Source organism: Arboricoccus pini, from assembly GCF_900187945.1.
Classification (GTDB): domain Bacteria; phylum Pseudomonadota; class Alphaproteobacteria; order Geminicoccales; family Geminicoccaceae; genus Arboricoccus; species Arboricoccus pini.
The window spans coordinates 170959-286301 of sequence record NZ_FYEH01000005.1 but is presented as its reverse complement, the minus strand read 5'-3'; the positions used below and the strand labels follow the sequence as shown (position 1 = coordinate 286301).

General features: G+C 60.5%; 101 protein-coding genes, 2 tRNA genes and 3 pseudogenes (2 of these 106 only partly in view). 50 read left to right on the top strand and 56 right to left on the bottom strand.

The genetic code is table 11. The features are described 5' to 3' along the window. From CFB17_RS09365 to CFB17_RS19155, 3 genes are all read left to right on the top strand, one after another. Positions 1-564, top strand: the 3' portion of a protein-coding gene (locus CFB17_RS09365) for a CBS domain-containing protein (protein ID WP_088561265.1). The gene continues 141 nt to the left of window position 1, outside the view; the window shows 564 of its 705 coding nt (coding positions 142-705); the start codon falls outside the window, past its left edge; its stop codon occupies positions 562-564. A gap of 124 nt (positions 565-688) precedes the next feature. Beyond that, a complete protein-coding gene (locus CFB17_RS09360) occupies positions 689-1990 on the top strand; it encodes a paraquat-inducible protein A (protein ID WP_088561264.1) in 1302 nt (433 codons plus the stop codon). A gap of 147 nt (positions 1991-2137) precedes the next feature. Next, the gene (locus tag CFB17_RS19155) at positions 2138-2311 is read left to right on the top strand and encodes a hypothetical protein (protein ID WP_165769514.1); all 174 of its coding nucleotides are present in this window, start codon (positions 2138-2140) and stop codon (positions 2309-2311) included. A 53-nt stretch (positions 2312-2364) separates the two neighbouring features. On the opposite strand, the gene glpD is transcribed toward CFB17_RS19155, so the two are convergent. From glpD to CFB17_RS09330, 6 genes are all read right to left on the bottom strand, one after another. Further along, positions 2365-3912, bottom strand: coding sequence for a glycerol-3-phosphate dehydrogenase (glpD, locus tag CFB17_RS09355; protein WP_207761996.1), 1548 nt, complete (start codon positions 3910-3912; stop codon positions 2365-2367). Between the two features lie 97 nt (positions 3913-4009). Beyond that, positions 4010-4789 carry a DeoR/GlpR family transcriptional regulator gene (locus tag CFB17_RS09350; protein ID WP_243389829.1) on the bottom strand — a complete coding sequence of 260 codons (780 nt, stop codon included), beginning with the start codon at positions 4787-4789 and terminating at the stop codon, positions 4010-4012. Continuing rightward, the gene (glpK, locus tag CFB17_RS09345; RefSeq protein ID WP_243389828.1) at positions 4786-6330 is read right to left on the bottom strand and encodes a glycerol kinase GlpK; all 1545 of its coding nucleotides are present in this window, start codon (positions 6328-6330) and stop codon (positions 4786-4788) included. The genes CFB17_RS09350 and glpK overlap by 4 nt, the downstream gene beginning before the upstream one ends. A gap of 123 nt (positions 6331-6453) precedes the next feature. Next, positions 6454-7284, bottom strand: coding sequence for a carbohydrate ABC transporter permease (locus CFB17_RS09340; protein ID WP_088561261.1), 831 nt, complete (start codon positions 7282-7284; stop codon positions 6454-6456). Next, positions 7281-8168 (bottom strand): carbohydrate ABC transporter permease, encoded by an 888-nt coding sequence (locus tag CFB17_RS09335; protein WP_088561260.1) that lies wholly within the window; start codon positions 8166-8168, stop codon positions 7281-7283. The genes CFB17_RS09340 and CFB17_RS09335 overlap by 4 nt, the downstream gene beginning before the upstream one ends. Before the next feature lie 22 nt (positions 8169-8190). Continuing rightward, on the bottom strand, positions 8191-9420 hold the full coding sequence (locus CFB17_RS09330) for an ABC transporter substrate-binding protein (RefSeq protein ID WP_088561259.1): 1230 nt from the start codon (positions 9418-9420) through the stop codon (positions 8191-8193). A gap of 2042 nt (positions 9421-11462) precedes the next feature. Between CFB17_RS09330 and CFB17_RS09320 the strand changes: the two genes are divergently transcribed. From CFB17_RS09320 to CFB17_RS09290, 7 genes are all read left to right on the top strand, one after another. Further along, positions 11463-12296 carry an ABC transporter substrate-binding protein gene (locus CFB17_RS09320; protein WP_165769513.1) on the top strand — a complete coding sequence of 278 codons (834 nt, stop codon included), beginning with the start codon at positions 11463-11465 and terminating at the stop codon, positions 12294-12296. A gap of 11 nt (positions 12297-12307) precedes the next feature. Then, complete coding sequence (locus tag CFB17_RS09315) at positions 12308-13117, top strand: ATP-binding cassette domain-containing protein (protein WP_207761994.1); 810 nt, start codon at positions 12308-12310, stop codon at positions 13115-13117. Next, complete coding sequence (gene fhuB / locus CFB17_RS09310; protein WP_088561255.1) at positions 13118-15124, top strand: Fe(3+)-hydroxamate ABC transporter permease FhuB; 2007 nt, start codon at positions 13118-13120, stop codon at positions 15122-15124. A gap of 288 nt (positions 15125-15412) precedes the next feature. Continuing rightward, entirely contained in the window at positions 15413-18064 is a 2652-nt protein-coding gene (locus CFB17_RS09305; protein WP_088561254.1) for a valine--tRNA ligase, read from the top strand. 4 nt (positions 18065-18068) lie between these two features. Next, positions 18069-19454: a leucyl aminopeptidase family protein gene (locus tag CFB17_RS09300; protein ID WP_088561253.1), complete on the top strand. Its 1386-nt coding sequence runs from the start codon at positions 18069-18071 to the stop codon at positions 19452-19454. Further along, a complete protein-coding gene (locus CFB17_RS09295; RefSeq protein ID WP_088561252.1) occupies positions 19451-19903 on the top strand; it encodes an acyl-CoA thioesterase in 453 nt (150 codons plus the stop codon). Before CFB17_RS09300 ends, CFB17_RS09295 begins: the two co-directional genes overlap by 4 nt. After that, a complete protein-coding gene (locus CFB17_RS09290; RefSeq protein WP_088561251.1) occupies positions 19900-20388 on the top strand; it encodes a hypothetical protein in 489 nt (162 codons plus the stop codon). The genes CFB17_RS09295 and CFB17_RS09290 overlap by 4 nt, the downstream gene beginning before the upstream one ends. A 57-nt stretch (positions 20389-20445) precedes the next feature. Here CFB17_RS09290 and CFB17_RS19630 read toward each other — a convergent pair whose 3' ends face one another. From CFB17_RS19630 to hemH, 6 genes are all read right to left on the bottom strand, one after another. Continuing rightward, positions 20446-20568 carry a DNA gyrase inhibitor YacG gene (locus tag CFB17_RS19630; protein ID WP_243389836.1) on the bottom strand — a complete coding sequence of 41 codons (123 nt, stop codon included), beginning with the start codon at positions 20566-20568 and terminating at the stop codon, positions 20446-20448. Next, positions 20517-20642 (bottom strand): hypothetical protein, encoded by a 126-nt coding sequence (locus tag CFB17_RS19795; RefSeq protein ID WP_279311738.1) that lies wholly within the window; start codon positions 20640-20642, stop codon positions 20517-20519. Before CFB17_RS19795 ends, CFB17_RS19630 begins: the two co-directional genes overlap by 52 nt. Further along, positions 20639-22009, bottom strand: a complete 1371-nt coding sequence (locus tag CFB17_RS09280) for a ribonuclease E/G (protein WP_088561249.1) — start codon at positions 22007-22009, stop codon at positions 20639-20641. Before CFB17_RS09280 ends, CFB17_RS19795 begins: the two co-directional genes overlap by 4 nt. Next, positions 22006-22608 (bottom strand): Maf family protein, encoded by a 603-nt coding sequence (locus CFB17_RS09275; RefSeq protein ID WP_088561248.1) that lies wholly within the window; start codon positions 22606-22608, stop codon positions 22006-22008. Before CFB17_RS09275 ends, CFB17_RS09280 begins: the two co-directional genes overlap by 4 nt. Before the next feature lies 1 nt (position 22609). Next, complete coding sequence (gene infA, locus CFB17_RS09270; protein ID WP_088561247.1) at positions 22610-22828, bottom strand: translation initiation factor IF-1; 219 nt, start codon at positions 22826-22828, stop codon at positions 22610-22612. Positions 22829-22981: 153 nt separating this feature from the next. Beyond that, entirely contained in the window at positions 22982-24079 is a 1098-nt protein-coding gene (hemH, locus tag CFB17_RS09265) for a ferrochelatase (protein ID WP_243389826.1), read from the bottom strand. A 181-nt stretch (positions 24080-24260) separates the two neighbouring features. Here hemH and CFB17_RS09260 point away from each other — a divergent pair, with 181 nt between their 5' ends. Continuing rightward, a complete protein-coding gene (locus tag CFB17_RS09260) occupies positions 24261-25643 on the top strand; it encodes an aminotransferase (protein ID WP_088561246.1) in 1383 nt (460 codons plus the stop codon). 80 nt (positions 25644-25723) lie between these two features. Here CFB17_RS09260 and CFB17_RS09255 read toward each other — a convergent pair whose 3' ends face one another. From CFB17_RS09255 to CFB17_RS09230, 6 genes are all read right to left on the bottom strand, one after another. After that, positions 25724-27322: an ABC transporter ATP-binding protein gene (locus CFB17_RS09255; protein WP_243389825.1), complete on the bottom strand. Its 1599-nt coding sequence runs from the start codon at positions 27320-27322 to the stop codon at positions 25724-25726. Then, positions 27319-28281, bottom strand: coding sequence for an ABC transporter permease (locus CFB17_RS09250; RefSeq protein ID WP_243389824.1), 963 nt, complete (start codon positions 28279-28281; stop codon positions 27319-27321). The genes CFB17_RS09255 and CFB17_RS09250 overlap by 4 nt, the downstream gene beginning before the upstream one ends. Positions 28282-28391: 110 nt before the next feature. Continuing rightward, positions 28392-29477 (bottom strand): microcin C ABC transporter permease YejB, encoded by a 1086-nt coding sequence (locus tag CFB17_RS09245; RefSeq protein ID WP_088561244.1) that lies wholly within the window; start codon positions 29475-29477, stop codon positions 28392-28394. A gap of 10 nt (positions 29478-29487) precedes the next feature. Further along, on the bottom strand, positions 29488-31383 hold the full coding sequence (locus tag CFB17_RS09240; protein WP_133063880.1) for an extracellular solute-binding protein: 1896 nt from the start codon (positions 31381-31383) through the stop codon (positions 29488-29490). 59 nt (positions 31384-31442) lie between these two features. After that, positions 31443-32240 carry a histidinol-phosphatase gene (gene hisN / locus CFB17_RS09235; protein WP_088561242.1) on the bottom strand — a complete coding sequence of 266 codons (798 nt, stop codon included), beginning with the start codon at positions 32238-32240 and terminating at the stop codon, positions 31443-31445. Between the two features lie 9 nt (positions 32241-32249). Further along, complete coding sequence (locus CFB17_RS09230; RefSeq protein ID WP_088561241.1) at positions 32250-32864, bottom strand: c-type cytochrome; 615 nt, start codon at positions 32862-32864, stop codon at positions 32250-32252. A 261-nt stretch (positions 32865-33125) separates the two neighbouring features. Here CFB17_RS09230 and CFB17_RS09225 point away from each other — a divergent pair, with 261 nt between their 5' ends. Both CFB17_RS09225 and CFB17_RS09220 read left to right on the top strand, forming a co-directional pair. After that, complete coding sequence (locus CFB17_RS09225) at positions 33126-33974, top strand: prephenate dehydratase (RefSeq protein ID WP_088561240.1); 849 nt, start codon at positions 33126-33128, stop codon at positions 33972-33974. Positions 33975-34055: 81 nt separating this feature from the next. Further along, positions 34056-34406, top strand: coding sequence for an Hpt domain-containing protein (locus CFB17_RS09220; RefSeq protein ID WP_088561239.1), 351 nt, complete (start codon positions 34056-34058; stop codon positions 34404-34406). Here CFB17_RS09220 and moaA read toward each other — a convergent pair. Continuing rightward, positions 34403-35404, bottom strand: coding sequence for a GTP 3',8-cyclase MoaA (gene moaA, locus CFB17_RS09215; RefSeq protein ID WP_088561238.1), 1002 nt, complete (start codon positions 35402-35404; stop codon positions 34403-34405). The two genes, CFB17_RS09220 and moaA, sit on opposite strands and share 4 nt — an antisense overlap. A gap of 134 nt (positions 35405-35538) precedes the next feature. Between moaA and CFB17_RS09210 the strand changes: the two genes are divergently transcribed. Then, complete coding sequence (locus CFB17_RS09210; RefSeq protein ID WP_088561237.1) at positions 35539-36297, top strand: NAD kinase; 759 nt, start codon at positions 35539-35541, stop codon at positions 36295-36297. 129 nt (positions 36298-36426) lie between these two features. On the opposite strand, the gene CFB17_RS09205 is transcribed toward CFB17_RS09210, so the two are convergent. Together CFB17_RS09205 and CFB17_RS09200 are read right to left on the bottom strand one after the other, a co-directional pair. Then, positions 36427-37632, bottom strand: a complete 1206-nt coding sequence (locus CFB17_RS09205) for a pyridoxal phosphate-dependent aminotransferase (RefSeq protein ID WP_088561236.1) — start codon at positions 37630-37632, stop codon at positions 36427-36429. Positions 37633-37716: 84 nt separating this feature from the next. Beyond that, positions 37717-38640 (bottom strand): N-formylglutamate amidohydrolase, encoded by a 924-nt coding sequence (locus CFB17_RS09200; RefSeq protein WP_088561235.1) that lies wholly within the window; start codon positions 38638-38640, stop codon positions 37717-37719. 170 nt (positions 38641-38810) lie between these two features. Between CFB17_RS09200 and CFB17_RS09195 the strand changes: the two genes are divergently transcribed. Then, positions 38811-38885, top strand: a tRNA-Val gene (locus tag CFB17_RS09195). Between the two features lie 164 nt (positions 38886-39049). Here CFB17_RS09195 and CFB17_RS09190 read toward each other — a convergent pair. Next, on the bottom strand, positions 39050-39484 hold the full coding sequence (locus tag CFB17_RS09190; RefSeq protein WP_133063879.1) for a hypothetical protein: 435 nt from the start codon (positions 39482-39484) through the stop codon (positions 39050-39052). Between the two features lie 293 nt (positions 39485-39777). On the opposite strand from CFB17_RS09190, the gene CFB17_RS09185 reads away from it, so the two are divergent. From CFB17_RS09185 to CFB17_RS09130, 12 genes are all read left to right on the top strand, one after another. Next, positions 39778-40206, top strand: coding sequence for a hypothetical protein (locus CFB17_RS09185; protein ID WP_088561233.1), 429 nt, complete (start codon positions 39778-39780; stop codon positions 40204-40206). Between the two features lie 77 nt (positions 40207-40283). After that, complete coding sequence (locus CFB17_RS09180) at positions 40284-41780, top strand: portal protein (RefSeq protein WP_165769512.1); 1497 nt, start codon at positions 40284-40286, stop codon at positions 41778-41780. 38 nt (positions 41781-41818) lie between these two features. Next, complete coding sequence (locus CFB17_RS09175; RefSeq protein WP_133063878.1) at positions 41819-42046, top strand: Bbp19 family protein; 228 nt, start codon at positions 41819-41821, stop codon at positions 42044-42046. Positions 42047-42070: 24 nt separating this feature from the next. Next, complete coding sequence (locus CFB17_RS09170; RefSeq protein WP_088561230.1) at positions 42071-42706, top strand: hypothetical protein; 636 nt, start codon at positions 42071-42073, stop codon at positions 42704-42706. 280 nt (positions 42707-42986) lie between these two features. After that, positions 42987-43808 (top strand): phage capsid protein, encoded by an 822-nt coding sequence (locus CFB17_RS09165; RefSeq protein ID WP_088561229.1) that lies wholly within the window; start codon positions 42987-42989, stop codon positions 43806-43808. Between the two features lie 2 nt (positions 43809-43810). Further along, positions 43811-44104, top strand: a complete 294-nt coding sequence (locus CFB17_RS09160; protein ID WP_207761993.1) for a hypothetical protein — start codon at positions 43811-43813, stop codon at positions 44102-44104. 115 nt (positions 44105-44219) lie between these two features. Then, positions 44220-44549: a hypothetical protein gene (locus CFB17_RS19625; RefSeq protein ID WP_243389823.1), complete on the top strand. Its 330-nt coding sequence runs from the start codon at positions 44220-44222 to the stop codon at positions 44547-44549. Positions 44550-44781: 232 nt separating this feature from the next. Then, the gene (locus CFB17_RS09150) at positions 44782-46686 is read left to right on the top strand and encodes a hypothetical protein (RefSeq protein WP_088561227.1); all 1905 of its coding nucleotides are present in this window, start codon (positions 44782-44784) and stop codon (positions 46684-46686) included. 98 nt (positions 46687-46784) lie between these two features. Further along, the gene (locus CFB17_RS09145) at positions 46785-47117 is read left to right on the top strand and encodes a hypothetical protein (protein ID WP_133063877.1); all 333 of its coding nucleotides are present in this window, start codon (positions 46785-46787) and stop codon (positions 47115-47117) included. Between the two features lie 10 nt (positions 47118-47127). Then, positions 47128-47640, top strand: a complete 513-nt coding sequence (locus CFB17_RS09140; RefSeq protein WP_088561225.1) for a hypothetical protein — start codon at positions 47128-47130, stop codon at positions 47638-47640. Then, the gene (gene terL, locus CFB17_RS09135; protein ID WP_165769521.1) at positions 47570-48949 is read left to right on the top strand and encodes a phage terminase large subunit; all 1380 of its coding nucleotides are present in this window, start codon (positions 47570-47572) and stop codon (positions 48947-48949) included. The genes CFB17_RS09140 and terL overlap by 71 nt, the downstream gene beginning before the upstream one ends. A 65-nt stretch (positions 48950-49014) precedes the next feature. After that, positions 49015-49104: transfer RNA gene (locus CFB17_RS09130), tRNA-Ser, on the top strand. Here CFB17_RS09130 and CFB17_RS09125 read toward each other — a convergent pair. From CFB17_RS09125 to CFB17_RS09085, 8 genes and pseudogenes are all read right to left on the bottom strand, one after another. Beyond that, positions 49072-50721 carry a recombinase family protein gene (locus tag CFB17_RS09125; RefSeq protein WP_088561223.1) on the bottom strand — a complete coding sequence of 550 codons (1650 nt, stop codon included), beginning with the start codon at positions 50719-50721 and terminating at the stop codon, positions 49072-49074. The two genes, CFB17_RS09130 and CFB17_RS09125, sit on opposite strands and share 33 nt — an antisense overlap. Beyond that, complete coding sequence (locus CFB17_RS20135) at positions 50718-51080, bottom strand: HVO_A0114 family putative DNA-binding protein (RefSeq protein ID WP_456061940.1); 363 nt, start codon at positions 51078-51080, stop codon at positions 50718-50720. The genes CFB17_RS09125 and CFB17_RS20135 overlap by 4 nt, the downstream gene beginning before the upstream one ends. 80 nt (positions 51081-51160) lie before the next feature. After that, on the bottom strand, positions 51161-51688 hold the full coding sequence (locus CFB17_RS09115) for an antirestriction protein ArdA (protein WP_088561222.1): 528 nt from the start codon (positions 51686-51688) through the stop codon (positions 51161-51163). A 282-nt stretch (positions 51689-51970) separates the two neighbouring features. Then, positions 51971-52849 carry a DUF4435 domain-containing protein gene (locus CFB17_RS09110; RefSeq protein ID WP_088561221.1) on the bottom strand — a complete coding sequence of 293 codons (879 nt, stop codon included), beginning with the start codon at positions 52847-52849 and terminating at the stop codon, positions 51971-51973. Then, a complete protein-coding gene (locus tag CFB17_RS09105; RefSeq protein WP_088561220.1) occupies positions 52846-54132 on the bottom strand; it encodes an AAA family ATPase in 1287 nt (428 codons plus the stop codon). Before CFB17_RS09105 ends, CFB17_RS09110 begins: the two co-directional genes overlap by 4 nt. A gap of 102 nt (positions 54133-54234) precedes the next feature. After that, on the bottom strand, positions 54235-55098 hold the full coding sequence (locus CFB17_RS09100) for an ATP-dependent nuclease (RefSeq protein WP_207761991.1): 864 nt from the start codon (positions 55096-55098) through the stop codon (positions 54235-54237). Continuing rightward, positions 55055-56860: pseudogene (locus CFB17_RS18805) on the bottom strand (Z1 domain-containing protein). The gene CFB17_RS09100 and the pseudogene CFB17_RS18805 overlap by 44 nt, the downstream one beginning before the upstream one ends. Beyond that, the gene (locus CFB17_RS09085) at positions 56853-57761 is read right to left on the bottom strand and encodes a hypothetical protein (RefSeq protein ID WP_165769496.1); all 909 of its coding nucleotides are present in this window, start codon (positions 57759-57761) and stop codon (positions 56853-56855) included. The pseudogene CFB17_RS18805 and the gene CFB17_RS09085 overlap by 8 nt, the downstream one beginning before the upstream one ends. On the opposite strand from CFB17_RS09085, the pseudogene CFB17_RS19620 reads away from it, so the two are divergent. Further along, positions 57748-57984, top strand: a pseudogene (locus CFB17_RS19620) (integrase core domain-containing protein); the annotation flags it as partial. The gene CFB17_RS09085 and the pseudogene CFB17_RS19620 overlap by 14 nt on opposite strands. A 140-nt stretch (positions 57985-58124) precedes the next feature. Here the strand turns inward: CFB17_RS19620 and CFB17_RS09075 are convergent. Together CFB17_RS09075 and CFB17_RS19615 are read right to left on the bottom strand one after the other, a co-directional pair. After that, the gene (locus CFB17_RS09075) at positions 58125-60050 is read right to left on the bottom strand and encodes a DUF4344 domain-containing metallopeptidase (RefSeq protein ID WP_088561216.1); all 1926 of its coding nucleotides are present in this window, start codon (positions 60048-60050) and stop codon (positions 58125-58127) included. A 532-nt stretch (positions 60051-60582) separates the two neighbouring features. Continuing rightward, a complete protein-coding gene (locus CFB17_RS19615; RefSeq protein ID WP_133063876.1) occupies positions 60583-61767 on the bottom strand; it encodes a type II toxin-antitoxin system ParD family antitoxin in 1185 nt (394 codons plus the stop codon). 665 nt (positions 61768-62432) lie between these two features. Between CFB17_RS19615 and CFB17_RS09060 the strand changes: the two are divergent. The 5 genes and pseudogenes from CFB17_RS09060 to CFB17_RS09040 all read left to right on the top strand — a co-directional run. After that, positions 62433-62696 (top strand): annotated as a pseudogene (locus tag CFB17_RS09060) (transposase); the annotation flags it as partial. 302 nt (positions 62697-62998) lie between these two features. Next, on the top strand, positions 62999-65059 hold the full coding sequence (locus CFB17_RS09055) for a hypothetical protein (RefSeq protein ID WP_133063875.1): 2061 nt from the start codon (positions 62999-63001) through the stop codon (positions 65057-65059). A 279-nt stretch (positions 65060-65338) separates the two neighbouring features. Beyond that, entirely contained in the window at positions 65339-65485 is a 147-nt protein-coding gene (locus CFB17_RS19145) for a hypothetical protein (protein WP_165769511.1), read from the top strand. A 736-nt stretch (positions 65486-66221) separates the two neighbouring features. Then, a complete protein-coding gene (locus CFB17_RS09045) occupies positions 66222-66674 on the top strand; it encodes a MarR family winged helix-turn-helix transcriptional regulator (protein ID WP_088561211.1) in 453 nt (150 codons plus the stop codon). A 108-nt stretch (positions 66675-66782) separates the two neighbouring features. Then, positions 66783-68825, top strand: coding sequence for an FUSC family protein (locus tag CFB17_RS09040; RefSeq protein ID WP_088561210.1), 2043 nt, complete (start codon positions 66783-66785; stop codon positions 68823-68825). A gap of 409 nt (positions 68826-69234) precedes the next feature. On the opposite strand, the gene CFB17_RS09035 is transcribed toward CFB17_RS09040, so the two are convergent. After that, on the bottom strand, positions 69235-70773 hold the full coding sequence (locus tag CFB17_RS09035) for an MFS transporter (RefSeq protein ID WP_088561209.1): 1539 nt from the start codon (positions 70771-70773) through the stop codon (positions 69235-69237). A gap of 144 nt (positions 70774-70917) precedes the next feature. Here CFB17_RS09035 and CFB17_RS09030 point away from each other — a divergent pair, with 144 nt between their 5' ends. Beyond that, complete coding sequence (locus tag CFB17_RS09030; RefSeq protein ID WP_088561208.1) at positions 70918-71826, top strand: LysR family transcriptional regulator; 909 nt, start codon at positions 70918-70920, stop codon at positions 71824-71826. An 842-nt stretch (positions 71827-72668) separates the two neighbouring features. Then, positions 72669-73400, top strand: a complete 732-nt coding sequence (locus CFB17_RS09025; RefSeq protein ID WP_207761990.1) for a sugar transferase — start codon at positions 72669-72671, stop codon at positions 73398-73400. Between the two features lie 76 nt (positions 73401-73476). On the opposite strand, the gene CFB17_RS09020 is transcribed toward CFB17_RS09025, so the two are convergent. Genes CFB17_RS09020 through glgC form a run of 3 tightly spaced genes read right to left on the bottom strand, consistent with a single transcriptional unit; the run spans position 73477 to position 77217 of the window. After that, positions 73477-74487, bottom strand: coding sequence for an NADP-dependent oxidoreductase (locus CFB17_RS09020; protein ID WP_088561206.1), 1011 nt, complete (start codon positions 74485-74487; stop codon positions 73477-73479). 10 nt (positions 74488-74497) lie between these two features. After that, the gene (gene glgA, locus CFB17_RS09015; protein ID WP_088561205.1) at positions 74498-75955 is read right to left on the bottom strand and encodes a glycogen synthase GlgA; all 1458 of its coding nucleotides are present in this window, start codon (positions 75953-75955) and stop codon (positions 74498-74500) included. Next, on the bottom strand, positions 75952-77217 hold the full coding sequence (glgC, locus tag CFB17_RS09010) for a glucose-1-phosphate adenylyltransferase (protein ID WP_088561204.1): 1266 nt from the start codon (positions 77215-77217) through the stop codon (positions 75952-75954). Before glgC ends, glgA begins: the two co-directional genes overlap by 4 nt. Before the next feature lie 289 nt (positions 77218-77506). Here glgC and CFB17_RS09005 point away from each other — a divergent pair, with 289 nt between their 5' ends. Both CFB17_RS09005 and tcuC read left to right on the top strand, forming a co-directional pair. Then, on the top strand, positions 77507-78877 hold the full coding sequence (locus CFB17_RS09005) for an NAD(P)/FAD-dependent oxidoreductase (RefSeq protein ID WP_088561203.1): 1371 nt from the start codon (positions 77507-77509) through the stop codon (positions 78875-78877). 129 nt (positions 78878-79006) lie between these two features. Further along, positions 79007-80317 carry an MFS transporter gene (gene tcuC / locus CFB17_RS09000; protein WP_088561202.1) on the top strand — a complete coding sequence of 437 codons (1311 nt, stop codon included), beginning with the start codon at positions 79007-79009 and terminating at the stop codon, positions 80315-80317. Between the two features lie 10 nt (positions 80318-80327). Here tcuC and CFB17_RS08995 read toward each other — a convergent pair whose 3' ends face one another. The 3 genes from CFB17_RS08995 to CFB17_RS08985 are packed head-to-tail and all read right to left on the bottom strand — an operon-like array spanning position 80328 to position 83226. Then, positions 80328-81209 (bottom strand): MipA/OmpV family protein, encoded by an 882-nt coding sequence (locus CFB17_RS08995; RefSeq protein ID WP_088561201.1) that lies wholly within the window; start codon positions 81207-81209, stop codon positions 80328-80330. Then, positions 81206-81856 carry a class I SAM-dependent methyltransferase gene (locus tag CFB17_RS08990; RefSeq protein ID WP_133063874.1) on the bottom strand — a complete coding sequence of 217 codons (651 nt, stop codon included), beginning with the start codon at positions 81854-81856 and terminating at the stop codon, positions 81206-81208. Before CFB17_RS08990 ends, CFB17_RS08995 begins: the two co-directional genes overlap by 4 nt. Before the next feature lie 14 nt (positions 81857-81870). Next, on the bottom strand, positions 81871-83226 hold the full coding sequence (locus CFB17_RS08985) for an NAD(P)/FAD-dependent oxidoreductase (RefSeq protein ID WP_088561199.1): 1356 nt from the start codon (positions 83224-83226) through the stop codon (positions 81871-81873). A gap of 195 nt (positions 83227-83421) precedes the next feature. Here CFB17_RS08985 and CFB17_RS08980 point away from each other — a divergent pair, with 195 nt between their 5' ends. Beyond that, positions 83422-83805 carry a hypothetical protein gene (locus CFB17_RS08980; protein WP_088561198.1) on the top strand — a complete coding sequence of 128 codons (384 nt, stop codon included), beginning with the start codon at positions 83422-83424 and terminating at the stop codon, positions 83803-83805. Between the two features lie 29 nt (positions 83806-83834). Here CFB17_RS08980 and fabG read toward each other — a convergent pair whose 3' ends face one another. The 10 genes from fabG to CFB17_RS08930 form a co-directional block, all read right to left on the bottom strand. Next, a complete protein-coding gene (gene fabG / locus CFB17_RS08975) occupies positions 83835-84554 on the bottom strand; it encodes a 3-oxoacyl-ACP reductase FabG (RefSeq protein ID WP_088561197.1) in 720 nt (239 codons plus the stop codon). Continuing rightward, on the bottom strand, positions 84551-84994 hold the full coding sequence (locus tag CFB17_RS08970; RefSeq protein ID WP_088561196.1) for a hotdog family protein: 444 nt from the start codon (positions 84992-84994) through the stop codon (positions 84551-84553). Before CFB17_RS08970 ends, fabG begins: the two co-directional genes overlap by 4 nt. Beyond that, the gene (locus CFB17_RS08965; RefSeq protein WP_088561195.1) at positions 84991-85797 is read right to left on the bottom strand and encodes a beta-ketoacyl synthase chain length factor; all 807 of its coding nucleotides are present in this window, start codon (positions 85795-85797) and stop codon (positions 84991-84993) included. Before CFB17_RS08965 ends, CFB17_RS08970 begins: the two co-directional genes overlap by 4 nt. Beyond that, a complete protein-coding gene (locus CFB17_RS08960; protein ID WP_088561194.1) occupies positions 85794-86984 on the bottom strand; it encodes a beta-ketoacyl-[acyl-carrier-protein] synthase family protein in 1191 nt (396 codons plus the stop codon). Before CFB17_RS08960 ends, CFB17_RS08965 begins: the two co-directional genes overlap by 4 nt. Before the next feature lie 14 nt (positions 86985-86998). Continuing rightward, positions 86999-89368 carry an MMPL family transporter gene (locus CFB17_RS08955; protein ID WP_133063873.1) on the bottom strand — a complete coding sequence of 790 codons (2370 nt, stop codon included), beginning with the start codon at positions 89366-89368 and terminating at the stop codon, positions 86999-87001. A 5-nt stretch (positions 89369-89373) separates the two neighbouring features. Beyond that, positions 89374-89871, bottom strand: a complete 498-nt coding sequence (locus tag CFB17_RS08950) for an outer membrane lipoprotein carrier protein LolA (protein WP_088561192.1) — start codon at positions 89869-89871, stop codon at positions 89374-89376. Beyond that, positions 89843-90910: an LpxL/LpxP family acyltransferase gene (locus CFB17_RS08945; protein WP_088561191.1), complete on the bottom strand. Its 1068-nt coding sequence runs from the start codon at positions 90908-90910 to the stop codon at positions 89843-89845. Before CFB17_RS08945 ends, CFB17_RS08950 begins: the two co-directional genes overlap by 29 nt. After that, positions 90907-91224 (bottom strand): hypothetical protein, encoded by a 318-nt coding sequence (locus CFB17_RS08940; RefSeq protein ID WP_088561190.1) that lies wholly within the window; start codon positions 91222-91224, stop codon positions 90907-90909. The genes CFB17_RS08945 and CFB17_RS08940 overlap by 4 nt, the downstream gene beginning before the upstream one ends. Continuing rightward, positions 91221-92633: an AMP-binding protein gene (locus tag CFB17_RS08935; RefSeq protein WP_165769510.1), complete on the bottom strand. Its 1413-nt coding sequence runs from the start codon at positions 92631-92633 to the stop codon at positions 91221-91223. The genes CFB17_RS08940 and CFB17_RS08935 overlap by 4 nt, the downstream gene beginning before the upstream one ends. Before the next feature lie 66 nt (positions 92634-92699). Next, positions 92700-92996, bottom strand: coding sequence for a phosphopantetheine-binding protein (locus CFB17_RS08930; protein ID WP_243389820.1), 297 nt, complete (start codon positions 92994-92996; stop codon positions 92700-92702). Positions 92997-93254: 258 nt separating this feature from the next. On the opposite strand from CFB17_RS08930, the gene CFB17_RS08920 reads away from it, so the two are divergent. After that, positions 93255-94100, top strand: a complete 846-nt coding sequence (locus tag CFB17_RS08920; protein ID WP_088561187.1) for a polysaccharide deacetylase family protein — start codon at positions 93255-93257, stop codon at positions 94098-94100. Between the two features lie 20 nt (positions 94101-94120). Here the strand turns inward: CFB17_RS08920 and CFB17_RS08915 are convergent, their stop codons facing one another. After that, entirely contained in the window at positions 94121-95812 is a 1692-nt protein-coding gene (locus tag CFB17_RS08915) for a cisplatin damage response ATP-dependent DNA ligase (protein ID WP_088561311.1), read from the bottom strand. Between the two features lie 180 nt (positions 95813-95992). Here CFB17_RS08915 and CFB17_RS08910 point away from each other — a divergent pair, with 180 nt between their 5' ends. From CFB17_RS08910 to CFB17_RS08900, 3 genes are all read left to right on the top strand, one after another. After that, the gene (locus CFB17_RS08910) at positions 95993-96445 is read left to right on the top strand and encodes a YcgJ family protein (RefSeq protein WP_088561186.1); all 453 of its coding nucleotides are present in this window, start codon (positions 95993-95995) and stop codon (positions 96443-96445) included. Between the two features lie 119 nt (positions 96446-96564). Beyond that, positions 96565-97011 (top strand): response regulator, encoded by a 447-nt coding sequence (locus CFB17_RS08905; RefSeq protein ID WP_165769509.1) that lies wholly within the window; start codon positions 96565-96567, stop codon positions 97009-97011. Positions 97012-97026: 15 nt separating this feature from the next. Continuing rightward, positions 97027-97401, top strand: a complete 375-nt coding sequence (locus tag CFB17_RS08900) for an Hpt domain-containing protein (protein WP_088561184.1) — start codon at positions 97027-97029, stop codon at positions 97399-97401. On the opposite strand, the gene CFB17_RS08895 is transcribed toward CFB17_RS08900, so the two are convergent. The 4 genes from CFB17_RS08895 to CFB17_RS08880 all read right to left on the bottom strand — a co-directional run bounded on the left by CFB17_RS08895 (position 97380) and on the right by CFB17_RS08880 (position 102872). Next, positions 97380-98399 carry a ligase-associated DNA damage response exonuclease gene (locus CFB17_RS08895; protein WP_088561310.1) on the bottom strand — a complete coding sequence of 340 codons (1020 nt, stop codon included), beginning with the start codon at positions 98397-98399 and terminating at the stop codon, positions 97380-97382. The genes CFB17_RS08900 and CFB17_RS08895 overlap by 22 nt on opposite strands. Positions 98400-98488: 89 nt before the next feature. Further along, on the bottom strand, positions 98489-99253 hold the full coding sequence (locus CFB17_RS08890; RefSeq protein ID WP_088561183.1) for a hypothetical protein: 765 nt from the start codon (positions 99251-99253) through the stop codon (positions 98489-98491). A 118-nt stretch (positions 99254-99371) separates the two neighbouring features. After that, the gene (locus tag CFB17_RS08885) at positions 99372-101768 is read right to left on the bottom strand and encodes a membrane-bound PQQ-dependent dehydrogenase, glucose/quinate/shikimate family (RefSeq protein ID WP_088561182.1); all 2397 of its coding nucleotides are present in this window, start codon (positions 101766-101768) and stop codon (positions 99372-99374) included. 216 nt (positions 101769-101984) lie between these two features. After that, positions 101985-102872 carry a LysR substrate-binding domain-containing protein gene (locus CFB17_RS08880; protein WP_088561181.1) on the bottom strand — a complete coding sequence of 296 codons (888 nt, stop codon included), beginning with the start codon at positions 102870-102872 and terminating at the stop codon, positions 101985-101987. 191 nt (positions 102873-103063) lie between these two features. Between CFB17_RS08880 and CFB17_RS08875 the strand changes: the two genes are divergently transcribed. Both CFB17_RS08875 and CFB17_RS08870 read left to right on the top strand, forming a co-directional pair. Then, a complete protein-coding gene (locus CFB17_RS08875; protein WP_088561180.1) occupies positions 103064-104527 on the top strand; it encodes a catalase in 1464 nt (487 codons plus the stop codon). A 225-nt stretch (positions 104528-104752) separates the two neighbouring features. Further along, positions 104753-104995 carry a hypothetical protein gene (locus CFB17_RS08870; RefSeq protein WP_088561179.1) on the top strand — a complete coding sequence of 81 codons (243 nt, stop codon included), beginning with the start codon at positions 104753-104755 and terminating at the stop codon, positions 104993-104995. Positions 104996-105104: 109 nt separating this feature from the next. Here the strand turns inward: CFB17_RS08870 and CFB17_RS08865 are convergent, their stop codons facing one another. Both CFB17_RS08865 and CFB17_RS08860 read right to left on the bottom strand, forming a co-directional pair. Beyond that, positions 105105-105836 (bottom strand): aspartyl/asparaginyl beta-hydroxylase domain-containing protein, encoded by a 732-nt coding sequence (locus CFB17_RS08865; RefSeq protein WP_088561309.1) that lies wholly within the window; start codon positions 105834-105836, stop codon positions 105105-105107. Positions 105837-105939: 103 nt separating this feature from the next. After that, positions 105940-106569, bottom strand: a complete 630-nt coding sequence (locus CFB17_RS08860) for a hypothetical protein (RefSeq protein ID WP_088561178.1) — start codon at positions 106567-106569, stop codon at positions 105940-105942. Between the two features lie 250 nt (positions 106570-106819). Here CFB17_RS08860 and cysD point away from each other — a divergent pair, with 250 nt between their 5' ends. The 6 genes from cysD to CFB17_RS08830 form a co-directional block, all read left to right on the top strand. Continuing rightward, a complete protein-coding gene (gene cysD, locus CFB17_RS08855) occupies positions 106820-107614 on the top strand; it encodes a sulfate adenylyltransferase subunit CysD (RefSeq protein WP_088561308.1) in 795 nt (264 codons plus the stop codon). 16 nt (positions 107615-107630) lie between these two features. Continuing rightward, entirely contained in the window at positions 107631-109511 is a 1881-nt protein-coding gene (cysC, locus tag CFB17_RS08850) for an adenylyl-sulfate kinase (RefSeq protein ID WP_088561177.1), read from the top strand. 149 nt (positions 109512-109660) lie between these two features. Beyond that, positions 109661-110968, top strand: coding sequence for an MFS transporter (locus CFB17_RS08845; RefSeq protein WP_088561176.1), 1308 nt, complete (start codon positions 109661-109663; stop codon positions 110966-110968). A gap of 529 nt (positions 110969-111497) precedes the next feature. Next, the gene (locus tag CFB17_RS08840; RefSeq protein WP_088561175.1) at positions 111498-112238 is read left to right on the top strand and encodes a phosphoadenylyl-sulfate reductase; all 741 of its coding nucleotides are present in this window, start codon (positions 111498-111500) and stop codon (positions 112236-112238) included. A gap of 99 nt (positions 112239-112337) precedes the next feature. After that, positions 112338-114134, top strand: coding sequence for a diflavin oxidoreductase (locus tag CFB17_RS08835; protein ID WP_088561174.1), 1797 nt, complete (start codon positions 112338-112340; stop codon positions 114132-114134). Positions 114135-114164: 30 nt separating this feature from the next. Further along, a protein-coding gene (locus CFB17_RS08830) for an NADPH-dependent assimilatory sulfite reductase hemoprotein subunit (RefSeq protein ID WP_088561173.1) crosses the window boundary here: on the top strand, positions 114165-115343 show its 5' portion. It continues 567 nt past the right edge of the window; 1179 of the gene's 1746 nt are visible here — the first part of the coding sequence; it begins with the start codon at positions 114165-114167; its stop codon lies beyond the right edge, outside the window.

Here is a 115343-nt window from a genome sequence, read left to right as displayed (position 1 = left end):
CTTACCGAAGGCGATATGTTGAGACGCATCGAGACGTCGACCGAACCACAAACGTCGCGTCTCATGTCCTTCCTGCGCAGTACTGGCAGTCAGGCGGAGGAATTCGTCCGCACGCATAGCCGTCGCGTACGAGACATAATGACCGAGGAAGTCGAGAGCGTCGCGCCGGATGCCGACCTTGAGACTGCCGTGAACTTGATGGAGAAGAAGCACGTAAAACGGCTGCCCGTCGTGAAGGATGGCCAACTCGTCGGCATCCTAAGCCGCTCGGATCTGATCCGCGCGCTCGGCCGAAGGCTGCAGGGCGAGGATCGTGAAACGCCGCTCGCCGATGCCGAAATCAAGAAAAGATTGGCGGAGGCGCTGGATGGGCAGGTATGGTATAATGACCGTGATGTCCGTTTCGAGGTGCGAGATGGTGTCGTCACACTCGAGGGCATCGTTATCGACCAACGGACCAGGCTGGCACTTTGGGTCGCGGCAGAGAATGTTCCAGGGGTGAAGTCGGTCAACGACAAACTGACATTCGTCGATCCGCTGGCTACGTCGGGCGTCGGGATCTAAGAAGGGGCGACTTCTTGACAAAGAGCGGGCCCGCGGCATCGACGTCGATGTTATGGTAACGCGGCGCGTGGCGCCGCTATTTCAATGACGGAAGGCGCCTATCGAATGCGACGGGTTTACAGGCATGGATGATCTGGTCGGACAGCCAGAAGCCGAAAGATTGGTCTCGCGACTAAGGCCTGTAGCCCTCCTTGCCTGTCCCGCCTGCGGCACACTCCATCGTGCGCGCGGCATTCCTAGAGGCAGCGTTGCTACCTGCCGCGCCTGCCGCACGAAGCTCTTCGGCGATCGTCGCGGCAGCCTGCAGGCTGTGCTTGCGCTGAATATCGCAGCACTTGTGGCCTTTATCGCCGCCTATCTCTATCCATTCATGTCGATCACCTATGCTGGCAACACGCACACAGCAACGCTCTTCACCGGGCCCATCATGCTGGCAAAGGAAGGCATGTGGCCACTTGGCCTGCTGGTCTGTGCAGCCGCACTGATTTTCCCTGCCGGTCGCATGCTGGCTACGATCTGGGTCCTAGGGCCGCTCTCGTGCGGTTATATTCTGCCAGGCGGGCTTTTCATGCTGCGACTGATGCACGCTCTGCGCCGGTGGGCGATGCTGGAGATCCTCTTTTTGGGCGTGCTGGTTGCGTATGTGAAAATGTCGACCTGGGTCTCGATCACGCTGCAGCCAGGCATTTACGCGCTCGCCATCGTCATCATTCTCCTCGCGGCAGCGGACGCGATGTACGAGCAGCGTGCGGTCTGGGAACGGATAAGGCGGCAGAACCGATTCGAGCTCACCGGGACACCAATCGATCGGCTTGTCGCCTGCGAAAGCTGCCGCCAATTGAACGAGGTACCTGAGCGCAAGCCGCGCCTAAGCGCCTTCTGCTCGCGCTGTGCTGCTCCTCTACATATTCGAAAGCCGGCCTCGATTGCCCGCACCTGGGCTCTCGTCGTCGCCGCTGCCATTCTCTACATTCCGGCTAATTTGCTGCCGATCATGAACTGGGTCTATCTTGGCGAGAATTGGCCGGACACCATTTTTAGCGGCATCCTGGCACTCGTGGCCGCTAAGCAATTCCCGATCGCACTCCTGGTTTTCTGCGCCAGCCTCATGGTGCCGATCCTCAAACTGTGTGGTCTTGCCTGGCTCTTGATCAGCGTGCAGCGCGGCTGGCTCAACCGACGTCGCACGCGGACCTTCGCTTATACGGTGATCGAAATGATCGGCCGCTGGTCGATGGTTGACATCTTCATGATCTCCCTGCTGGTCGCCCTCGTCAATTTCGGCTCTTTATCGACCATCCAGCCGGGCCTGGGAGCGCTCTGCTTTGCCGCCGTCGTCGTCTTGACCATGCTGGCGGCAGAGACTTTCGATCCGCGCCTGATCTGGGATTCGGCTGCGGATCCAGCCGAACAGTCACGTATCTGATAGCCATTGCGACGCATCGCGATGCCTTTTAAGCGAATGCCCGCAGCCGGCCAACCAAGAGCGCGCCCGGCCGGCTGATCGCGGTCAGGAGTCCCTTTAACGCCGGACGTCGTCCGGCATGATGAGCTTGGCTTAAGGTCGCCCGGCTTGCCATACCAAGACCTTCGCATCTTTTTCCTTGTTGAGCTTGGCCGCACGCTCCCCGGCAATCTTGGCCTGCACAAGACGGGCTACGACCTGATCTTGCTGCTTGGCGGCGGCTTTTTGTCGGTGACAGCCTCGGCGACATTCGCCGACCAAAGCTGCGTCAGCTTGGCATAATCAGGCACGTTATAGCTCAGCTTTGGCGCCATCGCCGTGATCAGCTGCAAGCGTCAGGCGCTCTCTCGCAAAAGTGGATGGATGTGAGCATCAATCGCATCGACCAGAGACGGGGGTGCCTCCAGACCGAGCTTGGTTCGTCGCCAGAGCACATCGTCGGCCGTGCAGACCCACTCCTCGCGGACGAGATAGTCTATCTCCGCTGGTGTTAGGCCCGAGCCTATGTCACCACCCATGTCGTCAACGGAGCGAGCCTTGCCCACGATACGATCGGCCCGCGTGCCATAGGCACGGGCTAGCCGCAATGCGACCGGCGCTGGCAGCCATCGGTGTCTTTGCGCAAATCCGCTGGCGAATGTGAGGAGGTCGCCATTGGGCATGTCCCCGCCCGGCAAACAGGCATTTGCCGTCCAGGGAGGCGCCAGCCCGGGGATCAACGGCTCGAGTTTGGCCAGCGCGTGCTCAGCCAGACGACGGTAGGTCGTCAACTTACCACCGAAAATCGACAGCAGCGGTGCCCGGCCGCCAGGGGCATCCAGATCGAAGACGTAATCCCGTGTAACAGCGGAAGGATTGGAACTTGCATCATCATAGAGCGGGCGGATGCCCGCAAAGGACCAGACAATGGCGTCGGCCGTGATGGGCTGGGCCAAATATCGGTTCACGACGCCGCAAAGATAGTCGATTTCCGCATCGCTGATCGCAACTTCTCTTGGTGGCCCCTCCTCCGAAACATCGGTCGTGCCGATCAGGCTGTAGTGATCGCGATAAGGGATCACGAAGACGATACGCCGGTCGTCGTTCTGGAGGATGTAGGCGTGGTCGCCCTCATAGAGTCTCCGCACGACGATGTGACTGCCCTTGACCAAGCGGACGCGCGAGGGGCCATTAAACCCCAGTCCCGACTGAAGGAAGGCGGACACCCAGGGGCCGGCCGCGTTCACGAGAATGCGGCAGAAGCGTTCTTCCTTCCGGCCGCTTGCCCGGTCCTCCAAAGTCACGCGCCAATGATCGGCCTCGCGAACCGCCCCTAGGCACCGCGTACGCGTCCTGATCCTGGCACCGCGCTCACGGGCGTCGATCGCGTTGACGACCACCAGCCGGCTATCGTCGACGGCGCAATCGGCATAGGTGAAAGCCCGCTTGACCCAGGGGCGCAAAGGCGCGCCCTCAGGCGTATCCTCCAGGCAGACGGGACCAGAGCCCGGCAGGCAGCCGCGGCTGCTTAGATGATCATAGAGGAAGAGGCCAAGCCGGATTATCCAGGCGGGGCGCTGCTCCGGACTATGCGGCAGGACAAAGCGGAGGGGGGACACCAGATGCGGTGCCAGACGAAGCAACACGAGCCGCTCCTGCAACGCCTCGCGCACCAGTCGAAACTCACGGTGCTCGAGATAACGAAGGCCGCCATGAATGAGCTTGGAAGACCAAGAGGATGTGTGGCGCGCCAGATCGTCCTGTTCGACGAGCGTAACCTTCAGGCCACGACCCGCCGCATCACGGGCAATGCCGACGCCGTTGATCCCCCCGCCGACGATCAGCAAATCGTCGATTGAGGCGTCGTCGGTACTCGTTGAGGTCGGCGTACCCCTTGAGCCCACGATATTCCTGCTCCCCACTCATGGCAGATACGCCACCATCTCATTTAATGTCTTTAAATGATCATTTGCCTTTCGAAAACGAAAATAATTATGCTCCTTAGGAATCGGCGACGAAAAGCTGGCCACCTGCCTCGCGAAGCAAGGTGGTCATTGCCGCCGGGGGCTCACGGTCGGTAAAGAGCAAGTCGATCTCGGCAATGCTTCCGACACGCACCATGGCGGCACGACCGAACTTAGTATGGTCCGAAACCATGAGGACGCGCCGCGAGTTCACGATAATTGCCTGAGTGACGCGCACCTCTCGATAATCATAATCCAAGAGAGTGCCGTCGAAATCGATTCCACTGATGCCGATGATGCCGAAATCCACCTTGAACTGGCGGATGAGATCAAGCGTCGCTTCCCCGACGATGCCGCGGTCGCGTGTGCGCACGACACCCCCCGCGACAATGACCTCGAAATCTTCCTTTTGCGCCAGGAGAGCCGCCACGTTCAGGTTGTTTGTTATCACCCGCAACTGACGATGACCGAGGAGCGCCTTGGCGACTTCTTCCGTCGTCGTGCCGATGTTTATGAAGAGCGACGCGGCGTCTGGAATCTGCGTCGCGGCCAAGCGAGCGATCGCCTGCTTTTCTTTTAAATGCAGAATCTGTCGAGCCGGATAGGCAATGTTCTCGATCGAGGAAGGCAACCCTGCGCCACCGTGATAGCGACGCAGCAGTCCCTGCCCGACAAGCGCATTGATGTCTCGGCGAATAGTCTGCGGCGTTACCGCAAATTGCTGCGATAAGTTCTCGATCGCGGCGAATCCGTCTCGCTGGACCAGATCGACAATGGCGCGATGCCGCTCCGCCTCACGATTGCCAGCTCTCGTCACAAGCCCTCTGCGGAATTGCTCCGTACTCGGCTGACCGCGTCGTGCCATCCCTTGAGATGGGCGACTCGCAGGTCCGTATCGAGTTCGGGATTGAACTGAGCGCCTCGCTGCCAGATCGCGGCAATGTCGGCCTTCGTCTCATAGACACCCGTCGCAAGGCCGGCCAGAAAAGCCGCACCCAGCGCCGTCGTCTCGGTGACCGCCGGGCGTTCGATCGTGCAGGCGCAATAATCGGCCAAGGATTGGCAGAGGCGATTATTAGCGACCATGCCCCCATCCACACGGATGACAAGAGGCGCATCTGCCCGTTGTCGCTCGAGCCCGGCGTGCCGGAGATCTTCCGCGAATGCCGCCGTAAGATCGGCGGTCTGATAGGCCACGGCATCCAAAGCAGCACGCACGAGGTGCCTTCCGTTCGTATCGCGCGTCAGACCAAAGATGGCGCCGCGCGCATCGGGGTCCCAGTAAGGCGCCCCAAGCCCCGTGAAGGCCGGAACCATGTAGACCCCGCCGCTATCTGGCAGGCTCCCGGCGATGGCCTCCGATTCGGCTGCGGTCCAGATCATCCGCAATTCGTCGCGCAGCCATTGCAAAGCCGCGCCTGCAACGAAGATCGAACCCTCAATAGCGAAGGTCGGCCGACCGTCGAGGCGATAGGCGACGGTCGTCAACAATCGATTGGTCGACCTAACGGCCTTGTCGCCGGTATTAAGGAGCGCGAAACATCCCGTCCCGTACGTGCTCTTGAGCATGCCGGGCTCGAAGCATGCCTGACCAAAAGTCGCCGCCTGCTGATCGCCAGCCACCCCAGCAATGGCAATGGCGCTGCCAAAGAGTTCGCGCTGGGTAAGGCCGAATTCACCGGCGCAGTCCACCACCTCCGGCAGGAGCGAGGGCGGAATGTTGAAAGCCTCGAGCAGGTCGTCGTCCCAGCACTGCCGCTCGATATCGAAAAGCATTGTCCGGGAGGCGTTGGTGGCATCGGTCTTGTGCACGCGACCGCTAGTGAAGCGCCAAAGAAGGAAGCTGTCGACGGTGCCAAAGGCCAACTCGCCCCGTTCTGCACGAGCTCTGGTGCCTTCGACATGATCGAGGATCCAGACAAGCTTGGTGGCGCAGAAATAAGGGTCGATCAGCAGACCAGTACGCTCTTGGACCAGAGGTTCCAGTCCCGACCGCTGCAATTGCCGACAGAACGCTGCTGTTCGCCGATCCTGCCATACAATGGCCTTGTGCACAGGCTCACCTGTCCGCCTGTCCCAGACCAGAGTTGTTTCGCGCTGATTGGTGATGCCGATTGCCGTAATGTCGGCGGCCTCCAGACCCGCACGCTGGATGGCCTTGCGGATGACGGCGACAGTGTCCGCCCAGATATGCTCGGGATCGTGCTCAACCATGCCGTCATGCGGATAGAACTGCTGCAGTTCCCGCTGTGCGCTGCCTACCAGCCTGGCCGCGCGATCGAAAATGATGGCTCGAGTGCTAGTCGTACCTTGGTCAAGCGCCAAGAGGTATGGCCCGCGCATTGCGGTCGCCGTCATCCACCAAGCTCCCTGACTGCGATTGATTTTCGTTTTCGAATTTTTTTTGGCACGACCCGAACGCAAAGGCCAGATACTTGGGGCGACTCTCCGTCAGCCGCACGACGATCCATCCCAGACCCTCTACTTTACAGCACCGAGAGCCAGACCGCTGACCAATCGTCTTTGCAGGAAGGCGAAGATCAATGCGACCGGAAGGGTCGAGAGCGTAGTCGCCGCCATGACCTGCTGCCATTCAATTCGATACGCTCCACCGACCAGCGTGAAGATGCGAAGCGGCAAGGTTGCCTGATCCCCTGAGCGCAACAAAGTGAGCGCGAGCGCAAATTCATTCCAACTGGCGATGAAAGTGAAGATGCAGGTCACTGCGAGGGCCGGTGCAGCCAGAGGCAAGAAGACCAACACAAGACTCTGGATGCGGCTGGCCCCATCGATCCAGGCAGCCTCTTCGATCTCACGAGGGATGGTCGCCATAAAAGATTGCAGCATCCAGATGGCGAAGGCGAGATTGAATGCAGCACCGGTCAAGATGAGCGCGAGCAGGGAATCGATGAGACCTAGCCCTGCAATAAATCGAAAGAGGCCGATCACCAGGACGATCGGCGAGAGCATCTGCGTGACCAACAGAAACTGACGATAAAGCTTGGAACCCGTGAATGTCAGACGGGCGGTAGCATAGGCCGCGGGGATGGCAAAGATAATGCAAAGCAACGTCTGACCAAAACCAACGATCAGACTGTTCAGGAGGGCACGACCAAAGCCTGTCGAGACCCACATGGCCGAAAGATTCTCGAACGCCAGTCTTGATGGTAGCCAGCGTGGCGGAAAGACGAAGATTTCGTCCGATGGCTTTAGTGCCGTGGAAACCATCACCACATAGGGAAACAATATGACAATGACCACAGGCGCCAAGAACAGCCAGCTCAGCACGGTACGACGTTGGCGTGAAGTCATTCTGCAGATTGGCTCCGCATCGCCATGCTGGCGTAAGCAACCGAAAAGACGAGTAGAATCAGCAGCATGACGATCGACATGGCAGCGGCGAGGTCGAGGCGGCCATATCGAAAGGCGAGTTTATAAAGATAAGTGACGAGGATGTCGGTCGAGTTGGCCGGATCTCCCTGCGTCAAGACCCAGATGATCGGAAACGAGTTGAAGACGTAGATGATATTCAAAACGATGGCCATGTTGATGAAAGGCTTGAGCAACGGCAGCGTGAGCGCACGAAAGCGCATAATTGCGCTGGCGCCGTCAACGCGCGCGGCTTCGTAAATCTCGCTCGGCAGGGAAGCGAGACCGCCCAAAAGGATGGTCACCGTAAAGGGCATCGAGACAAATATGCCAATAGCGATTTCGATCATGAATGCAGGCCTTGCCTGGGCCAACCACTCAACCGGCCCATCGATCAGGCCAAGATCGAAAAGCAGCGCATTCAGCATCCCGTATTGGCCGTTCAGGATCCAGCGCCAGACGACGGCGTTCATGGTGAGCGAAATGGCCCAGGGCAGCATAATAATTACCCGGGCCAAGCCTCTGCCGGCGAAGTCCTCCTGGAGGACCAGCGCTATCGGTAAGGATACCAAAATCGTGCCGGCGACGACGGAGGCCGTCCAAATCAAGGTACGCCAGAAGCTGGCAACAAAGATCGGGTCTGCCAACAATGCCGCAAAGTTGGCGAGACCGACAAAGCCGGTCGTCCGCCCGAAGCGATTGACGCTGTGAATCGACGTGACGGCGATATCGACGACCGGATAGCCGACTGTCCAAAGGGTCAGCACTATGCTCGGCAGGATCATGACGAAGGCCAAGAATCCGCTTACACCGGTATGGCGTCTCATCAGAGGATCACATCCTTTAGCGCTAGGGCTTGATCAATCCATCGATCTTGTCTGCCGCCGACTTGAGTGCGTCCTCCGGCTTAGCGTCACCCAGGTAGATTTGCTGCAAAGCGGCCATGGTCGCATCCGCCATCTCCTCCCAGTTGGGAATCAATGGAGCGAACCGTGCGCTGGGCAAAAGAGCAGTCAGTGCCTTCAGCCCTGGATCATTTGCAAATGTCGGATCGGCGGCTTCGGCCTTAGTGATAGGCAGAAATCCCTCTTTGAGCGTGAACTCAGTCCGCCATTTGGGGCTGAATGCCTGTTCCTCGAGAAACTTCCAGGCGACGTCCTTGTGCGAAGAATCCTTAAAGAGAACGATGCTGTCGGTAACACCGTAGGTCGCCGCGGTCGTCCCTTTGGGGATAGGAGCAATGCCATAGTTGAGCGTGGGCGCTTCTTTGGCGATCTGGCCTCGCATATAGGGCCCTGTGAAGATCATGGCCGCCCGGCCCTGCTTAAAAAGTGATTCGACGTCCTGGCGGTTGGCGCCTGTGGGCTCAGGCTGAGTTAAACCTTCGTCGATCAGTTCCTTGTAGAGCGTCGCAGCCTTGATCCCCGCTGGGCTGGCTATGCCACTCTTCCCATTTTCGATCAGATTGCCGCCCATCGTCCAGAGGGCATAGTACCAATAGACGTCGGTCTCGAGTTCCTTTCCTTGTAGTCCGAAAGCGTACGCGCCGCCGCTCTTGGCCTTGACGCTCTTGGCAGCGGCGAGAAAATCGTCCCAGGTTGCGGGTGGCCCATTGACGCCTGCCTTGGCCAGAAGATCCTTATTGTAGAACATCGATCTGACGGACGCCGCCACCGGCAGCCCATAGGTCTTGCCATTGATGACGGAAGGCTTGAGAAAATCGCCGATGAAGCGATCCTTGAATTCTTGGGTCATATAGGAATCGAGGGGTTCGGCCACATCCTGACTCGCATAGTCGAGGAGCCAGCGCGTGCCAACGATGGCGAGGTCAGGTGGCGTGCCGCCCGCGATATCTGTCGTCAGCCGCTGCTGGAGATTGTCCCAAGAAACGTCTTCAACTCTAATTTTCACGTCGGGATGCGCATGCTCGAAGTCTTTGGCCATTCCTTCGAAGATCGGCGCCGTGGCGTCACTATAGTGCGCGACAACGACCCTGATCTCGGTGGCGGCATGCGCGGTTCCGGCGGAGAGCGCCAACGCGCAGATTCCCGCTAGCAGCCAACCTTGGCGCAACCTCATCTGGACCTTCCCCCTCGTGACGATGATGGAGTAAGCATTGGCATCACCTTCTCAGGCGCGCAACCGCTTGCATCTTCGGCGACGTAGCTAGCAAAGAGCCTGCCGAGAAAGCTGAGCCGAGGCGACAATGATGCTAGGCGCGTAAGTCTTACGATGCTTCAGAGTGCCAATATTGATCAGGGCAGCTTCAGATCGATATCGATTGCCCGGATCGCGTCTTGTGAGATTATTGTGGTTCGATAACTACGGTATCTTGGGCTAACGACACGCGCATATCACCGGCCTCACGGTGGGCTGGAGGCATCAATGCGTCTGCCATCCGATCAAATACACAGGAACGAAGGCTCTTACTCGATCACCAGGGATGTGCACCTCGGCTTCGATGGAGAGCGTGGCACGCGTCGCCGCTTGAGCGCATCTGCCTGCAACGAGGCCATCGTGGTCTTAAGCTAGGCAGTCTGGTCACTGTCGCTGACCGCTGGCGTTGGCATCATCCATTCCTATCTGGCCTGAGGCGAACGTGGACCTGGAGCCGCAGGCCCGCAGTGGTCGAACAAGCGGCCCTGCGGAACGCAGCTCCACCAATAAAGGGGATAAGCCGCATCCCTTTTCGCGATTGCCTATTCGTCGCGTCGTGCGCGAATGAGCTCGGTCATTTTCGCGGCTGTCATCCCAGAATGACTCTGTCGATTCGGATGAACAATCGGCTACGCCCATGTCATCTGCTATTTCCTCATTGTCCGCTAGACAGGCCGAAACAGTCAGTGGGCGATGGCCGATGCCATGCCAACTAAAGCTGTGGCTGTTGTCAGCGCATCCACAGCGGAAGAAGGATGACGACCGACCAGCCTACGCTTTGTCTGTCCAGATGCTCTACGAGGAATGGAGAAGTCTGGTCGCCATGCATCCGTCGCGGCGATCAGTGGTTCGGCCAACCCATCCGCATGATGCAGATTTCCGTATCAAGATGACCGTCGCACCGTTTATGCCGCCGCTGGTACAGCCGGCGCCGCGGACGATTTTGAGAGGGCGGCGACGCGTTCAGGCCGAAAGCAAGAAGGAGGGCGGCGACGAGGGCAATGGCAGCGGCCTCATTGCACCGGTCACGGTCGCGGTACCCGGATCGATCAAGTCGTGTTCAACACGATGCGCAGTGACCCGGAAAGACCCTCACGCACACCCAAGCCGCCAGGGGTACGAGTCGATTTCACTCTCCATCGAGCTAACCTCTTCACACCAGCCGATGCCGAAACGACGGGCGATCAAATCCAGAAACATAATAATTATATATACAATAACTCCTTTAAAGATTCTATTAATCTCTCCGAGATACTTGACATAATCGACAATTAGTTTCGTAAGGGCCTTTACGAGGATGAGATCTTCTGGGTCATAGCTTACAATGCCTGAAAGTAGGGCACCGAAGATCGCATCAAAAAATAGCGCGAGCACGCTTCATTGACCCCCGGCATTTCTCACTTTACTCGACCACTCTGCATTTACGATCATCTGGCGCCACACAAGCACGTACTGTCGTGACGACCGAACGAGAAGTCGGATCTGACGATCTTGGCTGCAGCACTACATTTCATAGCGATACTCGCGGGCAAGACGCGCAAATTCCGGTACGGCAAGCTGCGCGGTTCGTGGACGGACCATACCGACTTTACAGGCCTATTTCGCGGGTGGCGCGGCAGCGGCGACGAACTCGAGCGTTGCTTCGACCGCGGCCAGGACGTGACTTGCGCTCTAGGGCCGGCGGTTGCCAAGTGCGTTTAGCCCCTCATCCCAGATCGCAAAAAGATGATGGCAACAAACACCGTCGACCGTTCCGGCTGTTTCGATAAGGATCTTTGCTTTTGCGCCACTGAGGATCCTGCGCAGCCGAACGCATCTGCCCGACCGACCGCGCCTTTCAAAGATCACGTCAGCACCCTGGATAAGGTGAATCATCGGCGCAGGTCGCACGCGGTTGTCCCTGCTATGAGTATCGGATCGTGACCGTGCGTTTTTATCGACGAGCCGTCCTCGCAGGATCACTCGTGACCTTGCTGCCGGAGCTTGGGAGATCCGCGACGCCCGAGCGGATCGTCGTGTTGGATTGGTCTCTCGCCGAGACCATCCTGGCCCTAGGCCGCCTGCCGCTTGGGATGGCGCAGCCGGCCGAATACAGCCATTGGGAAAATGTGCCACAGCTGCCTTCGGCAATCCTGGACGTGGGCCTGGCAACGCAGCCAAATCTCGAATTCATGCAGAGTCTGGAGCCTGATCTCATTCTCCTCGATGAGAGGCAATCAGCCAACCTTCGCCACCGCCTCGATCGAATCGCCAAGGTCGTATCGATCACCGTCTATAACGGTGATGGTCAGCCCTTAGCCGCCGCTGAAGAGGCGACGCGGACACTGGGCGGTCTCCTTGGCGCCGAGACGGCAGCACAAGCGCTTCTCGCGGATGTGCATGACATGGCGGCGGGCTGTCGAGCCCGATTGGACAGCGCTACTGGACAAAAAGTCCTTTGTGTCATTCCGCAGGATGAGCGCCACGTCTGGATCGCCGACCGAAATGGCCTCGTGTCGAACGTCATCGAGCGCCTGGGCCTTAAAAACGCATGGCACGGCTCATCCAGCCTTTGGGGGTTCACGCAGGTCGGCATCGAAGCGCTGGCAGCCTATGAGGACGCGCTCATGTTGATCGGCCGATTCACATCGAAGAGCGCCGATGAGATCGACTCTTCACCGATCTGGCGGGCATTGCCGCCCGTGCGTGCTGGTCGCACCGCCAGCCTGCCGCGTTTTTGGTATTTTGGCGCCATCCCAACTGCGATGCGCCTTATGCCGCTTATTACCGACGGCACTCTTTCCGCGAGACGAGGATGAGCGCACCGCCGATGGCCCCATATGCAGCCGAAGATCGCACTGGTCCTGGAATCCTGTTCGATATCGAGCGCGTGAACGTCGTGCTCGAACGACGGACCATCCTGTCGTCGGTTTCGCTTGCGATCAAGCGTGGCCAGGTTTTAGGACTAATTGGCCATAACGGATCCGGTAAATCGACACTCATCCGTCTGCTTGCCCGCCAATCACGGCCCACCGCTGGAAGCATACATTTTCTCAATCGAACGCTCGACGCCTGGGGTCATCGTGACTTCGCTCGCCAGGTAGCCTACCTGCCGCAGCTACCGCCGGCAGCCGGAGGCCTGCTCGGACGGGAACTCGTGGCCCTCGGTCGCTTTCCCTGGCATGGAGCGCTCGGGCGCTTTACGCTGGACGATCATCGCCACGTGGAGGACGCACTGGCGATGACGGATACGGCGATATTCGCCGATCGCGCTGTCGACACTCTCTCCGGTGGTGAGCGACAACGCGTGTGGCTGGCCATGCTGATGGCACAGAATGCCTCGGTGCTCCTTTTGGACGAGCCGACATCCGCGCTCGATCTTGCCCATCAGGTCGACGTGCTTACGCTTGTGCAGCGTCTTGCGCGCGAGCGTGGCCTTACGATCATCGTGGTTCTACACGAAATTAACATGGCGGCTCGATTCTGCGACCGCTTGGTAGCACTCCGAGCCGGTCGAATCATCGAGGACGACACCCCTCAGCGCCTTATGCGCTCGGTCACGCTGGAGCGAGTCTTCGGCTTGCCCATGGGCATAATTTCACATCCAGAAGGCGGCCATCCGATTGCGTACGTCCGCTAGATGAAAGACGTTCGAACGCACAACGGCGCTGCCCCTTCCGGTAAGGGTCCCACGCTGCTGCTGACGGCCCTTCTCTTTGCATCGGCGCTCGTCCTCACCCTCTGGTCGCTCTCAGTCCAGTTGCCGATTCGTCAATGGCCGGATGCCCTCGGCGGCAGTGACCCTGACATAGCCTCGATCGTCTGGCGCGAAGGAGCATTACCGAGACTAGCCGTCTCATGGCTGGCCGGACTCGCTCTTGGCGTAGCCGGAGCGCTCTTTCAGCAGGTCCTGCGCAATCCGCTAGCCGAACCATCGACACTCGGTGTCTCAGCCGGCGCCCAACTGGCCCTGGTCGTCGGCACCCTGCTCGCTCCCAACCTCATGAATCCTTGGGGTCGCGAGGTGACCGCATTTGCCGGTGCGGCTTTAGCACTCTTGCTGGTGCTATCCCTGGTGAGAGCACGCCTTCTCGCTACGACGACGCTTGTTCTGGCCGGGCTGATTGTAACCTTCTATGCCGGCTCGCTGTCGTCGCTACTGGTGATCTTCAATCATGATTATCTCCAGACGATTTTCATTTGGGGCTCAGGATCGCTAGTCCAGAATGGCTGGGATAACGTCCTCTATCTTCTCCCGAGCATCGCCGGCATCATTGGACTGATCGCGTTGATGCACCGTTCGCTCGCCCTTCTCGATCTCGGTGAGGAAGCAGCACGAGGCCTTGGACTGCACGTCGGCCGGATGCGATTGCTGGGTTTGGTTCTGGCGACAATACTAGCCTCCCTTACGGTCAGCGCCGTTGGGGTTGTGGGCTTTGTCGGCCTGGCCGCGCCGGCTCTCGTCCGGCAAACGGGCATTCGTCGCTTCAGCGCCCGGCTGGTTTGGTCGGCGATCGTAGGCTGTGTACTGCTGTGGCTCAGCGATCAGATCGTGCAAGCGGCTTTCGGCAGTGCGCGCGAACTTGTTCCAACCGGGGCAATGACGGCACTCCTTGGCGGTCCACTGCTGATCTACCTGATGCACCGCCTAAAAACCGTCGACATAAATCTGACGAACGCGGCCTCGACCGCGCAAAGCTATCGTGTGTACGGGCGCCCACTTCTTTGGCTCGCCAGCTTTCTACTGGTGCTGCTTCTCATCGCTCTTCTTGTCGGACGCGACAGCTCGGGTTGGCACTGGGCATCATCGGGCCAAATTGAGACGCTTCTGCCATGGCGCTGGCCGAGGGTGACAGCGGCCCTCGCCGCGGGACTGATGCTGGGCGTAACCGGCGCCCTTCTGCAACGGCTAACCGGCAATCCCATGGCTTCTCCGGAAGTACTGGGTTTATCCTCGGGCGTCGCCATCGGCATCGTCGTTCTTCTTACCCTGCCAATTGTTCCCTCGCGCCCTGCCCAACTCGGCGCGGGAGCGCTCGGCGGCTGCCTCGCCATGCTCTTGCTCTTGCTTCTGGGCCGGCGGTCGGACCTTGCACCCGAGCAAATGCTCCTGGGCGGCGTTGCCATAGGCACCGCGATGAGTGCGCTGACCTCCATCGCCATGGCGTCAGGCGACCCGCGTATGAGCGGTCTTCTCACCTGGCTCGCCGGCTCGACCTGGAGCGTGGATCCGCAAACAGCGCTGCTCGCAATCATCGCCGGCGTGGTCGGAACGGTTGGGGCGTTAGGAATGTGCCGCTGGCTCGACATTCTGCCGCTCGGGCCAGCGACCGCGCAAACGCTCGGTTTGCCACTTGTGCGCGCACGCCTCCTCCTCGTCGCTCTTGCCGCATTGCTGACGGCGACGGCGACGCTGCTGGTCGGCCCCTTGAGCTTCGTCGGCCTGATGGCACCGCACATGGCCCGCTTTCTGGGCGGCCGATTGGCTTGGCGCCATCTCTGTATGGCTGGCCTGCTCGGTGCTGCCATCATGGTAGCGGCCGATTGGCTCGGGCGGATGATCCTTTTTCCTTATGAAATTCCAGCCGGACTCGTCGCTACCCTTATCGGCACGCCGTACCTGCTATGGCTACTTCGACAGCGTTAAGGTCACCCGCTGTAGGGCACGGCCAGCACCGCCCTCGACCTTTGGACGGCCCCGCGAAGCCATCATCCTGCGCCCGTCGCTCAAATAAGAGTCGGAGTCTCGACGAGAAGGTCGACGGCTGACGATGATTGACGCGCCCATCCGCGCTCGTCGAGCATCGCCATCCCACCCCTTGTGCGCGAAACCACGAGACGTCGGATCGGGTTGCCGCTATGCCGGCCATCTCGTAAATCTCGCCGCCAGCCCCTGGAGCCGTCATTGGCGCCGAAATTCTCGGATCATCCTCTCATGCTCGATAAAACCTATAGGCCAAGCGAGGTCGAAAACCGGATCTATGACTCCTGGGAACGGAAGGGCTATTTTCGTCCTTCCGGCAAGCCGGGAGCTCCGACTTTCTGCATAGCATTGCCGCCGCCCAACGTTACCGGCAGCTTGCATATGGGGCATGCTCTCGACCACACGATCCAGGATGTCTTGATCCGCTTCCACAGGATGCGTGGGTTCAATACGCTGTGGCAGCCGGGCACCGACCATGCCGGCATCGCCACGCAGATGGTAGTTGAACGTGAGCTCGCGAAATCAGGGACAAATCTGTCCCGTCGAGAGATCGGCCGAGAAGCATTCGTCGAGAGGGTCTGGAACTGGAAATCGCAGTCGGGCGGCACGATCGTTCGACAAATGCGGCGACTTGGCCAGTCGGCCGACTGGAGCCGAGAGCGTTTTACCATGGACGACGGCCTTTCGGCCGCGGTTCGGCGCGCTTTCGTTACGCTCTATCGCGAAGGGCTGATCTACCGGGACAAACGCCTAGTCAATTGGGATTGCCAACTCCAGACCGCCGTGTCCGACATCGAGGTCCAACAGACAGAGGTGGACGGAAAGCTTTGGTATCTCAATTATCCGATCATCGAACTCCCGGGAACGTATGTCACGGTTGCCACGACGCGTCCGGAGACCATGCTCGGCGATTCAGGCGTGGCAGTCCATCCCGATGATGAACGCTACCGCGACCTGATCGGCTTGCACGTCGACCTTCCGCTTGTGGGTCGCCGGATCCCGATCGTCGCGGACGCCTATTCGGATCCCGAAAAAGGAACTGGCGCGGTGAAGATCACGCCGGCTCACGACTTCAACGATTTCGAGGTCGGTCGCCGACACAAGCTTGAACTCATCCCAATATTGGATGGCATGGGGCGCGTTAACGAAAACGGACCCGATAATTATAGGGATCTGGATCGTTTTGAGGCGCGCAAGAGGATTGTCCAAGACCTCGACGAGTTGGGGCTCCTCGTCAAAATCGAGCGGCATCGGCATGTCGTGCCGCATGGAGATCGCTCGGGTACGCCGCTTGAGCCATATCTTACCGATCAGTGGTATTGCGACGCTGCCAAGCTGGCGGTCGAAGCCATTGCTGCTGTCGAAGACGGGCGTACGGTGTTTGTTCCACGCGCGTGGGAAAACACCTACTTCGAATGGATGCGCAACATCCAGCCATGGTGCATATCGCGACAACTCTGGTGGGGCCACCAGATTCCCGCCTGGTTTGCCCCAGACGGTCAAATCTTCGTCGCAGAGAGTGAAGAGGAGGCATTCGCAGAGGCGCGTCGACAACTCGGCCCGGATGTGAAGCTCAAGCGCGACGAAGATGTCCTCGATACGTGGTTCTCGAGTGGCCTCTGGCCATTCTCGACGCTTGGCTGGCCCGAGCAGACTGCCGAGCTTGCGCAATTTTATCCCACGAATGTTTTGGTCACCGGATTCGACATCATCTTTTTCTGGGTGGCCCGCATGATGATGCTAGGGCTGAAATTCACGCGACAAGTTCCCTTTCGCACCGTCTACATGCACGGGCTCGTCCGCGACGAACGCGGTCAAAAAATGTCGAAGACGCGCGGCAATGTCGTCGACCCTCTCGAACTCGCCGATGAATTCGGCGCGGATGCGTTACGGCTGGCGCTGCTTGCCAGTACCGTCCAAGGCCGCGACGTAAATTTTGCGCCGAGCCGCGTCGAAGGCTACCGCAATTTCGTAACCAAGCTCTGGAACGCTGCCCGCTTCCTGGAGCTGAACGGCGCCAAGCTCAATGAGCAGGTCGACTTGACCGCCAATCAAAGTGCCATCAATCGCTGGATCGTCGGCGAAACCATGGAGATGGTCGACAAGGTTACGGCGTCGATCTCGGATTACCGCTTCAATGACGCGACGTTGAGTCTCTATCATTTCGTATGGGACACGTTCTGCGACTGGTATGTCGAACTCGCAAAACCTCTCCTGGCTGGTGACAATGACGAGATCAAAGCAGAGACGCGCGCTACCGCTTCATGGGTACTGGCACTCACTCTAAGATGCATGCACCCGTTCGCCCCCTACGTAACGGAAGAGCTTTGGGATCGCCTTTTTGGCGCTCCCGGCGGTATGCTCATTCAGTCGGAATGGCCGAGCGCCAGTGCCTCGCTTGTCGACCCGGAGGCTTCTCGCGAGCTGAACTGGGTCGTGCGTTTAGTCAGCGCGATCCGCTCTGCGCGAACAGAGATGAACGTGCCGGCAGGGGCTCGATTGAGACTGCTGGCCATCGGCACCGACGAAAAAACACGTTTGTGGCTTGAAGCAAACCAGGATGCGATTTTTCGCCTGGCCCGCATCGAATCCATTGAAGCGAACGTTCAGATATTGCCAGAGCGTGCGCTGGTCGTCGTCGTTGACGATGCGAGCTTCGCACTGCCTGTCGGCGACGTCGTCGATCTGGACCGGGAGCGTAGTCGTCTCGCCAAGGAAAAAGAGAAACTCGTCATCGAGATAACAAAGCTCAAGGGCCGCCTAGCCAACGAGGGCTTTCTCGCCAAGGCGTCAGCGGATACGATTGAGGAGCAGAGACGGCGCCTCGATGACATGCAAGCGACCTTCGAGCGCCTGAGCGAGGCGGAAAGAAGGATTGCCTAGTATTATGTTGCCCTATCTGACGCCGCTGGCATCGCTCGTCGATCGCCAGGACAATGCACGAACCCTCCATCTCGTACGCCCGAACATGTATGGGCAGTGGCTGACCGAAATCGGGGAGCGAGGGCGACGCTGGCTAGCCTCGACCGGCTTCGAGCCCCGACCAAACAATGTCGGCCTGTTTCCGGACACCGATGGAGAGCTTGAGGCCGCCGTCGTTGTCACCCATGAACCGGCCGAGCTTTGGGATGTCGCCGCGGCCATTCCCGCCCTTCCGTCCGGTCCCTGGCTGATCAAAGGCGATGACCTGGAAGCGGCTGAGGCGGCGCTGGCCTTTGCGATGCAGTCCTATCGCTTTACGCGGTACCGGAACGACAACACTCAACAGCCAATGCTCGTCATTGGTGACGCCGCCGCCCGCCAACGCGCCAGGATACTTGCCAAGTCCATCTACATGGCGCGCGACCTGGTCAATACGCCCACGAATGACCTTGGCCCCGAACAACTGCAGGCCGCCGTCGAATTTGTAGCCAAGGAGGGCGGGGCAAAAATCCGTGCGGTCGTCGGCGAGGAATTGATCGTCCAGAACTATCCAACGATTCATGCGGTAGGTCGGGCAAGCCCATCTCCGCCACGCTTGCTTGATCTCACATGGGGCGCCCCCGATGCGCCGAAGGTCACGCTGATCGGCAAGGGCGTTTGCTTCGATACTGGCGGTTTGGATATCAAGCCATCCAGCTCAATGCTCCTCATGCGCAAGGACATGGCGGGCGCTGCACTCATGCTGGCGCTCGCTAGATCGATCATGGCGTTGGCGCTCAAGGTCCGGCTACGTTTGCTGATTCCCGCCGTCGAGAACAGCATAGCAGGAAATGCCTTTCGGCCGGGCGACATCTTAACTACGCGCAAAGGGCTGAGCGTCGAGATTGGCAATACGGATGCTGAAGGGCGGCTGATCCTGGCGGACGCACTTGCCGACGCCGACGACGAGACTCCAGACATCATTCTAGATGCCGCCACCCTGACCGGGGCTGCCCGTGTGGCGATCGGACCGGACCTACCCGCATTGTTCAGCCCTAACGATGGCCTGGCATCGGACATCCTTCGCCATGGCAACCACGTTAACGAACCACTTTGGCGGCTACCGCTACACGCTCCGTATTCGCGTTACATCGAAAGCCCGGTCGCCGATCTCAACAATGCAGGGACAAAACCATTTGCGGGCTCGGTAACGGCGGCGCTTTTTCTTCAGCGATTTCTCACGAATACCCCAAACTGGGCTCATCTTGACATCTTCGGCTGGAACGACGAGAGCCGACCGGGTCGACCCAGAGGGGGAGAAGCGACAGCCTTCCGAGCGCTGCTGTCTTTTCTTGAAGAGCGCTACGGATGAGCAGAAACGATGCGCCTAAACGAGATTCGTTTAAATGGTTCGCAAATGTTAGTACGCGATTTTCCGACAACGACCTTTTTGGTCATGTAAATAATGCTATATATTATAGCTACATGGACACATCCATATCAAGATATTTATTTAATAAAATAAAATACGACCCAACGTCATCTGATTACCTTATTTTTGCGGCCGAGAACGGGTGCAAGTTCTATGACGGACTTAGTTTTCCCGACTCGGTAGATGTCGGATTATCGATTACGCAATTGGGGAATTCGAGCTTCCGATGGAGGCTCGGCATGTTTCGTGGGGCGGACGATCTGGCATCAGCAGTTGGACATTTCGTCCATGTCCTTGTTGAGCGGGCGACCCGCCGACCAATTCCCATGCCACCGGAATGGCGCTCAGCTCTCGAAGCGATTTTCGACGCTGGCGGGGTCAATCCATGACCAATCAACATGCGCGCATCAAGATCAATCTCGCACAGCGCGAGATTGAGATCGAGGGAGCCGAGAACTTCGTCTCCCACTGGGCAGACCGACTCGATGAACTTCTCGGCTACTTCGGCAACAGCGAGGAGTCGCGGCAGAAAGCCGAGGAAGACAAACCGGAGGGGCCTCGCCAGCTAACCGGTGACGATCTCGGCGCATTTGGGGAATTTATTCAGAGCCTGCCAAACGCCTCGACCGAAGTCGACAAGATGCTGGCTGCAGGTCTCTGGGTACAGCGTCGCAGCAACGATGATGCGTTTGGTACCGGGGATGCAAGTCGCCATCTCGCAGATCATGGCATGCGGATCGGCAATCCATCCCAATGTGTGCGCCAATCGCTAATGGCAAAAAGGCTCTTTATGGTTCAACGAGGGCGCTATCGCATTTCTCAGCAGGGCTACAATTATCTTCGCCAGCTGATTGGCCCATCGACGCGCATCTGAGCCGGCCCGGTCCGCCTCCGATATGCCCGCAGCGGACCGGCTACGATTTTCCCTCACCTACTCTACCGGATCTTCGTCCTCTTCGTCGCCCACAACGGGGACCGCATAGGTGCCATCGAGCCAATTTATCAGATCACGGTCCCGGCATTCGCGGGAACAGAAAGGCCGAAATTTCTCCAGTCGAGCTTGTCCGCAAAGAGGACAACGCGCCAGCGGTTGCCCGTCAGGTCCCGCCGAACGATGCTGCGGTTCATCTGTTCGCTTTTTCAATCGTCCACTCGCCATCCGGCAATGTTGCATCGATCGAGTAGGCATATGGGAAGCGCGTGCCCAACGAACCTATGTAGGAGCCCATATCCTCTGATACTTTGACGACGGCAGACGGCATTTCGATCATCTTACGGAAGAGCGTCTCGGCCCGAAGGCGTAACGAGGCGATCCGCCCGTTCCCCTCACAGGAAGGACATGTGCGGGTCAGCAGTGCATCCAGAGAGCGTCCGCGTCGTGCCCGGCTTATCTGAACTATTCCGAGCGGCGACATGGGATAGATGTCTACTGGCACAGAATCGTCCCGGAAAGCCGCCTTAAGCTGGGCTTCAAGTTGCAGCCGTTGTGGCTTCGTCGGCAAATCGACGAAGTCGATCACGATTGTTCCACCAAGATTTCGTAGCTTCACGAGTCTCGCGATCTCACTCGCAGCGGCAAGATTGACGTCCAGAGCCCCCCTGCCCCCGCCATCGACGTCGATCGCCACGAATGCCGCAGTCGGCTCAATGATCAGCCTTCCGCCGTTTTCTAGCGCAATCTCCCGATCCAACGCTCGCTCTACTTCGTCTTCAACACCGGCTTGTTCAAAAGCGGTCCGCCCGGCAGGCAATGATTCGAGTTCGAGCTCCAGATAACTCAATCGTTCAGAGAAGATCCGCCTCGCTCTCGACAACAAGCCCGGGTCGACCGATTCGATCAAATCCAGGGGACCACTCTCGAGTGCGGCCTGCAGAATATGCTCCAGAGGATCGATCATCTGCAGAGGTCCGACTTTACCCTTCGACGCGGCATTCTCCACAGCTGCGAATTTTCGCTCAAGCCAGCGCAATTCTTCCTGAAGAAGATCATCAGGCGCCGCGGACGCCATCTTTCGCAATATCACCGAACGCTGTGGAAAAAGCTCATTCGCGCGATCCTGCAACTGCTGACGATGAGCCCCTCGTACGGAGCGCAATCGATCTGCGGGATCGCCTCGAGGCCGGTAGATGAGATGAAAGCTCATCAGCTTAAGATCGGTTGTTACCCTGGGGCCCTTGTCGCCTTCAGCCTCTCTGACGCCTTGAACGATAAGACGTTGCCCATTTGACAATAGCCGTCCGAGGGGCACTTTATCATCGGCCGCGAGCCCTCGCCGGGCATCCTTGGCATTGAGGAAGGCCAGGCGGCCCGCTCCGACATCAAGAAATGCCGCACCCAGCCGATGATCGACGGAGGACACCTGGCCCAGGAAAAAAGCGTCGGTCGCTCTCTGTTCACCAATCTCGTCGAAATCCCAGAATGCGACCAACCGATCGTCGAGTAACAGCGCCGCTGCGATTCCGGGAAGAGTTTTCTCAAGGACTAGACGCTTCATAGATTTACCTGGCTGCGTGCCCACCCGAGACCGCCGAGAAGCTGCAGGGTTTCCACAAGCGGGAGGCCAACGACGTTGGTGTATGAGCCGGCAATCATCGCGACGAAGGCGGCGGCCAAGCCTTGAATGGCATATCCGCCGGCTTTGCCCCGCCACTCGCCGGAGTCGATATAAAAATCGATGTCCGCGTCAGAAAGGCGCCGTATGCCAACCTGCGTGATCACCACACGCGACACGCTACGCTCGCCGCTAGCTACGGCAACGCCCCCATAGACGCGATGTCGGCGGCCGGAGAGAAGCTGCAGGCTAGCACGAGCTTCTAGCTCGGTTTCGGCCTTGCCAAGGATGCGGCGACCGCAAGCAACTACCGTGTCAGCGGCCAGGATATAGTCGGCTGAAGGGCATCTTTGCTGTATGGCTGACAATTTCGCGCGCGCCATGCGTTCCGCATACCTGCGCGGCTGCTCATTCCGCCACACGGACTCGTCAACGTCCGGCACTTCGATTGACGACGGCTCAATCAAAACTTGTCTGAGCAGCTGCAGCCGACGGGGTGACGACGATCCAAGAACGATGGAGGATGCATTGGCCCCCGTCATATTATTTGAAACGGTACGTAATGCGTCCCTTGGTCAGGTCATAGGGGGTCATCTCGACGGTGACCTTGTCTCCCGTCAACACGCGGATTCGGTTTTTACGCATTCTGCCCGACGTATGCGCCAGCACCTCGTGCTCATTCTCGAGCTTGACGCGGAACATCGCATTGGGCAGGACTTCCGTGACAGTACCGCTAAATTCGATAAGATCCTCTTTCGCCATTGGCGCTCCACAAAAAGGGGTATCGCACCGGCCGACATCCGCGACCGATGTTCATTGGCCCCTTCATGGTGACCACCGCGCTCCAGGTCAAGAGAGCCATCCACATTCAGCCTTCCCGCCCGAGGCATTCTCGTCGTTGCCGGGTGATGGATGCTAAGGCGACGGCAGCCAGCCCTGCAGTTCCTGCACGGCCATCTGCTCGAGCAGATCAATGTGGGCTTCGCTGTCGTTGAGGCATCGAATATAGGCGAAATCTGCGCCACCATGCGCCAGAAACGTCTCCCGCCCGCTCACCGCGATCTCCTCAAGCGTCTCGAGACAATCGGTAGCGAAGGCGGGCGATATGACGGCAATTCTCTTGACGCCTTTGCTCGGCAGATTTTCCAAGGTGCGATCGAAATAGGGCTGAAGCCATTCTTCCGGTCCGAACCGAGACTGGAAGCAGGTCATGGCCTTCGCCTCGCTCCATCCCAATGCCTCGCGAACCAACCGAGTGGTGTGCATGCACATACAATAATAGGGGTCGCCGGCCAGTAGAAATCGCTTGGGCATCCCGTGATAAGAAAAGAGCAATAACTCCGGTTCGAATCCAGCCTCAGCAATTCCGTCTTGTACGCTACGGGCGAGAGCCTGAATATAAAGGGGATTATCGTAGTAGGGGGGTGCCGTACGAATAGACGGCTGCCACATCATCTTCTTGAGAACTGCGAAGACTGCATCGTAGGCGGTGGCTGTCGTAGGAGACGCGTATTGCGGGTAAAGTGCGATCAAGACGATGCGCCGACACCCTTGGTCCACGAGGCGCTTGAACGCGCTCTCGGTAGAAGGGTTTCCATAACGCATGGCCCAGTCGACGATGATGTTGGTATCGCGCGCGGCAAGCCGATCGGCCAGCTTTTGTGCTTGCGATCGCGATACCGTTCGCAACGGACTCTCATTGAGCTCCTTGTTCCAAATGGACCGATAAAGCGCCCCAGATTTGGATGGCCGCCTCGTGAGAATCATCGTTTGCAGGATTGGCTGCCATATCCACGGCGAGTAATCGATAACTCGTCGATCGGAAAGGAATTCGCGCAGGTAGCGGCGCATCGACCAATAATCCGTCGCATCCGGCGTGCCTAAATTCATTAGCAGGACGCCTAATCGGCCAGTTGCCACCGGCGGATGCTCGTCTGGCCTACAAGACTCACTCAAATGAGATAGGCTCTGGCCCGTTTGTTCCCCTGCCGACATCGTGATCGAATCGCCCATTGCATACCTCTGGAAGGACAGTTGTCATATGGGCAAAGGCCTGTCGTTGACCAGCACCCGGGTCGCTGACGAATTCGCTCGACCGATGTTGTCGCATAACCTCCGCTCTACTAGCTTGAGGGTGTCACAAACGACTGCCTTTCAGTCGCCGTCCCACGACGGAATCCGGAGTTTCTCTACAATGCCGCAGACGCCCAACTCGCTCCATGCCCGAGACATCGAGTATACGATCCATCCCTATACCAATCTGCGCGCGCATGAGGAGCAGGGCCCGCTCGTCATAACGCGGGGAGATGGCGTCTATGTCTTCGACGACGAAGGCAAGAGCTATATCGAGGGCATGGCCGGCCTCTGGTGCACGTCGCTGGGATTTAGTGAAAAACGCTTGGCGGAAGCCGCCCGCAAGCAAATGGAAGTGCTTCCCTATTCGCAGATTTTCAGCCATCGCAGTCACGAACCGGTCATCGAGCTTGCAGAGCGTGTCGTATCGATGGCCCCCGCATCGATTGCCAAGGCCTTTTTTGTCAATAGCGGATCGGAAGCGATCGACACGGCAATCAAGCTCATCTGGTATTATCAAAATGGGCGCGGCAAGCCGAACAAGAAGCGTATCATCGGAAGAAGGCGCGCGTATCATGGCATCACGATTGCCGCGGGGCATCTGACAGGCCTGCCTTACGCGCGAACCGGTTTCGATCTGCCCATGTCGGATCGATTCTTCCACGTTACGCCGCCTAGCCTCTACAGCGAGGGCAACCCGGGAGAGACGGAGGAGCAGTTCACCGACAGGCTTGCAACCGAGCTTGACACGCTTATCATAACGTTAGGCCCCGATACGGTCGCCGCGTTTTTCGCCGAGCCCGTGATGGGTGCTGGTGGCGTCATCGTTCCACCGCTCAGCTACTTCCCCAAAATCCAGGCCGTCTTACGCAAGCACGACGTTTTGATGGTGTCGGACGAGGTAATCTGCGGTTTCGGCCGAACCGGCAACTGGTGGGGGGCGGAGACGATGGGTATCGAGCCCGATCTCATGACGATCGCCAAGCAGCTATCGTCGGCCTACCTGCCGATCGCAGGCGTCCTCATGAGCCAGTCATTTTACGAAGGTCTGGCCGACCAGTCGGCGGCAATCGGCAATCTTGGGACGGGCTACACCTATTCCGGCCATCCTGTAGCTGCCGCTGTTGCCTTGGAAACCCTGCGTATTTACGACGAGGACGAGATCCTCAATCACGTTCGCGAAGTTTCTCCACACTTCAAACGCCGTTTGGACGCTCTGGGTGGCCATCCTCTTGTTGGCGAAGCCCGTGGCGTCGGCCTCATCGGTGCCGTGGAGATCGTGAAGGACAAGGCATCGAAGACGCATTTCGACCCAGCGATCAAGATCAATGCCCAGGTTGCCGCACAGGCCCAGGCCCATGGGGTCATTTTGAGGCCAGTCCCCATCGACTCGGTCGGCATCTGCCCCCCGCTGATCATCACGCGCAGCGAAATCGACATGATGTTCGATGGCCTCGAGAAGGCGCTTGACGGCGTCGCGACTTCGACTCTTATCGCCGCCTGATCCCAACCGTGCCCTCTGCACTCCAATGAATACACGTCTCGAGGACGAACGCATCTAGGGAAGGTTCTGTTACCCCTTCCCTAGGATAGGAAGGCAGCTTCCATGAGCGCCCTCGTATAAGGCGTCTGAGGTTGGGAAAGGATCGTGGAGGCTGGGCCCTGCTCCACGATCCTGCCACTTCTCATGACCACGATCCGATGGCTCATCGCCCGAACCACACGCAGGTCATGGCTTATGAATATGTAGGCCATGCCATGTTGCTCCTGCAGCGCGCGCAGCAGTTCGATGATCTGTGCCTGAACGGAAATATCGAGCGCGGAAGTCGGCTCGTCCAGCACGAGCAATTGGGGTCGCACCGCCAATGCGCGAGCAATAGCAATGCGCTGACGCTGACCGCCAGAGAATTCATGTGGATACCGGTCGAGCGAACTCGGATCCAATCTTACCTCACGGAGGATCTCCGCTGCCATTTCCCTTCGTTCGCGAACTTCGCCGATATTGTGAAGATCCATCCCCTCGCGGACGATCTGTTCAATCGATAAACGCGGGCTGAGGCTGCCATAGGGATCCTGAAACACGACCTGCATCCGTCGCCTATAGGCACGGAGGCAACGAGCAGATCTATCTTTAAGCGGCTCGAGTTCGCCGAAGCGGATGGTACCTGTGGCGGGAATGAGGCGTAACACAGAGAGGGCGAGCGTTGACTTGCCGGACCCGCTTTCCCCGACGATTCCGATCGTCTCTCTCGTACCGACACGCAGGCTGACCTCGTCGACAGCCGAGACCCAGTCGACCGTTCGCTGCAAAAGCCCCCGCTTGACGGGATACTTGACGCTTAGATTGTACACCTCAAGGAGCGGCTTCGGGCACGCCTCGGGCGCCGGCGAGACGCCTGGCTCCGATGACAGCAATCTTATCGTGTAGGGGTGCTCTGGCTGTTGGAGGACACGCTCTGACTCACCTTGCTCGACCGCGACCCCTTCTGTCATGACCACAACACGCCGAGCGAACCGTCGGACAAGCGTCAAGTCATGCGTGATCAGCAAAATGGCCATCTTTGAGTGCTGCTGCAGATCCTTGAGAAGGCGAAGGATCTGAGACTGCACCGTGACATCCAAGGCCGTCGTCGGCTCATCGGCAATCAACAAATCGGGTTCGTTCGCAATAGCCATCGCGATCATGACTCGTTGACGTTGGCCGCCCGAAAGCTGATGTGGAAAACTGCTGGCAATACGGGCTATATCTTCAAGCCCGACCGACTGGAGGAGTTCGAGTGCTCGCTCGCGCGCCGCCTGCCCGGAGAGGCGTCCATGCAAACGAACGACCTCCTCCACCTGACGAGCGACACGGTGGAGCGGATTGAGCGACGTCATTGGCTCCTGAAAGATCATGCTTATCCGATCGCCGCGGATACGCCGCATGCTTTTCTCGCCACTGCGCAGCAACTCCTTGCCGCGCAGTCGAATCGAGCCGCATGTCACGTTCGCACCCGTCCGGTGAAAGAGTTGCATGATCGACAAAGCCGTCACCGACTTCCCCGATCCACTTTCGCCCACCAGAGCGACTGTTTCTCCGATGTCGATGTGAAAACTTAGACCACGAACGGCGGCGACAGCCGTAGCACCTTGGCCGAACCCTACGCAGAGATTGTCTATCTCGAGGAGAGGAGCGCAACTCAAGGAGGCGTCCGCCGCGGATCGAACGCGTCCCGCACCGCTTCGCCCATAAAGATCAGTAGCGACAAGGCCGCTGCGAGAACGAGGAACGCCGTCAATCCAAGCCATGGCGCCTGCGGGTTATTCTTGCCCTGCAAAGCGAGTTCACCAAGAGATGGGGAGCCCGGTGGCAAGCCAAATCCGAGAAAATCCAAAGCTGTCAACGTCGTGATGGACCCGTTGATGATGAATGGCAGGAACGTAGTCGTGGCCACGAGCGCATTGGGAAGAATGTGCCGCAGCATGATGCGAGGATGCGACGCGCCAAGGGCGCGAGCAGCTCTGACGTAATCGAGAGACCGCGCACGCAAGAACTCAGCCCGAACAAGATCAACCAGGGTCATCCAGGAAAATAGCAGCATCAAAATCAGCAGCGTCCAGAATCCGGGAATGAATATCGAGCCCATGATGATCAGCAGATAGAGTACCGGCAATCCGCTCCATACCTCGATGAAACGCTGCATTCCAAGATCAACCCAGCCACCGAAATAGCCTTGAACCGCTCCAGCCAAGATCCCGACGGCCGAGCTGGATATCGCCAGAAGCAGGCCAAACAGGACGGAGATTCGGAAGCCATAAATGACTCGCGCCAAAACATCCCGGGATTGATCATCGGTGCCCAACCAATTGCGCTTCGAGGGAGGCGACGGCGCAGGAACACCCAAATCTGTAATGACCGTCGTCGCATTGTAAGGAATTGGCGGCCATATGACGAAGCCCTTGCCCTCAATTAAGCTGATAACATAGGGGTCACGATAGTCGGCATATGTTGGGAAATCTCCGCCGAACGCAGTTTCAGGATAATCCCGAAATACCGGAAAGTATGGATGTCCGCTATACCAGACGAATATCGGACGATCGTTAGCTATCAACTCCGCAAATAGGGAAATGACGAAAGCCACGACAAAGACCGAGGTCGCCACCAGCCCGCGCTTATTTTTACAAAAGACGCGCACTCGGCGATATGTAAGCGGAGAAAGCCAAGATCGCGCTACTACCGCGCGAGCCGCGCCGTTCCGCCCGGACGAGCCCCTCAAATACGCCTCGCCTCAAAATCGATGCGCGGATCGACGACCAAATACGTCAGATCGGAGACGAGTTTCAGAATAAGTCCTATCAGGGTAAAAATAAAAAGTGTGCCGAACATGACGGGATAATCGCGCCGAATGGCCGCTTCGAAGCCAAGCAAGCCCAGTCCATCGAGCGAAAACATTGTTTCGATCAAAAGCGAGCCTGTGAAGAGAATGCTAACGAACGCCGCTGGAAAACCGGCAACGACAATCAGCATGGCATTTCGAAACACATGACGATAAAGGACTTGGTTCTCACTCAACCCCTTGGCTCTCGCCGTCATTACATATTGCTGGCCGAGCTGGTCCAGAAATGAATTCCTCGTCAACATGGTCAAGCTGGCAAACCCGCCGATTACCATGGCGAGAACCGGTAGCGTAATATGCCAGAAATAATCTAGTACAATAGATGGCCAGGACATTTGCTGCCAATTATCGGAGACCAAGCCGCGAAGAGGAAACCATTCGAGATAGCTTCCCCCGGCAAAAATGACGATCAACAGCAATGCAAAGAGGAAGCTCGGCACGGCATTGCCAACGACGACAAGCACACTGGTCCAAAGATCGAACGGCTCGCCGTCCCTGACAGCCTTGCGTATCCCAAGGGGTATCGAAACCAGGTAGACTAAAAGCGTCGTCCATAGCCCAAGACTGATCGAAACCGGAAGCTTCTCAACTATCAAGGATTGCACTGACCGGTTCGAATAGAAGCTTTGGCCCAAATCGAAAATCAAATAGCCACGCATCATCTGCCAAAATCGCTCGATGAGCGGTTTGTCAAAGCCGAATTGTCGCTTGAGTTTATCAATAAACTGGGGATCCAGCCCTTGAGCGCCTCGATAGCTGGACTGCACGCTCGGCGCCCCGGCCATCAGATCACCACTTCCGCCGGAGAACCTATCGCCAGCCGAAGCCTGATGTGACAAGTCGGCGATGATCTGCTCGATCGGGCCTCCCGGCGCCGCCTGGACGATCAGAAAGTTAAGGATCATTATTCCGAGAAGCGTTGGAATCATAAGAACGAGCCGACGGGCTATATACCAGGCCATCGGGGATTACTCAGGGCGTCGCTTCGGGAAGAACCTGGTCACCGCCCTCGCCTGCCGTGCTATCCCACCAACTGAACACGTCGGGAGATTGGGTAGGTAACGTTGCTGGGAAAGCGATCTTCTTCCAACGCGCGAGCCAATAATGTCCGAGTGTGTAATGTGGAACGACGTAGAATCCCCAAAGAAGGACGCGATCCAGTGCTCGAACGGCAATCTCCAACTCGTCCCGCCTTGTTGCTTGCACGATCCTTTCACATATCGCATCGATTGCCCGGTTCTTGATCCCTACGAAATTCTTACTGCCTTCTACGTCGGCGGCTTTTGAGCTCCAAAATTGCGCCTGCTCGTTGCCCGGCGAACTGCTCTGCGGCCACAACGCAACCGTCATATCGAAGTCAAATTGATTCATCCGATTTTGATACTGCGAAGGATCGACGGTCCGGATATTCGCCTTAATTCCAAGGCGAGATAGATTTTGCACGAAGGGCAATGCTACTCTTTCCAGGTCCGACTGGCTGAGAAGAATCTCAAACGCCATCGACTGTCCTGTTTGAATATGCTTCAAAGAGCCATTCTCGACTGACCAGCCCGCATCCTTGAGCAAGCCGAATGCGTGCCGAAGATTGTCGCGAACATTGCCCGTCCCGTCTGTATGCGGCAGCTCGAATTCTTCGGAAAAAAGTCTGGGGTCGAGCACGTCTTTAAACGGCGTCAACATTTCTCTTTCCGCCTCTCCCGGTAGCCCAGTGGCCATGAACTCGAGGTGACCGTGGAAATAACTTCGGATACGCTCATACTGACCAAAAAATAACGTTTTATTCGACCACTCAAAGTCAAAGCAGTAACCGATTGCCTCGCGCACTCGCGGATCCGCGAAAAAAGCGCGGCGAATATTCATAGCAAAACCCTGCATGCGTGCAGATGAGGGAATCATCAAGTCTAGCTTCGCGATTTTGCCTTCTTCAACCGCCGGACCATTGTAGCCAGTCACCCAGCGCTTGGCCGAATTTTCAAATCGAAAATCATACTGGCCAGCCTTGAACGCCTCTAGTGAAACGTCAAGATCTCGAAAATATTCGCTGCGGATCTCCGCAAAATTATAACGACCTCGATTTATGGGGAGATCGGCGCCCCAATAGTCATCGATCCGCTCATAGGTAACCGATCGCCCAGGATCGACGTCCCTGATGCGATAGGGGCCGGAACCCAACGGTTTATCGAGAGAGTTGGCTTCAAAGTCGCGTGTGGACCAATACGCGGCCGAAAGAACGGGCAATTGCCCAACAACCAGGGGGAGTTCACGATTGGACCCATCGGGTACGAAGTTGAACCGGACCCGTCGCTCACCCAGAATATCCACCCCCGCCACTTGGCGATAATAAAACTGGTAGGCTGGGGAGCCTTTCGTTTTGAGAATTTCGAACGTAAAGGCAATGTCACTGGCCAGAATGGGCGTGCCATCGTGCCAACGGGCAGCAGCATTGACCTCGAAGGCTACCCAGCTTCGATCGGGCGGCATGAAGATGTATTGAGCGACGGAGCCATATCTCGAGAACGGTTCGTCTTGCGACTGGACGGTCAGGGTATCAAAAATCAAATCCACATTGTCGGCGGCGCGACCACGCAAGATATAAGGATTGAAACTATCAAAACTGCCAAGCGCCGAGTCGATGAGCCGGCCGCCTTTTGGAGCCTTCAGATTGACGTAGCCAAACCCGCTGAAATCGGGGCCGTATTTTAAATCGTCATAAAGCGCATAACCATGGACGCCAACAACACCGTCGAGAACGGGCCTCTCCGCGACTTGCGTCTCTGCTTCCGCCTGACGGGCATGAATCAGCCCTCCTGTTACTGCCACAGAGCGCGCTGCCCGAACGATGAACTGCCTTCTTCCAAATTGCCTCACGCTTCACGACCCCCAAAGTGGTTGACGTGAAAACGACCTTACAAAATCCCGTCTTGCCATCATACCGCGGAACGCATGTCCAACAGAGCGAGGATCTCATCATGGAGACGTCGATCGCCCGATGCTATCACGCGTCCGTCGGACGCTAGGTCGAGATCTCTCCCTGCCCAATCCGACATATGTCCTCCGGCTCCCTCGATAACCGGTATAAGCGCCATATAGTCGTAGGGCTGAAGACCAGCCTCGACGACGACATCGACAAATCCCATCGCTACTAAGCCATAGGCATAGCAATCACCGCCGAACAAGGGATAGCGCGCTCGCTTGGCCACGCGATCAAAACCCTGGCGATCGATCGGGCTGGTAAACATCAAGGGGCTCGTCGCGTATAGCGACGCTTGGCTCAAAACGGGGCATTCGCGCGTCTGGAGAACACTTCCGTTATGGAGGGTTGGCCGGCCCTTGATACCGACCCAGCGCTCTTTCAGGATGGATTGGTCGATTACCCCAAGGACGGGGCGGCCCTCTCTCAAAAGGGCGATCAATGTGCCGAACAGCGGCCTGCCGGTGATGAACGATTTCGTGCCATCGATTGGGTCTAAAACCCATACGAATTCGGCCGACTCGCGATCGCGCCCAAATTCTTCACCGAATATGCCATGCGAGGGAAATCGACGACCGATGAGATCCCGCATTACCGCTTCGGCCTCACGATCGGCCACGGTCACCGGACTATCGTCCACCTTGCTGTCGACAGCCACGGGGCGACGAAAATATCGCCGCTGTACGGCACCCGCCGCCTCTGCCAATTCATGGGCCAGAGCGGAGAACTCTCTAAGGTCCGAAGAATTTGGCATTGTGCCTCGTTAGGGTGCGGGGGCGGAGATCGTAGTTCCGCTCTTCTCGCTACCGCTTGCGGATGTATTATCCGGTGCGTCCTTAGTGGGAAGAGGAACTGGATCGGCGGACAGCGACCGCAAGAACGCAATGACATTAGCTCGCTGGTCCGGTTTGCTGAGCCCAGCAAAACTCATTTTCGTGCCCGGGGCAAACTCCTTCGGACTCGTCAGGAATCGATCGAGATTTTCATAGTCCCACTTGCCGCCATGGCCCGAAAGGGCTGGCGAAAATGGATAAGAAGCTTTGCCCTTGCCAATCTCCTCACCCACGGTGTCGTACAGATTCGGTCCGATTTTATTAGGCGCTCCTTCGTCAAAGGTATGGCAGGAGAGGCAGACCTTGGCAGTAGCCGCGCCTTTGCCGGCGTCCGCCGCCGCCAATCGCTGGGCGATCGGCACTAAAGACTGAGCCGCTGATTCGCCGCCTCCGGCCGCAAGCACCGAGACATCAACCTGATAGGCATTATGCTCCGGTTTGTGAGGACTATAAATGATGCCTGCCAAGACGCCCGAGCCAATTGCCAGGATCGCGCCGGTGAGGATGGCGCCTATGAATTTTTGGCCCTCGAGAGAAGCTTCCATCCGGACCCTCGCCTTGATCTGATTGTTTTTATACCTATTCGATGCACTTCCGCTCGATCGAGCGGCCTTTAGATTGGTCGGTAAACGCCGAAGTGTATAGCGTCAAGAAGACGGCCTTGCCCGGCACACTTCGATGGGCCCAAGGAGCACGCAGGCTCGCTCGCCAACCAATAGCGGCGTGGCTGGCCTTTATGAGCAGCGCGGCATAAGAGGGTGCAGTCACTCACGACCGACGACTGTAACGGATTTCGTCCCTTCCTCATGTCGACCATTGCAAGACCCATCGCATTTCAAGGCCAACTCGGCGCATATTCTCACATGGCATGCCAGCACATGTTTCCGAACATGCCGGTGCTGCCCTGTCGCTCGTTTGATGACGCATTCGCGGCTGTTCGAGACGGCCGGGCCGCGCTCGCCATGATTCCGGTCGACAACACGCTGGCCGGTCGAGTGGCGGACGTCCACCATCTACTGCCACAAGGGGGACTGTACATTGTAGGCGAGTGTTTCGAGCGCGTTCGGCACAACCTCATGGCTCTTCCCGGCGTGACCATCGCTCAAATAAAGGTCGTCGAGACCCATATCCATGCGATCGGCCAATGCCGCCGCTTTTTGAAGGATCACAGGCTAGAGGCACGAGTGGCCGCCGATACGGCAGGAGCTGCGGCAGACCTGGTTAAAAGCGGCGCGCGCGATAAGGCGGCAATTGCTTCACGACTGGCTGCCGAAATCTACGGTCTTGATATTCTAGCCGCGGATATCGAGGACGAGGCGCATAACACCACCCGATTTCTTATTCTGGCAGCCGAACCGGACGCGCCCGAAGATGACGGTACCCCAGTCCTAACGACGTTCACCTTCACGGTTCGCAACGTCCCTGCCGCCCTTTACAAAGCGCTGGGCGGATTTGCGACTAACGGGGTCAACATGGTCAAGCTGGAAAGTTATATCGACGGAACGTTCACCCAGGCAAGCTTTTTGGCCGATATCATGGGGCACCCCGCCCAGACTTCGGTCCAGCGCGCCTTTGAGGAACTGAGCTTCTTCGCGCGCGATGTTACCGTCCTCGGCACATATCGCGCCTCGCCGTCTCGCGCGCGCATATCATAGAGCGTAAGCCTAGGGAATCGAGGTCGCCCTCTCGCGTCAATTGTGAAACATTCAAGAGACACAACCGAAAGTGTCGCTCCAATGTCGTCCGGAAATTCCACTCTATCGCAGGCACATGCCCGCACCGTTATTGATTACAGCCGACTAAGGAGTTTTACGGGCGACGATATCGGCGCGGAACGGGATATCATAGAACTCTACAAAACAACCGCCGAGCAGGTGCTTGCCCGCTTGGCGACCGCCTTGAACGATCCTCATGCTTGGTCGCGAGAGTGTCATTCCCTCAAAGGAGCCAGCATTAATCTTGGCGTGCTGGAACTCGGGCGACTGGCCGCAGAAGCGGAAATGACCCCTCCGTCGCTCAAGACACTCAATATACTCCGTTCAGCCTATGCAGACCTCGCTAACGAAGTTGAAGCGCGCGATCACTAACCGCCGGTCATGCTCATATGCCGCGCCAGCGCCGGCGCGGCCTTCGGCCGGTTAATGATGAAGTCGTGTCCCTTGGGCTTACGGTCGATCCCACCGCGAATGGCCTCAATCAGCATATCGTCCGAAGTGGAAGCCCTGAGCGGGGTTCTGAGGTCGACCTGATCTTCTTGTCCCAGGCACATATACATTATGCCGGTGCAGGTCACCCTGACCCGGTTGCACGCCTCGCAAAAATTATGAGTAAGCGGCGTGATGAACCCCAGCCGCCCACCGGTTTCCTTGACGCGGACATAGCGAGCGGGACCACCTGTGCTCAGCGGAATGTCGCTGATCGTCCATTTGCGTGCGAGACGCCGGCGAACGACGCTGAGGGGCAAATACTGGTCCGTTCGATCCTGCTCGATTTCTCCTAGAGGCATCGTCTCGATCAGGACGAGATCAAAGCCCTCCGCGCCGCACCAAGCCAACATCCTGTCAATTTCATCTTCGTTTACGCCTTTGAGCGCCACCATGTTTATCTTGATTTTCAATCCGGCTGATTTCGCAGCTTGAATTCCGTTCAACACCTGATCGAGGCGCCCCCAACGGGTGATCGAAGTGAATTTCGCGGAATCCAGCGTATCCAGCGAGACATTGACACGCCGAACGCCAGCCTGCTTCAAGCCGTCGGCAAAGCGCGCGAGTTGACTGCCGTTCGTCGTTATCGTCAGCTCTTCGAGCCCCTGATCGAGGTGCCTTCCCAGCCGCTCGACCAGCCACATAATGTTGCGCCGGACTAACGGCTCGCCCCCGGTCAGCCGCAGCTTCGTGACGCCCAGTTGGACAAATGCCGAGGCTAGCCGATCAACTTCGTTGAGCGTCAGCAACTCTGCCTTAGGCAGGAACGTCATGTTCTCCGACATGCAATAGACACAGCGAAAGTCGCAACGATCGGTCAGTGAGATCCGGACATACGACACATGTCGAGCGAAAGGGTCGATGAGCAAGGGGCTACCCATAATGAGTGGACGACGGCAATCGCCTCGACCTGTTATGTGGGGCGCGCTAAGGGTCTGTCCACAGCAGCCATATCGCTCAAAGGCTGCATCGACCGATTATCGACAGACGATACAGTGTGTGAGATCCGGCAACGATGAACATCGCCTTCAAAGCGGCCGAAACCGAGGAGGCGCAACGAGCGCTGGACGTACTTCTAAATCAGCACTCACAAAGCACGATCGAAGATGCAGACGTGATCGTCGCCCTTGGCGGCGATGGTTTCATGCTGGAAACTATGCACGCTACCTTGGAGCATGATCTTCCCATCTACGGGATGAATCTGGGAACGGTAGGTTTTTTGCTGAATGCCTTCGAGCCGAACCATCTCGAGGAACGAATTGAGACGGCCCAGCCAATCGATCTCTACCCGCTGCGGATGCGCGCGCGCCTCAGCGACGGCTCCATTCGCAATGGACTAGGAATAAATGACGTCTACATTTTCCGGGAAACCCGCCAGGCTGCGTCGCTCGCGATCGACATTGACGGTGTCTGTCGCTTGCCGCAGCTCACATGCGATGGCGTGCTGATCGCAACGCCAGCCGGAAGCACAGCCTACAATTCATCGGCTCACGGACCGATCCTGCCCGTGGGAGCCAATTTGCTCGCTCTCACCCCGATCAGCCCTTTTCGTCCTCGGCGCTGGCGCGGTGCTTTGCTGCCTGCTCGGTCGCGCTTTACCATTCGGGTCCTCGATCCGCACAAGCGACCAGTTAGCGCGGTGGCTGACTTCACCGAAGTGCGTGATGTGCTCGAAGTCGATGTTTGGGAAGATCGAAGCAAGGCAATTCGTCTTCTATTCGATCCCGAGCACAATCTCGAAGAGCGGATCCTTAAGGAACAGTTCATCCCGTAGACTTAAAACGCTCAACACCTGGTTATATTATACTCTCCAAAGCGCCCGAGACACACGCATAAGAAATAACATGTCCGTGCGTGATCCCGCCCTTCGACAGGCCTCGACAGTCAACGAGCAAAGCTTTCCTCAATCGGAGAGACGATCGCAAGCTTGGATTATCCGCGTACAGGCCTCTTGCAAGACCTCTTTCGAAGTCGCGTACGAGATCCGAAAAAACGGATCAAGGCCGAACGCTGACCCGTGCACGACTGCCACCCCTGCATCCTCGAGCAGATATCGGGCAAAATCCTCACTTGAACCGATAACACTACCATCCGGCATCCGCTTACCGATGGTGCCGGCACAGCTTGGATAGACGTAGAACGCGCCATCGGGTTTATGGCAACGTAGCCCCCTTGCCTCATTCAGACGTTCGACAACGAGATCCCGCCTCTCCTGAAAGGCTAGACGCCATGCACTTAGAAATTGCTGGGGGCCCTCCAACGCCGCGGCAGCAGCCGCTTGACTGATCGAAGAAGGATTTGACGTGCTCTGCGACTGGACCTTGGCCATGCCCTTGATTAACGCCTCGGGCCCACCGGCATAGCCGATTCGCCAGCCCGTCATGGCATAGGCCTTCGAGACGCCATTAATGGTCAAGGTACGATCGCGGAGCTCCGGGGCCACTTGGACGACCGTATTGAACTCGAACTCGCCGTATACGAGATGCTCGTATATATCGTCGGTCATCACCCACACATGGGGATGACGCCGTAGCACGTCACAGATGACCTTAAGCTCGTCCGCGCTATAGGCAGTTCCCGTCGGATTCGAGGGTGAGTTGAGGAGGACCCACTTTGTTCTCGGTGTGATCGCCTCATCAAGGTCCTCAGCTCGCAACTTGAATCCCGTCTGTTCCGGGCAGGTCACGAAGACGGGCTTACCGCCTGCAAGCAGGACCATGTCCGGATAGGAGACCCAATAGGGGGCGGGTATCACCACTTCATCGCCCGGATTGAGTGTGGCGACGAAGGCATTGTAGAGTACCTGCTTGCCGCCATTGGCGACAGAGATCTCGCTTGCCTTGTAGTCGAGCCCATTTTCACGAGCAAATTTGCGGACGATCGCATTCTTGAGGGCGGGTGTACCGTCCACGGCAGTGTATTTCGTATCACCACGGCGAATGGCCTCGATCGCCGCTTCCTTGACAAAGTCGGGCGTATCGAAGTCCGGCTCGCCAGCACCTAATCCGATGATGTCTCGTCCCTCGGCCTTCAGCTTTCGCGCGAGATCGGTCACCGCGATCGTCGGTGACGGCTTGATACGCGCAAGACTCTCGGCGAGCACACCCATTTCAGGTCCCCTGTTTGAAAAGCGCCGGGAGCATAGGCAGCCCTCAGGCCAATGACAATGGACGCATCTGCGGTCAAACGGTCGCTAGTCGGCAGCCAACATTATGGGCCGTGGGAGGTTGGCCAGCATCGGCGCATCTGCTTTTTCGCCAGATCTGGGCACGACCTGCAGCACGCGGTAAAGCTCGACCACCAGATCGCATAGGACCCGGCTAAGCATCCCTGCCTTGGTCGACAAGATCCGGGTATCGCGGTCATAGAATAGGTCGCGCCGGATCTCCAATTGCACTGTATGCATACCGCAATGAGGCCGACCATAGTGCTCCGTTATGAATCCGCCCGCGTAGGGTCGATTCTGCGAGACGCGAAGGCCGGCGTGTTCGAGAAGTTCGACGACACTTCGCACAAGTAAAGAATGCGCACTGGTGCCGAACCGATCGCCTACGGCGATATCGACCGGCCCGCGTTGTCCGGCCATGCAGGCCGCCTCGGAAGGCATCGAATGACAATCCACAAGGATTACACCACCGCCTGCCGATCGACGTTCCTGAACAAGCCGCCACAGACGATCATGATAGGGATAATAGCCCCGACGTAGTCGCGCATCGATATTCGAGAGGCTCAACGGCCGGCCGTAGATCAACCTGCCAGCGACCCTGCTCGGTATGACCCCTAACCCCACCTCAACTTTCGGCGTGACACTAGCGTCCTGTGGCAGAGCTTCCCGATCAAGATGAGCCGGATCGATCTCATAAGGGCTGCGATTGAGATCGACATAGGCTCGGGAATACCTCGCACAGAGTACGCTGGCGCCCAGCCCGCTCGCAGCTGCGACAAGGTCATCGGTTGGCCCGTCATCCAGCGCCTTCAGTTCATCGTCGGAGACAGCCAGCGCCACGCCGGCCTCCAACGGGAATTCAGTTCCACTATGAGGAGATGATAAAATAATCGGGAGCGCACCCGATTCCACCGAGAGTTCACGAAAGGGATGATCGTCATCGATGTTCATCGGTTAAGATTTCGCCCATATCGCTGGATCAACCCCATTCGCTTAGATGATAGCCATCCGGCAAGCGAATGCGAAGCCCTGCAGTTCGGTGGAAGCCGACGCCCTGTTTTTGCCCTGGGTGGACTTGCGGGCCTGTGCGAAGTGTCCTATTAGCGCCGCCACGACGTGATGGGCGGTTAGCTCAGCGGTAGAGCACTACGTTGACATCGTAGGGGTCACAAGTTCGATCCTTGTACCGCCCACCATTTCCCACGTCGGCCAGCCGGTTCTCGGATGGGCAATTCCGGCAAGATCCCCCCGGATCGACTACTCGCGGCGAACATCAGACAATCTCGCCGGACATACTTTTTGACCTTGCGCTGAACCTCGACTTCCCTCGCGGGCCTGCCAACGTTCAGCGCCCCAGTTCCTACTGGCTTACCCAGACGATACGCGCGACCCAATATAGCTCCTCGTTCGGAATCGCGTTTTCGTGTTGGTCGACAAACGGCTGAACCACCAGGCGCTGCGAGTTCCTGCGGATCATTGTGCCGGCGACCAGGGATCCATCCTTGAGGCGACCTATAATACGGTCACCCTTTCTGACGCCTCCAGACGGTGCAATTATCAGATGGTCGCCCGCCCGATAGAAAGGTGGCTGCAGATCCTCTTCGAGCTCGACCGCATAGGCGTTTTCGTCATCGACTCCGGGAAACTCGATATCCTCGCTCGTAGACGCTTTGAGAAAACCGCTAACGTCGACATCCTCGCCGTTTCTAAGACGCGCGAGGTTGATGCATCTTAGGCGTTGACCCGATCTCGCCACTTGGCCCTCTTCGGCCATCAAGCCAACGAACTCGGCCATGGGCGTCGAGGTGGCCTCCAAAATCTTGGATACGCTCTCGGTGCTCGGCCATCGCGCCTTTCCCTGTTTCGTTGTTCGCTTGCTCTTGTTGAAGGTTGTTGGATCAAGACCGGCTCGTTTCGCCAGCGCGGACGCCGATAATCGGTTTTTGGCCGCCAGTTTATCGATGGCGTCCCATACCTGCTTATGGCTCAGCATATCGTTTCCCCTTTTTCTGCCGGCCGTTCGTCGAGGTGCATCATCTTGACATTTAATGCAGATGACATTAGGTATTTGTTCCTCGAACGAACGTGATGGCTATGCGACCCATCCCCTATTCGGATCCGAGATACCTACACAGCGCGAGGATTCTTATCGTCTTCGAAGATCGGTCTGCCAAGGGCTTGATGCGGCTTTTGCGCCCCGGTTTCCGCCATTGCTTCTGCCTCATCGAAAACGAAGATGACTGGATCTTGATCGATCCCTTAAAAAGTTCGGTGCGGCTAGAGATACTGAGGCATATCCAACTACAATCGCTGATTGATCATTATCGCGCCACAGGACGAACGTTGCTTTTAGGCGCGCGCGCGCCGACGGCAACGACAGCCGAGAGTTCTATCCGGCCCATGAGTTGCGTCGAGCTGGTAAAAAGACTGCTTGCGGTTCGCGCTCCGGCTGTATGGACCCCCTATCAGCTTTACGCCTGCCTGCTTGACGGGCGGGAATTTAACGAGCCCGGCTGAACCTGACCAAAAGAGGAATTGACTACATCTGATAATAGGAATATATTCGTAGACAACAGCAAATGGAAAGCCCTTTGATGCTCGACCAGCTGAACGCTACGCTTCGGAGGGCGCGAAACCAGCGCTCTTCTTTCGAAAGCAACTGGCGCGACTGCTATGCCTACACTCTCCCGCAGCGTGGCGCCGGATTCGGTACGGCAGGTCGTGAACAGGAGACAAACGAGCGGCTGTTCGACGGAACGGCTGCGGACGCCGTCGAGCAGCTGGCAGCAAGCTTGCTGGCGGAACTCACGCCGCCCTGGTCGCAATGGTTCGGCCTCCGGCCGGGTCAGGAAATTGCGCCCGCGGATCGCGGCATCTTCGGCGAAAGCCTCGACGGTGTAGCCGATCGCATAAAGGGTCACTTCGATCGGTCGAACTTTGCCGTCGAAATGCATCAAGCACTTTTGGACCTTGCCACGATCGGCACCGCCACCTTGATGTTCACGGAGGCAGCACCCGGGAGCCTCTCGGCCTTTCAATTTCACGCCGTGCCCGCAGCTGAGATGTTTTTCTCCGGCGACCACAACGGTCAAGTTCGTCATCAGTTCAGAGCAACCAAGCTGACGATAGGCGGCCTGCAGCGGGTGTTTCCGGAAGCAGCACTGCCAGAAAGCGTTCTCGATGCCGCCCGCAGCCAAGCCGACGCTACGTTTGCCGTGGTCGAGGCTGTCATCAATGAACCTGACGGCTGCCTCTATGTGGCCTATCTCCCCGGAATTGGTGAGGCAGAGCGCAGCTCGGCGCTCCTGCGCAAAGGCCGCTTTGATCGTTCGCCGTTCATTACCTTTCGCTGGATGAAGATGGCAGGCGAAGTCTATGGCCGATCGCCCGTGATGACCGCTCTTCCTGACATTAAAACGGCAAACAAGGTCGTCGAACTCGTTCTCAAGAACGCATCGATTGCCGCGTCCGGGATATGGCTTTGCGATGATGACGGGGTGATCAACCCTGCGAACATCAAGCTCGCCCCGGGCACGATCATTCCGAAAGCTGTAGGTTCGTCCGGCCTCACCCCATTGCAAGCACCCGGGCGCTTCGACGTATCGGATCTGATCCTCGATGACCTGCGGAGTCGCATTCGCCATACGCTTTTGGTCGATCGCCTGGGCCCGGTAGCCGACAGCCGAATGACTGCCACAGAAGTCACCGAACGAAGTGCCGAAACGTCCCGGCTGCTTGGTGCTGTGTTTGGCCGGCTCCAAGCCGAGCTTGTGACGCCGCTTGTCGATCGGGCACTCCTGATTCTTCGGCGCCGCGCCGAGATCCCCGATATCGCGATCGATGGTCGCCATGTCGAACTCGACTATCGCTTGCCGCTGGCGCGCGCGCAGGCCCGACAGGATGTGACCAATGTGCTCCTTTGGCTCGAGACGCTGAAACAAATGGGTTCCGAGGCCCTGGCAGTGACCGATCCAGCAGCGGCAGCCGGTTGGCTCGCAAGAAGCCTGGGCGTACCGGGCGAACTGGTCCGCCAGGACCGAATAATGGCCTCGGATATCATCCACAATGTCGTCGACGGTCTTCTAAAATGAGGAACGCGATGCATCCCCAAGCGCAGGATCGCCGAAGCATGGACGATCTTCCGGTCGCCTTCGCGCGCTGCTTCAGCGGCACCGAAGGCCATCAGGTCCTGACGGCACTTCGTCGCCTTTACCTCGAGCGGCGCCTGGTACCGAGCGCACGCGACGCCGAGCTTTGGCATCTCGAAGGGCAGCGCAGCGTGGTGGCGCACATCATAGCCATGATCGAGCGCGGCCGCGCGGGTCTAGGACCAGCAAAAATGTCGATACACGGTTGATGGCATCGAACGATGGAACATCGCATGAACGAGCTTGTATCGAACAACGCGGTTGAGCCGTCGGAAGCATCGGCTGCGGCTTCAGATGAGGGAGTGACGGCAGAGCTGGGGGCAACGACAGCGCAGCCAATCCGGCCAGCTAACGTGCCCGAGATCTTCTGGGATGCCGAACGCGGCGCGGTCCTCACTGATAAGTTGCTGAGGGCGCATCTGGACCTTTTGGCGACCCTGCCAAGCGAGGAAGATCCCGTGCCTTTGATCTCCGACGAGGCCGCAACGTCCATCAACCCAAATGGGCCCAACGAACTTGCGGATTGCGGTCACCCTTACGAGATCGAGCCACCCCACCCACTCTTGGCCTCGAACGAAGACGTCAACCTTAAGTTGCGCCACGCGGGCTTGAGCCAGGAGCAGGCCCAGATCGTCTATAATCTAGCAGCCGAAGTCCTCGTACCTCTCATCGAAAATGTTGCCTGGGACAATCAAGCTGCGCAACATGTCGCTCGCCTGAGCCAGGATTTCGGCGGGGCGGAGGCTTGGGCACGCACCGCGCAGCAACTGCGAACTTGGGGCCGGGCCAACTTGGCACCGCAGGTCTATACCGCCCTCGCAAGCGATCCCGAGGGGATCCATGCGATGCACCAGATGATGCGGTCCTAGGAACCGCAGCTAGTCGGATCAACCGACGCGAGCTTAGCGGATCTCGACGAAACCGCCCTCAACGAGATGGTCAAGGATCCCCGCTACTGGCGCGATCGCGACCATGATTTTGTTGCGCAGGTCACCGCCGGCTTCAAAAGACTTTACCGGCGCTAGCCTTCGCCCAAACGGCAGCCTTGTTCTCACGCATCTCGTTGCAGCGCCGGCCAATCGGCGCTGCGGGGACAATTGCGGCCGATCGCCAGCACTTCCAACTAATAACGGCTGAGGCAGCCTATCCATGTCAACGACGATCGAGAATGCCTTTATCAAACAGTTCGAGCGAGAGGTTCACGAAGCTTATCAGCGTCAAGGCTCGAAGCTGCGTGCGACCGTTCGGCTAAAGAATGGCGTCCAAGGGACTTCGACGACCTTCCAAAAGGTCGGCAAAGGTTCCGCGGCCACCAAATCGCGTCACGGGACAGTACCGGTCATGAACGTCGACCACGGCACCGCCGAGGCGACGCTCCAGGATTTTTACGCCGGCGACTGGGTCGACCGTTTGGACGAGCTCAAGATTAACATCGACGAGCGCCAGATCCTCACTAATGCTGGCGCCTACGCGCTTGGCCGCAAGACCGACGAAATGATCATCAGCGCACTGGCCAGCGCGCCGAAGATTGTGGGCGCGGGAACCTCGGGTCTTACCAAGGAAGTCGTCTTGGCGGGGTTCGAGGCACTGGGCAAAAGCGACGTGCCGGATGATGGACAGCGTTACGCAATCATTGGCTGGAAGCAATGGTCCGATCTTTTGAGCCTGCAAGAATTCTCCAGTTCCGACTATATCGGCGACGAGGAGCTACCTTGGCGCGGAGCGCAGGCGAAGCGCTGGCTCGGCACGATCTGGCTGCCTCATAGCGGGCTGCCGATCGACGCTTCGGGGATCCGCAAATGCTTCTGGTATCATAAAAGCGCCGTTGGTCATGCCATCGGTCAGGACGTGACGGTTGACATCACCTGGCACGGTGACCGCGCTGCTCATTTCGTCTCAAACTCGATGTCGCAGGGCGCCACGCTGATCGACACTGACGCTGTCGTGACCATGCTGGCGAAGGAGGCTTGATCATGGCCTATACCTCAAAAAACCTGAGCGCCCTCGCCTACGCGAACGGATTCACACTCTGGCATTACAAGACCGCAGATATCTCTGCGGTTGTTGATACTAGTGGATACTTTAACGACGCCGCCAACATGTTGCGGGCGGGTGATTTTGTCTTCATCAACGCCAGTGTCGCGTTCAGCACCAACGGAACGCCCATGGCTGTGGGCGAAAATGGCGTCATGGTGGTCGTCTCGAACGTCAACGGCGTCGTCGATGTCGCGGACCTTACGGCATTCGGCAGCACGAATACCGACTGAGCCAGATCAGCGGCAAATTCTGTCTCCCGGTCGCACCGCGCCCGGTCCGGACAGCCATCCCTCGCTCTCGAACTGAAGACGTGACGCGCTGACCAGCGCCGTCGAAAGGAGCCCCATGTCTACGGAAGCGGATCTTTGCTCTGCGGCGCTGGTCAAGCTAGGGGCAGCTCCGATCACCAGCCTTAACGACAGCACCACCGAGTCGCTCATCGCATCTCGCCTCTATCCGGTTGCGCGCGACGCACTGCTCAGCTGCCATCCTTGGGACTTCACCATCGCCGAGGCCCAGCTCACTCAGGATCCGAGCGTGTCGGTGGAGAATGGGTATGCATTCGTCCTGCCGACGGATCTCTTGCGGACCATCTCGGCTGGCCCTGGGACCCTCAGTCGGGGCTGGTCTATCGCATCGTCGGCAATCGGCTACGAGCCGCCTCCGATACCGTGACTCTGACCTACCAACGTCGTCCGGACACCTCGGAGTATCCGGCGCATTTCATCTCTGCGCTGGTAGCCCGTGTGGCCGCCGAGCTCGCACTGCCTATCACCGAAAACGCCAGCCGCGCTGACGTTCTCCAAAAGTTGGCCTCGGCAGAGCTTCGCCTGGCGAGGCTTGTTGACAGCCAACAGTCGACGCCGCCGGCAATTGATGACTTTACCCTCATCAATGTGAGGTTTTGATGTCGGCCGTCACCACGCAAACGAGCTTTACCTCAGGGGAAATCGATCCAAGGGTCTATGGTCGCATCGACATTCAAGCCTTTCAGCAAGGCGCCGCAAAGCTCGTCAATCTCATCGTTCTGCCGGGCGGCGGGGTTACGCGCAGACCAGGGACGGAACTCCTTCGCGAGATCTCGCCCACGTACCGCCTTCTCGACGTGGAACTGCCCGACAGCAGGGTCCTAATAGGCATAGGCGCCAATATCCTCTGGATCTGGCGTGCTGACGGATTTTATCAAACGCTGACCTCGCCCTGGAGCGCAGCCCAGGCCGCCAATGTCCGCTGGGCGCGGCGGCGTGACACCTTGTTGCTATGCCACCCGGATGTCGAGCCACGGCAGCTTTTCCGTAATTCGACGGGGGCCTGGGAATTGAGTTCGTTCCCGTTCTCCTCCGCCATCGGCGTGGCCGGGACGCCCCTCACCCACAAGCCATTCATGCAGTTCAGCGACATTGAAATCGCACTGCAGCCTATTTTGACCGGCGACGAAACGCAGGCGATCGCCGCAGGCGTGCAGGTTGTCGTCAAGGCTTCCGTACCGATGTTTACCGCCGCACACTTGAATTGTCGCCTCAAGATCAAGGGGCGGCAGCTCACGATCAACAATGTGCTCGATTCGGCAAGGGTTACCGCGCTGACCGACGAAGCCCTGATCGACGGCAGGGCCACAGTCGACTGGGGCGAGGAGGCATTCAGCGCCGCACGCGGCTGGCCGGTTGCGGTGGCCATGCACCAAAACCGCCTCATTATCGGCGGCAGCCGCGATGCGCCAGACCAGATCTGGATGTCGCGCAGCGGTGCCTATTTTGACTTCGACATGGGGACCGGGCTGGACGACGAGGCCCTGGCCTTTCGACTGACAGGAGAGCGTTACCATCGGATCATCGGACTTCTGTCCAACAGGCATCTCCAGGTGTTCACCGCCGTTGGCGAATGGATCATCAGCGGAGACCCGATCACGCCCGCTAATGTCGAAGTTAATTTGCAAACTACCGTCGGATCGCTGGCATCGGCATATGTGCCGCCCCTGAGCGTTGACGGCGCCACTCTCTTCGTTAGCGGCAGCGGTAGCGAGCTGCGCGAATTTCTCTACACCAACACCGAAGATGCCTATCAGGCGGCCGACCTCGCCATATTGTCGCGCCACCTGCTTAGCCAACCCATCGACATGGCGTTCGACGGCGGGCGTCGGCTGCTTTGCATCGTCCGCGCCGATGGAGTTTTGGTCACGGTAACGATCGACCGAAACAGCAATGTAGCGGCTTGGGCTCAGCATGTTTTGGCGGGATCGGCGACGGCAATCCTCGCGACCGCCGATGGCCTGTTCCTCGTCATTCGCCGCGCTGGAAGGTGCTTTCTTCAAAGGTTCAATGATGCGCTCAGCATGGATCAAACTCTGATACAGACTGCAGCGGCACCTACGGTCCAGTGGACCGGTCTGGACCTTCTTTCCGGGAACAATGTGACCGTCACGAGCAATGGCCGCTTCATCGCGGACACCAGTCTCACGTCCGGCACCTTGACGCTTTCTGAAGCCGTCACGCGAATTGAATGCGGCCTGAGGTTTTCGCATGTCGCCGAAGCGATGCCGATCGCTGGGGGAAATAACGGCCTGGCACTTGATACGATCTATCGCACTGTAGCTGTCACCGCTCGATCGGCGGCAACGGCAACAGTGATGCTCGATGCGGGAAATGGCTTGAAACAGCTTAAGCCTGAGAGCGCCTCGGCTGTTCAGGACAACCACATGCGCGCCTTCGGCTGGCGGCGGCCCCTGGACGGCCCTCCCTGGCGTATCGAGCAAGACAGTCCCGAGCCATTCACACTTCTCGCAGTTACCCACGAAGCCAAGGTGAACACGTAATGGGCGCAATAACAAGTCTCGCAGCGGCTGGCCTGGAGACGGCCCTGGCGAGCAAACGTGCAAAAACCGAAGATCAATCGGCAGCGTCCGATCGGCAAGTGCGCACGCAGACCCTGATCGACAATGCCGCTGAGGATCGACGCAGCACGGATGCGGCATTGAAGCGACGACAGGCGCAGGAGCGGGCCCGTGCTGGCGCAGCCGGCGTTGCAAGCAGCGGCGGATCGATCGACGCGGTATTGCAAGGGTTGCAGGAAGATGCTGATGCCGACCAGGCCGCGACGACCACGCAGCTCAAGGACAGCCTGGCCGGCCTGGATGCCGAGTATAAACAGCGCTCGGATCGCAATCTGCTCTCCTACGACAGCAGTCTCGCTCGTGCCGGAACGAGCCTTCTGAGCGGGCTCAGCCGTCGCAGTCTGCTAGACTAAACCAACGCGCATGAACGAGGAGCACAGCCGGCAATACGCGGCCTTGGTTACACCGCGCACCATCGCTCCCTCCCCCGCGGCAGGCATCGATTTCCTACCCTTCGTCGAGGTCTGGAACGAATTACAGGGCTATGAGACGCCGCCGCTTCATGAGACCATGATCGATTGGTTGCAAAGCGGTGCGGACAGGAAGAGTGCCTGCCAACTTTTGATGGTGTTTCGTAACGCCGGAAAATCGACGTTGATCGGTCTCTATGCGGCTTGGCGCCTGAAGTGCGATCCCAATCTACGTATTCTCGTCATCTCGGCCGATTATGCCCTTGCCTGCAAGATGACCCGCAACGTCCGACGCATCATCGAACGTCACCCAGCGATGGTCGAGCTCCGGCCGAAACGCAAAGAGTTATGGGCTGCCGACCAACTCACGGTCGAGCGGTCCATGAACTTGCGAGATCCCTCGCTTCTGGCTCGCGGCATCGCCGCCAATATCGCGCGCGGATCTGGTAATCTGCGACGATGTTGAAGTCCCCAACACAGCCGACTCGCCCACAAAGCGGGAGGACCTACGCGAGCGTCTGGGCGAGATACCTTTCGTTCTCGTGCCTGGAGGCACCCAACTCTTCATCGGTACACCACACACCTTCCAGTCGATCTACGCCGAACATGCCACCGAAGAGGGACACGAGAGTCGGAGTCCATATCTGGCCTCGTTCGATCGTCTCGTTCTGCCGATTTATGATGAGGAGGGTGAGAGCCGCTGGCCGGAACGCTTCAGCAACGGGCATATCGAGGGGATCCTCGAGCGGACCGGCCCGGCTGCATTTCAAAGTCAGATGCTGTTGCGCCCGAATGCCGGACACCAGATTCGATTAGATCCCGACAAGCTGCGCCTCTACGATTCCGATTTGGTCTTTTCCTCATCCAATGGCGGGCATCTGCTACTGCTGGACGGGAAGCGCCTGGTCTCAGGCATCAGCTTTTGGGATCCGGCATACGGCCGGGACGTGCGCGCCGACTCGAGCGTAGTGGCGCTGGTCTATCTTGATGAAGATGGTCACTACTGGCTGCATGCCGTGCGCTATCTCCGGGTAAACGACGGTGTGGATGCCAAAGAGGATGCGGCCAGCCAGCAATGCCGTTCCGTGGCTCAGTTCCTAAAGGAAAGTCGCCAGGGCCACATCATTATCGAGAATAATGGCATAGGCCAGTTCCTGCCGTCGACGCCGCGCCGCGTCCTGCAAGAGGAGCGTTTCTCCGCTTCCGTTGTTTCCATCGCGAGCGCAGGGCGCAAGAGCGATCGGATATTGAATGCACTTGATCCCATCATGGCGGCCGGGCGCCTCCATGTGCATCGATCCGTGTGGGACACGCCTTTCATCCAGGAAATGCGTGAATGGAGTCCGGTCAGTCATAGCCGTGATGACGGATTGGATGCCCTTAGCAGTTGCCTTCGTCATCTGCCACAACGCCCCCCCCTGGCGCGCCGGCGACCATACCATTTCCGACGAAAGACTCACCCCACAGCCATGGATGAGGACGTTTACGGCGAACACCAACTTTGCACTTTAGAAAGCCGCGATGGTGCCGCTTCCACGCGCTCGGGCAAGCCGATAAACGCTGATCGTCTCCAACTTGTCGTCGCTATTCCGGCGCCACGGGACAGGGGCATCATCAGGCCATTCCCCAGCTCCTATCGGAACGGCAACTTATCCCTAACGGGCGCGAAACTCGGCACAACTTGGCTTCCTGACACCGAACGGTCATTTTGGGGTCGAACGCGCAGGATTGCGGAAAGACCCGAGGCCGACGGGCTCGGTCCTTCTCCGCGCTGAGGACTCCGGCTTGCCTCAGGTTGAGTTTTGAATTCTGAAGCTTTATCAGCGCTTCGCGCATGACCGGATGGGTGGCCGAGTGGTTTAAGGCAACGGTCTTGAAAACCGTCGTAGGTGCAAGCCTACCGTGGGTTCGAATCCCACCCCATCCGCCACTTCGGTATAAAACCGGGAACGCCGATTCCCGCCGATTTCCCTCCTTTTGCAGCCACCAACGTCCGCAATAGGGTGCTTTTCGTCCCCATGATGCGGATTGCGTCGTCGGCAACCTCGACGCGCTGGGCGAAGGCCCGGACGTGTTCCCGCCGATAGCCCCCCTTTTCCTGCCGGAGCCGACGGCGTGCTTCGCTCGCCATTTCCCGCACGGCTGCGCCTGAAAGGGAGTGATGGGACGCGCTCGCCAGCATGGCCTCGGTGCGTGCGGCGTCGGCCCGCGCCTGATCCCGAAGCGCGGTCAGGCCGGTGATGCGTTCTCCGAGCGCCGATTCGGCCGGGTCGAGTGAGCCGGACTCGATCGCGTCATAGAGACGCTTGAGGCGCATGTCGGCCTCGGCCGCGCGCTGGTTCAATTCGGCAATGTGCTTGCTGCGCCGCTCGACGCCCTCCTGCCGGCGATCCAGCAGCGAGGCGAGGACTTCTTCGATCCGCTCCGGGTCGAGCAAGCGCTCCTCGATATGGCCGACCACCACGCGGTCGAGTTTGTCCATACGGATCGCACGGCCCTTGCAGCCGGTTTCGCCCTGCCGAGCGCGGATCGAACAGGCATAATAGCGATAACGGCCATTCTTGCCGGTGCGCAGCGTCATGGCCCCGCCGCAGTTGCCGCAATAGCAGATGCCGGTGAGCAGGTTCGGGCCGCTTACGACGCGCGGCGGCGTCACCTTCGGATTGTTGGCCTGCAACCGTTGCTGGATGGCGTCGAACGTCTCGCGGTCGATCAGCGGCGGCACCTCGACGGTGACGACTTCCTCGACCGGCTTCAATTCTTTGGTCTTGGTCCGCTTGTTGAACTGATGCTCGCCGATATAGGTGCGGCGGGTCAGGATGCGGTGAAGCTGGCCGATACCCCAACGCCCGCCGCTGCGCGTGAACATGCGGTTCTTGTTGAGGTAGTTGACGATGGCCTTCACGCCCATCGGGCCGGACGTGCCATCCCCTTCCAGGGCGAGCCGGAAGATCATCCGCACCGTGTCGGCGTGCAGCGGGTCGATCTCCAGCTTCTTCTTTATCTTCGATCCACGCTGTTCGGCATCGATCACGCGGTAGCCGATGGGCGGCAGAGAACCGTTCCAGAAGCCTTGCCGGGCATTCTCCTTCAAGGCGCGCAGGACGTGCTTGGCATTCTCCTTCGACTGATATTCGTCGAACAGGGACATGATCCGCCGCATCATGTCGTGGATTGGATCGTCGCCAAGCTCCTGCGTCATCGAGATGAGCTTGACGCCGTTCTTCGCCAGCTTCCGGTAATAGAACTCCATCTCGAATTCATCGCGGAAGAAGCGCGAGAAGCTGTGAACCACGACGACATCGAACGCGGGCGGCTTGGTGGTGGCTGCCTCGATCATCCGCTGGAACTCCGGGCGGCGGTCGTTCGTGGCGCTGTTGCCCGGCTCTACGAAGGTTTCGACAAGTTGATAGCCGCGCGTCTCGCAATAGGCTTCGCCCTGCCGCTGCTGGTCGGGAATCGACACGTTATGCTCGGCCTGCCGCGGGGTCGAAACGCGCAGATAGAGAGCGGCGCGCTGCGCGACATGCGGACTCTGGATATTCATGCGTGGCCCCCTTTCGTTTCGCGCCGGTCGAGCAATGGCAATTCCAGCGTCACGCGGTCATGCAGCACCTTCGGCACCACCCTGCGCCCATGCCCCGGCTCCATGCGGACAAGGTCGTAGGTCGCCATGGTTTTGAGGGTGCGGGACAGGCTGGGGATCGTCCGCCCGGTGATCCGCGACAGTTCATCGAGAGACCCTGGAGCCTGATCGTGGATGACGCGCATCAACTCGCGGTTTCCGCTGGACAAGATTTGCGCGAAGGAACGTGCTGAGCAGCACCCGGACCAGAGAGGTTCAAATATTGATTGAAGTATTAGAAGTCGCTCAATGCAGATATGTTGATCGGCTAACCCGATCAATATTGGTTATTTTCTTCTTAACACTATTGTCTCGGTCTGGCTAGTCGCCCGCCCGCGTGTGCGGACAGGCGACCATGTGTTCATCGGTTGGAAAACACATGCACCTCGCCGTGCGCAGTCTCGATCGTGAACAGGTCGCCGCCCATCTCGGCGTCGCGCGCCATCGCGTCCCAATCGACATAGTAGCGCAGGGCCTCGGGGATGATGACGCTTTCGGTGGTCAGCTCCTCCATGTAGTCGGCAAGGCTGGCGAATTGACCATGATAGCAGTCCCCCAAGGTGGATTCGGCTTGGTTCATGTCGCCGCTGAACTGCTCCAGCAAGCCTGCGCCGAGTGCGCCATGTTCTGCGATGAAAGCGGCCATCCGCGCCACGCTGTCGATGCCGGCATATTCGGAGATGCTGACACCCTCGAAGCCCTCATAGTCATGAATGGCGTATTCCTCCGCATCCTCGACGGGGGAATGGGCAAGCATCGCCGCAATCTCGTCCCTGATCTGGTCGGCGTCCTGATCCGCGACGATCCAAGCCCCATGCAGATAGCCATTGTTGTAGGCGGCGAGGCAGGCAACATAGATGCGGGGATTGCTGTCGGATAGATTGGTCATGTCTCTGATCCTCGGGTCTGAAGGTCAGCGAAGCGGAACGCCGCGCCTGACCTTCTGGCCGTCGCCGAGACTGGGGTAGCAACGAGCAAGGGCGGCCGGGGTGGAGGGGGATCACCCGGCCTGCACAAGCCCATTGGGCGCGGAAGGCTGGGGATACCGCCCCGGACGGTTCCACTTACCTTGCTGGCGCGAGGGCAAGGCCCTTAGAAAACCTGTTGAAGATCACACAGCGACAGCCGCGCCGGCCCGAAGCCGGACGCCCTGTCCTGCACAGACCTTCACTCAAATAAAAGCACCTCTCTGAGATTGGATATGGGCCAAATGGTTTGGTAGGATTCCCGCCGCGACAGCTCTTAACGTTTCACTAATCGCGATACGCATGAAAACCTCATAGTCGAGGCGCACAGCGCTGACACTGCGAAGAGCTGCTAGAATAGCATGGTATAAGGCTCGGCTGATCATTTTACCGAAACAAACAACCCCTACGTCATCCGGCTGTACCGAAACCACTCTCTTAGGCCGTCTTTGATAGCCCGCCATCGTAAGACGTTGTGAAAGTGCATCCTGTCGAGCTGTTGGCGGATCGGTCATATCAATTGCCGCCAACGGTTTCTCGCGATCAAAAATTCCGCTCCGTCCACGAGCGCATAAACTAATATCGATTTCAGTCCAGCGGCTCAGTCCAGTACCCATCCGTAAGATGCGCTCTCGACAATTCTCTATTGCTGCGGCGCTGGCCGCTCCATTTCCCAGAAACATCGATATAATGTTTTCTAGTACCGGAGGGCTAACAACATCATTCTCCCAACTATAGCCCATTGTCCACGCCACTCGCGGACCATGACAGTTATCCCCTAAAATACGCTCGTAGTCTGCATCCATGCAGATGGATACCGTGGATATGTTGCGATCTCGCACATCTTCAGCCAGCCGCTTCAGTGTGGACTTACTTCCAACCGACTTCACATGGTAAGTTTTATCTATTTGGTAAAACCCGATCACGCTCTCCCAATATAAGGAGTCTAGTGTTCCATCGGTTCTTGATGCGATAATTGCATTTTCGTACGATAACGATTCTCCCCCTTCGCAAAAAACAACAATATCCACTTTATAGAATATATTTAAACTATGAAGCGCGCTCGCCGTCCGTCGTAACGTCATTTTACAAGCGTCTCCATTTCGATAGCCTTCTCGGAGAGCGGACCAACGATGTCGGGAGAGTGGGTCGCGGCAATAATCTGGGCATTTGGATTGAGCGCACGAAGGCTGCCCACGAGACGCTCTTGCCACAAAACGTGAAGGGACAACTCGGGTTCGTCAGCTATGAATATTGCCGGCATTTCACGCTGAAGCAGGGCTTCGCTCATCAAAATCAGAAGCTGCTTCTCTCCACTAGAAAGCATCTGAGGGGTAAGAGGCTTTCCACTACGTGAAATAAAAACCATCTCATTGCTCTCAGAGAATGTCATTCGTTTCCTCTGAAACAAATCATCGGCTATCTCTTGGAAGCGATCTTTCTGACTGAAGATGGTTTTCAATCTTTCCTGCAGGGCCTCCCAGCGCCTCACAACATCTTCAATGCTGTACAATCCAATCCTAAAAATCAGTTCATCCGACGTAAGTCCCGTGTTTTCATTCTTATCGGATTGTTTCTTGTACTGAGCGGCGCGTTCAGAGAAGATCGAAAGAAGTTTTCTTGTATCTCTCTGAACATGAAGCTCTTTAAAGATTGTCTGAAGAGCTTCTGTGTATTGAGGTACGAGATCAAGTCTTTTGACATCAAATGGATCAACATCATCCTTGTGCTCAATAAGAGACACAAAAAGATGTTCCTGAAAGGCTCTTATTTCATCGTCTTTTTGACGAGATAGGGTCGCAAAATATCTGACAAGGTCGTTTGAGAGTGATTCGAGCTTTTGATCGACAGTAGACTCGTATGTGCGATCTTCACGAGGTCTTTCGTTTGGCGATGTTCTGTGGATTGAAAGCCATTTAACAGAAACAAGATCGTTAAGAACTGGCATTAATCCGCTCTGAAATCGATGGTAGTAATCGAAATAGCGTGGATCGTGCCGGAAACGACGCAATATCATTTGTTCTTCGCTATCATCCAGCGAAAATCTAACCTCCTTTGAGTTGGCTCCACCCGGACTTATTCGATAGTCTATCAGCTCAAACGGGCGATCTTTCTTTCGCGCCTTCGAAACAACGATCGTTGGTTTTTCTCCTTTCTTGTTTGGAACAAGATTAATAGTGATGCGCCGAAATGGCATTCTATCCAAAGTTTTAAAATCTGCCGTAAGCGCCGCAGCTAAAAGGTTTATGAATGTAGTCTTACCTGTGCCATTTTGACCTATGAAAAAAGTCACGTTCGGATCCATAGAGACTTCAAAGTCGTAGGTTTCCCAGAATCCCTCTATTGAGACACGTGATATGAGATGCATTGTTAGACCTACTCTTGTTGACCGCTTTGGATGATGGACTAGCGATATTCAGATTCCAACAGTGAGGCTGCGCGCCCTTAGCCTGTACGTTCTAAGGCGCGATTACCTCGACAGGTGTTTTTCGAGAGCTGCATTAGTTGCTTTGAATAGGCGTTCGAACTGGCCCTCACTACGCGCGGGTAAAGCCGACGACGGGTCGTTGGCCATTTTTTGAAGAAATAGGCGCGTTGGCCGCGTTTTATGAAAATCAATCGAGAGCGCATTGAATGCCGCTTCGAAGCGGCGGGCTATGCGAGGAATGCGGGCATTCAATTCCAACGTTTTGCCCTTCAATTCCTTGGCGTAGGCTTCGCGCACAAGTGCTTCGTAAACAGCCGAGTCCAGTATATCTTCAATGTCGGCTTCGGTGGGGGGAGCTTCGAATGCTTCGCTTACGAAAACGATGTTATCCGACCGGATGAGCTTGCCTTTAGCCAAATCGTCGCGCGTTGCTTTGGCGTCCTTTTCGTCATCGAATAGGACAAGCACCTTCAGTTGTTCAGACGTTAGCAGCGCTACCATGTAGTGAACTTTTTGCGCGCCGCCGGCTGGCGTTATAGTCAACCGGTCATCGAGGCCAACTTTGCCTTGCTCATTCAGATATGCCGAAACCGCCGAAAGAATCCAAAAGTCGGTGACGCCTTCAACAACCAGGTTGTTCGGCCCGATGAACAGGCTTTGGGCAAGGTCGTATCCAAGCGCGGCTTGCAACGGAAACAGGGTGCGGGCGTCACCGTTCGGGTCGTTGGAAACGGTCGTGCCTTCTTCTTCGGCAATATTGACCGTTCGTACCCAATCCAATTGGTGCGTTGGGACCATGAACGGTGAATGTGTCGTATAGACGATTTGGTTGGTGAAATCGTCTTCGAGGTGTCGAAGCAAATCACCTTGCGACCGCGCGTGGAGATAGAGACCCGGTTCGTCCAACAGAGGTGGCTCGGTTTGTCTGAACAGCTTTATGCCGGTCGTCCCAAGCATGACAGAGGAAGACGTCACGAAATTCCGGTCGCTTGGAGACTAGTTCTTCAACGTTGGCCCGGACGGGGGTTAATTCCCCCACTTCCGCCAGGGTGTAGAATACAGCCGGACCGGGCTTCGACCAACTCGCCCTTACAGGGCCAGTCCCACCGCCGCTGCTTCGACCGCCTCCACCGCTTCCTGATGGGAAGTAGTAGGAGGGGGACGAATAGGACGGGGACGAGTACCCGCTACTGTAGCCGTATCGCGAGCGGCCACGACATGCAGGACAGTTTGCCGCTGCTCTCGCTGAGCGATGGCCTCCTCTTGGTGCCGTGCATCCCGCCATATGTACAGTGATCTCCCTGGCAATGAAATTGGTGGTTCCTACCCCTTCGTCGGACGGTATCCATGCTTGTCCCCTCAACATCTCGATCACCGCCCACTTTGCACTTGCACCAGCCAGCCCTTCGCCAGCGCAGGCGGAATGTGGAAAACAACGGCCTCGGTGGCCGACGTGGCGCGCGCTGAACAGGAAATCGGCGAGACCAATCAGCGGAGCCGCTGTCGCGGCAAGCTTTCCGTTGCCCGCAAAGTTCAGATCATACGCGTGCAGTTGAACGGTGACGCAATCGGGCCCTTTAAAGGAGGTGTCGCCAGGATATCCGCCGACACGGTCCGTCCGGCCCTGTAGGAAGTTATCAATCGCACCGTCGTCATGGATGTCACGCCGGCTAACTGCGGTCGGCCTCATTTGGTACACCGTGGCGACACAATTTTTGTCCCGACGCAACGCTTCGCCAATCGTAACGAGCAGCCCGGTGAAGCTCGCCGTATCGCGAGGGTCTTCAAACCGGTACTCTACAAGAGCGTCCACGACAGCCTGCATGGGCACGTTCGGCGAAATGAGGTGTTGCTGCGCCACCTCGTTTGACGGGTAGGTCGCGTCGGGCTGGAACTTTAGGCCTTTTACCAACCCATCGAGAACAGCAGCGTTTGCTCGGCGGGTGGCGGTTGTCATCAACGCGCCGCGCTGCTGCGTCCAACCACCGCGAGCCCGTGCGCGCGTATATGGATCTGAGATAACCGACCTTCGGCATGGATGAAGGGTTGGCTCAAGGATGAGCCGCCGTCGCCACGTATGGAGGTTGGCCCCCGTCGCAGAAAGCTTCTTGAGTTCCGTCCGCATCGTCTGCTCGTGCTCGACGTAATCCTCGAACGCGATCCTCAAATTCTGCTCGACATAAATGCGGCACAATCCAAGGTACTTGCGCTTGTAGCCAAAGAAGCGCGCGCGCTGCTAGATGGTGTCGGCGTTGCCGACCCCAACGCCTCTCGGCATGTAGGTGATCGAAAGCGAATCGACCGTAAAGCCGCGGTCCACAGCCTGTCCACCGACGAGAATCCAGCCCTCAGCATTCCGCCAGTTGATTTCAGGCGTTTTCGGCGTGCCGCGCGTGTTGAATTCAATAATCGTCGAGCCGCGAAGCGCGCGGGGCAGCCAGTCAACAATCAGATCGAAGTCGGGCAATGTTGAGTCGGTCGTGGCGAACTCATCATACGCTTTCTTGAAAGCAGCAATTGCCTCTTTCCGATCGGGATCATGCGCAGGCGCCCCCAGCGAGCCAGACCAAGCCTCTTTCGCGGCGATCGCCCATTTGGCGTTAGTCAAGTGAACATGCCGCTCGCGCGCCGGGTGAATGAGCATCGAGCGTCGGCCTGATTTAGCGATGATGCTGGCTGCGAGTCCGACGTAGCCTCATAGCCATGAGTAGGCTATCAGGAGGCTCGATCGGCATTGGCGCGTTCTTGGGCGGGATATCTGCAACCGGAATCGTTTTAACGTAAGGGCTGTCAGCCTTGAAAAACTCTTCACCGCCAACACAGCCGGTGCCCGGCTCTAGGACGTGAATGAAATCGGGAGACAGAATGTCCGCGATATTGATGAGCAATGGGGCTTGCGGCGTCGCGGTGTATTGCAAAAAGGTATGGCAGGGTAAGGCATCGCGCAACTCACGCAGGCGCGTGTAAGTCGTGCTTTCGTTGTTCTGATTGACCTTCGTGTTTAAGCTTGCCTGATCCGCTTCGTCGATTACAAGCGCCGGCACACCCTTCAGATCCAACTTTCTCAGCAAAGTCGTAAGCACGCTGAGACGCTGGTTTTGCTTCAGCACCGTTAGCAGCAGCGTTGGCTTCTCATCAGGATCGCGCGTCGTGTCCCGCCAATTCGCAATCGTCTGCCGAAGAAGCTGCTCATATTGCCCGTCTTGCGCCTTTGGATTCTTTTCCATGATCCAGGCGGACAGCCCTTCTCCGCCATCGACGTCCAAATCATTGTGGAGCCGCTGATGAGACTGGGTGAGCAAATTGTCCTTGTTGCCCGCGACGAGGATCACGATTGGAAATCCATTGTCGCGAGCAAGGCCAATGACTGTCGTAAATGAAAGTGTCTTTCCGCTTTGGACGTATCCGACAACGAGCCCGGCAGCCTTGTCTGGAACCTTCTTCGGGTCCATGCCGGACCCCAGTATCTCGCCCGCCGATTGAAGCAGCGCCGCCTGAGCTTTGGCGTCCAGCTTGCTTCGCTTAGCAACGCCTAAGGCCTGCTCCCCTTGCAGCGACGAGCTGCTCAATCTAGAGGTCTTCTACAGCCTACGCGAAGCCGGAGTGCTGATCGAAAACTGGCGACGACACTTCAACACCGTGCGGCCGCACAGCTCGCTGGGCTACGTCCCGCCCGCACCGGAAGCGGTCCTGCCCCGCAGCGGAACGGTCGCGCCGCAGCCGGGTGCGCCAGCGTTGAAGGGCGCGTCCCCGGCCAAGTCAGACGTGGCGTCCTCGCCAACCCTGCACTAACATTCCACCCGGATCACCTCCCGTTTGGGCGCCGATCCCCCGATAACGGGGTCCCTCTTGCATGCCGATCCACACGCCATGGGCGGTAACGTGCTGCGCCGGACCACCCACTCCTGAATTTCCAAACGGACCCTAAGCTCTCAATTGCCGAAGGGATTTGATTTTCCGTCCCATTCCAGGGGATTTTTAGGCTGACTCTGCGCGACAGCCGGCGCGGGGTTGGCATTACCGGAGGCCGCGTCTTTCGGCTTGAAAGCGGGTGCGAAATTCGGGAGCAGCAATCTGGCCCAGGCATTGGTGATTTTAGCGGCTTCATCGGGGCACCTGTCCGCTCGCTCCTGCGGGAGCAGGCCATTTTTCACGACATTGATGAAATGATCGGGATCACGGCCATAGACATAGCAGAGAAGGTTATAATATCGCTGTGCGTCAAGACCATGCTCATCGGCATAAACTGAGTTGTCATTGGTCGGCGCGTCGGCGCCATCGACCTTGAACCAAGTCGCGACAAGCTGACTCACGCGCGCTACGTCATTTTCGCTCTCACTGTCGTTGACACGGGAGAAAAGCAGAACAGCAGCCAGCTGGTCAGCCGAATCCTCTTCGCGCCCCACTGTCGGAAGATCGAGAAGATCGATCATCGCATGACCGGATTCATGAAGCAGAATGAAACGAATATTATCGTAGACGAATTCGACCGTGAGCGCATCCGGATTTTGAGCTCCCTTTGCGAGATCCATGCCCATCTTCATAAGATTGTCGATCATTTCGTAGCACAGCACGACCGCCGAATGCTTCTTGGTGTAGAATGCATTGACGGAGCCGCACTCGGTCGCGACGTAGCTCAATGGGTGGGGGAGCACGAAGATGCCGTCAAGTGCGTCGATCTCCGGAATGCTTCGAAAGAGATGCTTGCGCACCGCCCAGTTATACGCCGAAGTCAGCTGCGGATTTTTTGGCCGCAAGTATTCATAGGTGAAGCGGAGACCCTTGCCGTCACTCGTTACCAGAGAGCCGTCTTCCGGCGGAGGCAAGGCATTCGAACTCTGCTCAGCCACGCCCGGATTGTCGCTCGCGTTACTGGACGCGTCGTTTGAGTCTTGGTCTTCAGCCTGTTGGGTCTGAGGTTGAACTTGCGCCTGCGATTGGGCTGAGGCTTGAGGCTGAGATGGGGCCGCTGAGGCGCTTGAATCCGGCCCTTGCCCGCCTTGCGTCGCATCATGGGCAAGCTTCTCAAGCGTCGGATATGTTTCGTCACTTGGGTCGAGGCCGCCCCCGAAGGGGTAGAAATCATTGGAAATCAAAAGCGAAACGCTCGGCATGATATCATCATGGTCGATAGACCAGACCAGGTCATAACCCCGTATATCATGACCGCGCTGTTCCATGCGGGTGTAGAATTTGGCGCCATTACGGACGCCGGATAGGATGAACAAGGTCGGACGGTGGAACGTATACGTCACGTTCTGCTTGGGATTATTGACCATAGAATCGAACAAGGCATTGATGCCGTTGGCGCTGGCATCAGGAATATGCGTCGTCATCAGGGAAATATCGCCGTCCGCCGATTCCACGATTTCGCCGCCATCGTCGGTCGCTTTGGTATTGACCAGCAAAGCTGCCGGGTAGGACATGCTGATGCCGGTCCCCGTCTTCAACGACTGCCAGCCTATCTTCTTGCGAAGTGAGAGTGCGGTGGCTGCGAGATCCAATGCGTCAGCGCCCGTCAACTGGCTGGTTGCGGGCTCGTTCCGATTCCGCTGAAAGGTTGCGATGGCCGCATGGGTTCCGCTGCCAAACACGCCATCGGCAAAGCCATTGTAGTAGCCAAGCAGGATAAGACCCTCCTGCACCAGCCGCTTTTCCCAGACGTTCAGCCGATCATCCACGATCGTCGTCTGAGTTACATTTATATCGGTCGCCGCATCCTGCGGCTCAGACTGTGCCTGAGCGGGACAGACAGCCGAGACCGCGGCAGCCAGCAGGCATCCCATGACGATGCCACCGCGCCGAGCATTGGCCGCGACTCTCTTAATTATACGGTAAGTATCTCGATATACGGTCATTCAACAACGCCATGATTTTGGGATCGATTGCGGATCGAGAGTAAGGTTGCACTCAAAGAATTCTGTTTGCTCGAATGGCGCGCGCGTTTCAATGGCGATGGCGACGTTGTTGTAAAACAGCGTCGATGCGATTGTTGATTTCTGCGTGTTCGACTGGCATCGAGCTATCGGCAATCGCCTTCGGCGTAGCATCGTCAGAAGTGGCCGAGCGCCATCTTGATCGTGGTTACACGATCTCATTCTATTCCCTCCAAGTAGAGGGCATTGTCGATGTCGCGCACTATGCAGCACCCGCACGATTTGCACGCCCTCGGGGATGAGGCGGTATAGAACCAGGTAGGACCGTTCAACCAAGATGCCCCGGGGGCGATGGCTGGACAAGCGCCCCCTGCTTTTGGCCATTTCGAGAGAATTTCTGCACGCTTTTCGAGACGGTCGAACATGATATCGGCCGCCCCCAAGTAGTCCGGGGCAATCGTAAGCCAGATGTCGAGCAGATCGGCGCGAGCACGCTTCGTGTAGCAAAGTTGGATCACACTAATCTTCTTCTGCGCGGCCAGCAGCCGATGTGCCTCCGCCTGTAGCTCAGCGAAGTCGAGGGGCCGGAATCGCCGCTGGCAATGCCATCGTCCCACGCTTGCCTTAACCGGGTGCATGCCTCGGCCTCGCGCTCATCAGCACGTTCAAGCAATCGCAGGGCCTCGCGCACGACTTCGCTGGACGAGGTATAGCGCCCAGAATCGACGCGCGCCTTGATGAGTCCGAGCAGCTCGGGCGTCAGGGAAATTGAGATATTGATAGGCGGGCCCCCACTACGAGGAATTATTAGTCTGTCATAGCGCGTGGAACGCTGGTGTGACGCCATAGACACACCGTACGAGATAGTTAATCTTCCTTGCCCCGCCTGGGCGGCGCGGCGGCGGAGGATCCGCCAGAGGCCATTCCCGCTCAGGCGACCCTCGATCGTGCCGGTCGCGGTCAGCCGTGGAAAGACCGGGCCATAGGCGATGCGGGAGCGCTGCAGCCAGACCTCCATCGCCCGCACCGGGCAGGTCTTCTCCTGCCGCCCGCGGGAGATGAGGACCGACGCCCCCTCCCCTTCCTGATCGCCTTTCGCGTGACGGATGCGCAGCGTCAGCCCGTCCTTGGTGATAGCGATGTCTTCATGGTCGAGTGCGACCAGCTCCGCGCGCCGCAGCCCGCCCGCGAAGCACATAAGCAGCAGCGCCCGGTCGCGCAGGCCCGGCAGGCTCGCGCGACCGATAAGCCGGTCATCGCAGACCGCGAGAAGCTGCTTGATCTCGGTCGAAGTCAGGGCGGCGGCCGGCCGCACGGGTCGCTTCTGCGACCGCAGGACACCGTGCATGACGGTTGCGATAGCGGGATCGGCCGCCGTCCACGGCAGTCCGGCGCGGCGGTGATGATGGGCGATGGCGGCGAGAACCAGCCGCAGCCCGCTCCGCCCCAGGCGGTCCTGGCGCGCCGCCAGATAGGCGGCGACGATCGCAGGCGCCGCCGGCAGCGCGGGCACGCGATGCAGGGCGCACCAGTCGCGAAAGGCGTTCCAGGTATCGCCGTAGGCCTTCTCGGCGCGCGGCGCGAGCGACGCCTGCGCGAATCCCACAGCCTTCCCGAGCGCCTCGGCCAGCGGCCCCGCCGCCAGATGGGCAAACGCGGCCGGCAGCGTCTCCGCCAGCTGCAGGTCGACTGGTGGCATCACCGTTGTCACCTCGGTCCCCACAACCTCTCCCGTCTCGTTCACCGCGAGACTGACAGAGGCCTGTCGATTGTGGCAAGCAGATAGCTGCATGATCAGAGGTACGCTAACTACTTATTAGCGTGCGTTTTTCTGCGATAAGTTACTGGAGAGATGGGGAAGAAATCCCACCACTGCCCTTCAGGGCCGTCGAAGTCGCATTATCGCGGCTCCAAATCGGACACCATCAGGCTCTCGCCAATCTTCGCCAGATAGTTGGTTCGGAGTAATTCCCCGATCACCTTTGTCTGCCGCTCTGAATAAAGCCCTCCAATTTTGAGGGTCCCCTCGCGGGTAGATTGGGGGCTTTGGTGAGCCCCCAATCTACCTGATTGCGATCATCCGCGGAGCCACCGGCGGCCGGCTCGGCTCGAGGATCACACCAGCATCGACGATCTCGGCGTTGGCATTCGGATAGATGGCTTGAGCGAGCTGTAGGACGGCAGGGAACTTCGATTTGAAGTGGTAGAGCTCTTTGAAGCCGCCTCCGTGCTGCGCCTTGAGAGCCTACCAGGTGACGAGGCGGGGCGCCGTCAGCGAGTGCAGGCAGTAGGCCAGCCAGATTGAGCTGCTGCCGGTCTGGTGGACACCGAGATTAGGGTGTTTGACGAGATTGGAGGCAGCAGATGGCGCGGCGACAATTCAGCCGAGAGTTTAAGCTGGAGGCGGTCCGGCTGGTCAAGGAGCGTGGTGTTTCGGTGGTACACGCCAGCCGGGACCTGGATGTCGGCGAGAACATCTTGCGGAGTTGGATCAAGGAACTCACTGCCGATCCTGGGCAAGCCTTTCCGGGTCAGGGCCAGGTCAAGCCCGAACAGCAGGAGATTGGCCGGCTGCGGCGTGAGGTCGCCAAGCTCAAGGCCGAGCGCGTGGTGCAGGGCCGCAGCATCGCGTCGTCTGCCCCGGCCAGATCGCCACACGGATGATGGCCCGCGTTCTGGCTGACCCGGCCCTGCAGTCCGCGGTCGCGGGGCGGATCCGATACGCCGGATGGGTGATCCGTCTGAGGTTGCCGATGTGCTAGCTTGGCTGTTGTGCCGGGGTCGAGCTATGTGACAGGCGTGGTCTTCGCCATCGACGGCGGGTAGACGGCCGGAATCTAGGCACCGCCGCCGGCCGTCTGAATTTGCGTCGAGCACGGCCGGTCAGCATTGTAGAGCCTGCTCGGCGCAGGAGAGGCAGGGAGACGGACATGAGAATCGGATCGACGCGAACCGCTCTAGCGTTGCTCTTGGCGACCAGCGCACTTTGTCCGACCACCATACAGGCCGCACGTGCAGATACGCCCACGCCCGTGGTTGGCCAAGCCAGACTCGGCGGCCCAGCCCGGATTCTCCTGACGCTTTCCGGCGTGGGCTGGTTCGAGTGGACCACGCGGCAAGCCGGTCCCTGGTCGATCGAAGCCAAGCCCTCCGACGTGGACGATCTGCTGAAATCCATCGTCGCTATTCGCGGCACGTCTCTCGGCTCGGTCTCCATGCCCTCGCCGCCGGGCGAGGCGGATACGGCGGGTATCGTTCCCTCGGATGGCGGTCCGCCGACGGAGGCTGCGCTGCTGAAGGCGATGATCGGCCGTGATGTCAGCCTGGAGGGGCCGGGCAACCTCACTGCCCGGGGGAGACTTCTGGCGGTGGAGGCCTCGCCGGAGCCGGCGGCTGGCGGACGGATCGCCGTCAACCGGACCAGGCTCACCCTCGATACCGGCGGCGTATTGTCCCAGCGCGTTCTGGAAGAGCTGACGAGCGTTACCTTGACCGATTCTGGCCTCGCGAACCGGGTGGAGAAGGCATTGCAAGCCATCGGGGCGCGGAGCGAGGATTCGCCTGTCTCGGTGACGATCACGGGCACGGCCAATCAGGCTGGGGAGGCGACCTTCGCCGCAGCCCTTCCGGTCCCTCTCTGGAAAGCCACCTATCGCCTGCGTGGCGCCGCGCCGGGATCGACCCGTGGCACACTGCAGGGCTGGGCCGTGGTCGCGAATACGACTGCCACCGATTGGACGAATGTGTCTTTGGTTCTGCAGTCGGGCAATCCGTCATCGTTCACGGAAGCGCTCTATGCCCGAACCGACGTGACCAGACCGGCGGCGCCGGTGGACCAGCAGGAGCATCAACTGCCCGGCCTGGACCAGCGCGCCATCCCCACGCCGGCGAGGGCGATGGCGGCGCCCCCGCCGCCCCCCGCGCCGCTGACGAAATCCGCGGCGGCAGACGAGCCCGAGGGAGGGCTGGTCGCCGAGTCGTCCGGAGACGAGATCGGCGCGAGCGCCCCCGGATCGCCGCCTCCGGCCGAAGGCGTGGGCGAGACTTTCCGACTGGCCAATCCGGTGACGCTCGCCGCCGGCCAGACTGCTGAGCTTCCCTTCATCGACACGACGCCAACCGTGGAGAAGGTCGATCTCCTGTCTCAGGGCTGGGAACATCCCGTCTCCGCTTTGAAGGTAACGAACGACTCCGAGGGGAGCTGGCCGGCGGGGCCGGTCTCCACCTCCGACGGGGACGGTTTTTCGGGCGATGCGCGGATGCCGGCTACGCCGCCGGGTGAATCCCGTATGCTGGCCTTCGCGCAGGATCTCCGGATCGGCGCCAAATGGACGGTCGTGCCCTCCCAGACCCTTGCCTCCTTCAGCATCGTCGACGGGCTGGCGCGGGTCGGCGTCATCGATCGGACGACGATCGGCCTGACCCTCGCCGGATCGGCGACGGGCACCGACGCCACGAAACTCATAGTGGAAATACCGAGGATGCCCGGCGCGACGATCCACGCCGAGGGTGGCGATCTGGCTGATCCCACGGCGGCTTCCTGGCGGGTTTCAACCGCGCTCGCCCCTCAGACTTCCAAGACGGTAACGATAAAGGTCGATACCAGGACCTTCGACGATGTGCAGATTGCCGATGCGTCGGCGATTCTCATGAACTTGGCGAGCGCGCCGGGCGGCCTGCCCGCGCCGGCCATGGCGACTCTCGCCCCCATAGCGACACTTGAGAAGACAGCGGCCCAAAGTGATCAGAAAGCGCAAGCACTTGAGCAGCAGCGTCAGGACGAGTTCACCAACGAGCAGCGCCTCCGCCAGAACATGCAGCTGTTCCCGGCCGGAGACCCACAGCGGAATCGTTACGTGGCGGAACTTCAAACTTCGGATGAGCGGATCAACTCGCTCGACGCGCAGATCGGCCAGTATCGCGCTCAGGCGATAGATGCCAGGCGCCAGCGCGATGCCCTGATTGAGAAGTTCACACTCAGCGACGATTGAGCCTGATTTCGGCACGGAATACGAGGGGGATCGCGCGTCGAGGTGGTCAAGATGTGTCCGTCGTCGAAGCATTTGGGACAGGCGGAGGAAGGATTTAGAGCGCCTATCAAAACCGCTTGTACGATCCGGCGGGCTGATTCATGACGAGGGATGGCTTCTGAGGCATTCAACGACGTTCGCCGGCATATTAAAGCTCTTGAGTCGGAGATGGAGAAGCCGTCTCCGGACCAGGCATCTGTCGCAGTCAGTTCCGAAGGGCTCGTCCAGTTTGGTGTGAAAATGGTCACCTGGGCAGGCCAGCGAACCACGAAGTTTGTGGACGCAGCGCTGGCGGCTCTGGCACCGGCAATCGTCTTGAAAGTGACGGGTCTGCTTCCCGTCCTTCTGGAAGCGGTCGTGGCTGTGGCGAGGGCTGTTACGCATTGAGGTCGCGCGCTGCTCTGCCTCTTTTGGTCTGCATTCTCGCGACGCTCGTATATGAGGCGCACGCATTTATGACAGGAAGGACCACCATACGCACCGCCGTCGGGTTGAGAGCCTTACATTAGCAATCCCAAAACCGGCGTTCTGGCTCGCAGCCGGTAGGTCTGCCACCCATGCGGCTGTTTCTGCCCGGCCGTGCCGTGTTCGTTCTTGATTGTATTATAGAATATATTCCCATATTTGCGGATGATACAGACAACTCGTTGGAACGCTGCGTCTGCGAGACAGCGATTGCTCCCTCTGGTATAAAACTCGCCGTCGTCTTTGTGCCCCAGAGGCGGGTTTTATAGGGCTATGGCGTAGACATAGTTCTAATCCGGTTCCGGCGTGGCCCGCCAAACACCGCCCAGTGCCGCACTAGTTGGCCAGCTGACCCTTTAATTCTCTAAGGGATGACGTCTACAGGCGGCTGTCCTGCGAGGCATGGTTCTCGCGCCCAAACCAGGCGAGATAGCAAGCATCGGCATCACCCAGCTTTCCTACTCCCTGCGCATGGGGCGCCAGCGCTGCTTTCCATGACTTGGAGAATGCGCTTGCCGTCGCGCACGTCCCATGAACGCGCCACCTTCTTCGGCGGCCACAGAGATCCCTTCCCTCGCAGCAGTCTGACCTCCAGCAATCTGAGAAAGCACTTCCAGGGGCATTGAATCGTATGGCTAGCTTAATATAAGGCATATATATGAAATCATCTGCTGATGCCCCAGTCGACGACAATCTGGCCTTTTTGCTTGTGACGGCTGCCCGGCTTTTGCGAGGGCGCCTGGAATCCGCGCTCCAAGGAGCCGAACTCGATATTTCAACTAGTGAGTCGCGCACTCTCGCGATGGCACAGCGGCTTGGCGCAGTGCGGCAGGCTGAACTTGCCGCGAGCCTCGGCATAGAGCCGATGTCTCTCGTCAGCCATCTGGATCGCCTGGAAAAGGCCGGCCTGATTCGCCGTACGGCTGATCCAAACGACAGGCGGAGTAAATTGGTGCTTCTTACGCCTGCGGCGCAGCCACAATTGAAGCAGATCCGAAAGGTTCTGGATGACGCTCGCCGAGCGGCAATGCACGCCTTCTCAACAACAGAACTGGCCACCTTCCAAGTCTACCTGCAACGCCTTTGTCGTGACCTGATGAACGATGTCTAAACCACGTCACCAGCCATCATGTGAGGCGCACCGTCCTCGGAGGGTGCCTGCAACACACTCGCTTCCGTCACATTGGGCGTCCAACTACGGAGTTGCGGCGCGCGCCGGATGATTTCAGCTTTCAATCCATCCGCGGTGCTCTTTTCGGTAAAGAGCTTCATTGCCGGAATGCTGGCACTCTATATTGCTCTCAGCATGGGGTTCGCTAACCCGAACTGGGCAATCATCACCAGCTATGTCGTCGCCCAGCCAAGAGCGGGTGCTGTGCTATCGAAGAGCCTCTACCGAGCCGTCGGTACGGCCATCGGGGCCGCTATGTCGGTTTTCGTCGTGCCGCCGCTTGTAAATGCGCCCGAACTTCTATCGCTCGCAATCGCCTTGTGGCTTGGGCTCTGCGTTTTTCTTGCCGCGATCGACCGGACGTCTCGATCCTACATGTTCGTTCTCGCGGGCTACAGCACGTGTATCATCGTCTTCCCGACTCTGATTCAGCCCGAATCGATTTTTACGACGGCGGTGTTGCGGGTGCAGGAAATTACATTGGGGATCGCCTGCAGTGGTATCGTTCACGCGACGCTCCGGCCGAATTCGTCGGGCAAATTCCTGCGCGATCGTCTCGATGGAGCCCTACGCGATGCGGCACGCTGGACTGCCGACGCTCTGTCCGCCAGCAGACCCGCGACGCTCGACCGGGACCGGAGGCGCCTCGCGGTTGCCGTCAACGAGATTCACGATCTCGTAACCCATGCTAGCTACGAAAGCGCCCAGCATGCCCGGCAGCGTCGTCTGTATCGCGCCCTGCTCATGCAGATCGAACGGGTTCTGCCGCTATCAGCGGCGGTTGACGACCGCATTCTTGAACTTCGTCAGGCAGAGGCGCTGCCGCCGGACATTACCGTCCATCTCGCGAAGGTGGGCGAATGGGCGACGATGGCCTACGCCAACAGCAGCGATCAGCGAAAGGAAGCGAAACGCCTACGGGAGCGATGTGCCGAGCTGGAGCCCCTCGCAAAACCAGGGATGACCTGGGAAGATGCCCTGCGGCTGAGCCTGCTGGCGCGGCTCTCCGATCTGGTCACCGTCTACGAAAACTGCTTGGCGCTGAAAAACGCGATCATCGCCGCACCACGCGATGATGAAGAGCGGCGGCAAGTTCAAGGTCTCCTCACGCTCGAGCCGCGTGCGATCGACAGGGATTATGTTGGAGCTTTGGCGGCGGCCGCCTCAACCACGATAGCGCTTTTCAGCGCTTGCCTGCTTTGGATCGCCTCTGGCTGGGAAGGCGGAGCTGGGGCCGTGATGCTGACGGGTGTATTCTTTGCTCTCTATTCGGGCTTCGCCAGTCCGGCCCTCCTCCTGAAAAACAAATTCATCGGCGTGGTGGTTCGTTTGTCGCTTGGTGCGGTTTACGTGCTTACCGTTATCCCGTCGATTGATGGATTTCCCGCGCTGGCAATCTCGCTCGCCCCGGTGCTCGTGATTTCCGGAGTGCTGTTAACGGCGCCCCGCTACAGCCCCCTGGCATTCAATCTGATCATCGGCGTGCTCAGCCCAAGCATTATAGCGGATCACTTTGAATCGGATTTTGGCGCGTATATTAACAATGGCTTGGCATCGCTCACAGGTATCTATTTCGCCCTGATCATGATGCGGCTGTTGCAGCCGCTGTGGCTCGCGGGCGCAGCCCAGCGACTATTGAGGGCGGGCTGGAACGACATCGTGCACGGAAGATATTTGGCTTCGCTGCGATGGCGAAACCGGATGGGTCATCGTCTCGCGCTTCTCACGATGCGCTCCAACAATATCGGCCCACTCAGCAGCCAAATGACAGCAGACGCACTGCGGGATCTGAGGATCGGCCTTTCGCTCGCCGAACTGGCTGGATTGCGACCGACCCTTACAACAGCAGCCCGGTGCGAGACGTCATCAATCCTTAATGAAGTTGCACATTACTACCGTAATCTTTTGAAAAAGACAGACCATTCTCCACCAACATCTCTGCTGGCGCATATCGACCATGCCATGCAGGTCGGTCTGGATAACTCGGCCGCTGGGGTCCGGCGCGCGACGACGCTCGCGCTTGTGAGCCTGCGTCGCAACATCTTTCCTGCCGCCGTTGCTGTGCTCCCGGTTCCATCAGCTAGCAAGTAATTGCAGAAGCCTTCGCCTTCCTGATCGCCGACACGTTCATGTCTGGTCAAACCATCAATTGCGACGGTGGCGTGCGTTTGTCGGCATAGGTGGATGCAGTCAAACGATCCATCCATCTCTCCAACTTGACGGAAGCCACGAGTCCCGCCGCAATCCAAAAGTCAAATCCTGCCACTCTGGCAGAGGAGCCGCGATTGTCCGGACTATACCTGCCTCCAGTTCCTCTCGGCGCACTCCATCGCTCGAGCTGAGGCGAACACGACAATTCCATTCCTTCTATGGCTCGGTGAACGAGATTACCGTTGGGTGATTTGACGTCCGGCATCACGCCGATAGCCTTCGACATGCATCGGCACAATGTCTTTCATTACGGACGGCGATCCGAGAGAAACTCAGACACCTCCCCTTCCTAAATCTCGCTCTGCATTTTAGTCGCGGGACTCCCCACGCTTCGCCCAAGAATTACGAAAACGATTGCTGACGAAATAATTGTGATAGCGATCAGGATATAGGTCAGGACACGAAACGCATCAGCATAACTTTGCGCAAGAAACGACCGATCTACTTCTGGCAAAAGATTCTTAGCTTGTTCAAGATTTCCCGTTGCGAGGCGTTCGGCGACATTCATGATCAGCGTTGTGGAAACTGCTTCCATGTTTGCCAGCGAATTCACGAGGGAGGATTGAAGCAAGGCGGCAAGAACCGCCGTTACGATCGCAAGAGCGACCCCTTCTCCCGCAACGCGGGTAGTATTGAATATGCCTGCCGCCATTCCCGCACGTTCTTTGGGGACCACACTGATGGAGAGTCCGTCCATCAACCCCCACGGCATGCTCGCCCCCAAACCAATCAACAGCATCGGCCCAAGAGTCGTATCGCCATCATTGATATTGGCACGCCCCAGGAAGAAAAGCCCCAGAGCCGCAATCAGCAAGCCGACCCCAGATATTATCCCTGGCGAGATCCAGCGCGTCATCGTAGCCGCGAGCGAGGGAACGACGAGCATCGGCACAGAGAGCGCCAGCAACAAGAAGCCGGCATGAATTTCGCTGCATCCCTCGATGCCGATGAATCGAAGCGGCAAAAGTACCAGAAGGACGATGTAGCAATAACAGGTAGCAATCGGGAGTACCTGAACGCCAACGAAGTGCGGATAGCGAAATAGGGAAAGGTCCAGCATGGGCCGTGCAACTCGGGTTTCGATGGCAACGAAGGCGACAAGCAAGCCCGCGGCTCCGCCGAGCAAAGTAAGCACGAAGGCACTGCTCCAGCCATTGGCCGGCGCCTGGATTAAGGCAAACGTGAACAGGGTCAGTGCTCCGGTGAAGGTTATGGTGCCTCCTACGTCCAGACCTGCGGCATCTGGATCCCGGGATTCGCGCATGCGCGGCGCGCCGAACATAAGAGCGAGGAGCGAAACCACCGCCGTCGATAGGAAGACCGAACTCCAGCCGAAGGTCTCGGTCATGTAACCGGCAAAGAGTGGACCGAACGCCAGCCCGACGCCAAAGGTCGTGCCGAGCAGACTGAACGCACGCGTTCGGCCGTGACCATCAAATTCCTGGGCGAGCGCTGCGATGCCGCCGGCCAGGGTCGCGGCGGCAGCAACCCCTTGAATCGCTCGCAGCAGGTCCAGCAAATAGACTGAAAAAGAAAAGCTTAGGGCTAGAGCGCTCGCGGCGAACAGGGCCAGTCCAAATAAAAATACTCTCTTCCGCCCATATTCGTCCACCAGAGCTCCAGCAATCATTTGAAAGCCCCCGAACGTCAGCATGAAAGCATTTGTAATCCAGTTCAGGGCGATAGGGTCGCCGCCGAGTTCTCGGCCGATCGCCGGGGTCGCGACGGCTCCGCCCGAGAAACTCATCGGGCAGATGATACCGGCGAGACAGACCGACAGAAGAACAGATATTCGCCCTTTATTCTGTGAAGATGGCGGGCTCGTCATTTATTGCAGTCCTTCCGCGCTTAATAGGAAAAGCCGACCGCCGGTCATCGTTGATCGTTTGGGAGCACTGTAAAGCGGATCAAATGGCTCATAAATGCGCCCAAATGCCGTTTACTGCGGAGAAAAACTCTCTAATCTCGCGCTATGGAAAGCCTCACGGGACTGCTTGCTTTCGTGCGAACCGCCGAAACCCTCAGCTTCGTTGCGGCTGGGCGGCTTTTGGGCATATCCGCATCGGCCGTCGGGAAGAATGTCGCCAAGCTTGAGCAAGGCTTGGGCGTCCGGCTTTTTCAGCGCAGCACACGGCGAATCGGTCTTACGGCCGAAGGGGCATTATTTTACGAGCGCTGCCGTCGTATCCTCGATGATCTGCAAGAGGCGGAAACGATGGTGTCGCATGCGGCCCGAAAGCCCCGCGGAAAACTTCGCGTCAGTTTGCCCACCATCGGCTATCGGTTTCTGTTGCATGTCCTGTCGGAATTCTCGAATCTCCACCCAGAGGTCGAACTCGATTTCGACTTCAATGACCGTATCGTCGACGTGATCGAGGACGGCTTTGATGCGGTCATCCGTAGCGGCGACTTGCCGGATTCGCGGCTGATGTCGCATCGGCTTAGCCCATTCTGCTTTGTACTTTGCGCCGCTCCGGCATATCTGGAAATAGCGGGGATTCCGGAAACACCCGACGACCTGAAGGGGCACAAATGTATCCGGTTCCGCTTCCCCACCTCGGGTAAGCTTCAGGAATGGTCCATGAAGGGCGTGCACGAACCGACAGCCGGAATGCAGACGGTACTCACCTGCAACAACATGGAGGCCCTTCGAGGAGCAACGCTCGATGGGTTCGGCATCGCCTACATGCCTGACTTTCTGGTCCGAGATCTCACCGAAAGCGGCGAACTAGTGACCGTCTTGGACGAATATCTCGCCAATCCCGGTCAGTTCTGGATTCTCTGGCCGTCCAGTCGGTATCTGTCACCCAAGGTTCGCGTCTTCGTGGATTTCATGGCGAAGAAGCTTTTCATTGCATCCCCGAATACGCAGGCAGGATAGATTGCTCCAAACCTCCAGCGCAGATTCCTTTGCCGCCTCAAAGTATGATGAGATCGCAAGGCATCATTCGCAGGCGTCGATCACATCAATGCTGGTGTGATTCGCAGGCGCTTTCCAGCTGCGCTGTCATCAGATGCCCTGGTGAAAAGGTATCCACGAGGGCTTAAGCCACAAAGCCCGCTCCTCGAGATGGATCGTCATGTTTCGGTTGCATCGGGTTAAGCCGACGGAGCTGGTCGCGCAGCAATCACTGCGGACCGCTCCAGCAGACCAGGCAGATATGATACGCAATCAAGCCGAACCATCAGCGCGAAGCCACAGATCCCTAGGTCGAGAAAACTGCGCAAGCCCCTCCGAACGGCTTGAGATGCATTCATCAAACGCAACCCAGCCGAAACTTCAACCCGTCGAGACATACCTGAATGCGTCGAATTGGCCGGCAGCCTCGATAGATCTCTTGTCAGATTAACCAACTTCCGCATATTAGCACCGTTGCATACAGCCAATAGACAAAGGGGTAAAATTTGCGCACGGGACGCATGATCGATAGATCATGGCGCGATTTTTAAGTCGATGGAACTTGGTTACTTGATAACAGCGCCGAAAGATGGAGGTATTTTTCTATGAAGTACTATAGAAATACCGTTCCATATACCGCCATTCACGGTAATTTTTTCTCGTGGCGCCATAAGTTAACTTATGGTTCAGCTCTTGTGACCGGCGGCATCCTAAGCATGACCGCTTGGCTGGCTATCTACTTATTGACGAGCTCATTGGCCTGATCGCCAGGCATTGTGGAATTTTTTCTTTTGCCCCTAATGATCTTTGGATCCCGTAGGATGATGACAGGAAGACAGGCCGATCAGTTGACAATGATGCATGACATCAATGCCAACCAGCAAGCTCGGGGTCTTCCGCCGACCGATATTGAGGGCATCAATGTGCGCAAAGGTACCCACACCCGTTTTCAGGTGGGTGTGAAACGTGCCTTCGACATCGTCGTGGTGAGCTGCATCCTGCTCTTTCTGGCCCCCTTGTTCGGCATTCTCTCGCTGCTGGTGGCGACGTCGGGACGACCGATCTTTTTCGCCCATGAGCGGATCGGCCGGCACGGCAAGCCGTTCAAGTGCCTGAAATTCCGCAGCATGGCGGTCGATGCCAAGGAACGGCTTGAGGAGATCCTGCGGACGGATCCGGCAGCGGCGGAGGAATGGCGTCTCACCCGCAAGCTCAAGAACGACCCGCGGGTCACCAAAATCGGCGCCTGGCTGCGCAAGACCAGCCTCGATGAGCTGCCGCAGCTCGTCAACGTGCTCCGGGGCGATATGAGCCTGGTCGGTCCCCGACCGGTCACCCATGACGAGGTGCTCCAATATGGCGAGCATCGCGTCTACTACATGCAGAACCGACCGGGCATCACGGGTCTCTGGCAGGTGAGCGGTCGCAGCGACATCGACTTCCAGCGTCGGGTCGACATGGACGCATTCTACGTCCAGAACTGGAGTCTCACACGCGACATCATGATCCTCTTCATGACCGCACGTGTCGTCTTCGCCCGCGAGGGAGCCTACTAGAGCCAGGTTTTTCTAGTTGTCCTGTCCAAGAACGGCCGTTCCTTGCAGGGGCGGCCGTTTTTATTGAAGCGGCGCCCTAGATCTTGACGAGCAGCTTGCCGAAATTCCGGCCCTCGAGGAGACCGATGAAGGCGTCGGGCGCGTTGGCCAGGCCTTCCACGATATCCTCCTTGTAGACGATTTCGCCTGCCTTCAGCCGGGCGCTGACCTCACGCTCGAACGCGGGGCGAAGCTCGGCTAGATCCGAGACGATCATGCCCTCGACATGCAGGCGCTTGTAGAGGACCTGGCGCATGAAGTCCGGCAGCTGGTCGGCCCCCTCGGGTCGCCCGCTGGCATTGTACCAGGCGATGATGCCGATCACCGGAATCCGCCCATGCAGGTTCATCAGCGGCAGGACGGCCTCCAGCACCTGGCCGCCCGTCAGCTCCATATAGATGTCGACTCCGTTGGGGCAGGCTTCCCCGAGCTGGCTGGCCATGTCGTCTTGTCGACGGTCCAGACAGACATTGAACCCGAGCTCGCTCGTGACGTAGCGGCATTTATCTGCGCCGCCGGCGATACCCACGGTATGCAGCCCACGCAGGCGGGCGAGTTGGCCCGCCAGCGCGCCCACGGGGCCGGCGGCGGCACCGATCACGATCGTCTCGCCCGCCTGCGGCTTGGCGATCGCCTCGAGCGCGGCATAGGCGGTCAGGCCGGGCATGCCCAGAACCCCAAGGGCCGTCGAGACCGGCCCCAGCGCCTGATCGACCAGGGAAAGCTGGGCGGCGGCGGCGACAAAGGCCGATTGCCAGCCGCTATAACAACGGACGATGTCGCCTGGCTTGAACCGGCCGCTCCGGTCGCGCTCGACGACGCCCACGGTCTCGCCGGTCATGACCTCCCCCAGCGCGACGGGTGCTGCATAGGAGGGCGCGTCGTTCATGCGGGTGCGCATATAGGGGTCGAGCGACAGATAAAGGGTGCGCACCAGGACCTCGCCGGCCGCGGGCTCGGGGAGCTCGAATTCCTCGAGGCGAAAGGCGGCCGGCGTCGGCTGACCCTTCGGTCGCTCGGCGAGGACGATGCGGTCGGCGTGTAACATTGTTTTTCCTTCAAGCGATCCGCAGGAGATCGTCATAGAGAGCTCGGTAGTGCCGTGCCGACACATCCCAGCCGACGGATCGGGTCATGGCACGACGACGGACGGTCTGCCACACGGTCTGCTGCTGCCAGAGATCGAAGCCGCGCTCGAGTGCCAGCTCCAAGGAGGGCTGGCTGGCGACGGGGACGATGATACCGGTTGCCACGCCATCGGCCAGCGCAGCCTCGTTGGCGTCGATCACCGTATCGCCCAGGCCGCCCACCCGGGTGACGATCGGCAAGGTTCCATAGCACAGTCCGGCCAGCTGCGTGAGGCCGCAAGGCTCGAAGCGGGACGGGATGAGGATCGCGTCGCTGCCGGCCTGGATCAGATGCGCCAGCCCTTCGTCATAGCCGATCCGGCAGGCAATGCTCTTGGGATCCGCCAGGGCCGCTGCGCGAAAACCGCGCTCCAGGGCCGGCTCGCCGGTGCCCAGCAGGGCAAGCTGGCCACCGCGAGCGCGAATCAAAGGGAGCGCCTGCAGCACGAGATCCAGGCCCTTTTGCCCGGTCAGTCGACTGATCACCGCAAAGAGCAGGGCCTCCGGGTCGGGGGCCAGCCCCATTGTCTGCTGCAATGCGAGCTTGGCTGCGGCCTTGCCGGCAAGATCGTTTGCATCGTAGCCCTGCGGCAGGCTGGGGTCGCTGGCCGGATTCCATATGTCGACATCGAGGCCGTTCAAGATGCCCGAGAGATCGACCGCGCGCTTGCGCAGCAAGCCCTCAAGACCATAACCCTCGGGGGCCGATTGGATCTCGCGGGCATAGCTCGGACTGACCGTGGTGATCTTGTCGGCATAGAAAAGACCAGCCTTGAGAAAGCCGATCTGACCGTAGAACTCCACGCCCTCGGCGGCGAAGGCGGAAGTCGGCAGATGGAGGGACGGGAGCAGATCCGGCGGGAACAGACCTTGAAAGGCGATATTGTGGATCGTCACGACCGTCTTGGGCCGGGGGCCGGCGCCGAGCGCCAGATAGGCCGGTGCCAGGGCCGTCTGCCAGTCATGCGCATGCACGATGTCTGGAAGATAGCCGGGCAGGGCGCCGCGGCCCAGATGCTCGGCAGCGCGGGCCAGAGCCGCAAAGCGCAGCGCATTGTCCGGCCATTCCCGGCCATCGGGCATGTGATAGGGTCCTCCTGGACGCGCATAGAGATGCGGTGCGTCCAGGAGGAGAAGATCCGCCCCGCTCGGGCTTCGCGCCCGGAGGATGTTGGCGGGGCCGCCTGGCAGGTCCCAAAGATCGACGGCGGGTTCGCTGCTAACGGCGGCGAGAACGGCCGGATAGGCCGGCAGAAGGGTGAGGATGTGCACATCCTCGCGGGCCATCGCTGCCGGCAGGGCACCGGCTATGTCGGCGAGGCCGCCGGTCTTGATCAGGGGGAAGAACTCGGAGGCGATCGAGAGAACCCGCAAGGAAAGGCCGCTCATTTCTCGAGCTTGTCCAGCATCGACTGGGTGATGAGGACGGTGCCGGCATCGGTCCGGCGAAAGCGCCTGGCATCTTCCAAGGGATCCTCGCCGACGACAAGGCCTTCGGGAATCCTGACCGCCCGGTCGATCACCACCCGGCTGAGCCTTGCATGGCGGCCGATTTCGACGTCGGGCATGACGACGACTTCGTTGAGCTTGGCCCATGAATGGACGTGCACATTATTGAAGAGCAGCGTGCGCCTGAGACTGGCGCCCGAGACGATGCAGCCGCCCGAGATCAACGAGCTTACGGCCGAGCCGCGCCGTTTTTCCTCATTATGCACGAACTTGGCCGGCGGGGTGAGTTCGGCATAGGTCCAGATCGGCCAGGTGCGGTCATAGAGATCGAGAGCCGGTACCGTGCGTGTCAGATCGAGATTGGCATCGAAATAGGCGTCGATCGTTCCGGCGTCTCGCCAATAGGCCTCATTCTCGGCATCGCTCTTGACGCAGGAGGTCGTGAACTCGTGCGCCATCGCCTTGCCGTTCTTGACGATGCCCGGGATGATGTCCTTGCCGAAATCATGTTCCGAATTCGGGTCGGCCGCATCCGTGCGCAGCGCGTCGAAGAGGAACTTGGTGTCGAAGACATAGATGCCCATCGAGGCCAGCGCCTTGTCGGGCTTGCCCGGCATGGCGGGCGGATCCTTGGGCTTTTCGAGAAAGCTCGTGATGCGGCGACCCTCATCGATATGCATGACGCCGAAGGCTGCGGCCTCCATGCGCGGTACCTCGATGCAGCCGATCGTCACGTCAGCCTTGGCGGCCACGTGCTGCTCGAGCATGAGCTCATAGTCCATCTTGTAGACATGGTCACCGGCCAGAACGATGATGTGGTCGATATTTAGATAGCTCTCCAGAATGTCGATGTTCTGGAAGACGGCATCCGCCGTGCCCTGATACCAATCCGTCTCCGTCACCCGCTGGCTGGCCGGCAGAATGTCGAAGCTCTCATTGCGTTCTGTGCGAAAGAAATTCCAGCCGAGCTGAAGATGGCGGATCAGGCTGTGCGCCTTGTACTGGGTGGCGACGCCAAATCGTCGAATGCCGGAGTTCAAGGCGTTGGAGAGGGCGAAATCGATGATGCGCGTCTTGCCGCCGAAATAGACGGCGGGCTTGGCCCGGCGGTCCGTCAGCTCCCAAAGGCGGGAGCCGCGACCCCCGGCCAGCACAAAGGCGAAGGCGTTCCGCGACAAGGGTGTGCTTGGACGTTGTGGCATAGCTCCCTCTTCATTTTTTTCCACGCGTCCAGGAGAGGTCGCGTTTTTAGTCATCGTTTGAATTAGGCCTGATCACGTCGATGCCGATGGGTATTCCCGCAATGCCGACCGCAAAGGCTGAAGCAGTGCATTTCAAGGAAACACCGGGGTGTGCGCCTCCTTGTCATGACCGGCCGCCTCTTGCTGGACGGGCCTTGGGGACGGTAGCGAGGGACGATCATGGGGTCGAGGGCAATCAAAACGCTCATCCTCGCTCCCGTTCCGTTCCGTCAGACAACAGGCGCTTTGCGTGTCAGATCCCCATCGTCCCGTTATTGCCAGGCCAGATGCTCCCACCTGGTATCATCGAAGCTCGCGCGAACCGGCCTTGGTCCTCGATCCCTTGGTGGAGACGATCGAGACCGAGGTCTGCGTCGTGGGTGGCGGCCTAGCGGGCCTTGCGACCTGCCTCTCCCTCGTCGAGCGCGGCCTGGATGCGGTCTTGATCGAAAGCGGTAATCCGGGCGATGGCGCCTCGGGCCGCAATGGCGGCATGGCATCCAGCGGCTTCACGCGAGGCGCTCTCGATCTCGAGGGCAGTCTTGGTACCGAGCACACGCGGCGCCTCCATGCCCACAGCGTGGCGGCTTTGGATTTGATCCAAAGGCGAGTGCAGCGTTACGGCATCGCCGCCGATCTCGTCCCTGGCGTTCTCGTCGCCTCGTTCTTCGACGATCCAAGAGGGCTGCGCGCCGAGTTCCAGGCCTTGAACGAACGTTTTGCCACGCGGGTCGAGCTATGCTCGCGCGAATGGATGGCGGCGACCTACAAGACGGCTCGTTACACCGAGGGCCTTCTTGATCCCGACGGTTTTCATCTAAACCCCCTGGCCTTGAGCCGTGGCTATGCCCGGGCCTCGCTGGACGGCGGTGCCAGGCTTTATGCCCATACCCAGGCCACGGCGGTGGAGCGGGCCGGTAGCGGCTGGCGCGTGCTAACGGCCGGCAGCCATGGTCGGCATGCGCATCCGCCTGCCAGCATCACCGCAAGGCACGTGGTCCTGGCAACCAATGTCTATGGCGACGGCCTGGTTCCGCCTTTGCGGCGTTCGCTTCTGCCGGTTGCCACCTATGTCATCGTCACCGAGCCCTTGGGCGATCTGCTGGGGCAGGTGATCAAGGCGCCCTACGCCGTCTTCGATGACCGCTTCGCCGTCGGCTATTACCGGCCTTTGGAAGACGGCAGGCTGCTCTGGGGCGGGCGTGTGAGCCTGCGCGAGCACCAGCCGAACCTGAGCGGCCTGATGCGGCGCGATCTGGCGCATGTCTATCCGCAGCTGGCACATGTGCCGATCGCCTCGGCCTGGTCCGGCCGCATGGGATTTGCCCGCCACAAGATGCCGCTCTTGGGTCAGATCGAGCCCGGCTTGTGGATGAACACGGCCTATGGCGGCCATGGTCTCAACACCACCACCATGGGTGGCGACCTGGTGGCGCGGGCAATTGCCGAGGACGACAAGGCGATCGAGGATTTCGCCGTCTTCCAGCCGCAGCCGGTCTTCGGTCCCATGGGCCGGCTCATAGCCCAGGGAATCTATTGGGGCATGTCGGCCAAGGACAATGTACGCCTCCGGCTGCAGCATCGCCGGGCAAGCTGGAAGGAGGGGCGATCGCGACATTAGCTTTGAGGTGCGCGGCAGGAATTCGGGTGGCGATGGCACAATCGTACGGCGCGGGCCGGGCGATGGCTGGACCTCTACCCGCCAAATTCTAAACTGGATCCAGATGCCGCAGGCAAGGAAAGCAAGACGATGAGCTCGAGGTCCATCCCTCTCGCGTCACGATCGGTCCCGCAGGAGCAAAGCTCGAGCGACGCGCTCAAGAACGTGCTGCGTGTGACCAGCGGCAACTTCCTCGAGATGTACGATTTCATGGTGTACGCCTACTACGCCACGTACATCGCCCGCACCTTCTTCCCCGGCGAGAGCGAATTCGCCTCGCTGATGCTTTCCTTGATGACCTTCGGTGCCGGCTATCTGATGCGGCCCTTGGGGGCCATCCTCCTGGGTGGCTATATCGATCGCCATGGACGCCGGCGTGGGCTCATGTTGACGCTGGGCCTCATGGGCGTGGGCACGCTGCTCATCGCCGTCGTGCCGGGCTACGCCACGCTGGGCCTCCTTGCTCCCTTGCTCGTCCTGATCGGCCGCCTGCTGCAGGGCTTTTCCGCCGGCGTCGAGCTGGGAGGCGTTTCCGTCTATTTGGCGGAGATCGCCACGCCGGGGAACAAAGGCTTTTATTGCGCCTGGCAATCCGGCAGCCAGCAGGTGGCCGTCGTCTTCGCGGCCGCCCTGGGCGTGGCCCTGAGCTTTCTGCTGCCGCCCGAGAGCATGACGCTTTGGGGCTGGCGCGTGCCTTTCCTGATCGGCTGCCTGATCGTACCGCTCTTGTTCCTGCTCCGGCGTTCCTTGCAGGAGACGGAGGCCTTCAAGGCCCGCACGCACCATCCCTCGATGGGTGAGATACTGCGCTCGATCGTCCAGAACTGGCAGCTCGTTTTGGCCGGCATGCTGCTGGCGACGATGACGACCGTATCTTTCTACTTCATCACGGCCTACACGCCGACCTATGGCGCCCGCGAGCTGCATCTCTCGGCGACCTCGGCTCTGATCGTCACTCTTCTAGTCGGTGTCTCCAATTTTTTCTGGCTGCCGATCGGCGGTGCGATCTCCGATCGGATCGGCCGGCGGCCGGTGATCATCGCAACCGTGCTCCTGGCTCTCGTTACCGCCTATCCGGCCCTGGCCTGGCTGGCGGCGGCACCGTCTTTTGCCCGACTCTTGACAATCGAGCTTTGGCTTTCCTTCATTTACGGCATCTATAATGGCGGTATGATTCCCTATCTGACCGAGATCATGCCGCCTGCCGTGCGGACCACGGGGTTCTCGCTCGCCTACAGCTTGGCCACGGCCATCTTCGGCGGCTTCACGCCCGCCATCGCCACCTGGCTGATCCATTTCACCGGCCAGCCGGCCACGCCTGGCCTCTGGCTGTCGGCGGCGGCGGCCTGTGGTTTGTTGGCGACCTACATGACGCGCCACCACCAGGCGGCCGAGGATTGAGGGCCGAGCCTCAATCCATGCGCCGGTCCTCGTAGGCGACCTGCCGGTTCGAGCGATAGAAGGAATAGCTCAGCCCCAGGGCCGCACCGAGGTTGAAATGCGACTTGAAGAGCGGACTGTCGTCGTTGGCAGCCCCCCAGAAGCCGCCCAGCTGGGTGGCGGCGATGGCAAAGAGACGATCGGTCAGCGGCAGCTTGAAGGAGGATTCGAGCCGCGTTCCCATATAGCCCGGATCGGCGTCGTAGGCCGGCCGGCCGACCTCGGCATATTTGTCCTTCACCTTGTAGAAATAATCAGAGAGCCGCTGATCGGCGAAGACCGGACCGCCCTCGATGGAAAAGACGCTGCCGGCCTTGAGCATGTCGAAGCGCTGGAAGGTCAAAGCGGGCTGGAAGAGATAGCCCCGATAGGTGACGCTCGTGAAATCGGTGGTGAAAACGGCGCGCACCGGCAGGTCGAGGTCGAGCCGGTTGCGGCCAGCCCAGCGGGCCAGCTTGACGCGCAAGGTCGGACCGATCTCGCCCATGAGGTCGAGGTCGGGCATGCCGTGGCGGGCGTGATTATCGTTCGAGGAGGCGGGCAGGGCGCCACCGACGCTGATATTGAGCTCGGCCCGGTCGCTCTTGAGAAGGCGGCCGCGTAAGCCTGTCTCATCGGCCTTGAGGAAGTCGCCACGATAGATGAGGTAGGGGGCGACGATGCCCTTCCAATGGTTCTGGCTGGCGGCTGGATAATCCGGAAAGCTGCCGCCGAGGCCGACGAGGCCGATCTCGTAGAGCGGCTGCGTCGTAGTGGTAGCGGCGGCCGGCTGGGCCAGGGCCGGCCCGGCCAGCAGGCAGCAAAGAAGGGCTGGCAGGCCGAGGAAGTCAAAAGCGTTCCGCAGTCGGGTCATGGGCTCTGACGTCTGGCAGTCAAAAGGACGTTGGGAAAAGGGGTCACGCCCCAGCAGGGCTCGACCTCGCAGACAAATCCCTCGGCGTCGAGCCAGCCCTCAAACTGCTTGAGGGGCGTGGGTGCGATCTCGGCCGGGCGGTAGAGCCTTGCCAGCCGGCTCAGGCGTTCTGCGCCCCGGCCGACCCGGCTGCGCCAGCCACGATCGGGGTCGAGTGCGCGCAGGAAGAGCCGATCGGCCGTTACCCGGGCGGCGCGGCGAAGGAGGTCTTCCTGATCCGGCAAGGGGAGTTGATAGAGGAGATCCAGGATGAGCGTGCACTGGCTGGGCGGCAGCGTCTCGAGGCGGAGGTCGGCCGTGTGGAAATGGGCGGGCAGGCCCGTTGCCGCCAGACGTGCCTGGCGGATCAAGGCCTCGTCCCAGTCAAACCCCGTGACGCCGGTGGCGAGCCCAAGCTCGAGCAGGGCCAGGCCGAACTGGCCAAGGCCGCAACCCAGGTCCAGGACGTGACCCAGCGGCTTATTGCGGGCCTGGGCGAAGATCGGCGCATGCACGGGGTCGAGCCTGAGCTTCCAGCGCACATAACCCCGCGTGGCATGGCCGCATGCCTGGTAGCGGCCATCCAGCCGGCGCACGAGGGCCTGCATGCCATGCAACTCTGTCAGGCGGCGTTCCGCCAGTTCGGGCCTTCGATCTCGGCACGCTTGGTCATGCCGACATCGCGGCGGACCCGATAGCCCATCCGATAGGCGGTCTGGAGGAAATAATAGGCCCCCTTGAAGGCCAATACCGGCACACGTGAGCGGACGCCGTGGTTCCAGCTTCCAGCCAGGAGGCTGACGAGACCGTCGCGCATGCCGAACTGATTGCGCGGTGCCATGAACATGTCGCGCAGGACCGGTTTGTTGATCCGGTAGATGAGCCAGGAGAAGGCACCCATGGCTCCTTGGACATGACGTTCGAACTGGGCAAAGAGCGGCTTGGCCTTTTGTGGATCATCGAGATGGGCGTGAACCGCCAAAGCACCCCTTTCCGCGCTCGTCATGGCCAGCATGACGCCACTCGAGAAGACAGGGTCGATGAAGGCAAAGGCGTCACCCACGAGGATATGGTTCTCGCCCACCATGCTGCGCGCTTTATAGGAATAATTGCCAGTAGCGCGCACGGGCTCCAGCAGCGTCGCATTGGCGATGCGTGGCCCCATCGAGGGGCTGGCACGCAAGACCTCCCAGAAGAAATCTTCCTGACTGCCGGTGCGGCGATTGAAGAAGGCGGCGTTGGAGACGATGCCGATACTCGTGACCCCGTTGGGCAGGGGAATGGCCCAGCACCAGCCCTCTTTCAAAAGATGGACGACGATATTGCCGACATCGGGCTGGGTCAGCGGCTCGACCCCCTTGAGATGGCCAAAGAGGGCCGCTGTGTTGTTCTGCCGGTTGACTTCCTTGATCTTCAGGCGCGTGGCAAGGCAGGCGTCGCGCCCCGAAGCATCGATGACGAAGCGGGGCGCGAAGACGTGCTGCTTGCCCGTGCCATCCACCGCCTTGACCGTGCTCCGTGCCGATCCTTGAGCGAGCTCGACCGTCGTGACGCGCATCGCCTCGAGCGCCATGGCTCCCTTGGCCCTGGCATTATCGAAGAGAAGCTTGTCGAAGGCGGCGCGCTCGACGTGAAAGCTGTAGGTCCATCTTTTGTCGAGGCCGTTTTTGAACTCGAAGGCCACGTCCTGGCCGTGCTCGTCCGAGACGAATTGCGCGCCGGGCTTGTAGACTCCGATGGCGCGGACCTCTTCCAGGACGCCCAGGCGCTGAATGATGGAGAGATTGTTGGGTAAGAGCGATTCGCCGATGTGGAAGCGCGGATGTGTCTCCTTCTCCAGCATCACGACATGCCTTCCGCGTTCCGCCAGAAGGGTGGCGGCGGTGGAGCCGGCCGGGCCGCCGCCGATGATCAGTACGTCGCAGATCTGCGGGAGTGCCTCGCCATCGGGCTGGTCTGTCAATGGAGAGGAACTCATGCAAAGGCACCCTGAGATTGCCGAAGTTTAGCTTTACGTTCACCTCTAATCGTCAGACGGACAGGTGCAAGCTTAAAGCATCCCTTCTCGTTTCTTATCATGCGATGTTGCGTATCGGCCTCCTGCAACAAAAGCATCGATAAAGGCGCAATCTTGCTTGACCAGCATTGTCGTACCGCTCCGGAAGAATGGTTCTTGAATCGCTCACGCCGAAGCTTCCTGCCATCCTGCCTCCTCCCGCTGATACTGGCGGCCTGTACCACGGCTCCCTTGAACGAACCGCGCGACGTCCGCTTTGCCGACCCTCAGGTCATGCCGGATGAGCGGGCAGCGCAGATCCTCCGTGCCGGAACCGGTCTTGGCTGGACGATGCGCCGGACGGCGGAAAACCTCATCCAGGCCTCGCGCCAGGAGGGCCAGCGTAGGGCTCTGGTCGCGATCAGCTTCGATGCCGAGCGCTTCTCGATCAAGCGGCTGGATTCGACCGGATTTGCCTATGCGGCAGGCGAGATCGAGCTGGATTTCAATCGCTGGGTGAGCGATCTCAAGGCGGCGATCCTGGCCCAGTCCTCGGTCTGAGCTGGTTTTCTCTACGGTCGTCCGGGCCTTCAGGCCATGCCGCCATTGATCGAGATAACCTGGCCCGTGATGTAGGCGGCCTTGTCGGAGGCGAGGAAGGCCACGAGATCGGCCACCTCTTGCGGGCGCCCGGGCCGCTTCATCGGCACCAGGGCTGAGATCTGCTCCTTGCTCATGACGGCATCGACGGCGGGCGTGGCGATCACCCCGGGTGCCACGGCGTTCACCGTGATGCCGCGGCTGGCGCATTCCAGCGCCAGTGCCTTGACGGCCCCGTGCAGCCCGGCCTTGGCGGCCGCATAGTTCGTCTGACCGCGATTGCCCATGAGCCCCGAGATCGAGGAAATGGCAATGATGCGGCCCCAGCGTTTGCCCATCATGGGAAGCAGAAGGGGACGGGTGATGTTGAAAAAACCATTCAAGGACACGTCGATGACGCTTTGCCACTGCGTCGCGCTCATGCCGGCCATCGGGGCGTCAGCATGGGTCCCGGCATTGTGGATCAGGACGTCGAATGGACCGTCCGCCAGCAGGGCCGACATCGCCTCGGCCGTGGCTTGCGGATCGGCGACATCGAAACGGGCAACGCTGGCCTTGCCCCCCATGGCCTCGATTTCCCTGGCGGTCGCCTCGGCGCGGGTCTGACCTTGATGGGCGTGCAAGGTCAAGGCCAGGCCTTCGGCTGCCAGTGCCTTGGCGATGGCAGCTCCAATCGGGCTGCTGCCGCCCGTGACCAAAGCGCGCCTCATGCGCCGAGGCTGCCGAGATCGGGAAACATGATCGTGGCCTTGCCCGCCACCAGGAGATCGTCCTTTTGCCGGACCGCGAAACGGTAGGCAAAGCCCTGCTCGGCGCGAAAGAGGAGATCGGCCATGGCCAGGAAAGGGAAGGGCCCGGCATGCGACCTCGCGACCAGCAGATCGCTCAGGCTGGAAACGAAGCCGGGCCGCTGGCCGGATTCCTCCATGAGGGCGCCGTGCAGCGCCATGGCCTGCAGGCCGATCTCGACACAGGCCACGGCCGCAAGCCCGCCTTCGCGCGCCAAAGGATGGCCGGCATCCGGGGCCGGCGCCCTGGCGACGATGCCCGCCGCCGTCAGGTTCTCCACGCCGTCCAGCAGGCACATGCGCCCTTTTTGCGGCACGAGGGTTTCGATCAGCGCCCGGTCGATGCGGGCAAGCGGTATCATGTGGGCGTCACCTCGATCAGGAGATGGGCGTCGTCCTGGCAGGGCAGGCAGAGCGTGACGGCCTGCCGGCGGGCGATCGCCGCGAACAAAGGCAGTGCCCGGCCGGCCGGATTGGCGGCCACCAGAGGTGCCAGCGTATGACCGTCAGGCAGGCTTGAGGCCGTGCCCGGTTCCGGCACGAAGCTGATCTTGAGGCGGGCTCGCGAGGCCAAGGTGGCGGCAGGCGTAAGAACGGCGGCCGTCGCCATGGGGATCAGGGTCGCCCGTACGGCCGAGAGCGGAAAGGGCAAGGGCGCGTCATAGGCGCAGCAAAGGACCGGCGTGTGCTCCGCCTCCACCTGCAAGGCGGCGCGCAGCAAGGTGCTGGCGAACGTGTCGTCATAGGCGCCTATGCTGGTCGAGTTGGCCCGGCAGGCATTGCCGATCGACCAGTAGGCAGCGGCGGCATTATGCACGGAATTATGAAACTGGGTGGGCGAGAGCATGGGGTTAGGGCCGGCCACCGTCTGCAGCATCGCGTTCACGATGGCGCCATCGCCGTTCGAGGTACCAAAGACGGAGGGCAGGTCCGCTGCCTGGCCGGCGGCGGCCAGCGCCTGTTCGGCCGCCGCCACGGCCAGCTTCACGGTCATCCCCGCCCGCCGCCGCTCGTTGGGCGAAAGGCTGGCTGGCACGGGCGGGGCATAGTCGGCCATGACATGCGCCTCCTCGCCCCGCAGGAGGCGTTCGCCGGCTTCCGGCGAGGCAAAGCCCGGCCCCAGGACGGTAAGGCCGGCGATATGGCAGACGAGGGAAGCGCTCATGCGGCCCGGCCGAGGACAAGGCTGCAATTGCTGCCGCCAAAGCCGAAGGAATTGCTGAGCGCGATCTTGAGCGGGCGCGCCAGATTGGCGGTGACGACCCGGCTTCGGCAAAGAGGATCGACCTCCGCCACGTTCAAGCAGCCCGGCACGAGGCCCTCGATGAGGGAAAGGCTGGTGATCAGCGCCTCCATGGCACCCGAGGCTCCGAGCGTGTGGCCCGTCCATCCCTTGGTCGAACTGCAAGGTGTCTGGCCGCCCAGCGTCGCAAAGACGGCCTTGTCCTCGACGGCATCGTTGCCGAGCGTGCCCGTGCCGTGGAAATTCACATAGTCGATCGTCTCCGGGCTGAGGTCGGCCAGGGCCAGGGCCTGCCGAATCGCCAGGATGGCGCCGGCCCCGTCGGGATGCGGCGAGGACATGTGATGCGCATCCGTGCTGGCACCGTGGCCGAGCAGGCTGACCTGACCGTTCTCGGCATGGCTTTGCCGCTCGAGGAGGGCAAAGGCCGCGCCCTCGCCGATCGAGAGGCCGTCGCGATCGGCAGCGAAGGGCCGGCAGGGACCCGGGGCCAGGAGATCCAGAGAGTTGAAGCCGTGCAGCGTGATGCCGCACAAGGAATCCGCACCGCCGACGACCACGGCATCGCAAAGCCCGGTCTCGATCAGCATGGCGGCGTCCGCGAAGGCCTTGGCACTGGAAGCGCAGGCATTGGAGACGGCAAAGCCCGGCCCCCTCAAGCCCAGGATCGTGCGCACGAAGCGCGTGGCGGCGAAGAGATCCTGCGTGCGGACGAAATCGAAATGCCCGGGCAGATGGCCGGTTGCGGGATCGCGCTGCCGGTAGGCATGCTCGCCTTCCTCGATGCCGGACGTGCTGGTTCCCAGGACGACTCCGATGCGCGTCGGTCCGTAACGTCGTACTGCCGTGGCGACGTCATGCATGAAGTCGTCACTCTCCAGGGCCATGAGGACGAGGCGGTTATTGCGGCAATCGAAGGCCGCAAGGCTGGCCGGCAGGCTTGCTTCCTCGACCCCCTCGACCCGGCCGATCCAGGTGGGCAGCTCGATATGTGGGAAGTCGCAGGGCCGCAGCGGACAGTGCCTTGTCTTGAGGGCAAGCCGCATGGCCGCCAGCCCCTGGCCCATGGCCGAGACCGCCGTCATGGCGGAGAGGGCAAGCGGGGCCATCCGCGTCCCGGGGCTCATGCCAGGGTCTCCGGGTCAGCGGGCCGCGGACTCAGGGCTATGGCCAGGATCAGGGCGGTGGCAACGCCGGTGACGACGGTGAGGCCGATGCCGGAGAGGACCGGATTGCGGCAGAAGATCAGGAGCCCGAAGGTCAAGAGCGTGGCGGCCGCGCAGTTCAGGACCGAGCCCAGCGCCAAGGCGGCCTCTTTGGGCGAGGGACGCGCTTTGGCGGCCCGGCCTCCGGCGTTGCGACGGTTGAGAAACAGGCCGTAATCGATGCTGACACCCACCATCAAGAGGAGGGAGGCCAGATTGAAGAGATTGGGCGCCTTGCCCAAAAGGTCAGGAACGGCCAGGGCGACGAGGGCGGCACCCAGGGCCGGGCCGGCAACACGCAGGACCGTTCGATGGTCGCGTTGGATGGCCGCCAACATCAAGAGCATCAAGAAGCCTCCCAGGGCCAGCCAGCGCAGGGCCTCTCCTAGATAGTCGCCCACCAGGCTTTCGGTTTCACCCTTTGTGTCGATGAGAATGAGATGCGGATCGTCCAAGGCGTTCAGGGTTCGGGCGATCCTGGCTGGATCTTGGACATCGTTCAATGTGGCGAGCCCGTGATTGGCGTGGCCGTCGATGACGAGGAGCGATTCCAGCCGGGCCTGCAAGGCAGGCGAGGTAAAGACCTTGAGCGTCAAGGGCGGCAAGGCGCGGCTGGCTTCGACATCCGCCTTGAAGCCGTCGAAGGCGGTGGGCTTGAAGGGCAGGCCCGCCATGGCCGCTTCGAGTGACGCTGCCAGACGTGTCGGGTCGGGCAAAGCCCGTTGGCGCCAAAGCTGCGTGGCGGTGCTGGGCAGATAGCGGCTGGGCAGCTCGAACGAGCCCATGGCTCCCTCGCTTACGAGTTGATCAAGCGTCGGCTCCAGCCGTTCGGCCGCCTCAAGTATTTCCTCCTCGCTGCCTCCCTGGATCGCCACCAGATAGCGCACGTCAGGCGCGCCTATCTGGTGGCGCATCTCTTCATCGAGATTCTGCTCGGCCTTGGGCACGGGACTGAGGTCGGCAAGATTGGTCGTGAAGTGCACGCCGCCTTTGACGATCAGGCAGAGGATAGTGACCAGGAGCGGCAGGGCCAGCCAAAAGCGATATGTCCGCAGCCGATCGGCGAGACGCAGCCAGAAAGGAGCCGCACTCTGATCGCGGACATGGATGGCGCTTGTCAGATGGGGCAGCACGAAGCGCGTCATGAGGCCGGCGGAGGTCACGCCCACGACCGAGAATAGACCGAGCTGGGCCAGGCCCGCAAAGCTCGACATCAGCATCACGACAAGGCCCAGAAGGGCCGCGCCCACAGCCTGGGCCAAGGTCGGCCATAGGCGACGGGCGGCGTCCAGGAGGCTCTCTTCCAGGCGTCGCTGGCCGATGACGAGAAGCGGATAGTCGGCCGTTACCCCCAGCATCGTCATGCCAAAGCCCAGCGTGATGCCATGCACGAAGCCGAAGGCCGCCTGGACGGCCAGGGCCGCGGCCAGGGCACCGGTGCCGAGCGTGACGGCGACAGCGCCCAGGACCAGAAAGGAGCGATGGCGCCAATAGAGGAAGAGGACGACGAGGAGGCTTGAGAGGATCGAGACGAATTCGGCATCACCTTTGATGGTATCGGCGGATGCGACGGCGAAGATGCCGGGTCCGCTCAGGAGCAGGCGAGCCTGACTGTGCGAGGCGACGAAGGCTGCCTCGATGCGTTCCTTGGCCTGGCGTTGTCCCTCGATGTCGAGGCCCTGGCCCGTCGTGCGTAGAAGAAGGAGGGCGCGGGGAGGCCGGCCGGCGGCATCGGGCGCGAACCAGACGCCTTCCTTGAGCGTGATCTGGCTGGAACCCAGCCAGGCCTTGAGGAGATAGGGAAAGGCGCCGATCGGATCGCTCAGGCCGAAGCGCGCGGCCATCATGCCGCCAGCGCCCGAAAGTTCGCCCAGAAGACGGGTGAGATCGCCGTGCAGGGAGGAGGATTCAAAGGCCCCGGAACTCGTCCGGGCGGAGAGCAGATAGCGATAGCGAAAGAGAAATGTCTGCTCGCTGCCATCCAGGCCCGTGGCACCGTTCGCCACCAGCTTGAAGTGAGGATCAGCCGCTAGATCACCGGCCATGGTCCGGCTCAGCCCGGCGAGTTCGGCCTCAGGAGCCCCTTCGAGCCCGACCAGGATCAGCGTGGCGGCCGGACCCTCGCGCAGCTGCTCGATCAAAAAGCGTTGTGCGGCGGTGCCACCGGGCGGCAGGAAGGCCGCCATGTCGGTGCGGATCTGCACGACGCGACCCACCAAGAGGAGAGAGAGAACGGCCAGCGTCAAAAGGACCAGTCCGACTTGGAACGCCTGCCGCCTGATGGACATCAAGGTTAGTTGCCAACAGCCAGGGGCTGGATCTGCATGCTGCTGAGATCACCGTTGGGCTGGATTGTCGTGACGTCTTGCACCGTACCCTCGCGGCCCTCGATGCGCACCACTTTCAAGAGCTCCTTGACCCTGGCCTCGGTCGGCACCAGCGTCAGTTTCCAGCCTGGCGCCTGGCCCTCCAGGCCGACGCTGTAATGCGCGCGCAGACTTTGGATGTCGCCTGCCAGCACGCCACGGACCGCCTCGACGAGGCTGGCGAGTTCCGGCACCTGCCGCAGGTCAAGGTCGTAGTGGACATTCTCCGCCGGTTTGTCGAGGAGGAGGCGATTGCCGTCGACGACGAGATCCTCGGTGATCGGGCTCGTCGTGTGCTTCTCCAGCCGGGCCGGCGCGCGAAAACGCAGCCAGCCCTGGCTCACCACGGGCTGGTCCAGCGCCGAGAGATGTTTCTCCTCCTTGAAACTGGCATCCTTAGAGGAAGTGGCCGCCAGGAGCGCCATGAGCTGCTCGATGCTTAAGGTCGGCGCATTCTGCGCCTGGCCTGGGGCTGTCGGCATGAGCAGCAAGAGCAGGCCGAGGCTCAGGATGCGGGGCCAGGACGTCGTGCGCGGGCGTCGATGGAGAATCGGAGGCAGGCGCGGCACCGGTGCTCCAGAAATCGTAGAAATTGAACCAGTTATAGGGAGCCTCCAGGGCGCGGGCGGCAAGCTTGTCGGCATAGAGCTGAACCCAATGGGCGAGGTCCGTCTGTCTGGTGTCGCGCCCGAGCGTCAGCCGTTCGGTCAAAAGCTCGAAACGGATCTCGTAGTGGCGCCCGCCCCGCAGGATGCCGTGAAAGAGGATGACGGGTACCTTGAGGATGGCGGCCAGGATGAAAGGACCGATGGCGAAATAGGCAGGGCGGCCCATGAACATGGCCTTTTCGACCTTCTCGCCCGCCGGCACGCGGTCGCCCAGCATGCCGACCAGCGCGCCCCGGTCCAATTCCTCCTTGACCCTGAGCATGGCATCGGGGGTGCCGATCTGGATGATGTCGTCCAGTCGGGCCGGGTTGAGCGCGGCGAAAACTTCATTGGCGTAGGTCGAATTCTCCGCATACATCAAGACCTTGACCGGAACGGGACAACCGATTTCCGAAGCCTGGTCCGCCAGCGCCCGCAAGATCTCGAAGCTGCCCAGATGCGCGCCCAGGAGAAGGCAGCCCTGGCCCTTGGCGATCCACGCCCGCACCATGTCCATTCCCTCGACCTCGATCTTGTAGCCCTCCAGCCGGCTCTGCAGCACGAAGGCGCGATCGAAGATCGTCGAGGCAAAGGTGAAATAATGCCGAAAGAGGTCGAGCCAGCCAGGCTTGCGGCCAAGAGCCGTCGCCAGGAACTGCCGTGAGGCCCGTCTGTCCGAGGCCAGAAGGAAGTAGAGCGTGATCGGATAGAGGAGCGTGTGGCCGAAGCGCCAGCCCAGGTGGACCGTCAGCCAGGCCATCAGCCTGAGGACGAAGCGATTGCCCCGTTCCTTCTTGCGGCTCCATTCGGTGTTCATGCAGGGCTGCCGTAGCGGGCCGCGCCCTGCAGGAGCGGCTTCTCGCCTTGGAGAAGCGTAAAGGCAACCTTTGCTTGCTCGCCAACGAGATCAAGCTCGGCCTTTAAAGTCATGACAGAGCCCGGGAAAATCTGTCCCATGAACTTCACCCGCGGCAGCTGGACGGGTGGTTCGAGCTGCCAGCGTTCCGCCAAGATCGCCAGGATGCGTGCCAGGATGGCGGCCCCGGGCAGGAGGGCGTGGGCAGGAAAGTGACCCTCGAAGGCCGGATCATCCGCCTCGATCGCGATCGTCTGGCAAAACCCGGCCTTCATGCCTCCGCCGCCGGGTTCGACTGGACCAGGCGGAGGAGCTGGTCGCGTGGAATCTTGCCGAGCTCGTTGCGAGGCAAAGCCGAAACGAGGGTCAACTGGCGGGGCAGGAAGGCGGGTTCGACACGCCGGCGCAATTCCCGCTCGATGGCGGGCAGATCCGTCGCGGCGGCCACGACGAAGGCGAGGAGGCGCGTGGCGGGGTTGGTCTCGAGCTCGGGCGGTGCCACGAAAAGACCGTCCCGCACGCCCTCGATCTGACGCAGGATCGCCGAAAGGCCGGCCAGCGACGCCCGCCGGCCGGCACGCTTGACGATGTCGGTGCGTCGGCCGATGAGGCGAAAGCATCCTCCCCCCAGTAGCTCCGTCCGGTCGCTCAGCTCCACGCCCGACGGCAGATAGGGCACCTCGACCAGGACGCGCTCATCGCCGAGGTCTTGCAGCTCGACGCCTGGATAGGCCTGCCAGACATCGCCATCCAGGGTTCGCCGGCTGGCGATCGAGCCCACTTCGGTGGCCCCGAAGATTTCCAGCACCGGGGCTTGCCAGGCACGCTCGGCGGCCTCCGCCAGGCCTGCCGGCAAAGGTGCCGTGGCGGAGATCACGCCGGCCAGGGGTGCCAGCCCCTCCTTCACGGCTAAGAATTTGTCCATCTGGAAGGGCGTGGTGACGAGATAGCGGGGTGCCGGGACGGTCGACAGCGCCAGGCTCACGTCGCGCGGAAAGAAGGCGGTACCGGCGAAGGTCGCGCAATTGGCGTGCAGCGGCAGAAGGATCGTCGTCTCGAAGCCATACATATGCTGGCCGGGCACCGTGCCGACGAGGCTCGCGGTCAAGGGCCCGTCGAAGCCGAAGCGCTTGGCGGCGGCCCGGCTGCATTGCCAAAGTGCCGCGAAGGGCTTGGCATTGCCGACCGGTCGCCCGGTGCTGCCGGAGGTGAAGACGATGGCGGCTGGATGCCAGGCCGGGATCATCGGTACCGCGCAAGAGGCCATGGCTGCGGGCGTGCTCCCTGGTGCTGGCCAGCAAAGCGTCGGCAACACGCTGGCTGCCGCCTCCTCGGCCTCGTCCAGGACATAGGCCCCCTCATGATCGGCGGCGATCTCGGCCAGGCGATGTGGGCTGCGATCACTCGTCAGGAGGCTGGTCTGGCCGCGGATCAGGGCGGCGGCGAAGCCCACGAGGAAGCGGTAGCGATCAGTCCAGAGATTGATGACGAACGGCCGCTCCGGCAGCTGCCCGGCGAGGTGGCGCACATCCTTCAGGAAGCCGGCGACGGTGCAAGCCTCGCCATTTCGCCAGGCGATGACCTCCTCCAGCGCGCGCGTGACCAGCGGCAGGCAGGCGGCCGGGGCCAGGGCCGGGGGCGCCAAGGGCGAGATTGGCTGAAAGTCTGGGATCAAGGCCGGCATCGACATCAAGACGGCGTGCGCCGGCCCGGGCCTGAGAGACGCAAGGGCGACATCCGGCAGGCTTCCTTATTTCGTCCGATGCTGGGCGATATGGGCGGCAAGGCTTCGCAGATTGGCGAAGATCTGGTGATTTTGCTCATCGTCGGACTTGAGATGCATGCCAAAGCTTTGCGACACGGCAAGGGCGATCTCGAGCGCGTCGATCGAATCCAGCCCCAGCCCGTCGCGAAACAAAGGGTCCAGGGGCGAGATCGACTCGGGCTCGATCTCGAGATGCAGCGTGTCGACGATCAGGCGGGCAAGCTGGCGCTCCAATGCCGGATCCGTGGCGGGCATGGCATTGCCGGATTCAAGGGACGTCATGCCTGATCTACTTATCCTCTTTCTATTGTTGAACCTCGAGGGCTTCGGGCATGCCTCAAGAGAGAGCACGTACTCGCCAGTCCAGTGCATCGCGGTTAAAACGACGCAGAAGGCGGCACTTAGCTTGCTTCGTATGGGGATGAAAAGCCATCTTAAGGTGCGGCTTGAAGAATTTTCGCCTCACCCGTAGCGCGAATACAGCATGAGCATCCCATCACCGGGCCGCGTTCGGCCCGCCATCCGGCTTTCCACTGCAAGATGACCCCCCAGGATTTCGCCTGCCTGCCCGAGCTCTTCACCTTCACGGTCGACGTCGAGGCGCATCGTGAAGGATCGACAGGCATCGCGCGCTGCCGGCAGGCCACGCACGCCATCCTCGACTTTCTCGAGAGCGGCGCGCAGCAGGGCACGTTCTTCATCCTGGGCAGCCTCGCCAAGGCGGCCCCGGATATCGTGCGTGCCATTGCCCAGCGCGGCCACGAGATCGCCAGCCACGCCGTCGATCATCTGCCCATGGAACGCCAGGATCGCCAAAGCTTCGGCCAGGAGATCAAGGACAGCCGCCATTTCCTCGAGGATCTGAGCAGCAGCCCCGTCCTGGGCTTTCGCGCTCCCTTCTTTTCGCTGACCAGCAAGGCCGAGTGGGCAATCGCCGAGCTTTTGCACGCGGGCTTCACCTATTCCTCCAGCATCGTGCCCGGCCGCAGTTTCGTGCGCTCCTGGCCAGGTGCTCCTGCTGATCCGTTCCTCTGGCCAGGGGGGCTTTTGGAGCTTCCTTGTCCGATCGGCCGGCTTGGCCGGCTGCCGATGGGGCTGCCCTGCCTGGGCGGCATCAACCTGCGCTATCTGCCGGCCTACCGGTTGCGCCGGATGCTCAAGACCATCAAGAGCCGGGCAATCTGGACCTACTGCCATCCTTACGAATTCGACCTGGACGAGCCCTATGGCCTGGCACCCGGGATCGGCCCCCTGGCCAGCTATCTTCTCTGGGCCAACCGCCGCACGCTCATCGAACGGCTCGGGCTCTTCATGCAAGGCCGCCGGTCGGTGGCCTTCGCCCAGCGCATGGCGGAAATAAGGGGATATCTGCCGGCGGCCGGCTGAAGAGGACGCGCGCCGGGCATTCAGACGGCCCGCTCGGCCGCGATCAGCCGCTCCAGCGTCTGGACGCGGTCGGCCTCGGCCGCGGGCTTGTCCCAGCGGATGCGGCTGACGCGCGGAAAGCGCATGGCGACGCCGGATTTGTGCCGGGTCGAGCGATGGACCGAATCGAAGGCCACTTCCAGAACCAGGCCTGGCGAGACCTCTCTTACCGGCCCGAAGCGATTGACCGTATGGTCGCGGACCCAGCGATCGAGACGGCGCAATTCCTCGTCGGTAAAGCCCGAATAGGCCTTGCCGACCGGAACCAGCTCCGGGCCCAGGGCGCCATCCCGCCAGCAGCCGAACGTGTAGTCGGAATAAAAAGAGCTGCGCTTGCCATGCCCGCGCTGGGCATACATGACGACGCAATCCAAAAGATGCGCCTCGCGTTTCCACTTCCACCAATAGCCTTTCGGCCGGCCCGATAGATAAAGGCTGTCCTTGCGCTTGAGCATCAGGCCTTCGCGCGGGGTACCACGAACCTCTCTGCGCATCACGTCCAAGACCTCCATGGGTGCCATCGGCACCAGCGGAGAGAGGTCCATGCGTAAGGGCCGCTCGCGCGCCATGAAGGCTTCGAGGCGCGCCCGGCGTTCCTGGAACGGCAGGCCGCGAAGATCCTCCTTGTCGTCGAAGAGAATGTCGTAGACCCGTACGAAGGCCGGATAGCGCTCCAGCATAGCCGGCGAGACCTGTTTGCGGCCCAGACGCTGCTGCAGGTCGTTGAAGCTCTCGACGGCCCCTTCCGCCTCACCGACCTCATCCTTGGCCACCGGCAGGCCCGGATCGACCGCCGCGGCCGGGACCGCGATGCTGGCACCGCCCGGCTGGCCGACCAGCATCTCGCCGTCCAGCACGCCCTTGAAGCGGACGCTCTCGGCAATCTCGGGGAAGGTGGCGCTGATATCGTCGCCGGTGCGCGAATAGAGCTTCACCTGCCCGCCCTGTGCGACGACCTGGACGCGAATGCCATCCCATTTCCACTCCGCCCAATAGGCGTCGAGCTCGGCCTCGACCTTCTGCCTGTCCTCCGCCTCGATGGGATGCGCCAGCATCAAGGGCCTAAAGACCGGGGCCATGTCGGTGGCGGGCCTAGCACTCCTGCCCTCGAGCCAGGCAAAGAGCGGCAGATAAGGCGGTTCCAGGACGTGCCAGACTTCCTCGACCTCGTGTGCTGGGACCTGGCCGTGGGCGGCCAGTGCCAGCTTGGCCAGCCGGGCCGAAGCGCCCACCCGCAAGGCGCCGGTGACGAGCTTTAAGAGGGCCCAGCGGCCATTGGCGTCCAGCGTGTCCAGCCAGCCCGCCACGCGTTCGGGAAGCTCTGCCTTTTTCGTCTCGTGCAGGCCATGGACGATCGCAGTCAGGCGTGGCCAGTCGGCATGTGGACTGCCTTCGCCGCCTTGCTCCGGCCAGAGCAAGGCTGCCGTCTCCGCGAGGTCGCCGACGAAATCGTAGGACCAGCCAAAAAGAACGGGATCGGTGCGGTTGGCGAGCAATTCCCGGATCAGGCCGGCTTTGGCGTTCTTGAACGTCAGGGCACCCGTGAGGGCAGCCAGGCCGTAGCCCCGGTCGGGATCGGGCACGGCGCGAAAATAATCCACCATCAGCGCGATCTTGACGTTGCGCTGGGGCGTATAGAGCAGACGTTCCAAAAGGTCGGCGAAAGGCTTCATCTTGGTCTGGGAACGGGCCGTTCGAGGTTTCGTTGCACGTGCCGGGCCATCATCTTGCGATCCCGGCTTGCGAGCCTGGCTGACCCGGCGCATCCATGGCTCGTTCCCTCGCATGGGCGACTTTGCGGCGGTTTGCCCGTTAGAGGGAGGAACACAAAGAAGATAGATCGGGCTTGGGCGATGATCGCGGGTTCAAGGGGGCTGATCTTGCTCCTCCTCCTGACGCTGGCCGGATGCGGCGGCCCGGGCAATGGCTGGAACGGCAACGACACCTGGAACAGCCGCCCGCCCGGCTTTTATGGCTCGGGCTGGGGGCAGCCTGATGGCTTTGGCGGCCGGCACGATGACGACGACCGCTATGTTCGAGGCGATCGCCGTACGGTGTGCGATCGCAGCACCCAGACCTGCTACAAGAACGGCAATATCGACGCCTCCGAAACCCGGGATCAATTCGGCGGCAAGGCCGGGCGGCGGGCCGACGACGTCCGCGACCAATATGGCGGCGACACGTTCGTCAGGAGCCGCAACGTCGCCTGCGATCGTGGCGATCGGGTCTGCTACAAGAACGGTCGACCTGACCGCAGCGAGACGCGGGATACGTTTGGCAAGAAGGCGGCGCGCAACGTCGATTGAGACCAGTCGATGCGTCGTCCTTTCAAGCGCCTTGGCCAGGTAAGCAACAACGGAGGCTTTAAAAGCTAGCGGTTTACGCACAGCCTTGCTAGGATTAATTACCTAAAAGGTATATGCGGATGACCGAAACTTCTCATTCATCGCCGCCGCAGGAAGATGGTCTGGGCGAGCGGGTCGTTCTCCTTCTTGAGGATGATGACGTGCATGCTGCCATCATCGAGCATCTTCTGGACTCCATGGGGCTCCTCACGTTGCATGTCCGCGACCTAGCGGCTGCCCGCGCCCTGCTGCGGGAACGCTGGGTCGACATGATCGTCGCCGATCTTCTGCTGCCCGACAGCATGCCGATGAATAGCCTCTCGGCTCTCCTTGATCTGGCCGAACGAATTCCAATCGTCGTCGTCACGGCTTGGATGGTGCCGCTGCATGGCCTGCATGGTGGGACGCGGCTGAAGCTCTTCGATAAATGCCAATTCGATCCGGGCGCCTTCAAGGTGCTGGTGCGCTATCTGCTCAGCTCGGCAGCGCCCGAGGAGCGGCTCAATCCTTTCGTCGATCCGCTTTAGGGAAGAGGTTTTGCCATGCCGACGGACCTGGTGATCGACCCCCTCGTCGACGAAGCCTACCAGGCTACCTTGCGCGTGCTCATGGGCGCGGGCTTCGAGCCGGCGATGGACCGCTTCGCCTTGCGCCTGCGCGAGGCACAACAGCAGCTGGCGATGGATCTCGATCGGCCCGAGCGCCTCAAACTGGTGCATAATCTGGCGGGCACAGGCGGCATGCTGGGCTTTAGCGAGCTCTCCCGCTGTGCTGCCTTGCTGCAGCAGTGTCTTTTGGCAGGCGGCTCCGACGAGGCGGGGGATTATCGGCGCCTGCTGCAAGCGTTGGAGCGGACCCTTGCCCGCCTCGATGGCGAAAAAGCGGCCGGCCGGCCTCAACCTTCCTCCTCCTCGTAGCCCAGAAGGGCCAGCGCCTGGGCGCGGATGCCCTTTTGCGTGGCCGCATGGACCAGGGCTTCCTCGCGGCCATGCGTCACCCAGACCTCCGGGGCCCGCACATCATCCAAGGTGCGCAAAAGCTCGTCCCAGTCGGCATGGTCGGAGATGACGAGCGGCAGCTCGACGCCGCGTTGGCGCGCCCGCTGCTTGACCCGCATCCAGCCCGAGGCCAGGCAGATCACCGGATCGGGCAGGCGCCGTGCCCAGCGATCGGCGATGGCGCCGGGCGGGGCGATCACGATCTCGCCCGCCAGATCCGAGCGCGTCTCCCTGCTTCCCAGCGTGGCCGGGCAAAGCGGCCCCAGTGCCACGCCATACTGGCCATAGAGCGCGCACATGGCCTGGAGCGCCCCGTGCAGATGGATGGGCCGCTCCCAGCCCGCCGCGCGCAGGAGGGCGATCACCCGCTGCGCCTTGCCCAGGCTGTAGGCGCCGATCAGATGGCAACGTTCCGGAAAGATCCTGACCGAGCGCAGAAGCCGGTCGATCTCGGCCATGGCCGGCGGATGGCGAAAGACCGGCAGGCCGAAGGTCGCCTCGGTGACGAAGACATCGCAGACAACCACCTCGAAGGCCTGACAGGTCGGGTCCGAGGCACGCTTATAGTCGCCCGAGACCACGACGCGCATGCCCGCATATTCGAGCACCACCTGGGCCGAGCCCAGCACATGCCCGGCCGGTGCCAGCCACACCTCGACCTCGCCGATCCGCACGCGCTGACCAAGTGGCAAAGGCCGTCGCGTCCCGCCGGCGGCCTCGCCCAGCCGCAGGCCCATGATGGCCAGCGTCTCGGGCGTGGCGATGACCTCGGCATGGCCGCCTCGCGCATGGTCGGAATGTCCGTGCGTGATGACGGCCTTGGCCACGGGTCGCAGGGGATCGACGAAAAATCCGCCAGCTCGCACATACAACCCTTCGGGCCTGACCTCGATCCAGTCCTGCGCACGTTTCACCATGCATGGAAGAAATAGATGAAAGACAGGGCGCGCCAAGCTTGGCGGGGCCGATCGACGATCTGCGGCGCAAGCGCGCCATCCGCCCCGTCTCATGCGGGTGGCCCGGTGCCATAACGACCGATCTTGCGTGCATTCTCCAGCCGGATCGCCGCCCGCATGCTCTCAGCCGGCCGCTCGTGCCAGTATCTTGCCACGCCGCACGCCGTCAGCTCCAGACGAAGCGCCGGCAGCGCATGCGGTCCAAGACCGGTACCCATCCGCTCGGCTTCCGACGCCAGCTTGTCCGCCAGCCGATTCAATTCGGCCCTGTTGTCCCGCGCCACCCGGCGCAGATCGGCCAGCGCTTCCGCTTCCTCGGCATGCTCGGATATCGCCGCACAGTGACTCCAGTCGCCCGGAGGCTGGCGCGGCTCCTTGGGCGGCGTGGATGGAGGCCACACCGGCTGGGGCTGACTCTCCCCTGCGGCCGCCTCGGCCTTCGCCACCACACGTTCGGCCATGCTCCGAGCCGGATCACGGCCCCGGTTCTGCTCGTAGAGGACGAACATGGCAACGCGCATGTCGCCCGTCTCCAGCCCCATCTCCAGGATGGCCAGCGCCAGCGGCGCCAGTCGGGCGATGCGCTCCTCATAAGGGAGTGCCGCCATGGTGCTGTAATGCCGAAGCAGCTCCTGGAATTCCTCATCCCGGAGCAGCTTCTCGACTTCCATGAGGGAGACCCGGTTCACCCGGGCCAGGTCGGCGGCACTGCGGCCCCCGGCCAGCGCTTGTGCGGTACGGCGCCGGTCGCGCCTGGCCCAGAAGGGATAGCGGCGCGAAGGCGGCTTGGGGCAGAGGCGGTCGGTCCAGTCCATGAGCGAAAGTATACTAGGAACATAGTCCTTGTACAAGAACGCTCCGGCGATGCCGTCTCCTCTCGTCCCATTGGCCCCGGATTTAGAAAGGCTTCCTTCCTTGATCCGGGGCCTGCTTTCAGCTCTTGCCCGGCAGAGCGTAGGCGATGAGAGCATCGCCTGCGGGGGTGAGCATGCTGTGATGGCCCCCGGCCATGATCACGACATACTGTTTGCCGCCTTGCTCGTAGAGCATCGGGGCCGACTGGCCGCCCGCCGGCAGAGCCACCGACCAGACGGTCTTGCCGGTCGATAGGTCGATCGCGCGGAGATGGTCGTCGGTGGTGGTGGCGATGAAGATCAGGCCGCTGGCCGTGGTCACCGCACCGCCGTTATTCGGCGTACCGATGGTAAGCGGCAGGAGCGAGGGAATACCAAAGGGTCCGTTGCGCTCCGCGGTGCCGAAGGGGTGGTCCCAAAGAGTCTTGCCGGTGGCAAGGTCGATGGCTCGAATGCCCCCATAGGGTGGCTGGGTGCAAAGCATGCCCGTCGGCATCAGCCAGCCTTGATTAGGCGAGATCCCATAAGGCTGATCCGCCGCCGGGCGGTTATAGCCCGGGCGCGGCATCTTGCTGCGCGGATCGCCCAGATAATAGACGCCCATCGCGTCGTCCTGGGCGCGCGGCACGAGCTGCGCGTAGGTCGGAAAGATATTGTAGTTCGCGACGATCACGCCCCGGCGCACGTCGACCGACAAGGAGCCCCAGTCCGACCCGCCATTATTGCCGGGCGACATGATGTAGGGTTTGTCCGCGGTGGGCGGGGTGAACATGCCCTGGTAGCTGGCCTCGCGGAACTGGATGCGGCAGAGCATCTGGTCGATCGGCGACATGCCCCACATCCGGGTTTCGGTGATGTCGGGCTGCTGGGTCGCGTTGTAGAGTGAGCGTGTCTGCGTCGGCGAGCGCTCGCCGGGCTCCACGCCCCCTTGCGGCACCGGAGTCTCCGCGACCTTGCTCAAGAGCTGGCCATTGCGCCGGTCGAGCACGAAGATGTCGCCCATCTTCGTGGTCTGGACGAGGGCCGGCACCTTGCCCGAGGGGGTGGGAAATTCCACCAGGCTCGGCTGGGCTGGCGTGTCATAGTCCCAGACGTCGTTCTTGACGAACTGGTGCACCCAGCGCGGTTTGCCCGTCTCGACATCGAGTGCCGTGACCGACGAGCCATAAGTGCGCTCCGCCTCGCTCCGCCCCGAGCTCAGATAGTCGCCCGTTGGATTGGCCATGGGGAGATAGACGAGCCCGAGGCCTTCGTCGCCCACCGCCGTCGACCACATGTCGGGCGTGCCAGGCGAGTAGGTCTTGCCTTCGGGAGGCAAGGTCGTGATATCCGGCTGGTTCATGTCCCAGGCAAAGCGCAGCTTGCCCGTGACCGCGTCCCAGCCGCGAACGACGCCCGAGGGTGCCAGGCGTCGTTCACCGTCGCGGATCTGCTGGCTCGTGACGATGACGCCATGCACGATGGTCGGCGCCGAGGTGGTGGAGACCATCGTGGGGTCGGTCGGACCCAGGTGGTCGGTCAGGTCGACATGGCCCTTGTCACCGAATCCGGCGCAGAGTTCGCCGGTCCTGGCATCGACCGCATAGATCTTGGCATCCAAGCTGCCCCAGACGATGCGGTTGGCGCAGGCGGCATCGGCCGCCGCGTCCGGCTGGTGGTAATAGGCAACACCGCGACAGGCCGAGTTGGGTGCCGAATATTCGATCGGCGTCTTGGGATCGAAGCGCCATTTCTGCTGGCCCGTCGAGGCATCGAGGGCGAAGGCCGCGTGGAGCGCCGTACAGCCATAGATCGTGTCATCGATTTTGAGCGGTGTCAGTTCGACACCGTAATTCTTGCCGATGTCGCCGGTATGGTAGACCCAGGCCTGCTGCAGACTGCCGACATTGGCAGGCGTGATCTGGTCAAGATCGGAGAAGCGCTGGCCGCCGCCGCCGCCCCATGCCGGCCAGTCGGCCGCGGCCGGCTTGGTCTGGTCGTCGAAATAGGCATTACCCGCCTGGACGCCCGGCAGCGGCAAGGGCTGGGGCGAGGATTGGCTGAGCGGCACGCCGACGACGAGGATCAGGAGGAACAAGGCCGTCAGGCCGGCACCCAGCCCGCGACGCGTGGATCTGCCATCGGCAAAACGCGAGGGCAGCAGCAAGAGCGCCAGGACGGCAAGAATGAAGGGGCCGACCAGACGAGGGATCAGCGCCCAGCCGTCGAAGCCGACTTCCCAAAGAGCCCAGGGGAAGGTCAGCACGAAGGCAACAAGATAAAGTTGCAGACCGCAAAATCGGCGGAGCACTGCAAGTGCGCCAGCGATAACGAGGAGAACGCCGATCACAACATAATACGGACTGCCGCCTAGAAAGGCGAGCTTGGCGCCCCCTACGGTCAGGCAAAGCCCGATCGCCAATAACAACAATCCAAATATGACGAGAAGAAAAATACGCCATTTGGCATATTTTGCGACAATTTCACCATGCGCCATAGAGAATTCGCCCTATGCGCAAGCATGAATACAAAACGTATTCATGAAGTGAATGCGAATTAATCATGTATATTAGGTCTCATTTTCAGGGAAAACGACAGTGTTAGAACTGCCAATAAGTCTGGCAAGCAACATGCTTTAAGCGCGTGGCAGGCATGCAGACCCACGCGCGCGCTTGCGCCATGCCCTGGCGCAAGCCGTGGTCTGCCCGGCGGGTCATCCGGTCTTGCTCAGCAGGGCGCCCAGGGCGCGAAAATCCCGTTCGCGCGGAGTCCGTCGTCGCCAGGCCAGGGCGATGGTGCGAAAGGGTGCCGGATCCTTGAAGGGGATGAGGCGGATGCGCGGATCGGCCGGCTGATCCTTGATCGCCAGGGTCGGCAAGAGCGTCACGCCGTAGCCATTGGCCACCATGGAGGCCAGGGTCGCCAGATTGGTGGCGCCGAAAGGGCCGATCCGCGCGTCGCCGCCGCCCGCGGCACAGACGTCGAGGGTCTGGTCACGCAGGCAATGGCCTTCTTCCAGGAGGAGGATCGTTTCCTGATTGAGGATCTGCGCATTCGCCCGGGCCGGCAGGTCGGCCCGGGCTACCGGGGCTGCCAGGAGGAAGGGATCGTCGAAGAGGGGGAGGGTCTCGATGCCGCTGCCGCCCAAAGGCAGGGCGGCGATGACGATGTCGAGATCGCCCCTTTGCAATTCCTCCAGAAGGGTCTGGGTCTGGGTCTCGCGCACGAGCGGCGCGCAGGCCGGGTAATGATGCTGCAAGGCCGGCAGGAGGCGGGGCAGGAGATAAGGGGCCACCGAGGGAATGACGCCCAGCCTGAGCGGACCGGTCAGCACCTTGCCCGATTGCACGCGCGCACTGTCCACCAGGTCCTGCACATCGCGCAGAATGATGGCGGCCCGGGCGGCGACGACCCGTCCCTCGGCCGTCAGGCCAATACCCTTATTGCGCCGTTCGACCAGTGTCAGACCGAGTTCGGCCTCGAGTTCCTTGATCTGCATCGAGAGCGCGGGCTGGGTGACGGCGGCGGCATCGGCGGCGCGGCCGAAATGGCGATGCCTGGCAAGCGCGTCCAGATAAGCCAATTGACGAAGCGTAGGCATGGAAGAAACCGACCAAAGGCGAAGTTCGATAAGTTTATCTTATCGCCAAGGTAAGACAATACGATTGGAACTGAACCATTTTAAAGCCGATCCTCGTTTCTGCCGGCCCGTGATCGCCGGTGGCAGCCTCGTCAGATCGCCTGCCCGCCACGGCGGCCGGCCCGCGCGATCGACGAAGGGGGAGAAAGACAGTGGCCGATAAACCCATTCTGACGACGACCGCAGGCGCACCCGTCGCCGACAACCAGAACTCGATCACCGCCGGTCCGCGCGGGCCGGTGCTGCTGCAGGACTATCAGCTGATCGAGAAGCTGGCGCACCAGAACCGCGAGCGGATCCCCGAACGGACCGTGCACGCCAAGGGTTGGGGCGCCTATGGCACACTCAAGATCACGGGCGACATTGCCAAATACACCCGGGCCAAGGTGCTCCAGCCCGGCACCGAGACGCCGATGATCGCGCGCTTCTCGACGGTTGCGGGCGAGCTCGGCGCGGCCGATGCCGAGCGCGACGTGCGCGGCTTCGCGCTCAAATTCTATACGAGCGAAGGCAACTGGGATCTGGTCGGCAACAATACACCGGTCTTCTTCATCCGCGATCCCTACAAGTTCCCAGATTTCATCCATACGCAAAAGCGGCATCCCAAGACCAACATGCGCGAGCCCACCGCCATGTGGGATTTCTGGTCGCTCTCGCCCGAGAGCCTCCATCAGGTAACCACGCTCTTTTCCGATCGTGGCCTGCCGGTCGGCGTGCGCAACATCAATGGCTATGGCTCGCACACTTTCTCGCTCTGGAACGATGCCGGCGAGCGCTACTGGGTGAAATTCCACTTCAAGACCCAGCAGGGCCACAAGCACTGGACCAATGCCGAGGCCGCCAAGGTGATCGGCGACAATCGCGAATCCACCCAACTCGACCTCTTCGAGGCGATCAAGCGGGGCGATTTTCCGAAATGGACCGTGCAGGTCCAGATCATGCCGGAACTGGACGCCGAGAAGACGCCCTATAATCCCTTCGACCTCACCAAGGTGTGGCCGCATGCGGATTACCCGCCCATCGACATCGGCGTGCTCGAGCTGAACCGCAATCCGGAGAATTATTTCGCCGAGATCGAGCAGGTCGCTTTCTCACCCTCCAACATCGTGCCGGGCATCGGTTTCTCGCCCGACAAGATGCTGCAGGCGCGCGTCTTCTCCTACGCCGACGCGCATCGCTATCGCCTTGGCACGCATTACGAGCATCTGCCGGTCAACGCCCCCAAGGTCGCCGTTCATCACTACCACAAGGACGGCCCCATGCGCTTCTTCCCGGCCCAGACCGGCAGCGAGGATGCCTATTACGAGCCGAATTCCTTTGGCGGCGCCAAGGAGGACCAGTCCTATCGCGAGCCGCCTTTGCGCATCTCGGGCGATGCTGACCGCTATAACCACCGGGAAGGCAATGACGACTACACGCAGCCCGGCAACCTGTTCCGCCTGATGACGCCCGAGCAGCAGGGCCGGCTCATGGACAATCTGGCCGAGCACATGTCGAGCATTCCCGAGGAGATCAAGCGCCGGCAGATCGCCCATTTCGCCAAGGCCGACCCTGCCTATGGCGCCGGCGTGGCGGCAAGGCTGGGGCTCACCGGTTTCGCGCAGGCGGCAGAATAGCAAGAGGCCGCTTCTCGCCGGCCGTTCCCCCGCAGACCGGTGACAGGAGGCGCGAATGATCGCCCGGATTTCCCAAAAGGAATCCGGGCGATCGCCGCTTGCGCCCGGCACACGCCAAAGCTGCACGGCGCCATTTCTTACTTTGCAGGGAACCAAAGCCCCCGGCAGCCGATCTTTAGCGGCGAGCCCGAGAGGGGCTCGCCTTGCATAAGGATGGAGGAGCCCATGGCTCGCAATCTTGAAAGCGATATCGAGCGTCTGACCCGTGGACTGGATGAGCTGCGCCGCGGCTTCTCAAGCTTCACCGGCCGCGCCTCCGGCGCCGCCGCCGACGCGGCCGATGTCGTGAGCCACCAGGTCAAGGGCGGGGCCTCAAGCCTGCAGCATGAGATCTTGAACCGGCCGCTCACCAGCATTGCCGTGGCCTTCGTGGCCGGCTTGCTCATCGGCCGCTTCACGCCACGTTGACCTCGCCAAAGGCGCGGCCCACGTGGCGGTTCCCGGGGGCCACCCCGGCTGCTTGAGCCAGGGTGGATGAGGATACGTGCCCGAGAATGCAACGCATCCTCGGGCCGCCTCAGATCAGGCGCTGGAGTGGCGTGGGCGGGGCATAGACAGGCTTCATGGCGGCGGCCAGGGGATCGATCACAGCCACGCCCGGGTTGGGATAGTAATCGACGAAGAGATTGACCCTGGGCCGGCGTCCCTTGTTGCGCACCGAATGCCGGACACGATTATTGAAGTCGTAGGCGCGACCCGGGACCATCGTGATCTTGCGGCCATCGATCTTGTACTCGACTGAAGGCGAAAGGCTGACCGGCACATGGATGCGGTGTGCCCTGGTCGCCATCACCTGGCCGTCGATATGAGGAGGAATATGCGCGCCGGCCGGCAGACGCACGAGGGCCAGACGGGTCACAACGCCGGTCTCCGTCCGCAAAGGCCGGATCACCTGCTGGACGATCGGCTCCAGCACCTCCTTGTAGGCCAGCCAGTCGGGGAAGGTGTAGACGGGCCAGATATCGGTCTCTTCCTTGGCGATCGGCATGAAGCCCGAGGGATCAAATCCCTTCTGCTTGCACCAGATCCAGACCAGATCCTCGAAATAGCTGAGCTTCGAGCCATGCGCGCTCGAATGCCATTCCGTCTTGAAGAGAATATTCTGGCTGACCGAATGCACATCGTTGGAGAGGATCTCCTGGCGCAGCGTGTTGCGCGTCCAGGCCTCCTCCGGCAAGCCCTCGATGAGCTGTTGCAAGGGTGCGATATCGACCGGTCCCAGGTCCCTGATGGGTGCGCCAAAATCCATGGGGGCGTCTCCAAGCCGCACGAAGCCAAGGGCTTGTCGATCTAGCTCATTTGCCATGGCCGCGATAGGCGGCCTTCACGCTCATGGCCTGGCCGCCTTTGCCTCAAGGACTGGTCGGGCGTGGGCTCGGTACGGGCATGTCATGATTGAGCGTGGCCGGATCGTCCGCCGTGTCCGGCGGTCCTGCCGGCTGGGTCACGCGCGGTGTCGTGGTCGGACCGTTCAGCCCTTGAAGCTTGTTTTGCAGACGCTGATTATCCTGTCGCAGCCGCTCGAGCTCGGCAGCATCCGGCGTTCCTTGACGGTCATCCGGCAGATCGCCCGCCGCGGGCGGGCTGGTCGGAGAGGCGGCAGGCGGGCTGGCCGGATTGACGCTCGCCGGCGGCGGCGGCGTGACGCTGTCGGCCAGGAAGACATAGGCAAGCCCTCCCACAACGAGGATCACCAGCACCGCGATGATGGCAAAGAGCCTGGGCGAGAGTGCCACCTCGGATCGTGGCGCGTGGATCGAAGGCGTCCAGACAACCTCCTCCGGTGGGAGGGGCTGACGAGATGATGCCGGATCCGGTGCGCTCGGGGCCGGTTCCTTGTTGCCAAAGGGTCCCCGGGCGCGCTGCCTGAGATCGTCCGTTCCCGAAGCGGGCCGCGCGCCGCCGAAAATGCGGGTCTCGAACGCCTCCTCCCTGTCGCCCACCCGGTCGAACGTATGGGAGCGCGGCTCGTTCTCGCTCATGCCAGCTCCTCGAAGCTGCCGGCAGCCCGCACTTGGGTGGAGGGGGCCTCCTCCAGGACTTCCAGATGGCGGGATAGCCGCATGGCAGGAATTCTCATAATTTTACAAACCTTATTTGTTATATTATTTTATTATCATTAAGTTTGTGGGAATTAGGAACTGCATGGTTGACAAGGCCAAGAGGGGACTCCGATATGCGGCTCCTCGCGCAAGGCGCGTGTCTCATCTCAATATCGCTGGCTTGGCGTACATGGACCATCTCGATCAGCTCGAAGCGGAAAGCATCTATATTCTAAGGGAAGCTTTCGCGAAGCTCGACAATATCGCCATTCTCTGGTCGCTGGGCAAAGACAGCAATGTCGTCCTGTGGTTGGCAAGGAAAGCCTTTTTTGGCCATGTGCCCTTCCCGGTGATGCATGTCGATACCGAGAAGAAGTTTCCTGAGATGTATGCGTTCCGTGATCGCTACGCCAAGGAATGGGGCTTGAATTTTATTCGCGAGCTCTGCCCGCCGGTGGAAGACACCGATCCGACCCTGCCGCCAGCCTCGCGCTCGGCGGCGCGCAAGACACTGGGCCTGCAGGCGGCCGTCAAGAAGCACGGCTTCAACGGCCTGGTGGCCGGCATCCGTCGCGACGAAGAGGCGATCCGCGCCAAGGAACGCTATTTCAGTCCGCGCGGTGCCGACAATAGCTGGAATCTCAAGGACCAGCCGCCGGAATTCTGGAACCAGTACATGACGAGCTTTCCCAAGGACGTGCATGTAAGGGTCCACCCGATCCTGCATTGGACCGAGATCGACATCTGGCGCTACACAAAGCGCGAGAACATTCCCTTGATCGATCTCTATTTCTCCAAGAACGGCAAGCGCTATCGCTCCTTGGGCGACCAGGACATCACCAACCCGATCTCGAGCAACGCCGCGACGCTGGACGAGATCATCGAGGAGCTCGAGACAACCAGGATCCCCGAGCGCTCGGGCCGGGCGATGGACCACGAATCCGAAGATGCCTTCGAGCGGCTGCGTGCCGCCGGCTATCTTTAAAGAAGAAATACGCGTCATGACCGCCAGCCCAGAGAACGACGCCCTTAACGCGCCGCAGCTCAAGATCGTCATCGTCGGCCATGTCGACCACGGCAAGTCCACCTTGGTGGGCCGCCTGGTGCACGACACGGGCTCGCTGCCCGAGGGCAAGCTTGAGGCGATCAAGGCCATGTCGGAACGGCGTGGCATGCCCTTCGAGTGGGCCTTCCTCATGGACGCGATCCAGGCGGAGCGCGACCAGGGCATTACGATCGACACGACCCAGATCCGTTTCAGGACGAAAAAACGCCCCTACGTCATCATCGATGCGCCCGGCCACAAGGAATTTCTCAAGAACATGATCACGGGGGCGGCCTCCTCGGAGGCGGCCCTCCTCTTGATCGACGCGCACGAGGGCGTCCAGGAGCAGTCCCGCCGGCATGGCTATCTCTTGAATCTTTTGGGCATCAGCCAGGTCGTAGTCCTCGTCAACAAGATGGACCTTGTGGACTATTCGGCCGACCGCTTCGGCGAGGTCGCCAAGGCTTACCGCACCTATCTCCAGGAACTGGGCGTCAAACCCGTCTCGATCATCCCGATCTCGGCGCGGGAAGGCGATAATATCGTCAGTCATAGCGATGCCATGCCCTGGTACCAGGGACCCTCGGTGATCGAGGCCCTGGACCGGTTCGAGAAGATCGACGTGCCGACCGGCCGACCGCTGCGCCTGCCCGTTCAGGACGTCTACAAGTTCGACCACCGCCGCATCATCGCCGGCCGGATTGAATCGGGCAGGCTCCGACTGGGCGACGAGGTGGTCTTCTCACCCTCCAACAAGACGGCGCGGATCAAGACGATCGAGGCCTGGCATGTGCCGGCCCAGCCGAGCGAGGCGACACCGGGCCAGAGCATCGGCGTCACCCTGGACGAGCAGATCTTTGTCGAACGCGGCGAGGTCATGAGCCACGTCGCGGACGCGCCGATCGAGAGCGCGGTCTTCAAGGCCAAGCTCTTCTGGCTGGGCCATAACCCGCTCGTGGTCGGGAAGACCTACGGCCTCAAGCTCGGCACCCTGGAAAGCCCGGTCACGGTCGAGGCGATCACGCGCGCGATCGACACCGACACGCTGGCCTCGGTCACGGCCGACCGGATCGAGCGCAACGGGGCAGGCGAGGTCGTGCTGCGCGCCAAGCGCATGCTGGCGCTGGACGAATACGAGAAAAGTCCGGCCACCGGCCGCTTCGTCCTCATCGAGGATTATCTGCCCGTTGGCGGCGGTCTCGTCTCGATGGAGGGCTATGCCGACCAGCGTAACCTGATCACCGTCCGCTCGACCAACATCACGGCCGTGGGCCACGCCGTGCCGCATGCGGCCAGGGCTGCCCGCAACGGCCACAAAGGCGGCGTTCTCTGGTTCACCGGCCTCTCGGGTGCCGGTAAGTCGACGCTGGCCCTGGAGCTCGAGCGCGAGCTCTTCACCCGCGGCTACCAGACCTATGTCCTGGACGGCGACAATGTCCGGACCGGGCTGAACGCCAATCTGGGATTCTCGCCCGAGGACCGGGCTGAGAATATCCGCCGCGTGGGCGAGGTTGCGGCACTCTTCGCCGATGCGGGCTTCCTCGTCATCTCGAGCTTCATCTCGCCCTATCGCAGTGATCGCGAGCGCGCCCGGGCGGCAGCACCCGAGGCCTTTCACGAAATCTACGTCAAGGCCTCGCTCGAGGCCTGCGAGAGCCGCGATCCCAAGGGCCTCTATGCCCGGGCGAGGAAGGGCGAGATCGCCGAGTTCACCGGCATTTCCAGCCCCTATGAGGCGCCCGAAACGCCCGAGCTCGTCGTTCCCACCGATTCGTTGTCGATCGAGGAATGCCTGGCCAGGCTGATCGCCTATGTCGACAAGGCTTTCAAGGCCTAAGGGCCGCCGTCGGGGGCTCCCGGCGGCCATCCTTGGCCTTCGCGGCCCGATCCCCGGCCTTTCCACCTGAGCGCCGCCAGGCGGGCGTTAGTGCATTGCCGTCTTTGAGACTCGCCTTATTCTTCGAAGAATAAGGGAGAGCTAAATCAATGACACTGCACAGCAGCGATGGTGACCGCATCGTGGGAAAGGTCGCCTGGCGCCTTTTGCCCATCATGGGGCTGCTTTACCTGGTCGCTTACGTCGACCGCACCAATGTCGGCTTTGCCGCCTTGACCATGAATGCCGATCTGGGGATCAGCGCCACGGTCTTCGGCTGGGCGGCTGGCATTTTCTTCCTGGGCTACATGCTCTTCGAGGTGCCCTCCAACATCATCATGGAAAAGGTCGGCGCGCGCTTTTGGATCGCCCGCATCATGGTGAGCTGGGGCATCGTCGCCGGCGCCATGATGTTCGTGCAGGGTCCATGGAGCCTGATCGTTCTGCGCTTTCTTCTGGGCATCGCCGAGGCCGGCTTCTTTCCCGGCATGATCCTCTATCTGACCTACTGGTTCCCGGCCCGCTACCGCGCGCGCTATGTGGCGCTCTTCGCCATCGCCATGCCGCTCTCGAGCGTGGTCGGCAGCCCCATCTCGGCCCTCCTCTTGCAGATGCACGGCTTTTTGGGCCTGGTCGGCTGGCAATGGCTCTTTCTGGTCGAGGCCGTGCCGGCGATCCTTCTGGGCTTCGTCGTCCTGCGCATCCTCCCAGATGGCCCCAAGGAGGCCTACTTTCTGACACCTGACGAGCGAGACTGGCTGGCAGGCGAGCTCGAGACCGAACATCACCACGTGCGCGCGCACGGCCATCTCGGCATTGCCAAGGTCCTGGTCGACTGGCGGATCTGGGCGCTCATCGCCATCTATTTCGGCCAGAACGTCGCCAGCTACGGTCTCAGCTTCTTCATGCCGCAGATCGTCAAGGGGCTGGGCTTCAGCACGCTCACCACAGGCTTCGTCGCCGCCACCCCCTATGTCGTGGCGATCGTCGCCATGGTGCTGGTCGGCCGCAGCGTGGATCGCACAGGTGATCGCCGCTTCCACGGCTTTGCCGTGCTTTGCGTGGTTGCCCTGGGCGTCCTGATCGCCGCCTGGTTCGGCACCTCGCTCTGGTCGGTCGTCGGTCTCATCATGGGCGGCGGCATGATCTACAGCATCCAGCCCTGCTTCTGGCCGCTGCCCAGCGAATTCCTGGCCGATACCGACCGTGCCGCCGGCATCGCCGTCATCAACTCGGTGGGCAATCTGGGCGGGTTCCTCGGTCCCTACGCCATTGGCTATCTCCGCGATCAGACGGGCGGTTTCGGCGCCGGCCTCGTCTTCGTCGCCCTGATGGCGTTTATTGCCGGGATCGTCATTCTTTTCTTCGCCCGGCCCCAATTGCAGATCGCTTCGCGGGCATCAGTAGCTGCGGATTAGAGCAGGCGGGCTCTGGACCCATCTCGGGCGGCGCGCCTCTCGGCCAGGAACCGGTCCATCTTGAGGGCAGGCCGGTTCGCCTTGAGGCGCAGGCTCAGCGCCTGACACGCCAGGCCGTCCGGTCTGCCGGATGCCCTAGCGGACGACGCCTGTTCCCTCGGCGGAAAGAAACTGAGCGCCGCGCCGGTCTCAACCTGGACTCAGCCCCAACGGGGGCATGAGGGGCATGCGCGCGCAATATCCAGGCTGCAGCGCCATCATGCGCTGGATGCGTTCTATTATACACTACTCTACTTGGTTTATATTCTTTTCTACGCCCTTGGAATGTTCTTTTAAACGTACTACATACGGGACTGTCATGAGGCGGCGGGCTCTTACTGCCGTCTTTGTTAGGACGAGCGACCGGCTCGGTCGCCCTGGAGGCAGGTCTTGAACCCCATTGTCATCATCGCCCCCCGCTCCGACATCCTAGCGATCGGTCGGTGTTGCGCGTGTGCGGTGAGGCGCCTGCCCCGGGGTGGAAAGCTCGATGAGTGACCGGCTTTCCCCCCAGAACCTGGATGCCGCCTTCGGTCATCTGAGCGGCCAAGCCCTGATCGAGGCGCTCGTCGTCCATGGCCCTCTGCAGGGCCGGACGGCGCTGGTCTCCTCCTTCGGAGCCGAGAGCGTCGTCCTTTTGCACATGGTGGCAAAGGCCAACCCCGCCATACCCGTCCTTTTCCTGGATACGCTCGTCCATTTCCCGGCCACGCTCGCCTACAAGGCCGAGCTCGTGGCAAGGCTGGGCCTCCGGGACGTGCGGGATGCCAGACCCGACATGCGCTATCTGGCACGCCTCGATCCCGAGGGCCGGCTGCACCAGGACGATCCCAACATGTGCTGCCACATCAGGAAGGTGGAGACGCTGGACGAGGCGCTCCATCCTTTCGCCGCCTGGATCACGGGCAGGAAGCGCTTTCAAAACGACCTCCGCCGCAAATTGCGCACCGTCGAGCCCGACGAGAACGGGCGGCGGATCAAGATCAATCCTTTGGCAGACTGGACCGTCGAGGCGCTGGAATCCTATCGCCTCGAGCATGACCTGCCGGCCCACCCGCTGGTGGCCAGAAACTATGCCTCGATCGGCTGTGCCCCCTGCACACGCCCCGTGGCACCCGGCGAGGATCCGCGTGCCGGCCGCTGGGCAGGGCGAGGCAAGACCGAATGTGGCATCCACTTGCCGTTGCCCGAAGGGCCGCGCCCGACTTCCGAGGAAGGCTGTCTGATCTGAGTTTTCATTGCCGATGAAAACGCTCTAGAAGACCAGCTTTGTCGAAGCCATCCGCCGTGCAAAGCCACGCTTAAACCGATCGCCTGACGAGACGATATCATGTCCAACTCAGCGGCCCCGCTGCTGCCCAAGACGGCTCCCTTCGAGAGCGAGCAGATTGCGGCCTTGAACCGTATCTTGGGCACCTCCACGGCCGATCAGCGCCAGTGGCTGGCCGGTTTTCTCGCCGGCTATGCCGCCGCCACCGGCAATGCCGCGTCGGCACCGTCACCGGCGCCGGCGACCGAGAAGCGTGCAGCTGAACCCTTAACGATCCTCTATGCGACCGAATCGGGCAATTCGGAGGCGCTGGCCCTCAAGATCCAGGCTTTGGCCAAGAAACGTGGCTTCAAACCCAAGGCCGTCGACATGGCCGATGTCATGCCGGCCGAAATCGCAGCGGCCAGGAATCTCCTCGTCATCGCCGCCACCTGGGGCGAGGGGGATCCCCCTCAGCGGGCCGAGCCCTTCTACCGGGCCCTCATCGAGGACGGGGCGCCAAGGTTCGAGAATACGCGCTTTAGTGTCCTGGCCCTGGGCGATTCCTCCTATGTCGATTTCTGCCTGACGGGAAAGAAGATCGACGACCGTCTGGCCGAGCTGGGTGCCACGCGCGTGGCCGAGAGGGTCGATTGCGACCTCGATTTCGAAGCCCTGGCGGATGGCTGGACCGATACGGCACTGGACGCGCTCAAACCGGCCGATGCCGGCGCTTCCGCCGAGATCATCCCCTTCGATGCAAGGGCCGGCACGGAGCCCTTGGCGGACGCCCCCACCTGGACGGCCAAGAACCCCTATGACGCCGAGATCATCGAGCATATCAACCTGAACGGCCGCTGGTCGGCCAAGGAAACGATCCACCTCGAGCTCGATCTGGGCGAGAGCGGCCTGGCCTATGAGCCCGGCGACAGCCTGGCCGTGGTGCCAAAGAACGATCCGATCCTTGTCGAGGCGATCCTCCAGGCGACCGGCCTCAAGGGTGATTCGGCCCTGGAAGCCCGCCTCGAAAGCGAACTCGACATCACCACGCTCTCGCGGCCCGTCATGGAGGCTTACCAGAAGCTCAAGCCGCACAAGGCCCTGGCGGAGCTCCTGGCCGCCGATGGCTGGCGCGACTTCATCGCCGACCGGCAACTCATCGACCTGTTCATGACCTTCGATGCGAAGCTGGAAGCGGGCGAGTTGCAGGGCCTGCTGCGACCCCTCGCACCGCGCAGCTATTCCATCGCCAGCTCGCCCTTGGCGCATGCGGGCGAGGCGCATCTCCTGGTCTCTGCCGTCCGCTGGCAGAGCCACGGGCTGGAGCGCAAGGGCGTTGCCTCCATCCACATGGCCGAGCGCAGCAAGAAAGGCGGCACGCTGCCGGTCTTCTTGAAGCCCAACAAGCATTTCCGCCTGCCGGCCGACCATGACCGGCCGCTCATCATGGTGGGCCCGGGCACGGGCGTGGCTCCCTTCAGGGCTTTTTTGCATCAGCGCCAGGCGCTGGAGGCCAAGGGCAGGAACTGGCTCTTCTTCGGCGACCAGACCTTCACCAATGATTTTCTCTACCAGCTCGAATGGCAGCAGCTCGAGAAGGATGGTGTCCTGACCCGCATCGATGCCGCCTTCTCGCGCGACCAGCCCGAGAAGATCTACGTGCAGCACCATATGTGGGAAGCAAGGCGGGATCTTTGGGCCTGGCTCGAGGAGGGCGCGGCCTTCTATGTCTGCGGCGATGCCACGCGCATGGCCAAGGACGTCGAGGCCATGCTCTTGCGGATCATCGCCGAGGAAGGCCGGAAAAGCCCGGACCAGGCGCGCGCCTATCTTGATGATCTGAACCGCACCAAGCGCTACCAGCGCGACGTCTATTGATCTTATCTCCTTAGGGACAGCGCAAGCGCCATGGCTGACGAGAAGACACAGGAAACCCCGCCGCCGGGGCTGGCCGCCAACGAGTACATCAAGGACAAGAGCAACTATCTTCGCGGCACGATCGTGGAGAGCCTGGAGCGGCAGATCACCGGCGCGATCGCCGACGACGACACGCAGCTCGGCAAGTTCCACGGCTTCTACCAGCAAGATCATCGCGACGTCCGCGCCGAGCGGGCCAAGAAGAAGCTCGAGCCCGCCTACAGCTTCATGATCCGCATCCGCATGCCGGCTGGCGTCTGCACGCCCGAGCAATGGCTAAAGCTGGATGAGATCGCCACGACCTTCGCGAACGGCACGCTTAGGGCGACGACGCGCCAGACCTTCCAGTATCACGGCGTCATCAAGAACAATCTGAAGCGGACGATGCAGGCGATCGACCGCGCCTCGCTCGACACGATCGCCGCCTGCGGCGACGTCAACCGCAACGTCATGGCGAGCTCGAATCCGCATCTCTCGGCCGCCCATGACGCCGCCTACGAGCTGGCGCGCGCGATCAGCGAGCATCTTTTGCCCAAGACCGGCGCCTGGCGCGAGATCTGGATCGACGGCGAGAAGGTGGCGGGCGGCGAGGCCGAGACGGAGGAGAGCGAGCCCGTCTATGGCAAGACCTACCTGCCGCGCAAGTTCAAGACGGTCGTGGCCGTGCCGCCGGACAATGACGTCGATATCTTCGCCCACGACCTGGGCTATATCGCCGTGCTCGACAAGAAGGGCGCCATTGCGGGCTGGAACGTCACCGTGGGCGGCGGCATGGGCATGACGCATGGCGACGAGGCGACCTTCCCGCGCACCGCCGACGTTCTGGGCTTTTGCACGACGGAGCAGGCGACCGACATCGCCGAGAAGATCGTGACCGTGCAGCGCGACTGGGGCGATCGCACCAATCGCAAGCATGCCAGGCTGAAATACACGATCGAGACCAGGGGCCTGGAGGCGTTTCGAGCCGAACTCGAGAAGCGCCTCGGCTACAAGCTGGGCAAGCCCCGGCCCTTCAGCTTCAACAGCACCGGCGACCGGATCGGCTGGGTCCAGGACCATCAGGGTCTCTGGCACTATACGCTCTTCATCGAGAGCGGCAGGATCAAGGACACCGAGGAGCGCCAGATCCTCAAGGGCCTGCGCGAGATCGCCAAGGTGCATGACGGCGAA

Coding starts and splice junctions, on each gene's coding strand:
- glgC (WP_088561204.1), bottom strand. CDS start 77,217: ATGCCACAACGTCCAAGCACACCCTTGTCGCGGAACGCCTTCGCCTTT.
- CFB17_RS09220 (WP_088561239.1), top strand. CDS start 34,056: ATGTCGTCCGGAAATTCCACTCTATCGCAGGCACATGCCCGCACCGTT.
- hemH (WP_243389826.1), bottom strand. CDS start 24,079: ATGGGCGATTCGATCACGATGTCGGCAGGGGAACAAACGGGCCAGAGC.
- glgA (WP_088561205.1), bottom strand. CDS start 75,955: ATGAGCGGCCTTTCCTTGCGGGTTCTCTCGATCGCCTCCGAGTTCTTC.
- CFB17_RS08865 (WP_088561309.1), bottom strand. CDS start 105,836: ATGGATTTTGGCGCACCCATCAGGGACCTGGGACCGGTCGATATCGCA.
- CFB17_RS08985 (WP_088561199.1), bottom strand. CDS start 83,226: ATGAGTTCCTCTCCATTGACAGACCAGCCCGATGGCGAGGCACTCCCG.
- CFB17_RS09225 (WP_088561240.1), top strand. CDS start 33,126: ATGTCGACCATTGCAAGACCCATCGCATTTCAAGGCCAACTCGGCGCA.
- CFB17_RS09315 (WP_207761994.1), top strand. CDS start 12,308: ATGGCCCCATATGCAGCCGAAGATCGCACTGGTCCTGGAATCCTGTTC.
- CFB17_RS09190 (WP_133063879.1), bottom strand. CDS start 39,484: ATGGCCGAGTTCGTTGGCTTGATGGCCGAAGAGGGCCAAGTGGCGAGA.
- moaA (WP_088561238.1), bottom strand. CDS start 35,404: ATGGGTAGCCCCTTGCTCATCGACCCTTTCGCTCGACATGTGTCGTAT.
- CFB17_RS08905 (WP_165769509.1), top strand. CDS start 96,565: ATGACCGAAACTTCTCATTCATCGCCGCCGCAGGAAGATGGTCTGGGC.
- CFB17_RS08910 (WP_088561186.1), top strand. CDS start 95,993: ATGATCGCGGGTTCAAGGGGGCTGATCTTGCTCCTCCTCCTGACGCTG.
- CFB17_RS08950 (WP_088561192.1), bottom strand. CDS start 89,871: ATGGCGCTCCTGGCGGCCACTTCCTCTAAGGATGCCAGTTTCAAGGAG.
- CFB17_RS08935 (WP_165769510.1), bottom strand. CDS start 92,633: ATGCCGGCCTTGATCCCAGACTTTCAGCCAATCTCGCCCTTGGCGCCC.
- CFB17_RS09300 (WP_088561253.1), top strand. CDS start 18,069: ATGTTGCCCTATCTGACGCCGCTGGCATCGCTCGTCGATCGCCAGGAC.
- CFB17_RS09340 (WP_088561261.1), bottom strand. CDS start 7,284: ATGACTTCACGCCAACGTCGTACCGTGCTGAGCTGGCTGTTCTTGGCG.
- fhuB (WP_088561255.1), top strand. CDS start 13,118: ATGAAAGACGTTCGAACGCACAACGGCGCTGCCCCTTCCGGTAAGGGT.
- CFB17_RS08995 (WP_088561201.1), bottom strand. CDS start 81,209: ATGACCCGACTGCGGAACGCTTTTGACTTCCTCGGCCTGCCAGCCCTT.
- CFB17_RS09045 (WP_088561211.1), top strand. CDS start 66,222: ATGAAATCATCTGCTGATGCCCCAGTCGACGACAATCTGGCCTTTTTG.
- CFB17_RS08990 (WP_133063874.1), bottom strand. CDS start 81,856: ATGCAGGCCCTCGTGCGCCGGCTGGATGGCCGCTACCAGGCATGCGGC.
- CFB17_RS09105 (WP_088561220.1), bottom strand. CDS start 54,132: ATGCATCTCATATCACGTGTCTCAATAGAGGGATTCTGGGAAACCTAC.
- CFB17_RS09260 (WP_088561246.1), top strand. CDS start 24,261: ATGCCGCAGACGCCCAACTCGCTCCATGCCCGAGACATCGAGTATACG.
- cysD (WP_088561308.1), top strand. CDS start 106,820: ATGGACCATCTCGATCAGCTCGAAGCGGAAAGCATCTATATTCTAAGG.
- CFB17_RS09205 (WP_088561236.1), bottom strand. CDS start 37,632: ATGGGTGTGCTCGCCGAGAGTCTTGCGCGTATCAAGCCGTCACCGACG.
- CFB17_RS09115 (WP_088561222.1), bottom strand. CDS start 51,688: ATGACCAATCTATCCGACAGCAATCCCCGCATCTATGTTGCCTGCCTC.
- CFB17_RS09125 (WP_088561223.1), bottom strand. CDS start 50,721: ATGAATATCCAGAGTCCGCATGTCGCGCAGCGCGCCGCTCTCTATCTG.
- CFB17_RS08930 (WP_243389820.1), bottom strand. CDS start 92,996: ATGACGTCCCTTGAATCCGGCAATGCCATGCCCGCCACGGATCCGGCA.
- CFB17_RS09180 (WP_165769512.1), top strand. CDS start 40,284: ATGCTCGACCAGCTGAACGCTACGCTTCGGAGGGCGCGAAACCAGCGC.
- CFB17_RS08915 (WP_088561311.1), bottom strand. CDS start 95,812: ATGAAGCCTTTCGCCGACCTTTTGGAACGTCTGCTCTATACGCCCCAG.
- CFB17_RS08840 (WP_088561175.1), top strand. CDS start 111,498: ATGAGTGACCGGCTTTCCCCCCAGAACCTGGATGCCGCCTTCGGTCAT.
- CFB17_RS08860 (WP_088561178.1), bottom strand. CDS start 106,569: ATGAGCGAGAACGAGCCGCGCTCCCATACGTTCGACCGGGTGGGCGAC.
- CFB17_RS09245 (WP_088561244.1), bottom strand. CDS start 29,477: ATGGCCTGGTATATAGCCCGTCGGCTCGTTCTTATGATTCCAACGCTT.
- CFB17_RS09040 (WP_088561210.1), top strand. CDS start 66,783: ATGATTTCAGCTTTCAATCCATCCGCGGTGCTCTTTTCGGTAAAGAGC.
- CFB17_RS08835 (WP_088561174.1), top strand. CDS start 112,338: ATGTCCAACTCAGCGGCCCCGCTGCTGCCCAAGACGGCTCCCTTCGAG.
- CFB17_RS19795 (WP_279311738.1), bottom strand. CDS start 20,642: ATGAACCGCAGCATCGTTCGGCGGGACCTGACGGGCAACCGCTGGCGC.
- CFB17_RS08945 (WP_088561191.1), bottom strand. CDS start 90,910: ATGAACACCGAATGGAGCCGCAAGAAGGAACGGGGCAATCGCTTCGTC.
- CFB17_RS08870 (WP_088561179.1), top strand. CDS start 104,753: ATGGCTCGCAATCTTGAAAGCGATATCGAGCGTCTGACCCGTGGACTG.
- CFB17_RS08960 (WP_088561194.1), bottom strand. CDS start 86,984: ATGGCCCCGCTTGCCCTCTCCGCCATGACGGCGGTCTCGGCCATGGGC.
- infA (WP_088561247.1), bottom strand. CDS start 22,828: ATGGCGAAAGAGGATCTTATCGAATTTAGCGGTACTGTCACGGAAGTC.
- CFB17_RS09150 (WP_088561227.1), top strand. CDS start 44,782: ATGTCGGCCGTCACCACGCAAACGAGCTTTACCTCAGGGGAAATCGAT.
- CFB17_RS09165 (WP_088561229.1), top strand. CDS start 42,987: ATGTCAACGACGATCGAGAATGCCTTTATCAAACAGTTCGAGCGAGAG.
- CFB17_RS08880 (WP_088561181.1), bottom strand. CDS start 102,872: ATGCCTACGCTTCGTCAATTGGCTTATCTGGACGCGCTTGCCAGGCAT.
- CFB17_RS09330 (WP_088561259.1), bottom strand. CDS start 9,420: ATGAGGTTGCGCCAAGGTTGGCTGCTAGCGGGAATCTGCGCGTTGGCG.
- CFB17_RS09160 (WP_207761993.1), top strand. CDS start 43,811: ATGGCCTATACCTCAAAAAACCTGAGCGCCCTCGCCTACGCGAACGGA.
- CFB17_RS09280 (WP_088561249.1), bottom strand. CDS start 22,009: ATGAAGCGTCTAGTCCTTGAGAAAACTCTTCCCGGAATCGCAGCGGCG.
- CFB17_RS08955 (WP_133063873.1), bottom strand. CDS start 89,368: ATGTCCATCAGGCGGCAGGCGTTCCAAGTCGGACTGGTCCTTTTGACG.
- CFB17_RS09290 (WP_088561251.1), top strand. CDS start 19,900: ATGACCAATCAACATGCGCGCATCAAGATCAATCTCGCACAGCGCGAG.
- CFB17_RS08970 (WP_088561196.1), bottom strand. CDS start 84,994: ATGATACCGCTTGCCCGCATCGACCGGGCGCTGATCGAAACCCTCGTG.
- fabG (WP_088561197.1), bottom strand. CDS start 84,554: ATGAGGCGCGCTTTGGTCACGGGCGGCAGCAGCCCGATTGGAGCTGCC.
- CFB17_RS09075 (WP_088561216.1), bottom strand. CDS start 60,050: ATGACCGTATATCGAGATACTTACCGTATAATTAAGAGAGTCGCGGCC.
- CFB17_RS09175 (WP_133063878.1), top strand. CDS start 41,819: ATGGACGATCTTCCGGTCGCCTTCGCGCGCTGCTTCAGCGGCACCGAA.
- CFB17_RS19145 (WP_165769511.1), top strand. CDS start 65,339: ATGGTCACCTGGGCAGGCCAGCGAACCACGAAGTTTGTGGACGCAGCG.
- tcuC (WP_088561202.1), top strand. CDS start 79,007: ATGAGCTCGAGGTCCATCCCTCTCGCGTCACGATCGGTCCCGCAGGAG.
- CFB17_RS08940 (WP_088561190.1), bottom strand. CDS start 91,224: ATGAAGGCCGGGTTTTGCCAGACGATCGCGATCGAGGCGGATGATCCG.
- CFB17_RS09030 (WP_088561208.1), top strand. CDS start 70,918: ATGGAAAGCCTCACGGGACTGCTTGCTTTCGTGCGAACCGCCGAAACC.
- CFB17_RS09170 (WP_088561230.1), top strand. CDS start 42,071: ATGAACGAGCTTGTATCGAACAACGCGGTTGAGCCGTCGGAAGCATCG.
- CFB17_RS08920 (WP_088561187.1), top strand. CDS start 93,255: ATGACCCCCCAGGATTTCGCCTGCCTGCCCGAGCTCTTCACCTTCACG.
- CFB17_RS09055 (WP_133063875.1), top strand. CDS start 62,999: ATGAGAATCGGATCGACGCGAACCGCTCTAGCGTTGCTCTTGGCGACC.
- CFB17_RS09200 (WP_088561235.1), bottom strand. CDS start 38,640: ATGAACATCGATGACGATCATCCCTTTCGTGAACTCTCGGTGGAATCG.
- CFB17_RS09185 (WP_088561233.1), top strand. CDS start 39,778: ATGGCTATGCGACCCATCCCCTATTCGGATCCGAGATACCTACACAGC.
- CFB17_RS09210 (WP_088561237.1), top strand. CDS start 35,539: ATGAACATCGCCTTCAAAGCGGCCGAAACCGAGGAGGCGCAACGAGCG.
- CFB17_RS09275 (WP_088561248.1), bottom strand. CDS start 22,608: ATGACGGGGGCCAATGCATCCTCCATCGTTCTTGGATCGTCGTCACCC.
- CFB17_RS09025 (WP_207761990.1), top strand. CDS start 72,669: ATGACAGGAAGACAGGCCGATCAGTTGACAATGATGCATGACATCAAT.
- CFB17_RS09140 (WP_088561225.1), top strand. CDS start 47,128: ATGAACGAGGAGCACAGCCGGCAATACGCGGCCTTGGTTACACCGCGC.
- CFB17_RS08895 (WP_088561310.1), bottom strand. CDS start 98,399: ATGGTGAAACGTGCGCAGGACTGGATCGAGGTCAGGCCCGAAGGGTTG.
- CFB17_RS08885 (WP_088561182.1), bottom strand. CDS start 101,768: ATGGCGCATGGTGAAATTGTCGCAAAATATGCCAAATGGCGTATTTTT.
- CFB17_RS09020 (WP_088561206.1), bottom strand. CDS start 74,487: ATGTTACACGCCGACCGCATCGTCCTCGCCGAGCGACCGAAGGGTCAG.
- CFB17_RS09230 (WP_088561241.1), bottom strand. CDS start 32,864: ATGGAAGCTTCTCTCGAGGGCCAAAAATTCATAGGCGCCATCCTCACC.
- CFB17_RS09360 (WP_088561264.1), top strand. CDS start 689: ATGGATGATCTGGTCGGACAGCCAGAAGCCGAAAGATTGGTCTCGCGA.
- CFB17_RS19625 (WP_243389823.1), top strand. CDS start 44,220: ATGTCTACGGAAGCGGATCTTTGCTCTGCGGCGCTGGTCAAGCTAGGG.
- CFB17_RS09305 (WP_088561254.1), top strand. CDS start 15,413: ATGCTCGATAAAACCTATAGGCCAAGCGAGGTCGAAAACCGGATCTAT.
- hisN (WP_088561242.1), bottom strand. CDS start 32,240: ATGCCAAATTCTTCGGACCTTAGAGAGTTCTCCGCTCTGGCCCATGAA.
- CFB17_RS09110 (WP_088561221.1), bottom strand. CDS start 52,849: ATGACGTTACGACGGACGGCGAGCGCGCTTCATAGTTTAAATATATTC.
- CFB17_RS09035 (WP_088561209.1), bottom strand. CDS start 70,773: ATGACGAGCCCGCCATCTTCACAGAATAAAGGGCGAATATCTGTTCTT.
- CFB17_RS08965 (WP_088561195.1), bottom strand. CDS start 85,797: ATGAGCGCTTCCCTCGTCTGCCATATCGCCGGCCTTACCGTCCTGGGG.
- cysC (WP_088561177.1), top strand. CDS start 107,631: ATGACCGCCAGCCCAGAGAACGACGCCCTTAACGCGCCGCAGCTCAAG.
- CFB17_RS08890 (WP_088561183.1), bottom strand. CDS start 99,253: ATGGACTGGACCGACCGCCTCTGCCCCAAGCCGCCTTCGCGCCGCTAT.
- glpK (WP_243389828.1), bottom strand. CDS start 6,330: ATGACGGCGACCGCAATGCGCGGGCCATACCTCTTGGCGCTTGACCAA.
- CFB17_RS09335 (WP_088561260.1), bottom strand. CDS start 8,168: ATGAGACGCCATACCGGTGTAAGCGGATTCTTGGCCTTCGTCATGATC.
- CFB17_RS19615 (WP_133063876.1), bottom strand. CDS start 61,767: ATGCCACCAGTCGACCTGCAGCTGGCGGAGACGCTGCCGGCCGCGTTT.
- CFB17_RS08900 (WP_088561184.1), top strand. CDS start 97,027: ATGCCGACGGACCTGGTGATCGACCCCCTCGTCGACGAAGCCTACCAG.
- CFB17_RS09295 (WP_088561252.1), top strand. CDS start 19,451: ATGAGCAGAAACGATGCGCCTAAACGAGATTCGTTTAAATGGTTCGCA.
- CFB17_RS08845 (WP_088561176.1), top strand. CDS start 109,661: ATGACACTGCACAGCAGCGATGGTGACCGCATCGTGGGAAAGGTCGCC.